98 protein-coding genes and 2 pseudogenes are annotated in these 108,335 nt (G+C 73.5%); 38 read left to right on the forward strand and 62 right to left on the reverse strand.

The features are described 5' to 3' along the window. Both HF526_RS10405 and HF526_RS10410 read left to right on the forward strand, forming a co-directional pair. Nucleotides 1–140, forward strand: a pseudogene (locus tag HF526_RS10405) (acetyl-CoA C-acyltransferase); the annotation flags it as partial. Nucleotides 141–257: 117 nt separating this feature from the next. Next, nucleotides 258–1,103 (forward strand): IclR family transcriptional regulator, encoded by an 846-nt coding sequence (locus HF526_RS10410; RefSeq protein WP_169381169.1) that lies wholly within the window; start codon nucleotides 258–260, stop codon nucleotides 1,101–1,103. 42 nt (nucleotides 1,104–1,145) lie between these two features. Here HF526_RS10410 and HF526_RS10415 read toward each other — a convergent pair whose 3' ends face one another. From HF526_RS10415 to HF526_RS10440, 6 genes and pseudogenes are all read right to left on the reverse strand, one after another. After that, a complete protein-coding gene (locus HF526_RS10415; protein WP_169381170.1) occupies nucleotides 1,146–1,418 on the reverse strand; it encodes an HPr family phosphocarrier protein in 273 nt (90 codons plus the stop codon). 53 nt (nucleotides 1,419–1,471) lie between these two features. Continuing rightward, entirely contained in the window at nucleotides 1,472–2,965 is a 1,494-nt protein-coding gene (locus HF526_RS10420) for a PTS fructose transporter subunit IIC (RefSeq protein ID WP_169381171.1), read from the reverse strand. Further along, nucleotides 2,962–3,414 carry a PTS sugar transporter subunit IIA gene (locus HF526_RS10425; RefSeq protein ID WP_169381172.1) on the reverse strand — a complete coding sequence of 151 codons (453 nt, stop codon included), beginning with the start codon at nucleotides 3,412–3,414 and terminating at the stop codon, nucleotides 2,962–2,964. Before HF526_RS10425 ends, HF526_RS10420 begins: the two co-directional genes overlap by 4 nt. Then, complete coding sequence (locus tag HF526_RS10430; RefSeq protein ID WP_169381173.1) at nucleotides 3,411–4,367, reverse strand: 1-phosphofructokinase family hexose kinase; 957 nt, start codon at nucleotides 4,365–4,367, stop codon at nucleotides 3,411–3,413. Before HF526_RS10430 ends, HF526_RS10425 begins: the two co-directional genes overlap by 4 nt. 64 nt (nucleotides 4,368–4,431) lie before the next feature. Then, nucleotides 4,432–6,111 (reverse strand): phosphoenolpyruvate--protein phosphotransferase, encoded by a 1,680-nt coding sequence (gene ptsP / locus HF526_RS10435; RefSeq protein ID WP_169381174.1) that lies wholly within the window; start codon nucleotides 6,109–6,111, stop codon nucleotides 4,432–4,434. 71 nt (nucleotides 6,112–6,182) lie between these two features. Further along, nucleotides 6,183–6,419, reverse strand: a pseudogene (locus HF526_RS10440) (histidine phosphatase family protein); the annotation flags it as partial. Nucleotides 6,420–6,598: 179 nt separating this feature from the next. Here HF526_RS10440 and eno point away from each other — a divergent pair. Further along, nucleotides 6,599–7,885: a phosphopyruvate hydratase gene (gene eno / locus HF526_RS10445; protein WP_169381176.1), complete on the forward strand. Its 1,287-nt coding sequence runs from the start codon at nucleotides 6,599–6,601 to the stop codon at nucleotides 7,883–7,885. A 52-nt stretch (nucleotides 7,886–7,937) separates the two neighbouring features. Here the strand turns inward: eno and HF526_RS10450 are convergent, their stop codons facing one another. The 5 genes from HF526_RS10450 to HF526_RS10470 are packed head-to-tail and all read right to left on the reverse strand — an operon-like array spanning nucleotide 7,938 to nucleotide 12,011. Next, on the reverse strand, nucleotides 7,938–8,792 hold the full coding sequence (locus HF526_RS10450) for a universal stress protein (protein ID WP_169381177.1): 855 nt from the start codon (nucleotides 8,790–8,792) through the stop codon (nucleotides 7,938–7,940). Then, nucleotides 8,779–9,582 carry a triose-phosphate isomerase gene (tpiA, locus tag HF526_RS10455; RefSeq protein WP_169381178.1) on the reverse strand — a complete coding sequence of 268 codons (804 nt, stop codon included), beginning with the start codon at nucleotides 9,580–9,582 and terminating at the stop codon, nucleotides 8,779–8,781. The genes HF526_RS10450 and tpiA overlap by 14 nt, the downstream gene beginning before the upstream one ends. Continuing rightward, on the reverse strand, nucleotides 9,579–10,775 hold the full coding sequence (locus tag HF526_RS10460; protein WP_169381179.1) for a phosphoglycerate kinase: 1,197 nt from the start codon (nucleotides 10,773–10,775) through the stop codon (nucleotides 9,579–9,581). The genes tpiA and HF526_RS10460 overlap by 4 nt, the downstream gene beginning before the upstream one ends. Before the next feature lie 11 nt (nucleotides 10,776–10,786). After that, complete coding sequence (gap, locus tag HF526_RS10465; protein ID WP_169381180.1) at nucleotides 10,787–11,800, reverse strand: type I glyceraldehyde-3-phosphate dehydrogenase; 1,014 nt, start codon at nucleotides 11,798–11,800, stop codon at nucleotides 10,787–10,789. Nucleotides 11,801–11,813: 13 nt separating this feature from the next. Further along, on the reverse strand, nucleotides 11,814–12,011 hold the full coding sequence (locus HF526_RS10470) for a hypothetical protein (RefSeq protein ID WP_169381181.1): 198 nt from the start codon (nucleotides 12,009–12,011) through the stop codon (nucleotides 11,814–11,816). 177 nt (nucleotides 12,012–12,188) lie between these two features. Between HF526_RS10470 and HF526_RS10475 the strand changes: the two genes are divergently transcribed. The 3 genes from HF526_RS10475 (at nucleotide 12,189) to HF526_RS10485 (ending at nucleotide 15,111) form a co-directional block, all read left to right on the forward strand. Next, nucleotides 12,189–13,568: a pyridoxal phosphate-dependent decarboxylase family protein gene (locus HF526_RS10475; RefSeq protein WP_169381254.1), complete on the forward strand. Its 1,380-nt coding sequence runs from the start codon at nucleotides 12,189–12,191 to the stop codon at nucleotides 13,566–13,568. Nucleotides 13,569–13,657: 89 nt separating this feature from the next. Continuing rightward, complete coding sequence (locus HF526_RS10480) at nucleotides 13,658–14,401, forward strand: SDR family NAD(P)-dependent oxidoreductase (RefSeq protein WP_169381182.1); 744 nt, start codon at nucleotides 13,658–13,660, stop codon at nucleotides 14,399–14,401. After that, nucleotides 14,398–15,111, forward strand: coding sequence for a DUF4286 family protein (locus HF526_RS10485; RefSeq protein WP_169381183.1), 714 nt, complete (start codon nucleotides 14,398–14,400; stop codon nucleotides 15,109–15,111). The genes HF526_RS10480 and HF526_RS10485 overlap by 4 nt, the downstream gene beginning before the upstream one ends. 39 nt (nucleotides 15,112–15,150) lie before the next feature. On the opposite strand, the gene HF526_RS10490 is transcribed toward HF526_RS10485, so the two are convergent. Next, complete coding sequence (locus HF526_RS10490; RefSeq protein ID WP_169381184.1) at nucleotides 15,151–16,113, reverse strand: carbon-nitrogen hydrolase family protein; 963 nt, start codon at nucleotides 16,111–16,113, stop codon at nucleotides 15,151–15,153. 254 nt (nucleotides 16,114–16,367) lie between these two features. On the opposite strand from HF526_RS10490, the gene HF526_RS10495 reads away from it, so the two are divergent. Together HF526_RS10495 and HF526_RS10500 are read left to right on the forward strand one after the other, a co-directional pair. Then, nucleotides 16,368–16,658, forward strand: coding sequence for a hypothetical protein (locus HF526_RS10495; RefSeq protein WP_169381185.1), 291 nt, complete (start codon nucleotides 16,368–16,370; stop codon nucleotides 16,656–16,658). A 122-nt stretch (nucleotides 16,659–16,780) separates the two neighbouring features. Continuing rightward, nucleotides 16,781–17,248, forward strand: a complete 468-nt coding sequence (locus HF526_RS10500; RefSeq protein WP_169381186.1) for a universal stress protein — start codon at nucleotides 16,781–16,783, stop codon at nucleotides 17,246–17,248. A gap of 18 nt (nucleotides 17,249–17,266) precedes the next feature. On the opposite strand, the gene HF526_RS10505 is transcribed toward HF526_RS10500, so the two are convergent. From HF526_RS10505 to HF526_RS10515, 3 genes are all read right to left on the reverse strand, one after another. Further along, nucleotides 17,267–19,564 (reverse strand): DUF2961 domain-containing protein, encoded by a 2,298-nt coding sequence (locus HF526_RS10505; RefSeq protein WP_169381187.1) that lies wholly within the window; start codon nucleotides 19,562–19,564, stop codon nucleotides 17,267–17,269. Further along, a complete protein-coding gene (locus tag HF526_RS10510) occupies nucleotides 19,561–22,584 on the reverse strand; it encodes a glycoside hydrolase family 38 N-terminal domain-containing protein (RefSeq protein WP_169381188.1) in 3,024 nt (1,007 codons plus the stop codon). The genes HF526_RS10505 and HF526_RS10510 overlap by 4 nt, the downstream gene beginning before the upstream one ends. A 96-nt stretch (nucleotides 22,585–22,680) precedes the next feature. After that, nucleotides 22,681–23,208, reverse strand: a complete 528-nt coding sequence (locus HF526_RS10515; protein ID WP_169381189.1) for an Lrp/AsnC family transcriptional regulator — start codon at nucleotides 23,206–23,208, stop codon at nucleotides 22,681–22,683. Between the two features lie 211 nt (nucleotides 23,209–23,419). On the opposite strand from HF526_RS10515, the gene hppD reads away from it, so the two are divergent. Together hppD and gad are read left to right on the forward strand one after the other, a co-directional pair. Further along, on the forward strand, nucleotides 23,420–24,580 hold the full coding sequence (gene hppD / locus HF526_RS10520; protein ID WP_211177037.1) for a 4-hydroxyphenylpyruvate dioxygenase: 1,161 nt from the start codon (nucleotides 23,420–23,422) through the stop codon (nucleotides 24,578–24,580). A gap of 152 nt (nucleotides 24,581–24,732) precedes the next feature. Continuing rightward, nucleotides 24,733–26,121, forward strand: coding sequence for a glutamate decarboxylase (gene gad, locus HF526_RS10525; protein WP_338051398.1), 1,389 nt, complete (start codon nucleotides 24,733–24,735; stop codon nucleotides 26,119–26,121). Nucleotides 26,122–26,171: 50 nt separating this feature from the next. Here gad and HF526_RS10530 read toward each other — a convergent pair whose 3' ends face one another. Together HF526_RS10530 and HF526_RS10535 are read right to left on the reverse strand one after the other, a co-directional pair. Then, complete coding sequence (locus HF526_RS10530; RefSeq protein ID WP_169381191.1) at nucleotides 26,172–26,495, reverse strand: hypothetical protein; 324 nt, start codon at nucleotides 26,493–26,495, stop codon at nucleotides 26,172–26,174. Nucleotides 26,496–26,505: 10 nt separating this feature from the next. Beyond that, nucleotides 26,506–26,982, reverse strand: coding sequence for a hypothetical protein (locus HF526_RS10535; RefSeq protein ID WP_169381192.1), 477 nt, complete (start codon nucleotides 26,980–26,982; stop codon nucleotides 26,506–26,508). Nucleotides 26,983–27,188: 206 nt separating this feature from the next. On the opposite strand from HF526_RS10535, the gene HF526_RS10540 reads away from it, so the two are divergent. After that, on the forward strand, nucleotides 27,189–27,887 hold the full coding sequence (locus HF526_RS10540) for a response regulator transcription factor (RefSeq protein WP_169381193.1): 699 nt from the start codon (nucleotides 27,189–27,191) through the stop codon (nucleotides 27,885–27,887). A 344-nt stretch (nucleotides 27,888–28,231) separates the two neighbouring features. Further along, nucleotides 28,232–29,194: an undecaprenyl-diphosphate phosphatase gene (locus HF526_RS10545; RefSeq protein WP_169381194.1), complete on the forward strand. Its 963-nt coding sequence runs from the start codon at nucleotides 28,232–28,234 to the stop codon at nucleotides 29,192–29,194. A gap of 45 nt (nucleotides 29,195–29,239) precedes the next feature. On the opposite strand, the gene HF526_RS10550 is transcribed toward HF526_RS10545, so the two are convergent. From HF526_RS10550 to HF526_RS10585, 8 genes are all read right to left on the reverse strand, one after another. Further along, nucleotides 29,240–30,391, reverse strand: a complete 1,152-nt coding sequence (locus HF526_RS10550; RefSeq protein WP_169381195.1) for a hypothetical protein — start codon at nucleotides 30,389–30,391, stop codon at nucleotides 29,240–29,242. A gap of 158 nt (nucleotides 30,392–30,549) precedes the next feature. After that, nucleotides 30,550–33,207 (reverse strand): FtsX-like permease family protein, encoded by a 2,658-nt coding sequence (locus HF526_RS10555; RefSeq protein WP_169381196.1) that lies wholly within the window; start codon nucleotides 33,205–33,207, stop codon nucleotides 30,550–30,552. Further along, nucleotides 33,204–33,923 carry an ABC transporter ATP-binding protein gene (locus HF526_RS10560; RefSeq protein WP_169381197.1) on the reverse strand — a complete coding sequence of 240 codons (720 nt, stop codon included), beginning with the start codon at nucleotides 33,921–33,923 and terminating at the stop codon, nucleotides 33,204–33,206. The genes HF526_RS10555 and HF526_RS10560 overlap by 4 nt, the downstream gene beginning before the upstream one ends. Beyond that, nucleotides 33,920–34,636: an ATP-binding cassette domain-containing protein gene (locus HF526_RS10565; protein WP_169381198.1), complete on the reverse strand. Its 717-nt coding sequence runs from the start codon at nucleotides 34,634–34,636 to the stop codon at nucleotides 33,920–33,922. The genes HF526_RS10560 and HF526_RS10565 overlap by 4 nt, the downstream gene beginning before the upstream one ends. Continuing rightward, nucleotides 34,633–35,247, reverse strand: a complete 615-nt coding sequence (locus HF526_RS10570) for a hypothetical protein (protein ID WP_169381199.1) — start codon at nucleotides 35,245–35,247, stop codon at nucleotides 34,633–34,635. Before HF526_RS10570 ends, HF526_RS10565 begins: the two co-directional genes overlap by 4 nt. Nucleotides 35,248–35,413: 166 nt before the next feature. After that, a complete protein-coding gene (locus tag HF526_RS10575; RefSeq protein ID WP_169381200.1) occupies nucleotides 35,414–36,205 on the reverse strand; it encodes a transglycosylase domain-containing protein in 792 nt (263 codons plus the stop codon). 88 nt (nucleotides 36,206–36,293) lie between these two features. Then, complete coding sequence (locus HF526_RS10580) at nucleotides 36,294–36,497, reverse strand: hypothetical protein (RefSeq protein WP_169381201.1); 204 nt, start codon at nucleotides 36,495–36,497, stop codon at nucleotides 36,294–36,296. Then, on the reverse strand, nucleotides 36,494–37,243 hold the full coding sequence (locus HF526_RS10585) for a COG4280 domain-containing protein (protein WP_169381202.1): 750 nt from the start codon (nucleotides 37,241–37,243) through the stop codon (nucleotides 36,494–36,496). The genes HF526_RS10580 and HF526_RS10585 overlap by 4 nt, the downstream gene beginning before the upstream one ends. Before the next feature lie 239 nt (nucleotides 37,244–37,482). On the opposite strand from HF526_RS10585, the gene HF526_RS10590 reads away from it, so the two are divergent. Continuing rightward, nucleotides 37,483–38,412, forward strand: coding sequence for an alkaline phosphatase family protein (locus tag HF526_RS10590; protein WP_169381203.1), 930 nt, complete (start codon nucleotides 37,483–37,485; stop codon nucleotides 38,410–38,412). A gap of 15 nt (nucleotides 38,413–38,427) precedes the next feature. Here the strand turns inward: HF526_RS10590 and HF526_RS10595 are convergent, their stop codons facing one another. Beyond that, on the reverse strand, nucleotides 38,428–39,363 hold the full coding sequence (locus HF526_RS10595) for a coiled-coil domain-containing protein (protein ID WP_169381204.1): 936 nt from the start codon (nucleotides 39,361–39,363) through the stop codon (nucleotides 38,428–38,430). Between the two features lie 254 nt (nucleotides 39,364–39,617). Between HF526_RS10595 and HF526_RS10600 the strand changes: the two genes are divergently transcribed. Beyond that, complete coding sequence (locus tag HF526_RS10600) at nucleotides 39,618–40,160, forward strand: hypothetical protein (RefSeq protein WP_169381205.1); 543 nt, start codon at nucleotides 39,618–39,620, stop codon at nucleotides 40,158–40,160. 12 nt (nucleotides 40,161–40,172) lie between these two features. Here the strand turns inward: HF526_RS10600 and HF526_RS10605 are convergent, their stop codons facing one another. Then, a complete protein-coding gene (locus tag HF526_RS10605; protein ID WP_239028530.1) occupies nucleotides 40,173–40,397 on the reverse strand; it encodes a hypothetical protein in 225 nt (74 codons plus the stop codon). Nucleotides 40,398–40,696: 299 nt separating this feature from the next. On the opposite strand from HF526_RS10605, the gene HF526_RS10610 reads away from it, so the two are divergent. Beyond that, a complete protein-coding gene (locus HF526_RS10610; protein ID WP_169381206.1) occupies nucleotides 40,697–41,167 on the forward strand; it encodes a CBS domain-containing protein in 471 nt (156 codons plus the stop codon). 50 nt (nucleotides 41,168–41,217) lie between these two features. Here the strand turns inward: HF526_RS10610 and HF526_RS10615 are convergent, their stop codons facing one another. Beyond that, a complete protein-coding gene (locus HF526_RS10615; protein ID WP_169381207.1) occupies nucleotides 41,218–42,111 on the reverse strand; it encodes a class I fructose-bisphosphate aldolase in 894 nt (297 codons plus the stop codon). Nucleotides 42,112–42,273: 162 nt separating this feature from the next. Then, on the reverse strand, nucleotides 42,274–44,772 hold the full coding sequence (locus tag HF526_RS10620) for a glycoside hydrolase family 65 protein (RefSeq protein ID WP_169381208.1): 2,499 nt from the start codon (nucleotides 44,770–44,772) through the stop codon (nucleotides 42,274–42,276). Nucleotides 44,773–45,032: 260 nt separating this feature from the next. Here HF526_RS10620 and HF526_RS10625 point away from each other — a divergent pair, with 260 nt between their 5' ends. The 3 genes from HF526_RS10625 (at nucleotide 45,033) to HF526_RS10635 (ending at nucleotide 47,933) form a co-directional block, all read left to right on the forward strand. Continuing rightward, nucleotides 45,033–46,028 carry an Acg family FMN-binding oxidoreductase gene (locus HF526_RS10625; RefSeq protein WP_169381209.1) on the forward strand — a complete coding sequence of 332 codons (996 nt, stop codon included), beginning with the start codon at nucleotides 45,033–45,035 and terminating at the stop codon, nucleotides 46,026–46,028. 174 nt (nucleotides 46,029–46,202) lie between these two features. After that, a complete protein-coding gene (locus HF526_RS10630; RefSeq protein WP_169381210.1) occupies nucleotides 46,203–46,847 on the forward strand; it encodes a class I SAM-dependent DNA methyltransferase in 645 nt (214 codons plus the stop codon). Between the two features lie 72 nt (nucleotides 46,848–46,919). Then, on the forward strand, nucleotides 46,920–47,933 hold the full coding sequence (locus HF526_RS10635; RefSeq protein WP_169381211.1) for an Acg family FMN-binding oxidoreductase: 1,014 nt from the start codon (nucleotides 46,920–46,922) through the stop codon (nucleotides 47,931–47,933). Between the two features lie 10 nt (nucleotides 47,934–47,943). Here HF526_RS10635 and HF526_RS10640 read toward each other — a convergent pair whose 3' ends face one another. Then, entirely contained in the window at nucleotides 47,944–48,801 is an 858-nt protein-coding gene (locus HF526_RS10640; RefSeq protein ID WP_169381212.1) for a universal stress protein, read from the reverse strand. A 216-nt stretch (nucleotides 48,802–49,017) separates the two neighbouring features. Between HF526_RS10640 and HF526_RS10645 the strand changes: the two genes are divergently transcribed. The 3 genes from HF526_RS10645 to HF526_RS10655 all read left to right on the forward strand — a co-directional run bounded on the left by HF526_RS10645 (nucleotide 49,018) and on the right by HF526_RS10655 (nucleotide 51,802). Continuing rightward, entirely contained in the window at nucleotides 49,018–50,415 is a 1,398-nt protein-coding gene (locus HF526_RS10645; RefSeq protein ID WP_169381213.1) for a nicotinate phosphoribosyltransferase, read from the forward strand. A 12-nt stretch (nucleotides 50,416–50,427) separates the two neighbouring features. After that, nucleotides 50,428–51,363: a ribose-phosphate diphosphokinase gene (locus tag HF526_RS10650; protein ID WP_169381214.1), complete on the forward strand. Its 936-nt coding sequence runs from the start codon at nucleotides 50,428–50,430 to the stop codon at nucleotides 51,361–51,363. A gap of 151 nt (nucleotides 51,364–51,514) precedes the next feature. Continuing rightward, nucleotides 51,515–51,802 (forward strand): SHOCT domain-containing protein, encoded by a 288-nt coding sequence (locus tag HF526_RS10655; RefSeq protein WP_169381215.1) that lies wholly within the window; start codon nucleotides 51,515–51,517, stop codon nucleotides 51,800–51,802. 44 nt (nucleotides 51,803–51,846) lie between these two features. Here the strand turns inward: HF526_RS10655 and HF526_RS10660 are convergent, their stop codons facing one another. After that, nucleotides 51,847–53,181, reverse strand: coding sequence for a phosphoribosyltransferase family protein (locus HF526_RS10660; RefSeq protein WP_169381216.1), 1,335 nt, complete (start codon nucleotides 53,179–53,181; stop codon nucleotides 51,847–51,849). A 221-nt stretch (nucleotides 53,182–53,402) separates the two neighbouring features. Here HF526_RS10660 and HF526_RS10665 point away from each other — a divergent pair, with 221 nt between their 5' ends. Beyond that, on the forward strand, nucleotides 53,403–55,403 hold the full coding sequence (locus HF526_RS10665; RefSeq protein ID WP_169381217.1) for an erythromycin esterase family protein: 2,001 nt from the start codon (nucleotides 53,403–53,405) through the stop codon (nucleotides 55,401–55,403). A gap of 117 nt (nucleotides 55,404–55,520) precedes the next feature. On the opposite strand, the gene HF526_RS10670 is transcribed toward HF526_RS10665, so the two are convergent. Then, on the reverse strand, nucleotides 55,521–56,495 hold the full coding sequence (locus HF526_RS10670) for a CapA family protein (protein WP_169381218.1): 975 nt from the start codon (nucleotides 56,493–56,495) through the stop codon (nucleotides 55,521–55,523). A 383-nt stretch (nucleotides 56,496–56,878) separates the two neighbouring features. On the opposite strand from HF526_RS10670, the gene HF526_RS10675 reads away from it, so the two are divergent. Next, nucleotides 56,879–59,287 (forward strand): universal stress protein, encoded by a 2,409-nt coding sequence (locus HF526_RS10675; protein WP_169381219.1) that lies wholly within the window; start codon nucleotides 56,879–56,881, stop codon nucleotides 59,285–59,287. An 18-nt stretch (nucleotides 59,288–59,305) separates the two neighbouring features. Here the strand turns inward: HF526_RS10675 and kdpC are convergent, their stop codons facing one another. The 14 genes from kdpC to HF526_RS10745 form a co-directional block, all read right to left on the reverse strand. Further along, the gene (gene kdpC, locus HF526_RS10680) at nucleotides 59,306–59,926 is read right to left on the reverse strand and encodes a potassium-transporting ATPase subunit KdpC (protein ID WP_338051399.1); all 621 of its coding nucleotides are present in this window, start codon (nucleotides 59,924–59,926) and stop codon (nucleotides 59,306–59,308) included. A 5-nt stretch (nucleotides 59,927–59,931) separates the two neighbouring features. After that, nucleotides 59,932–61,986, reverse strand: a complete 2,055-nt coding sequence (gene kdpB, locus HF526_RS10685) for a potassium-transporting ATPase subunit KdpB (protein ID WP_169381220.1) — start codon at nucleotides 61,984–61,986, stop codon at nucleotides 59,932–59,934. Continuing rightward, entirely contained in the window at nucleotides 61,983–63,617 is a 1,635-nt protein-coding gene (gene kdpA, locus HF526_RS10690; protein WP_169381221.1) for a potassium-transporting ATPase subunit KdpA, read from the reverse strand. Before kdpA ends, kdpB begins: the two co-directional genes overlap by 4 nt. Further along, on the reverse strand, nucleotides 63,617–63,706 hold the full coding sequence (gene kdpF / locus HF526_RS10695) for a K(+)-transporting ATPase subunit F (protein ID WP_169381222.1): 90 nt from the start codon (nucleotides 63,704–63,706) through the stop codon (nucleotides 63,617–63,619). The genes kdpA and kdpF overlap by 1 nt, the downstream gene beginning before the upstream one ends. 228 nt (nucleotides 63,707–63,934) lie before the next feature. After that, nucleotides 63,935–64,552 carry a V-type ATP synthase subunit D gene (locus HF526_RS10700; protein ID WP_169381223.1) on the reverse strand — a complete coding sequence of 206 codons (618 nt, stop codon included), beginning with the start codon at nucleotides 64,550–64,552 and terminating at the stop codon, nucleotides 63,935–63,937. A gap of 3 nt (nucleotides 64,553–64,555) precedes the next feature. Beyond that, on the reverse strand, nucleotides 64,556–65,977 hold the full coding sequence (locus HF526_RS10705) for a V-type ATP synthase subunit B (RefSeq protein ID WP_239028531.1): 1,422 nt from the start codon (nucleotides 65,975–65,977) through the stop codon (nucleotides 64,556–64,558). Further along, entirely contained in the window at nucleotides 65,974–67,719 is a 1,746-nt protein-coding gene (locus HF526_RS10710) for a V-type ATP synthase subunit A (RefSeq protein WP_169381224.1), read from the reverse strand. Before HF526_RS10710 ends, HF526_RS10705 begins: the two co-directional genes overlap by 4 nt. After that, nucleotides 67,707–68,270, reverse strand: a complete 564-nt coding sequence (locus HF526_RS10715) for a hypothetical protein (protein WP_169381168.1) — start codon at nucleotides 68,268–68,270, stop codon at nucleotides 67,707–67,709. The genes HF526_RS10710 and HF526_RS10715 overlap by 13 nt, the downstream gene beginning before the upstream one ends. After that, nucleotides 68,267–68,488: a V-type proton ATPase subunit F family protein gene (locus HF526_RS10720; protein ID WP_211177034.1), complete on the reverse strand. Its 222-nt coding sequence runs from the start codon at nucleotides 68,486–68,488 to the stop codon at nucleotides 68,267–68,269. The genes HF526_RS10715 and HF526_RS10720 overlap by 4 nt, the downstream gene beginning before the upstream one ends. Then, nucleotides 68,488–68,916 (reverse strand): ATP synthase subunit C, encoded by a 429-nt coding sequence (locus HF526_RS10725; protein ID WP_338051400.1) that lies wholly within the window; start codon nucleotides 68,914–68,916, stop codon nucleotides 68,488–68,490. Before HF526_RS10725 ends, HF526_RS10720 begins: the two co-directional genes overlap by 1 nt. Beyond that, the gene (locus HF526_RS10730; protein WP_239028532.1) at nucleotides 68,913–70,352 is read right to left on the reverse strand and encodes a V-type ATPase 116kDa subunit family protein; all 1,440 of its coding nucleotides are present in this window, start codon (nucleotides 70,350–70,352) and stop codon (nucleotides 68,913–68,915) included. The genes HF526_RS10725 and HF526_RS10730 overlap by 4 nt, the downstream gene beginning before the upstream one ends. Next, nucleotides 70,339–71,274, reverse strand: coding sequence for a hypothetical protein (locus tag HF526_RS10735; RefSeq protein ID WP_169381226.1), 936 nt, complete (start codon nucleotides 71,272–71,274; stop codon nucleotides 70,339–70,341). The genes HF526_RS10730 and HF526_RS10735 overlap by 14 nt, the downstream gene beginning before the upstream one ends. Continuing rightward, complete coding sequence (locus tag HF526_RS10740; RefSeq protein ID WP_169381227.1) at nucleotides 71,274–71,735, reverse strand: hypothetical protein; 462 nt, start codon at nucleotides 71,733–71,735, stop codon at nucleotides 71,274–71,276. Before HF526_RS10740 ends, HF526_RS10735 begins: the two co-directional genes overlap by 1 nt. 123 nt (nucleotides 71,736–71,858) lie before the next feature. Then, nucleotides 71,859–72,764: a universal stress protein gene (locus HF526_RS10745; protein ID WP_169381228.1), complete on the reverse strand. Its 906-nt coding sequence runs from the start codon at nucleotides 72,762–72,764 to the stop codon at nucleotides 71,859–71,861. A gap of 272 nt (nucleotides 72,765–73,036) precedes the next feature. Between HF526_RS10745 and acsA the strand changes: the two genes are divergently transcribed. The 6 genes from acsA (at nucleotide 73,037) to HF526_RS36875 (ending at nucleotide 79,390) form a co-directional block, all read left to right on the forward strand. Continuing rightward, nucleotides 73,037–74,815, forward strand: a complete 1,779-nt coding sequence (acsA, locus tag HF526_RS10750) for an acetate--CoA ligase (RefSeq protein WP_169381261.1) — start codon at nucleotides 73,037–73,039, stop codon at nucleotides 74,813–74,815. After that, the gene (pdhA, locus tag HF526_RS10755) at nucleotides 74,812–75,783 is read left to right on the forward strand and encodes a pyruvate dehydrogenase (acetyl-transferring) E1 component subunit alpha (RefSeq protein ID WP_338051402.1); all 972 of its coding nucleotides are present in this window, start codon (nucleotides 74,812–74,814) and stop codon (nucleotides 75,781–75,783) included. Before acsA ends, pdhA begins: the two co-directional genes overlap by 4 nt. Further along, a complete protein-coding gene (locus HF526_RS10760) occupies nucleotides 75,783–76,757 on the forward strand; it encodes an alpha-ketoacid dehydrogenase subunit beta (protein ID WP_169381263.1) in 975 nt (324 codons plus the stop codon). The genes pdhA and HF526_RS10760 overlap by 1 nt, the downstream gene beginning before the upstream one ends. A gap of 1 nt (nucleotide 76,758) precedes the next feature. After that, entirely contained in the window at nucleotides 76,759–78,075 is a 1,317-nt protein-coding gene (locus tag HF526_RS10765; protein ID WP_169381229.1) for a 2-oxo acid dehydrogenase subunit E2, read from the forward strand. Further along, a complete protein-coding gene (locus tag HF526_RS10770; protein ID WP_169381230.1) occupies nucleotides 78,075–78,347 on the forward strand; it encodes an acyl carrier protein in 273 nt (90 codons plus the stop codon). Before HF526_RS10765 ends, HF526_RS10770 begins: the two co-directional genes overlap by 1 nt. Before the next feature lie 122 nt (nucleotides 78,348–78,469). Next, nucleotides 78,470–79,390 carry a universal stress protein gene (locus HF526_RS36875; protein ID WP_169381231.1) on the forward strand — a complete coding sequence of 307 codons (921 nt, stop codon included), beginning with the start codon at nucleotides 78,470–78,472 and terminating at the stop codon, nucleotides 79,388–79,390. 26 nt (nucleotides 79,391–79,416) lie between these two features. Here HF526_RS36875 and HF526_RS10780 read toward each other — a convergent pair whose 3' ends face one another. From HF526_RS10780 to HF526_RS10820, 9 genes are all read right to left on the reverse strand, one after another. After that, nucleotides 79,417–79,812 carry a hypothetical protein gene (locus tag HF526_RS10780; RefSeq protein ID WP_169381232.1) on the reverse strand — a complete coding sequence of 132 codons (396 nt, stop codon included), beginning with the start codon at nucleotides 79,810–79,812 and terminating at the stop codon, nucleotides 79,417–79,419. A gap of 53 nt (nucleotides 79,813–79,865) precedes the next feature. Then, on the reverse strand, nucleotides 79,866–80,402 hold the full coding sequence (locus tag HF526_RS10785) for a flavodoxin domain-containing protein (RefSeq protein WP_169381233.1): 537 nt from the start codon (nucleotides 80,400–80,402) through the stop codon (nucleotides 79,866–79,868). A gap of 120 nt (nucleotides 80,403–80,522) precedes the next feature. Then, nucleotides 80,523–81,773 carry an Nramp family divalent metal transporter gene (locus HF526_RS10790; protein ID WP_169381234.1) on the reverse strand — a complete coding sequence of 417 codons (1,251 nt, stop codon included), beginning with the start codon at nucleotides 81,771–81,773 and terminating at the stop codon, nucleotides 80,523–80,525. 11 nt (nucleotides 81,774–81,784) lie between these two features. Continuing rightward, a complete protein-coding gene (locus tag HF526_RS10795; protein WP_169381235.1) occupies nucleotides 81,785–82,498 on the reverse strand; it encodes a metal-dependent transcriptional regulator in 714 nt (237 codons plus the stop codon). Between the two features lie 52 nt (nucleotides 82,499–82,550). Further along, nucleotides 82,551–83,126 (reverse strand): GNAT family N-acetyltransferase, encoded by a 576-nt coding sequence (locus HF526_RS10800; RefSeq protein WP_169381236.1) that lies wholly within the window; start codon nucleotides 83,124–83,126, stop codon nucleotides 82,551–82,553. A gap of 155 nt (nucleotides 83,127–83,281) precedes the next feature. Next, complete coding sequence (locus HF526_RS34550) at nucleotides 83,282–83,503, reverse strand: hypothetical protein (protein ID WP_211177049.1); 222 nt, start codon at nucleotides 83,501–83,503, stop codon at nucleotides 83,282–83,284. Nucleotides 83,504–83,541: 38 nt separating this feature from the next. Then, nucleotides 83,542–84,204 (reverse strand): Bax inhibitor-1/YccA family protein, encoded by a 663-nt coding sequence (locus HF526_RS10810; RefSeq protein WP_169381237.1) that lies wholly within the window; start codon nucleotides 84,202–84,204, stop codon nucleotides 83,542–83,544. Nucleotides 84,205–84,902: 698 nt separating this feature from the next. Beyond that, the gene (locus tag HF526_RS10815; protein WP_169381238.1) at nucleotides 84,903–85,559 is read right to left on the reverse strand and encodes an N-carbamoylsarcosine amidohydrolase; all 657 of its coding nucleotides are present in this window, start codon (nucleotides 85,557–85,559) and stop codon (nucleotides 84,903–84,905) included. Beyond that, nucleotides 85,556–86,449 (reverse strand): polysaccharide deacetylase family protein, encoded by an 894-nt coding sequence (locus HF526_RS10820; RefSeq protein WP_169381239.1) that lies wholly within the window; start codon nucleotides 86,447–86,449, stop codon nucleotides 85,556–85,558. The genes HF526_RS10815 and HF526_RS10820 overlap by 4 nt, the downstream gene beginning before the upstream one ends. A 209-nt stretch (nucleotides 86,450–86,658) precedes the next feature. On the opposite strand from HF526_RS10820, the gene HF526_RS10825 reads away from it, so the two are divergent. The 6 genes from HF526_RS10825 (at nucleotide 86,659) to HF526_RS10850 (ending at nucleotide 93,386) form a co-directional block, all read left to right on the forward strand. Next, a complete protein-coding gene (locus HF526_RS10825; protein WP_169381240.1) occupies nucleotides 86,659–87,432 on the forward strand; it encodes an SDR family NAD(P)-dependent oxidoreductase in 774 nt (257 codons plus the stop codon). Nucleotides 87,433–87,839: 407 nt separating this feature from the next. Beyond that, complete coding sequence (locus HF526_RS36880; protein ID WP_169381241.1) at nucleotides 87,840–88,697, forward strand: FAD binding domain-containing protein; 858 nt, start codon at nucleotides 87,840–87,842, stop codon at nucleotides 88,695–88,697. Between the two features lie 5 nt (nucleotides 88,698–88,702). Continuing rightward, nucleotides 88,703–89,182, forward strand: a complete 480-nt coding sequence (locus tag HF526_RS10835; protein WP_169381242.1) for a (2Fe-2S)-binding protein — start codon at nucleotides 88,703–88,705, stop codon at nucleotides 89,180–89,182. A gap of 2 nt (nucleotides 89,183–89,184) precedes the next feature. Beyond that, on the forward strand, nucleotides 89,185–91,620 hold the full coding sequence (locus HF526_RS10840; protein ID WP_169381243.1) for a xanthine dehydrogenase family protein molybdopterin-binding subunit: 2,436 nt from the start codon (nucleotides 89,185–89,187) through the stop codon (nucleotides 91,618–91,620). 71 nt (nucleotides 91,621–91,691) lie between these two features. Further along, on the forward strand, nucleotides 91,692–92,654 hold the full coding sequence (locus HF526_RS10845) for a cyclase family protein (protein WP_338051403.1): 963 nt from the start codon (nucleotides 91,692–91,694) through the stop codon (nucleotides 92,652–92,654). Between the two features lie 57 nt (nucleotides 92,655–92,711). Continuing rightward, entirely contained in the window at nucleotides 92,712–93,386 is a 675-nt protein-coding gene (locus HF526_RS10850; protein WP_169381244.1) for a GntR family transcriptional regulator, read from the forward strand. 249 nt (nucleotides 93,387–93,635) lie between these two features. Here the strand turns inward: HF526_RS10850 and HF526_RS10855 are convergent, their stop codons facing one another. Continuing rightward, complete coding sequence (locus tag HF526_RS10855) at nucleotides 93,636–94,547, reverse strand: dienelactone hydrolase family protein (protein WP_169381245.1); 912 nt, start codon at nucleotides 94,545–94,547, stop codon at nucleotides 93,636–93,638. Then, nucleotides 94,531–95,349: an SGNH/GDSL hydrolase family protein gene (locus tag HF526_RS10860; protein ID WP_169381246.1), complete on the reverse strand. Its 819-nt coding sequence runs from the start codon at nucleotides 95,347–95,349 to the stop codon at nucleotides 94,531–94,533. The genes HF526_RS10855 and HF526_RS10860 overlap by 17 nt, the downstream gene beginning before the upstream one ends. A gap of 283 nt (nucleotides 95,350–95,632) precedes the next feature. On the opposite strand from HF526_RS10860, the gene HF526_RS10865 reads away from it, so the two are divergent. The 3 genes from HF526_RS10865 (at nucleotide 95,633) to HF526_RS10875 (ending at nucleotide 98,154) form a co-directional block, all read left to right on the forward strand. Continuing rightward, on the forward strand, nucleotides 95,633–96,634 hold the full coding sequence (locus HF526_RS10865; protein WP_169381247.1) for a methyltransferase: 1,002 nt from the start codon (nucleotides 95,633–95,635) through the stop codon (nucleotides 96,632–96,634). Between the two features lie 191 nt (nucleotides 96,635–96,825). Then, nucleotides 96,826–96,984, forward strand: coding sequence for a hypothetical protein (locus tag HF526_RS10870; protein ID WP_239028533.1), 159 nt, complete (start codon nucleotides 96,826–96,828; stop codon nucleotides 96,982–96,984). A gap of 12 nt (nucleotides 96,985–96,996) precedes the next feature. Further along, nucleotides 96,997–98,154 (forward strand): SPFH domain-containing protein, encoded by a 1,158-nt coding sequence (locus HF526_RS10875; protein ID WP_169381249.1) that lies wholly within the window; start codon nucleotides 96,997–96,999, stop codon nucleotides 98,152–98,154. Nucleotides 98,155–98,515: 361 nt separating this feature from the next. Here the strand turns inward: HF526_RS10875 and HF526_RS10880 are convergent, their stop codons facing one another. The 5 genes from HF526_RS10880 to HF526_RS10900 all read right to left on the reverse strand — a co-directional run bounded on the left by HF526_RS10880 (nucleotide 98,516) and on the right by HF526_RS10900 (nucleotide 107,605). Then, entirely contained in the window at nucleotides 98,516–99,214 is a 699-nt protein-coding gene (locus HF526_RS10880; protein ID WP_169381250.1) for a TMEM175 family protein, read from the reverse strand. 214 nt (nucleotides 99,215–99,428) lie between these two features. Then, nucleotides 99,429–100,394 (reverse strand): bifunctional helix-turn-helix transcriptional regulator/GNAT family N-acetyltransferase, encoded by a 966-nt coding sequence (locus tag HF526_RS10885; protein WP_169381251.1) that lies wholly within the window; start codon nucleotides 100,392–100,394, stop codon nucleotides 99,429–99,431. 71 nt (nucleotides 100,395–100,465) lie between these two features. Beyond that, nucleotides 100,466–101,104, reverse strand: coding sequence for a GAP family protein (locus HF526_RS10890; RefSeq protein ID WP_169381252.1), 639 nt, complete (start codon nucleotides 101,102–101,104; stop codon nucleotides 100,466–100,468). Between the two features lie 204 nt (nucleotides 101,105–101,308). Continuing rightward, nucleotides 101,309–102,406 (reverse strand): MinD/ParA family ATP-binding protein, encoded by a 1,098-nt coding sequence (locus tag HF526_RS10895; RefSeq protein WP_338051404.1) that lies wholly within the window; start codon nucleotides 102,404–102,406, stop codon nucleotides 101,309–101,311. Between the two features lie 30 nt (nucleotides 102,407–102,436). Then, nucleotides 102,437–107,605, reverse strand: coding sequence for a cell envelope integrity protein TolA (locus HF526_RS10900; RefSeq protein WP_169381253.1), 5,169 nt, complete (start codon nucleotides 107,603–107,605; stop codon nucleotides 102,437–102,439). Nucleotides 107,606–108,335 lie beyond the last annotated feature (730 nt).

The raw sequence follows: 108,335 nt of genomic DNA on the forward strand, positions 1-108,335 counted from the left end.
GCGCCTCCGGCGCCCGCATCACCCTGCACCTCGCCCTCGAACTGCGACGCCGCGGCGGCGGAACCGGCGCCGCCGGACTCTGCGGCGGCGGCGGCCAGGGCGAAGCCCTCATCCTCCGGGTCCCGGCCGCAGAGAGGTGAGACAGCGCGGTGAGGCAGGGCGGTGAGACAGGGCGGTGAGACAGGGCGTCGGCAGCGATGCGGCCATCGACGCCCGCAGGAGCTCGACAGGCGCCTGCGGGCGGAAGGAGGACGGACATGTCCGAAGAGGCGGCGGCCGCGGGCCGGACGGTGGTCAGCAAGGCCGCGGCGATACTGATGACCTTCCTCGACGACGGCTGCGTCCACTCCCTGACGGAGATCGCCGCCGCGACCGGCCTCCCGCTCTCGACGGCCCACCGGCTGGCCCGGGAGCTCGTCGCCTGGCGGATCCTCGATCGGACCGAGGACGGCGACTACCGGGTGGGGTTGCCGCTGCGGCTCATCGGCTCGGCCGGCGCCTGCGGTTCCAGCATCGAGGAGCGGGCGCCGCTGATCCTGCAGGACATGTCGTACGCCACCGGTGCCGAGGTCCGGCTCGGGATCCTGCGCGACCGCGCTGTGGCCTACATCGAGAAGCTGCCCGGCCGACGGCCCGTGTCGGCGTTCTCCACCGGCGCGGTCCTGCCCGCGCACGCGACGGCGATGGGAAAGGCGCTGCTGGCCTTCTCGCCTCCGGAGTTCGTGGAGATCGTCGTCAGCGGCGGGCTGACCGCGTACACGCGGTACACCATCACCGCGCCGGACCGGTTCCGGCGCGCGCTCGCGATGACGCGCCTGAGCCGGCTGGCGGTGTCGCGGTGGGAGCTGAGGATGGACCACAGCGCACTGGCGGTGCCGGTCTTCGGACCCGGCGGTCAGGTGGCGGCTGCGCTCGAGGTCCGGGTCGAGGACCCGGCCGCCGAGCTGCCGACGATCCGACCGGCGTTGATGATCGCCGGCCGGAGCCTGACCCGTGAGCTCGCCGGCGGACGCGGCTTCCGGGCACGCGAGCCGGGCCCGGCGTACGCGTCCGCCCGGCCGCCGGGGACGTCCGCAGATTCCGTCCCGTCGACGGCGTCGTGAGCGGAGTGGTGGACGAGCAGTAGCGCTCGGACCGTGTCGCCGTCAGACCTTGTCGAGATCGGTGGACAGCAACTCGGTGAGCTCGTCGAGCGCGGCCTCGGCCACCTCGCCCTCGGCGGAGAGGACGACTTCCTCGCCGCTGCGAACATCGAGCCCGAGGACGAACAGCACGCTCCGCGCGTCGACGGCCGCGTCGCCGCCGACCTTGGCGATGGTGACCTTCACCGGCTGCCTCGCCGCGGCCTGGACGAACAGCGTGGCCGGGCGGGCGTGCAGACCGACGGAGGAGGCTACGGACACCGTGCGTTCAGGCATGCGCGTCCTTTCTTCGGGGGCGGGCCGGTCGCCCGCCACGAGGTGCGAGGAGGTCAGTTCCCCGCCGCTGCGGCCGCGGTGGCCGGCGTCTCCACGGCTGCCGGCCGGCGGTGGAAACTCTTGAGCACGATCACCGACACGGCGGTCACCACACTCCCGATGGCGATCGCCAGCAGGTACAGCAACGGCCGCCCGATGAGTGGCACGACGAAGATCCCGCCGTGCGGCGCGCGCAGGGTGTTCCCGAACCACATCACCAGCGCACCGGTCACCGCCGACCCGAACATCAGTGACGGGATCACCCGTAGCGGGTCGCCGGCCGCGAACGGGATCGCCCCCTCGGTGATGAACGACGCCCCGAGGACCCACGCGGCCTTGCCGTTCTCCTGCTCCACGTGGGTGAACAGGTTCTTGCGCAGCACGGTGGCCAGCGCCAGCCCGAGCGGCGGGGTCATGCCCGCCGCCATCACGGCGGCCATGATCTCCAGGTTGGTGGTGGTCGCGATGGTCAACCCGGTGACCGCGAAGGCGTAGGCGGTCTTGTTGATCGGGCCACCCATGTCGAAGGCCATCATCAGGCCCAGCAGGATCCCCAGGAGGATCTTGTTGGCGCCGGAGAGCCCGTTCAGCCAGTTCGTCAGGCCGGTGGTCAGCGCGCCCAGCGGCGGGCCGAGCACCACGAACATGAGCACGCCCACGATGAACGTCGAGATCAGCGGGATCACGACGACCGGCATGATCCCGGCGACGGCACGCGGGACCTTCCACCGCTTGATGAGCATCACGACCGCACCGGCCAGCAGACCGGCGGCCAGACCGCCCAGGAACCCGGCCGGCGCGTCCGGTGACGGCACCTGGGTGGCGATGTACCCGCCCACGATGCCCGGCACCAGCGCAGGCCGGTCGGCCATCGCGAACGCGATGAACCCGGCCAGGATGGGCACCAGGAAGCCGAACGCCACCTTCCCGATCTGGAACATCAGCGCGGCCCAGGACTGCTGGCTGCCCCAGTCGAAGTGCTGGGTCACCGGCGGAGCATTGGTGATCTGGTATCCGCCGAGGGCGAAGCTCAGCGCGATCAGCAACCCGCCGGCGGCGACGAACGGGATCACATAGCTCACGCCGGTCATCAGCCATTGCCGCAGCCGCGAGCCCAGGCCGGCCTTCTCCGTCACCTTGGTCGCCGGCGCCGGGGCGGCGCCCGCACCTGCGCCGTCCGTGGCCACGGTGGCCGGCGGGCCCGTGCGGACGGCCTCCTTCGCCTCGTCGATCATCTCCTTGGCGGAGCTGATGGCGCGCTTGACGCCGCTTTCCACCAGCGGCTTGCCCGCGAAGCGCTCCCGGTCGCGCACCTCGACGTCCGCGGCGAAGATCACCGCGTCGGCGGCGGCGATGGTCTCGGGCGACAACGGTTCCGAGCCGGCCGAGCCCTGCGTCTCGACCGCCATCTCGTCACCGGAGTCGACAGCCGCCTGCTCCAGGGCCTCGGCTGCCATGTAGGTGTGCGCGATCCCGGTCGGGCAGGACGTGACAGCGACGAACTTCATGACGGCGCCACCTCTTTCTGGATGAATGCGGCGGCCTCCCCCGGGTCGCCGATCGACCGCAGCGTCTCCTTGAAGTCCTGCCGGACCAGCTTGCGCGCCAGCGAGGCGAGGATCTTCATGTGTGAGGCGTCACCACCCTCGGGCGCGGCGATCAGGAAGATCAGGTCGGCCGGGCCGTCCGGGGCGCCGAAGTCGATACCCCCGGGCGCGCGCCCGAACGCCAGGCTCGCCTCGGTCACATGGACCGACCGGCAGTGCGGTATCCCGATGCCACCCTCGATCCCGGTCGGCATCTGCGACTCGCGGGTGGCGATGTCGTCCAGGAATCCGTCCAGATCGGTGACCCGCTGCCCCGCGACCAGCCGTTGGGCCAGCGAACGGGCCGCGGCCTGCCGGTCCTCGGCGGCCAGCTTCAGGTCGACGAAGTCAGCGGTGATGACGTCACTCATGTCGGGGTGCCTCCCAGTGCTCGGTCCAGGTCCAGCTCGTCGGTGACCACGACGACGTCGAGGTCGAGATCCGAAGGCCGCGGCATGGCGCTGCCGGGCAGCCCCACCGCCGCCGTGCCGTACGCGAGCGCCGCCACCAGGGCGGACCGGCCGCGCCCGCCGCCGGCGAGGAAACCGGCGAGCATCGCGTCCCCCGCCCCGACGGTGCTGCGCACCCGCACCGGGGGCGCCCAGCCGTGCAGCACCTCGCCCGGGCCGGCGAGCAGGGCGCCGTCCGCTCCCAGGCTCACCAGCACGGTGTCCACGCCGCGTTTGCGCACGTCGGCTGCGGCATCGACGACGTCCCCGAGACGGCGCAACGGCCGCCCGACGAGCTCGGCGAGCTCCTCGGTGTTCGGCTTGATCAGGTCCGGGCCCGCGTCGACCGCCCGGGCGAGCGGCAGGCCACTCCCGTCGATGCAGACCCGGGCCCTGTGGTCGCCGGTGTCCCGCAGTACCGAGACGAGCTCGGCGTAGAAGCCGGCGTCGACACCGCGGGGCAGGCTGCCTGCGCCGACGACCCATGCCGCGTTCCCGGCGGCGCCGACGACCGCGCGCTCGATGGCGCGGACCTCGTCGGTGCTGAGCTCGGGACCCGACTCGTTCAGCTTGGTCGTCGTCCCGTCCGGCTCGACGACCGTGATGTTGCTGCGCAGCGACCCGGCGATCGGGACCTGGACCACCTGCACCCCGATCGGGGCGAGCAGCGCGCTGAGCTGGGCGCCTTCCGGACCTCCGGAGGGGAGCACCGCGACGGTGGCGATGCCACCGGCGGCCAGTGCCCGGGAGACGTTCACGCCCTTCCCGCCCGGATCCACCCGGCCACCCAGGGCCCGGTTCACCTCTCCGCGGCGCAACCGCTCGATCTCCACGGTCCGGTCGAGACCGGGATTCGGGGTGAGCGTCACAATCATCAGCCACCTCGCTGACACGCGTCGCGCCGAGATCGGAGAAGTACGGATGTGATGCGGGGCGGCGCTACAGCCCCAGATCTGCGAGTTGCGGCAGCTCCGCGCGGACCCGGGCCTTGGCCGCCTGGGCGTCGGCCGCGTCCAGGGCCAGCTCGCCCAGCCGGGTGCAGTCGTCGAACGTCACGGTCTTGAGCAGTTCCCCGACCTCGCTGATGACTCTGGCGGACATCGACAGGCTCACCACGCCGAGGCCGACGAGCACGACGGCGAGCACCGGGTCGGATGCGGCCTCGCCGCAGACGCCGACCGGCTTGCCGGCGTCGGCCCCCGCCTGCCCGGTGAGCTGGACGAGGCGCAGCAGCGCCGGCTGCCAGGGATCGTTGAGCTCGGCCAGCGGACCCGCCATGCGGTCGGCCGCGAGAGTGTACTGCGCGAGGTCGTTGGTGCCGATGCTCGCGAAGTCGGCGACCTCGAGGATCTGCCGGGCGCACAGGGCGGCGGCCGGGACCTCGACCATGACCCCGGCGGTGTGCAGCCCGTGCGACCTGACCCGGTCGGCGAACCACTGCGCCTCGGAGGCCAGCGCGACCATCGGCGCCATCACCCAGACCTCCGCGGACGTCCGCTGCGCGGCGGCTGCGGCGGCGGCCAGCTGACGGTCGAGGACGTCGGGCCGGTCGAAGGCCACCCGCAGACCGCGCACGCCCAGCGCGGGGTTCGGCTCCTCGCCCTGGTCGAGGAACGCCAGCGGCTTGTCCGCGCCTGCGTCCAGGGTGCGCAGCACGACCTTGCTGCGCGGGAACGCGCCGAAGACCTCCGCGTAGGCCTCCTCCTGCTCCTTCACGGTCGGCTCGGTCGGCGCGTCCAGGAAGAGGAACTCGGTCCGGAACAGCCCGACGCCCTCCGCTCCGGCATCGGCCGCCGCGCGGGCCCCGGCCGGGTCACCCACGTTGGCCAGCAGCAGCACCCGCCGGCCGTCCGCGGTCACGCCCTCGCCGCGCCACACGTGCTGGGCTCCCCGCCGGGCCGCCATCCGCTTCCCCGCGTCCCGCGTCGCCGCGTCGCTCGGGGCCGGGTCGACCGTGCCCGCGCCGCCGTCGAGGACGATCGTCGTGCCCTCGGCCAGGCTCAACGCGCCCGGACAGGCCACCACCGCCGGCACCCCGAGGGTCCGGGCGAGGATCGCGGTGTGGCTGGTCGGGCCGCCCCCCGTGGTGACGAAACCGAGGACCTTGTCGGGGTCCACGGTCGCCGTGTCGGCCGGGGCCAGGTCGTGGGCGGCGAGGATGAACGGGTGGCCCGGATCGGGGATGCCGGGCATCGGGATGCCGAGCACCGCCGCGACGATCCGGTCCCGGACGTCCTCGACGTCGGCGACCCGGGCCCCGATGTAGCCACCGGCGGCGGCGAGCATGTCGCGGAACGTGTTCGCCGCCTCGTAGACCGCCCGCGCAGCGGTGAGCCCACGGTCGCTGACCCCCGCCTCGGCGAGGTCGAGCAGACCGGGGTCCTCGGCCATGTAGGACGTGGCCTCGAGCACCGCCTTCGTCTCGGCATCGGCCTTCTCCGCGCGCTCCCGCAGCTCGGCGCCGACGGCCTCCATCGCGGGCCGGATCCTGGCCCGCTCGGCGTCCCGGTCGGCGACCTCCGGCGGGCCGGCCGGGGGTTCGGGCACGGGCTCCGCCATCCGCACGAGCGGACCCACCGCGATCCCGGGACACACTCCGATGCCGGTCAGCAGTGACACGGTGACCTCGGCTCCCCGGGCGGGCCTGCGCCCGCCCTCCTCGACATGGCTTGAGTACGTGGCTGGAACGGCTATCGGCCCTGCGCGGCGACGGCGGCGATCGCCTCGGCGGCGGCATCGGGGTCGAGGTACTCCCCACCCGGTGTGATCGGGCGCAGCTCCTCGTCGAGGTCGTACCGCAGGGGGATGCCGGTCGGGATGTTCAGTCCCACGATGTCGGCGTCGGCGGACAGCCGCACGTCCACCCATCCGGTGAACAGGTCCTCGGCGTTCCAGGTGCTCTGGCCGTGCCGCAGCAACACAACCGTTCCCATGCGCATGAGCTTGCCAGCGCCACGAGAACGTGTCCCGCTCACTTTCATTGGGCGGGATGCCCCGCTGGAGAAGGGGGGTACGGCGACCGTGTCGCTACTGTCTGGCGACACCAACACCCCGATCCGTGCCGCGTCTCGGCCGGACCGGTGCCGGACGGGCCCAGGGGGCGGACGTGGCGGAGATCGAGCAGGTCGGTGCACGGGAGATCCTCGACTCGCGGGGTAACCCGACCGTGGAGGTGGAGGTCGCGCTCGACGACGGGACGATGGCCCGCGCCGCCGTCCCCTCGGGTGCCTCGACCGGCGGGCACGAGGCGGTCGAACTGCGCGACGGCGAATCGCGGTACGGCGGCAAGGGAGTGCTGCGCGCGGTCGCCGGCGTGCTCGACCTGATCGGCCCCGAGCTGATCGGGATCGAAGCGACCGACCAGCGGCTGCTCGACCAGAAGCTGCTGGACATGGACGGCACCACGGACAAGTCCCGGCTCGGCGCCAACGCCCTGCTCGGGGTGTCCCTCGCGGTGGCCAAGGCGGCCGCGGAGTCCTGCGGACTCGAGCTGTACCGCTACCTCGGTGGCCCGAACGCGCACGTGCTGCCGGTGCCGATGATGAACATCATCAACGGCGGCGCGCACGCCGACAGCTCCGTCGACGTGCAGGAGTTCATGATCGCCCCGATCGGCGCCCGCACGTTCACCGAGGCGCTACGGGCCGGGGCGGAGGTCTACCACGCGCTCAGGTCGGTGCTGAGGAACAAGGGCCTGGCCACCGGTCTCGGTGACGAGGGCGGCTTCGCCCCGGATCTGCCCGGCACCCGCGCGGCGCTGGACCTGATCGGTGAGGCGGTGGGTACGGCCGGGTACCGGCTCGGTCGCGACGTCGCGCTGGCGCTCGACGTCGCCGCGACGGAGTTCTGCGCCGACGGCTCCTACCGGTTCGAGGGGGCCGCGCGCTCCGCCTCGGACATGCAGAAGATCTACGCCGACCTGCTCGACTCCTACCCGCTGGTGTCCATCGAGGACCCGCTCGCCGAGGACGACTGGGACGGCTGGGTGGCGCTCACCGAGGCGCTCGGGGACCGGGTCCAGCTCGTCGGCGACGACCTGTTCGTCACCAACCCGGAGCGGCTCGAGGAGGGCATCCGCCGCGGCGCCGCGAACGCGCTGCTGGTCAAGGTCAACCAGATCGGCACGCTGTCGGAGACCCTCGACGCGGTGACCCTGGCCCAGACCAGCGGCTACCGCTGCATGATGAGCCACCGCTCCGGCGAGACCGAGGACACCACGATCGCCGACCTCGCCGTCGCCACCGGCTGCGGCCAGATCAAGACCGGCGCCCCGGCCCGGTCCGAGCGGGTGGCCAAGTACAACCAGCTGCTGCGCATCGAGGAGGCCCTCGGCGACGCCGCACGCTACGCCGGCGAGACCGCCTTCCCGCGCTACACCCCACCGGCCGGCTGACCTGCCGCCGGCCGGGACCCGCTCGTCCCGGCCGGCGCGGCGCCGGCGGCCGTCACCGGCGGGCGACGAGCACCGGGCAGTGCGCGTGGTGCAGGGCCGCGTGGCTCACCGAGCCGAGCACCAGGCCGCCGAAACCACCCCGGCCGTGGCTGCCGACGGCGAGCAGCACGGCGCCGGCGGACTCGTCGATCAACGCGCCCGCGGGGTCCTCCCGGACGGTCTTCTCCACGACCTCGACGGACGGATACAGGGCGCGCCACTCCGCGAGGCTCGCCGACAGCGCCTCCTGCTCGTGGCGCTGCGCCTCCCGCCACTCCACCGGCGGCGACGCCGTGATGCCGATCTCGGGCGCCAGCCAGGAACGCACCGCGGTCAGACCGACGCCGCGGCTCTGCGCCTCCTCGAACGCGAGGCCGGCGGCCCGCTGCGAGTGCGGGGATCCGTCGACACCGACGACGACCCGGCCGGCGGAGGGCCCGTCGACGACGTCCTCGGCGCCCTTGCGCAGTACCACGACCGGGCACGCGGCGTGCATGGCCACCTGCAGTGACGTCGAGCCCAGCAGCAGCCCGCCGAAACCGCCGTGGCCACGGGCCCCGAGCACGATCATCTCGGCGTCGGGACCCTCCTTGACGAGCACGGCGGAGGCGGACCCGACCTCGAGGACCGGCTGGACGTCCAGCCCGCTCCCGGCCGTCTGCGCCACCGCGGTGTCCACCACCTCCTGGGCGGCCGCGCGCTCCTGCTCGGCCGCGTGCGGGTGGCCGGAGTGCTCCAGCCCGTGCACGAGCCGCAACGGCCTGCCCCGGCGCCGCGCCTCGTCCACGGCCCATTCCAGCGCGTGCGTGCTCGGCTCGGAACCGTCGACCCCGACGACGATGGGTCGTTCGACGTCAGCTGTGCTCATCGGTACTCCCTCGGTAGCGCCCGGCTGTGATCGCGCAGAGGCGGGAGAACTCGTCGGCGTCGAGACTCGCCCCGCCGACCAGCGCACCGTCGATGTCGGGCCGGGCGACCAGCTCGGCCACGTTGTCCGCCTTCACCGAACCCCCGTAGAGGATGCGCACCGCCCCGGCGGTCGCCGCGTCGCAGCGCTCCGCGACCCGCTCCCGCAGCGCCCCGCACACCTGCTGGGCGTCGTCCGGGGTGGCCACCCGCCCGGTGCCGATGGCCCACACCGGCTCGTAGGCGATCACCGATGCGGCCACCTGTGCGGGCGTCACCGCTGTGAGGTCGGCGTCGAGCTGGGCGCGGCAGTGCTCCACGTGCCGACCCTGCTCGCGCACGCCCAGGCCCTCCCCGACGCACACCAGCGGGGTGAGGCGGTGCCGCAGGGCGGCGTGCACCTTGGCGTTGACCAGCGCGTCGTCCTCGTGGTGGTGCTCGCGGCGCTCGGAGTGCCCGACGAGGACATAGCGGCAACCCAGTGCCGCGAGCATCGGCCCGGACACGTCACCGGTGTAGGCGCCCCCGTCCTGCGGCGCGAGGTCCTGGGCGCCGTGCACCATGCGCAGCTGCTCGGTGGCGAGGACCGTCCGGACCGGGTGCAGGTGCGGGAACGCGGGCAGCACCGCGACCTCGACGACGTCGTGGACGGCGTCCGGCAGTGCGGCCCCCAGCTTGCGCACCAGCTCGACGGCCTCGACGTGGGTGAGGTTCATCTTCCAGTTGCCGGCGATGAGCGGCCTGCGGGTCATGGGTTCTCCAGTACGACCAGTCCGGGCAGCGCCTTGCCCTCCAGGTACTCCAGGGACGCGCCGCCGCCGGTGGAGATGTGGGTGTAACCGGCCTCGTCCCGGCCCAGGGCGCGGATCGCGGCCGCCGAGTCGCCGCCGCCCACCACGGTGGTGGCGCCGCGGCGGGTCGCGGCCTCGATCGCCTGCGCGACACCCCGGGTGCCCGTGGCGAACGGGGCGAGCTCGAACACACCCATCGGCCCGTTCCAGAAGACCGTGCGGGCGTCGCCGAGCGCCTCGGCGAAGCGGGCCACGCCGGCCGGGCCGATGTCGAGGCCCACCCGGCCGTCCGGGATGGCGTCGGCGGGGACCACGTCGTGCGCGGCGTCGGCGGCGACCGCGTCGGCCACCACGACGTCGGGCGGGAGCACGATCTTGCCGCTGTCGAGGAACCCCCGGCACGCCTCGATCTGGTCGGCCTCCAGCAGCGAGTCGCCGACGCCGTGGCCCTGCGCGGCGAGGAAGGTGAAGCACATCCCGCCGCCGACCAGCACCGCGTCGACCTTCGGCTGCAGCGCGGTCATCACCCCCAGCTTGTCGGACACCTTGGAGCCGCCGAGCACCACGACGTAGGGCCGCTGCGCGTCGCCGGCCAGGGTGCGCAGCACCGCGACCTCGGTGAGCACCAGGTCGCCGGCATAGGCGGGCAGCTCGCGCGCCACGTCGTACACCGAGGCCTGCTTGCGGTGCACCACACCGAACCCGTCGGAGACGAACGCGCCGTCCGCGCCGGCCAGATCGGCGAGCTCGTGAGCCAGTGCCGCCCGTTCGGCGTCGTCCTTCGAGGTCTCCCGCGGGTCGAAGCGGATGTTCTCCAGCAGCACCAGGCCGCCGTCGGCCAGCGCGTCGACCGTGGCGGCGGCCTTGCCGCCCGGCTCGGCGAGGGGCACCGCGGCGCCGAACAGCTCACCGAGCCGCACCGCGACCGGGGCGAGGGACAAGCGCGGGTCCGACCCGCCCTCCGGCCGGCCGAGGTGCGCGGTGACCACGACCCGGGCCCCCGCATCGGTCAGCCGGCGCAGTGTCGGGACGCCGGCCCGGATCCGGCGGTCATCGGTGATGCGGCCGTCCTCGAGCGGCACGTTGAGGTCGGCGCGCACGAGCACCCTGCGGCCGGCGACCTCCTCGGCCAGCAGGTCGTCGAGTGTTCTCATCCGGGCCGGCCTCACAACCTGGAGCCGACCAGCCCGGTGATGTCGACCAGCCGGTGGGAGTAGCCCCATTCGTTGTCGTACCAGCCGACGATCTTCACCTGGTCCCCGATGACCTTGGTCAGGCCGGCGTCGAAGATGCAGGAGTGCGGGTCGGTGACGATGTCCGAGGACACGATCGGGTCCTCGGTGTAGGACAGGATGCCGGCCAGCGCGCCCGCGGCCGCGTCCCGGAACGCGGCGTTCACCTCGGCCACCGAGGTCTCCCTGGTCACCGTCGCGGTCAGGTCCGTGGCGCTGCCCACCGGGATCGGCACCCGCAGCGCGTAGCCGTCGAGCCGGCCCTGCAGTTGCGGCAGCACCAGCCCGATCGCCTTGGCCGCCCCGGTCGAGGTCGGGACGATGTTCAGCGCCGCGGCCCGGGCCCGGCGCAGGTCACGGTGCGGGCCGTCCAGCAGGTTCTGGTCCTGGGTGTAGGCGTGGATCGTGGTCATCAGGCCGCGCACGATCCCGAACTCGTCGTCGAGCACCTTGGCCATCGGCGCCAGGCAGTTGGTGGTGCACGAGGCGTTGGAGACGATCGCCTGCGAGCCGTCGTAGACGGCGTCGTTCACGCCCATCACCACGGTGACGTCCTCGCCGGTGGCCGGCGCCGAGATCACCACCTTGCTCGCCCCGGCGTCGAGGTGTTTCGCCGCGGCGTCCCGCTTGGTGAACAGCCCCGTGGACTCCACGACGACGTCGACGCCGAGTTCCTTCCACGGCAGGTCCGCGGGGTCGCGCACGGCCAGCACCTTGATCGGCGTCCCGTCGATGACGATGGCGTCGTCGGTCGCGCTGACCTCGTGCGGCAACCGGCCCAGGATCGTGTCGTAGCGCAGCAGGTGCGCCAGCGTCGCCGGGTCGGTGATGTCGTTGACCGCGACGATCTCGAGATCGGCGGTGCCCGCGGCGCGCTGCGCGTCGGCCGCCCGCCAGAAGTTGCGTCCGATCCGGCCGAAGCCGTTGACGCCCACTCGAATGGTCATGTCTGCCTCCTGCTCAGTGCACCGTCATGGCCTCGATCGAGTAGCGCACGCCCTGCGTCCCCATCCCAGAGAACTTGGTCCCCGATGAACGGGGAATGGTCCGGACCCCGCGCCGCGCCGCCGCTCGGTCGTCACGGCCGGTGATCGGGCCGGAGCCTGCGTCCGCGCTCACCGGCACGCTCGAATCGGCCCGCCAGTCCACCAGAAGCACGCCGACCACGGGAACATCGACTTCCGCTGGCCGGGCGCCCGGATTTCTCCCGGCGCGCCCTGGAGGAGCTGCCGGACGAGCTGCGGTTCGGCGTGCACTCACCGGCACCGCTGCAGGCCGAGGCGCGCACCTGAGCGCGTAGCGTGCACCGACGTGGATCATGCCTGCCCCGACGACATGGCCGCGCTGCTCGCGCGGGCCGCCGCCACGGCCGCGGCGTTCCGCGCCGGGCTGCCGGACCGGCCGGTGCCCGCCGCCGACCCGCAGCGCAGTGCGGCCGCGTTCGACCGACCGCTCCCGCAGGCGCCCACCCCGCCCGCACAGGTACTGGACGAGCTCGTGGCCGCGGCCGAGGACGGGCTGATGGCCACCCCCGGGCCGCGGTACTTCGGCTTCGTCGTCGGTGGGGCGCTGGCCTCGGCCACCGCGGCGGAGATGCTGGCCGCGGGCTGGGACCAGTGCGCGTTCAACACCGCCCTGTCCCCCGCCGCGTCCGCCGCGGAGCGGGCGGCGGGCCGCTGGCTGCTGGAGCTGCTCGGGCTGCCCGCCACGGCGTCGGTCGGCTTCGTCACCGGTGGGCAGGCCGCCAACACCGTCGGGCTGGCCGCCGCGCGCCACCACGTCCTCGCCGAGGCCGGCTGGGACGTCGAGCGCGACGGGCTCGCCGGGGCGCCCCGGGTGCGGGTCGTGGCCGGCGTGGAGCGGCACGCGACGATCGACCGCTCACTGCGGCTGCTCGGCCTGGGCAGCGCGGCGCTGCAGCCCGTCGCCGCCGACGGCAACGGCGCGATCGACGTGCGCGACCTGCAGCGCGTGCTCGCCGCGGCGGCGCCCGGCCCGACGGTCGTGTGCCTGCAGGCGGGCAACGTCAACACCGGCGCCTGCGACGACCTGCGCACGGCGATCGGGCTCGCCCACGACCACGGGGCGTGGGTGCACGTCGACGGCGCGTTCGGGCTGTGGGCGGCCGCGGACCCGGCCCGGGCGCACCTCGTCGCCGGTGTCGAGCTCGCCGACTCCTGGGCCTGCGACGGCCACAAGTGGCTCAACCTGCCCTACGACTCGGGCTTCGCCATCTGCTCGCGCCCCGGCGTGCACGTCGCCGCGCTGTCCTACACCGCGTCCTACCTGACGGGGTCGGGCAGCGCGGACCCCGCGCCCGCGGACCTCACGCCCGAGTCGTCCCGGCGGGCCCGCGGGTTCGCGGCGTGGGCCGGCCTGCGCGAGCTCGGCGCCGGCGGCGTGGCCGCGCTGGTGGCGCGCTGCTGCGCGCTGGCCGTCCGGTTCGCCGGCGGGCTCGCCGCGGGCGGGGCCCGGATCGCGAACGACGTGGTGCTCAACCAGGTGCTGGTCCGCTTCGGCGACGACGGGGAGGCGGGCGACGCGCGGACCGACCGGGTGCTCGAGGCCGTGCAGCGCGACGGCACGTGCTGGATGGGCGGCACGACCTGGCGGGGCCGCCGCTACATGCGCATCGCGGTGTCGAACGCGACCACCACCGAGGCGGACGTCGACCGGTCGGTCGCGGCGGTGCTGCGGGCGGCCCGCGCCTGCTGAGCTCACGGTCGTCCGGGCGGTGAACCCGCTCCGAGTTGATCCGGACGCCGTTCCGGCGCACGGTGATCTCCTGACGACGAGGAGGTCGGATGAGAGTGACCGTGGTGACCGGGGGCGGGGGCGGCATCGGCCGCGCCGTCGCCCGTGCGCTGGCCGGCCCGGACGCGGCCGTGGTGGTCGTGGACCGCGATCCCGAGGCGGCGGCCGAGACGCTCGCCGAGGTGGAGAAGGCAGGTGGCACCGGGACCGTCGTGGCGGCGGACGTGACCCGCTCCGCCGACGTCACCCGCTACGTCGACATCGCGCGGTCCTTCACCGGCCGCATCGACGTCCTGGCCAACAACGCCGGCATCGAAGGCGTCGTCGCGCCACTGGGCGAGTATCCCGAGGACGTGTTCGACGCCGTGCTGGGCGTGAACGTCAAGGGCGTCTTCCTGGGCCTCAAGCACGTGCTGCCGGTGATGCTGGAGGCCGGGGCGGGCGCGATCGTGAACACCGGCTCCACGTCGTCGATCCGCGGGCGGGCCAACCTGGGCGCGTACGTGGCCAGCAAGCACGCCGTGCTCGGCCTGACCCGCACCGCGGCCGCCGAGGTCGCGGGCACCGGCGTCCGGGTCAACGCCGTGCTCCCCGGCCCCGTCCGCACACGCATGATCGCCTCGATCAACGCCATGGCGGCGCAGCGCCCCGGCGGGGCGATCGCCCGCGCCGTCGCGACCCGCGAGGCCGAACCGGAGGAGATCGCGGCCACCGTCGCCTTCCTGGCCTCCGACGCCGCCGCGCACGTCAACGGCGCCGGCTGGGTGATCGACGGCGGGAGCACGGTCGCATGACGGGCGGACGGCTCAGAGGCGAGGGCCTGCTCGCCCTGTGGGGGAACGCCGACCCGGAGCAGGACGCCGGGTTCAACGACTGGTACACCCACGAGCACCTGCCCGAACGCATCGCCGTGCCGGGGTTCCTGCGCGCCCGCCGCTACGTCGCGGACCTTCCGGGACCGGCCCCGCACTGGACCTACCTCACCCTGTACGAGACCGACACGCTCGCCACCCTCAGCTCGCCCGGGTACCTGCGGGCCCTGGACACGCCGACCGAGGGGACCCGCCGATACCTGCCGCTGTTCGGCGCGATGGCCCGCACCGGCTGCCGGGTGACCTACTCCGCGGGCACCGGCGAGGGCGGGGACATCGCCTTCGTCGAGCTCGGCCCGCGCGCGGACCCGGACGCACTGCGCCGCTGGATCGTCGACGAGCACGCGCCGGCCGTCCTGGACCGCAGCGGGGTCCTGGCCGTGCACCTCGCCGAGGCCGACCCCGATGCGACGGCCGTCCGCGACCGCACCGAGTCCTACCGCGGCGTCCCCACGACGGCGGGCCGCTGGCTGCTGCTGGTCGAGGGGGCGACCGTCGACCCGGCGGCCGCCCGCGAGCGCCTGGCCGCGGACGTGGCGGACCTGGAGGCCCACGGCGCGGACGTCGGCGGCGCGCAACTCTTCCGCCTGCTGGCCCGCCTCACCCCCGACCGGCAACGACCGGCACCGTGACCGGCGACCGGAACCGCCGATGGTCCTGTACCGCTGGGGTCAGCCCCGGTGGGCCGGAGCGGGGGCCGAGCACTGGTGCCTGGCGTACCACCGGCGGCCGTGCCAGCGCTGCTGATACCAGGCGAACAGCGGCAGCGGCCCCGGCGGGGTCAGCCAGTAGGAGTCGGGCGGCGGTACCGGCGTGGACCGGCGCAGCGGCAGGTCGGTGACCACCACCTGGGGCTCCGGCGTGGGCGCCATCGCGAGGACGGTCCCGTCGGCCGTCCAGACTCCGGTGGCCGGGACGAAGCGCCCCCGGTACTGCAGGGGTGGCAGCCCGGGCATGGGGCAGGCCAGCTCGCCGCTGTGCGAGGCGTGCACCACGGGAGCGCCGACGTGCCGGGCGAACCGCCCGGGCGCTTCGATCGCCCGGGCGGTGTTGGCCGCGTCCCACGCGTCGAACACCCGCCGTGGCTGCCAGCGTGGCACCGTCCACCAGCCACTTCCGCCGAGCACCACGTCGACCCGGCCGGCCAGGCGCGTGACCGTCCGGCGGCGGGTCAGCTCCCAGCAGACGGCCAGCCCGATCGGGATGCCGTCGACGGTGACCAGGCCGTCGTCGGAACCGCCGACGTACAGGGCGTTCTCCCACATCGTCGGGAGGTCCTTGTCGTGCCGGGCGCGGATCCCGGTGCGGTCCACCAGCAGCACCGCGTTGCGCACCTCGCCGTCGGGGTCGCGCACCAGCAGGCTGCCGCTGAGCAGCACGTCGTGGGCGGCGGCCCACTCCTGCATCGACCGCACCGCGGGGCCGTCGATCGGCTGCGCCGCGGCGGCGACCGCCGGCAGGAACGCCACACCGCTGGTGAAGAACTCGGGCAGGGCGATCCATTCGGCGCCGTCGCGGGCCGCCTCGGACACCAGGCGCTGCGCCTGCTCCAGGTTCGCCTCGACGTCACCCAGCACCGCCTGCATCTGAACGGCGGCGACCCGCCGCGTCTGCGCCCGGTCCGTCGTGCCCATGCCCGTCCCTCCTCCGTCGAGGACTGAATCTTCACAGCGGGGTCCGCCGGTGCAGCAGCCGGGTGATCATCGTGCCCGCACCCGGTCTGACCCGCGAGTCGGCAGATTCGGGAGGGCGAGTCGGCACTTTCCGGAGACCGGCTGCCCGACGGCCCGGCCCACCGGGCAGGCCCGGAACCGCCGACCACAGTGGTCTGCGTCGCGGACCGGCGCCGGCGGGTAACAGTCGGCGCCGGCCTGCCGACAGTCGGGACGTGAGCCACCCGACCGCAACCCCCCACTCCCCGCAGTACCCGCCGACATTGCCCGCCTTCGACCCGGCGACGCTGCCGGCCCAGTACGCGCCCCGTCTCCCCCACCCCGACGCAGAACCGTTCCCGCCCGCCTACCCGAACCCCGTGCGGTCGGTCACGGGGCACCCCGAGCGCAGCGGCGCCGGCCTGCACCTGTTCCTGACGATCATCACGGCCGGGATGTGGGGCCTGCTCGTGTGGCTGCCGCTCACGGTGTGGCGCAAGAGGGGATCCGCGCGCCCGGCCACCTGACACCCGGGGGCAGCCGCGCCGGCAGCCGGCAGGACCGCACTTACGCCGGTAGCCCGGGCCAGGCACGGGCCAATAGCATGCACCGACTCCACGTGTCAACGCAGACCGGGCGGGTGGTCGTCATGCGTAGGTACCTCGTCGTCGCGAACCAGACCTTGGAAGGTCCGGACCTGCGGAGCGAGCTGAGCAAGCGGATCGAGGCAGAGCCCAGCTCCTTCTACGTGCTCGTCCCGAACACCAGCGCGGCGCACTACCACGTCGTGCCTGCTGCGGGCGGCATGGTGCCCATGCCCAGCATGGTGACCAGCTACGGCCGCCCCGAGACCGACGAGGAGGCGAGCGCGCAGGCCCGGCACCGGCTGGAGCGACTGCTGGACGTCCTCACCGCATCGGGTGTCGAGGCCGAGGGCAACCTCGGCAGTGCGAACCCGCTCGAGGCCATCGCCAACGCGCTCGCGGACCGCCAGTTCGACGAGATCATCGTCGCGACGCTGCCGCGGCGGTTCTCGCGCTGGCTCAAGGCGGACCTGCCCCACCAGGCCGAACGCCGGTTCGGGTTGCCGGTCACGACGATCGTCACGAAAGCCTGACCGGCCCCGGCGCGGAGGTCACGGCATCAGCGAGTACGCCCAGTAGGTGAACTCGTTCCAGTCCAGCGCCGACGCGACGAACCGGATCCTCACCGCCATCGTCTTCTTGCCCGCCGTCGCGGACGGCGGGATGAGGAAGTCCGCGTCGCGCCACTGGCTGAAGGCGTTCCCACCCGCGACGTACCAGGGACCGATGAGCTCGCCGTCCACATCGACGTCGGCGCGCTGGTTCGCGATCGTCTGGTCGAGCCGCCGCCTGAGCACGACCCCGGCGTTGCCCGGGTCGATCGCCATGTCGAACCGGCTCTCCCCGCGGTGCGCACGCCCGCTGTCCACCACGTCCACGGTGTCGGCGTTGCCTTCGTACTGGTAGGTGCGGGTCCCGGCCCAGGTCTGGGCGCTGATGCGGTAGGCGTGGGCCGCCTCGCCGGCGGGGTTGCCGACGTCGAGGGTGTCGGTGAGCACGAGCCGCGTCCTCGGCTGGTGGTAGTAGTACGCGAGCGTCCAGGCGTCGGTGGTGGTGTCGTTGTGCCCGCCGTGCTCGATGGACACCCGGATCCGTCGTCGGAAGGGCACCGTGTCCTGCAGCAGGAATCGGTAGGCCGCGACGCAGGCGGTCCGGCCGCGGACCAGGTGGGCGGTGTTCCCGCTCATCGGCTGGGTGTACGGGCCGCGATCGAAGTACCAGCCGCCGTTGAAGAAGTCCTCGGTGCCGGTCCCGTAGAACGCGGGCGAACCGCTGTCGTCGACGTGGATGCGCTCGTCGCCCTCCAGGAACCAGCGGTTCGCCGCGCCCGCATAGGAGGCGGTGACCCCGACGAAGTTGCCGCATCCGGAGACGTCGAGGATCGGGATGTCCTGACCGATCATGGTCGGTGTCGTGGCGGTGAGGCTGGTGCGCAGGTATCCGACGTCGCCGAGATCGCCGGGCGCGTGCCGGACCGCGAAGCCGACCCCGGCGGTCGGGCGCGCGCGGCTGCTGACCAGGTCGATCGTGGCGTGCCGGCGGAACGGCATCGGCAGCCGGACGTAGAGGTTGTCCGCGGCGTCCATCCCGACCACCAGGGCCCGGGTCGGGTACGCCCCGAAACTCCCCATCCCGAAGAACGCACCGAACGGGGCGTCCACGCTGGGCGTCGCCTCGCCGTCCCAGTACATCCGGATGCGCGTGCGGTTGAGCAGGTCGGCCGTGTCGTACCCGGCCACGAGCGAGCCGCTCCATGTCTGGCCGCTGATGGTGTAGCCGTGGCTCGCCTCGCTCGCGGGATCCCCCACGTCGAGGGTGTCGCTCAGGACCGCGGTGTCGTCCACCGTCGAGTAGGCCCGGTAGCCGAACTCGGTCCACTCGTTCCCCGGCAAGACGTCCTCGAGCCGGACGGTGATGGCGCTCCTGCCGGCCGTGATCGACGACGGGACGTCGAAGGAACTGTCGCGCCAGCGGTAGGCGCGGTCACGGCCGGGGTCGGACCACTCCCCCGCGTCGGCACCGTCCACGACGACCCTGGCCCGCTGGTCGGCCACGCCGTGGTCCGTCCGCCGGGTCAGTGTCACGCCGCTGTTGACCGGATCGATCGCCAGCGTGAACCGGCTGTGGCCGCGATGCGCGCGCCCGGTGTCGGTGACGGCCCGGGGCGTGGCACCGGGCAGCGCGATCGTGATCGACGAGATCGTCCGCGGTCCACCGCAGGCGAAGATCGTCTGAGCCGCGCCGGGCCGCAGCTGGACGGTCCCCGCCGTCACCGTGCCACCGGCCGGGACGGCCGCACCGGCGCCGGCGTTGCTCCACGCGCGGCGCGCCGCGGCGCTGTCCTCGGCACCGCTCCACGTCGTCACCCGGGTGCCGGGGGCAAAGGTGTGGTAGCCGATGTTGTAGTAGCGGCTCATGTTGGTCGTGATCCGGATCGACCGCTGGTACGGCAACGGCAGATAGCAGGTGAAGCCGCCGCTGGACGCCGCGTCGTCGGCGACGAGCGGGGACAGGAACGGCGGGCAGGTTCCGGAGAACAGGTCCGTCAGCATGATGTCGATTCGCGGCGTGCGCTCGTCGTCGAAATAGACCCGCAGCCAGTCCTTCGCGGGACGGAACCCGGTCACCCAGATCCGGTACACCGTGCCGGGCCCCCGCTGGTCGAGCATCACCTTCTCGCCGCGACGGGTGTAGAGGAAATTGTTCCAGTCGTCGTTGCCCCTGCTGGGCCCGCGGGTGTTGCGCTCGAAACTGGACTGTCCACCCGCGACGGTGTGCAGTCGCAGGAGCGGCAACCGGTCGAGCCGGGTCATGGCCGCCAGCCCGTACGCCGGATCGGCGCCGTTCACCGGAGCAGGCCCAGCCGCACGGTGAGGACCTGGAAGGGCCGCAGCGACACCGCGAAACCGGTGCGGTCGGACGCGACCAGCCCGGTGGCGGGCACCTCCCGCTCCAGCAGGTCCGTCTCCATGGCCCGGACGATCGGCGACGCAACCTCGACCCGGCCTCCCGCCCGTCCGCCGTACGCCTCGTAGAGCCGCAGGACCACCTCACCGGAGCGGTCCTCGGCGAGCTTGACCGACTCCACGACGATGGCCGGGTTGTGCACCCGGACGATCGGCTCCACGTCGCCGCGGCCGGCGACCGAACGCAGCGGGAGGTTCGCCGCGTATCCCGCCGCCACCGCGTCGGCGATGCCCGCGCCTGCCACCAGCGCGTACCGGAACGTGTGACGCCCGTGGTCGGTCACCGGGTCCGGGAACCGGGGCGACCGCAGCAGCGACAACCGGACCTGCGTGGTCGTCGTGGGATCGGCACCGGACGTGCGGGACACGTCCTGGCCGTAGGTCGAGTCGTTGACCAGCGCGGCCCCGTACCCGGTCTCGCCCACGTGCACCCAGCGGTGCACGCAGGTCTCGAACTTGGCCGCATCCCACGACGTGTTGCGGTGGGTGGGCCGGACGACGTGCCCGAACTGGGTCTCCGAGGCGTACTGCTCGGCATGGACGTCGAGTTCGAAGCAGGCCTTCAGGAACTTCTCCGACTCGTACCAGTCGACGACGGTCTCGAACTCGAGGGTGCGCCCGGCTGCACCCGGCCCGCCTGCGCACAACGTGATGCGCTGCGAGACGGCCGAGTCGCCGAACGAGCGGCTGATGCTCACCCCACGATCGACGACGGCGATCCGGTCCACGTCCAGCAGGTCGACGACGGTGCGCAGGTAGTGCTCGTCGACATCCCAGGCGTCCCACCGGTTGGGCGAATCCCGGTGCACCTGGAGCCGGTTCGCGGATCCACCACGGCGTACGGCCTCTCGCCCGGACGCCGCGTCCACGATCGACGTGACCAGGCCGCGGATGTCCACCCGGACCCGGATCGTCCCGTTGTCCAGCAGGTACCCGTCGCCGTCGGCCCGCACCTCGACCGCGCGCTCCCCCGCCCGCGCCGGGCGGCCGCCGCCGAGCGCCGCCAGTCCGGCCCGGGGATACGGGGAGGCGTTGAACGTGACCTCGCCGGCCCCGGGTTCGACCAGCGCCAGCTGGGCCGTCTCGATGATCGCCGCCAGCTCGGCCTCGACGCGTTCGTAGGCCTGCTCGGCCTCGCGATGCACCCAGGCGATGGAGCTACCCGGGAGGATGTCGTGGAACTGGTTCAGCAGCACGACCTTCCAGATCCGCTCCAAGGCGTCGTAGGGGTAGTCGGCCCGGCCCGCGACGGCAGCGGTGGTGCACCACAGTTCGGCCTCCCGCAGCAGGTGCTCGCTTCGCCTGTTGCCCTGTTTGGTGCGCGCCTGGCTGGTGTAGGTGCCGCGATGCATCTCCAGGTACAGCTCGCCGCGCCACACCGGCGCGTCCGGGTACTCGGCCTGCGCGGCCTCGAAGAACTCCCTCGGCGAGGCCACGGTGACCCGCGGGGAACCCTCCAGGTCGGCGGTGCGGGCTGCGGCGGCGAGCATCTCCCGGGTCGGCCCACCGCCGCCGTCCCCCCAGCCGAAGGGAACCAGCGACAGCGAGCCCCGGCCGTGCTCGGCATAAGTACGCGACGCGTGCGCGAGCTCCGCTCCGGACAGCTCGGCGTTGTAGGTCTCCACCGGCGGGAAGTGGGTGAAGATCCGCGTCCCGTCGATGCCCTCCCAGCGGAAGGTGTGGTGCGGCATCCGGTCGACCTCGTTCCACGAGAGCTTCTGGCTGAGGAACCACCGCGATCCCGCGAGCTTGACCAGCTGGGGCAGCGCTGCGCTGTACCCGAACGAGTCCGGTAGCCACACCTCCTCGGGGTCGACGCCCAGCTCCTCGATGAAGAACCGCTTTCCGGTGACGAACTGCCGGGCCAGGGCCTCGCCGCCCGGCATGTTCGTGTCCGACTCCACCCACATCCCGCCGACCGGCACGAACTGTCCCGCCTCGACCCGCTTGCGCAGCTCGGCGAAGATGCTCGGGTAGTGGTCCTTCATCCACTGGTAGTGCTGGGCCTGCGGGCAGGCGAAGACGAACCCCGGATCGTCGTGCATCAGGTGCAGGACGTTGGCGACGGTCCGCGCCACCTTGCGGATCGTCTCCCGCACCGGCCACAGCCACGCCGAGTCGATGTGGGCGTGCCCCACCGCGACGATCCGGTGCGCCGACGGATGGGCGGGGCGGCCGAGTGCGGCGGTCAGTTCCGACCGGGCGTCCGGCGCCGTACCGATGACGTCGTCCGGATCCAGCCGGTCCAGCATCCGCTCCAGGGACCGGAGCAGGTCGTGGCGACGCGGCTCGCGGACGTCGAGCTGGCGCATCAGACCGGTCATGACGCGGACGTCCTGGACCAGTTCCCACACCGTCGGGTTCCAGACCGCGAGCTCCGCCCGGCGCAGCGAGTACAGCGGGCCCGGTGGCGCCGTAGCCGTGTCGCCCATGCCGGTCGGCACGAAGGTCCAGTCGCCACCCACGTCGGGGTTGGCCGCCGCCTCGACCAGGAAGCTCACCGGCCGGCCTGGTGCTGTGTCGACGGGAACGTGGGTCGTGCGCGGCTGCACCCCCTTGATGGGAACACCGGCGAGGGTGAAGGCGAGCCCCTCCGCCTGGAACCCTGGTGTCGCGGCGTCGAACCCGAGGTCGACCAGTGCCTCCACCCGCCGCCCCGCCCAGTCCCGGGGCACCGTGGCGTCGAACCTGAACCAGGTGGTTCCCCAGGGGGTGCCCCACCGGCCCCCCACCCGGGCCGGGACGAAGTCGGCGGCGAGCGCGTCGGCGAACGGCACCGGTTCCCCGGGCGCGTCCCAGGCGCTGACGCGCAGTGGCTCGGTGGGGCCGTGAACGGCCGGCAGCAGCCGGTCCCGCAGGGCACGGGCGATCCGGTCCTCGGTCACGATGCGGTCGTCGTGCACGGGAGTCCCCCTGTGGTCGAGGTGCACCGTCGGTGTCGGCCGCGCGCAGCCACCACCGACCAGACGAAACACCCTCGCCGCAGGCCCGTCGAGGGCTCAGGGCCGGGATTCCCGATATGCGGGGGCACGCCGGGGTCCGCTCCGCGGCCGCTGCTCCAGCAACGGCTGGGTCCGGGGCGCCACCACCACGGACAGCACGACCACGCTCGTCGACCGCACCACCGTGGGCGAGCGGTTGAGTTCGAGCAGGGTGTCCTGCAGGTCCTGGTGCGACGACGCGGCCAGCCGGCACAGCACGTCGGACGAGCCCGTGGTGGCGTAGGCCTCCGTGACCGCGGGCACGGAGGCGAGCTCCGCGGTCACGTCGTCGAGCGCGCCCTGCGCGATCTCGAGGGTGACGAAGGCCTGCACCGGAAAGCCCGCGGCCGTCACGTCGACGTCCGGGCCGTAGCCCGTGATCACCCCGGTGCGCTCCATGCGGTCGAGCCGGGCCTGCACGGTGGCGCGCGCGACCCGGACCGTGCGGGACAGCTCGAGCACGCCCGCGCGCGGGCGCTCGCGCAACGCGCGGAGCAGGGCGAGGTCGAGCGCGTCGAGTCCGGCATCGGCGGTCCGCTGGTTCATCGCGTTCCTTCCGCAACTCGGCACATCGTAGAGCTGTACGGCCGCTCGGCTCGGCATTCTGCACGCTTCGACCAGGTCGATCGGCCGCTGTTGCGCAGCAGGACACCGTCGGCGTCTGCTGGATGCGCAGCGCCCGGCTGCCTACCCGAGGAGGTCGACCGTGAGCATCGAACAGGCCCTCGCCCTCACCAGCCAGGAGCGCACGGCGGAGCTGGACCTCGAGCAGTTGCGCCGGCTGGTCGGGCTCGTCGAGTACGACACCGGCGCCGACCCGTTCCCGGTGACCGGCTGGGACGCGGTGGTGTGGTCGGTCGGCAACGCCACCCAGGCCGCTCTGCTCTACCAGGCGGTCTTCGGCATGGAGCTGGTCGCGTACTCCGGCCCGGAGACCGGCAACCGGGACCGCCACGCCTATGTGCTGCGCAGCGGGGCGGTGCGCTTCGTCGTGAAGGGCGGCGTCGCCCCGGACAGCCCGCTGCTCGACCACCACCGCCGCCACGGCGACGGCATCGTCGACATCGCCCTCGAGGTGCCCGACGTCGACCGCTGCATCGCCCACGCCCGCGCCGGGGGTGCGACGGTGCTCGAGGATCCGCACGACATCTCCGACGCGTACGGCACCGTCCGCATCGCAGCGATCGCCACCTACGGCGACACGCGGCACACCCTCGTCGACCGCTCCGGCTACAGCGGGCCGTACCTGCCCGGATACGTCACCCGGACCTCGTCGGCCGGGACGCCCACCGGCGCACCGAAGCGGATCTTCCAGGCCCTCGACCACGTCGTGGGCAACGTCGAGCTCGGGCAGATGGACACCTGGGTCGACTTCTACAACAGGATCATGGGCTTCACCAACATGGCCGAGTTCGTCGGTGAGGACATCGCCACCGAGTACTCCGCGTTGATGAGCAAGGTCGTCGCCAGTGGCAACCACCGGGTCAAGTTCCCGCTCAACGAGCCGGCCCCGGGCAAGAAGCGCTCCCAGATCGACGAGTACCTCGAGTTCTACCGCGGCCCGGGCGCCCAGCACCTCGCACTGGCCACCGACGACATCCTCCAGACCGTCGACATCCTCCGGGCGCGCGGAATCCAGTTCCTGGACGCCCCGGACTCCTACTACTCCGACCCGCAGCTGCGGGCCCGCATCGGCGAGGTCCGGGTGCCGATCGAGGAACTCCGGTCGCGCGGCATCCTCGTCGACCGCGACGAGGACGGTTACCTGCTCCAGATCTTCACCAAGCCGATCGGCGACCGGCCCACCGTGTTCTTCGAGTTCATCGAGCGGCACGGCTCGCTCGGTTTCGGCAAGGGCAACTTCCAGGCCCTGTTCGAGGCCATCGAGCGCGAACAGGCACAACGCGGCAATCTCTGACGAGGGACATACCGGACTCGGCCGGCCGGGCAGTGTGCACCCGGACGCGGGACCACCGCGCTGGGCCGGTGATCCGCGCCGGCGTCGTACGGTGATCACGGCGCTCCGGCGATCCACCGGAGGCGCCCCACCGACGCGCCCCAGGAGGACCCGTGGTTCATCGGCACGTGTCGCGCAAGGACTCGGAGGCCGAGTCCGCCGTCGCACCGGCCTACACCCAGCGGCTGGACCTCGCCCCGATCCCCAAGTACCGGATGCCCGAACACGGCGCACCGCCGGAGACCGCCTACCGCCTGATCCACGACGAACTTCTGCTGGACGGCAGCTCGCGGCTGAACCTCGCCACATTCGTGACGACCTGGATGGAACCCCAGGCCGACCGGCTGATGGCCGAGGCGTTCGACAAGAACATGATCGACAAGGACGAGTACCCGCAGACCGCCGAGATCGAGCGTCGCTGCGTGAACATGGTCGCCCAGATGTTCAACGCCCCGGAGGGCGGCGACGCGGTCGGCGCGTCGACCGTCGGGTCCAGCGAGGCCGTCATGCTCGCCGGGATGGCGCTGAAGTGGCGGTGGCGGGCGCGCCGGGCCGCTGCCGGGCGGCCCACCGACCGGCCCAACCTGATCCTCGGGTCCAACGTGCAGGTCGTCTGGGAGAAGTTCTGCCGCTACTGGGACGTCGAGCCCCGCTACATCCCCGTACAGCACGACCGGTACGTGATCACCCCGGACGAGGTGGTCGCGCGGATCGACGAGAACACCATCGGCGTCGTCGCCATCCTCGGTACGACCTACACCGGTGAGTTCGAACCGATCCGGGAGATCCACGACGCCGTGGTCGCGCACAACGAGATCACCGGGTACGAGGTGCCCGTCCACGTGGATGCGGCCAGCGGCGGCTTCGTCGCGCCGTTCCTGCACCCGGACCTGGTCTGGGACTTCCGCCTCCCGATGGTCAAGTCGATCAACGTCTCGGGGCACAAGTACGGGCTGGTCTATCCAGGGGTCGGCTTCGTCGTGTGGCGCGAGCGCGAGGACCTGCCCGAGGACCTCGTCTTCCACGTGAACTATCTGGGCGGGGACATGCCCACGTTCACCCTGAACTTCTCCCGGCCCGGCAATCAGATCGTCGGCCAGTACTACAACTTCCTGCGGCTGGGCCGATCCGGCTACCGCACGGTGATGGAGTCGCTGCGCGACCTCGCGGTGCACACCTCGTCCCGGATCGCGGCGCTCGGACCGTTCGAACTCGTCAGCGACGGCAGCGCGATCCCCGTCTTCGCCTTCCGGCTCGCGGACTCCGCGCCCTACACCGTTTTCGACATCTCCGAACGGCTGCGGATCGGGGGTTGGCAGGTGCCCGCCTACACGATGCCCGCGGACGCGACCGACGTCGCCGTGATGCGCGTGGTGGTCCGCGAGGGCTTCAGCTACGACCTGGCCGAGGCCCTGATCAGCGCGCTGCGCAGCGCCGTCGAGTTCCTCGCCGAGAACCCCCCGCGGCGGTCCAGCACGACGGACGGCTTCAACCACACCTGACAGCGGCAGGGGGCGCGGCCGGGCTGCCCGGCCGCGCCCGGCCACCCCTCTCAGGCCTCGTCGAGCGCCTGGCCGAAGTCGCGCAGGAGTGCGTGGTGCCGGTTGCGGGCGAGGATGTGCCCGACGGTCAGCACCGCCGCCGCCGGCCATTCGATGATCTGGAGCAGCGCCAGCGCGGCGATCCCACCCATGTAGGCGATTTCGTGGAGCGCCGGCAGGACGAGGTTTCCGATTCCGGGCACATCCACCTGGATCGAGTCCCGCGCCGTCGCTGCCGCGGCCGCCGCTCTCCCCGCGGTCGAACCGGTCGGCCCGGCCGCAGCGGCGGGCCGGTCGAGCGTGGGTGCCGGCGTCCCGATATCGGGTGTTGCCATCATCGGCTCCTCAGGTCGTGCCCTTCGACCGGCGTTCCGGACTCCCGCTGGGCAGGCCCTCGACCGCCGCGACGACGAACGGCCCTGCGATCACGGACCTCGCCTCCCGCCGCGCGGCGATCTCCAGAAGCTGCCCACCATCGAGCCGCAACCGCAGGATCACCGGTGCGGGACCGAGCCTCGACACCAGCTGCGGCGGGGCCGCCTTCACCGAGCCGTCGGGATGACGTACCGCGATCGGGCGCACCGCAGCTGCGGGCCGCCCCGACCGCAGGAGCAGCACGTCGTGAACCCACACCGCCCGGGCGCGGCGCCACCGCCCGCGCCGCGACAGCCCGGCCAGCCGGCCGTCCGGCGCCCGCACCTTGCACTCGAAGGCCTCCGGCAGCCTGCTGAACTGACGCCGCACGAGAACCGCGGGAGCCAGGAACGCCGCACCGAAAACCCCGAGCGGCGCTGCGATCAACACGAGCTCTGCGAGTGGCATCTGACCTCGCCGCCCCTCTGCACTCCGACCTGATGCAGGGTGCCGCGTCACCGCGCTGTCCTCCTCACCTCGGTGAGGTGATATTGCCGCCGGCAACCGGACACTCCGGGACCGCGGGGGCGCCTTGGGTTGGCGGACCCTCCGGAATCGGTTATGAACCGGCCAACTGCCCGAACGCGCCGGCTTGCGCCACCTAACCTGCAGGTATGAGCAGGCTGCTCCTGGTGGAGGACGACGAGACCATCGGGGGGGTGTTGATGTCCAGCTTGCGCGCGCACGGCCACGAGGTCAGCTGGCAGCGCACCGCCCACGGCGCGTTGCAGACCTCGGCCGCGCAGGACTTCGACCTGGTGCTGCTGGATCTCGGCCTGCCCGATCTGGACGGTGTCGAGGTGTGCCGGCAGCTGCGGGTCATCCGGCCCGGCAGTGTGCTGGTCATGCTGACCGCCCGTTCCGAGGAGATGGACGTCGTGGTGGGCCTGGAGGCCGGCGCCGACGACTACCTGACCAAGCCGGTGCGGCTCGCCGAACTGCACGCGCGGCTGCGCGCGCACCTGCGGCGGGGTGGGCCGAGCCCGCTGACCGCTGCGAGCCTGTCGGTCGGCGACCTGCTGGTGGACACCGCGGCCCGCCGGGTCACCATCGCCGGCACGGAGCTCGTGCTGCGCGCCAAGGAGTTCGACCTGCTCGCGCGGCTGGCCGCGGAGCCGGGCGTCGCGGTCAGCCGGGAGACGCTCATGGCCGACGTGTGGGACGAACACTGGTTCGGGTCCACCAAGACCCTGGACGTGCACGTCGCGGCCCTGCGCCGCAAGCTCGACAGCGCGTCCGGCACCGCGGTCCCGCAGATCCTCACGCTGCGCGGCCACGGGTACCGGCTGGAGGCGCCGGCCGCCGGCACGTGATCGGCACCCCGCTCTGACCGTCGATTTGCCGGGGCCTAACCCGGTCGGCGCAAGCCTGCTGGGGATGAGCAGTTCGCCCCGCTTCGCCCCGCCGCATACCCCATCACCCCGGAGCCGGATCGCCTTGCCCCACAACGGGCGCCTGTCCCGGCGTCGGACATCATGACCGCGCTCGTGCACCCGGTGCGGATCGGCGGCGTACTCGACACACAGGCCCGCGGCCGACGCGGGCCTGTGCAGGCGCCACGACCCGGCACCGGGTCACACACCGTCCTGGGGGGAGCCGTGACGCGTTCCTCCCCGGCAGGACGACGACATCGACGACATCGACGAGGAGGCACCCGGTGAGCGGGCTGAGCTGGCTGGAAGCGATCGTGATCGGCGGGTTGCAGGGCGTGGCCGAGCTGTTCCCGGTCTCGAGCCTGGGACATAGCGTGCTGCTCCCGGCGGTGATCGGCGGCTCCTGGGCCCAGGACCTCGACGTCAGCGCCCCCGAATCGCCCTACCTGGCCTTCATCGTCGGGCTGCACGTGGCCACCGCCCTGGCGCTGATCATCTACTTCTGGCGGGACTGGGTCCGCATCATCCGCGGCCTGATCACCTCCATCACCCGCCGCGAGGTGCGCACCCCCGACCAGCGACTGGCCTGGCTGCTGGTCCTCGCCACCATCCCGGTCGGCCTCGCCGGGCTGGCCCTGGACCATGTGTTCCGGACCTACCTGGCCAAACCCACCCCCACCGCGGTGTTCCTGGTCCTCAACGGCGTGCTGCTGCTGACCGCCGAGCGGCTGCGTCGCTGGGCCGACGACCGCGACGCCACCCGGGACACCGTCGTCCTGCCGGTGGTCACCCCGGCGATGACGGGCGGCGGCCGGCACGCCACCACCGCCCCGCAGACCGCCGGTGAGATCTCCGACCGGCGGCTGGCCACCCTGCCCGTCGGCCGGGCCGTGCTCATCGGCGCCGCCCAGATCGCCGCCCTGGCCCCGGGCATCAGCCGCTCCGGCTCCACCATGGTCACCGGCCTGGTCAAGGGCCTGTCCCACGAGGACGCCGCCCGCTTCTCCTTCCTGCTCGCCACCCCGGTCATCCTCGCCGCCGGCGTGCTCAAACTCGGCGACCTGGCCGGCCCCCTCGGCGCCGGCATCCGCCCCCAGATCCTCGTCGGCAGCCTCATGTCCGGCATCGGCGCCTACCTGTCCGTCCGGTTCCTCACCGCCTACTTCGAAACCCGCTCGCTGCGCCCGTTCGGCATCTACTGCATCGTGGCCGGCGCCCTCTGCCTGGCCTGGTTCACCCTGCGCTGAGCACGTCGCGATCGGCGGCTGCCGCCGTGTCGGGGTGCAGCCGGTTCAGCGCAGCGCGACGGCGAAGAAGTCGCGCTGGTCCGGCTTGAGGTACCGGTCGGGCGGGCCGGGCATCGACGGCAGTAGCAGGCTGCCCAGTGGCGCGCCGGACGCGGAGCGGCGGTAGGAGAAGAAATCAACCATTCCGGGGTGGATGTCCAGCTCCATCCCGCGAATCACCCCGGCATCGGCGAGCGCCTGAGCGAGGGTGGAGAGCGTCAGGTCGGCCCCGCCCACGTAGATGAGCCGACCCGACGCGTCGACGCCCGCACCGGACCGCCAGGTGTACTGCAGCTGGTTGCGCAGGCTGCCCCAGGTGCCGCCCGCGTTGACATCCAGGCCGGGAACGGGGCGGCCGCCCGCCACGATGAGGGCGAGGTTCTGCCGCACCGCGGCGACGTCGGGTCCGAAGCCGACGTCGCGTCCCCACTGTCCCACCGTCACCGTCCCGGCCCGGTCGACCACCAGCGACGCGGCACCGGCGCGCAGGGGCACCGCTGTCCGGCCGTCGGCGACGAAACCACCCTGGGCGTCGACCATCTTGAAGCCGGCGTTGAACGCGGCTACGAGCGTTGATCGCAGGGCCGCCGGCACTTGGCCGCCTTCGGGCCAGCCCAGGCCGGTGGGCTCCCGGGTGCCGGCGACCAACGTGGTCCGGACCTGGCTCTGGTCGAGGGCGGCCACTCCGGCGACAACGCTCGGATGCAGCCGATCCGGGCGCACGAACGTGGTGTACAGCGCCGGCCTTCCGGACCGTCCGCGCGGCCCGGCCACCCACGTCCCCTCGCCCGCCGACGCCGGGACGCCCGCCAGGGCCCGCAGCGCCGGCGGGGCGGCGGGGCCGGCGACGGTGGGCGTGGCGGTGGGCAGGGAGGCCGGATCGGGGGCGGCCCCCGTCGGAGCGTGATGCGAGTACCACCAGTTCTCCAGCATGTTCACCAGACCGGCGCCACCGTGGTCACGCACCCACTCCACCGTGCGCACCGTGAAGGACGCCTGGCCGGGGTAGGTCAGGGCCCGCACATAGGACACCGACGGCGCGATCAACAACGCCAGCACCGTCCCGACCGCCCACCAGCGGCCGCGCCGGGGCCCGCGGGGGGAACCCCGTCGGTCTGCTGGAGCCGGCTCGGGCTCCTCGACCTGCAGCATCGTCATACCGACGACGCTAGGAAGACGATGGTGCGGCCCTTTCCAGCCCTAGGTGATGATTCGGGAAAAAGAGCTATATCAGAACACCCACCCCGGACGACACAGCGAGGAACGGGCTGCGCCCAGCCCGCTCCTCGCTCCCCCCAACCGCCGGGCTCAGCCGCCTACAACTCGCGGATCGCCTCGACGGTGGCTCGGCGGGCGAGCCGGACGGCACCGACGGCGGCCACGGTGAGCGCTCCCACCGTGAGCACGGTGATCGCGCCGAGGTAGGTCCACGGGACGGCCGGGGACGACGGCGGCGGGTCGAACACCCCGGTCAGCACCGCCACCAGCATCTCGGAGAGCAGCCAGCCCCCGAGCGCCCCCAGCACGAGGCCGCCGACGATGAGTACGGCGGCCTCACCGAACACGAAGCCACGCAGCTGTCGTGGTCGCGCCCCCAGCACCCGGGCGATGGCAAAGGATCGGCGCCGTTCGGCCAGCCCGAGCGCGAGCACCAGTCCGCCGGCCGCGGCCGCGAGGACCAGCGCGAAACCGAGTTCGACCGTGGTCAACCCGGCCAGGTCGACCGCGGTCAGGCTCGAGCCGATCGCCGAGCGCGTGGTGGCGATGTCGGTGACGGTGACGGTCGGCCCGAGCAGAGCGCGGATCCGGTCGGCGACGGCCGTGCTGTCGTGCCCGCCGGTGTCGACCAGGAACGCGCCCACGGCGTCGCTGCCGGTGGCGCGCGCGACGTAGTCGGCGTTGGCCACGAAGAAGCTGTCCTTCGGTGCGGTGGGGAACTCCGTGACCACCCCGGCGTAGTGGAAGCCGACGGTGGTGAGCTGGTGGGTGCGCCCGTCGCGCAGCCGGAGGTTGAGCAGGTCCCCCGGACGCAGTTGGTAGTCCTTCACGGTCTCCGCGCTGACCAGGATGGAGTCCGGCCGGGCCGCGAGCTCGCCCATCAGCCCACGCGCGGTTCCGCCCTGGAAGTACGTGTCCTGCAGGGCGGTGGCCCGGGTGATCGTCGCGGGTCGCACGCCGTAGAGATCCTGCAGGTCCGCGCCCACGTAGGCGAAGCGGTGCTGCACGGGCTCGACCTGCCGGACCCCGGGGATCGCCGCGAGCGTCACGCCCCCGGCCGGCCCGACCGTCACGCCGGGAGACTCGGTAACGGTGACGTCGGCGCCGTTGGTGAGCAGCGCATCGACCTCGGCCTGCTGCCGGTAGGTGGCGTTGAACGTCGCGGTGGAGGCCGCGAACGACAGCGCCAGCGCGAGCAGTACGACGGACCGGGCCAACGGCCCGCGGCGGCGGGCCAGCGTGCTCGCAACCGTGCCGGACAACCCGCCCGCCACCGGACGCAACGCACGCCCGACCAGCCCCCGGCCACGCCCCAGCACGAGGTCCGCGAGCCGCCGGCCCAGCAGCCCGGTCCCCAGCCATGCCAGCGCGGGCCCGGCGAACGCCCAGTACGACACCGAGATCGTCGGCACCCCCTCCGGGGCGAGGACGAGGGTGTAGCCGTTGCGGCTGGTCAGCCAGAACACCAGGCCGGCCAGCGCGAGCAGCAGCACGTCGAGGCCGTGGCGGGCCCACCACGGCGCCCGCGGCCGCTCGGCGGTGCTGCGCCCCGCGGCGACCGTGGTCCCGCGCTGGTCACGCCACGCGGGCACCAGCACGGTCAGTGCGGCGATCGCCAGCCCGAGCGTGGCGGCGACCCCGACCCACGACGCCGCCGCGCCCGGCGTCGCGCCGAAGGCCGCCGTCCCGAACGCGACCCGGCCCACCACCGCGGCGAGCCCGAGCCCGGCCAGGCTGCCTGCGACGCCGACGGTGGCCGCCTCCACCGCGGCGAGCCGGACGAGCTGCCGCCCGGTGGCACCGCGGGCGCGCAGCAGCGCCTGTTCCCGACGACGCCGGGGTGCACCGGCACCGGTGACGGCCGCGGTGAGCAGCCCCGCCAGCACCGCGCCCGGAACGCCGAGGAACAGGAACAGCATCTGACCGTAGGCGGCGTCGCTGCGGGCCGCATCGAGGGCCGCCCCCAGGTTGTCCCCCACCAGCGCCGCCCCCGAGGTCCGGGCCTCCAGGTTCTTCGCGGCCCCGGTGACCTCGGTGTACGCGGCCGCCGGGTCGGCCGGCAGCCCGTGGCTGCGGGCCGTGTGGATCTGGGTGCTGACCGGATCGGCGCGGCCGGCCAGCGGCGCGAACAGGGCGTTCCACAGGGCCGACGGCAGCAGCAGCACGTTGTCCGGGGGCGCGGCGGGCTGACTGCCCGCCGGCGCCCCGACCACCTGGAACAGCGAGTTCGCTGCGGGCAGGTCGACCACCCCGTCGACGCGCACCGTCGCCGCCGGTGCCCCCGGGAGCGCCACCGTGATGACGTCGCCGGGAGCGGCATGCAGGTTGGCGGCGGTCTGCTGGGCGAGCAGCACCCCGGTGTCCGCTCCGGCCAGCGCGCGCACCTCACCCGGGAAGGTGGCGCGGTACCCCTCGGGCAGGCCCAGCACCGTCGCCGCCCCGGTGGTCTGGGTGCTGCCGCCGGTGCTGGCGCTCAGCCCGTCCGCGTGCCCGTAGTCGACCGGCAGCGCCGCCGTCGTGCCGGGGTCGGTGCGCACCGCGTCGAGCACAGCGGCCGGGACGCCGCCGGGCTGGACCTGGACCTGCCAGTCCACCGCGACACTTCGGGCGGCCTGTTGGGTCATCGACGCCTGGGCCCCGGTCAGGAACGCGCCCAGCGAGGCGAGCAGGGCGACAGCCACCGCGATCCCGGCCGCGGTGGCTGCGAGCCGGGCGCCGCGATGGCGCAGCAACCCCCACCACCAGGTGCCGATCACGACACCCTCCGCCGGTCGGACGTGGAACCGGGAGCGTCGACGCGGAGCCGGCCGTCGTCCATCCGCCACCGGCGGGCCAGCCGGCCCGCGACCGCCTCGTCGTGGGTGGCGACGATCAGAGCGGCATCGAGCTCGTCCGCCGCCTCGAGCAGCACCGTGATCACCCGGTCCGCGGCCTCGCGATCCAGCTGCCCGGTCGGCTCATCGGCCAGGATCAGCTGCGGGCCCGCTGCGAGGACCCGGGCGACCGCGACCCGCTGGGCCTGACCGCCGGACAGCTCGCCGGGCAACGACGCGCCCAGTTCGCGGATGCGCAGCCGTTCCAGGGCGCCGCGGGCTCGCTCCGCCGCCACCGGATCGGGCACCCCGGCGAGGAGCAGCGGCAGTGCCGCGTTCTCCAGAACGTCGAGATCGGGCAGCAGGCTGGGGCCCTGGAAGACGATCCCCACTGCGCCCGGCCGGCCCAGTGGCGGCCGGCCCCACGCGGGCCAGCTGACCGCCCCGGTGGTCGGGCGGTCGAGCCCGGCCATCATGTGCAGCAGCGTCGACTTGCCCGAGCCGGACGGTCCGGTGAGGGCGACCCGGTCGCCCCGGTGGACCACGCAGTCGGCGCCGTGCACGGCGACCACCGCGGTCGGGCCGGCGCCGTAGGTGTGTGCCGCCGCGGCACACTCCACGAGCACCTCGGACAACGCATCGGCCTGCGGGGCGTTCATGCCTGCACCCGCCCGTCGCGCAGCCTGACGACCCGCTGCGCGGCGGCCGCGACCGCCGGGCTGTGGCTCGCCACGACGACGGCGACCCCGCGCGCCGCCGTGCCCAGCAGCAACTCCAGCACGGAGGCCTCGGTGCCGCTGTCGAGCTCACCGGTCGGTTCGTCGGCCAGCACCACCGCAGGCCCGTTGGCCAGGGCGACCGCGAGACCCGCCCGGGCCGCCTCGCCACCGGAGAGGGTGCGGGGAAGCGCCCCCGCGCGGGGCGCCAGTCCGAGTGCGGCCAGCAGCGCACCCCGGTCGGGCCGGGATGGCCGGTCGGCGATCTGCTGGGCCAGCGCAACGTTGCCCTCGACGGTGAGGTGCTCGATGAGGTTCCCGCTCTGGAACAGCACGCCGATCATCCGGGCCCGCATCCGGGCCCGCTCGGCCTCCGGCCGGTGGCTGATCCGCTGTCCGCCCACCGACACGCTGCCGCCGTCGGGTTCGTCCAGCCCCGCCAGGCACGCGAGCAGCGTCGACTTGCCGGATCCGGACGGCCCCACCACCGCGACGAACTCACCGGCCTGCACCGCCAGCGTCACGCCCTGCAGCGCCAGGGTCTCCTCCTCCCCCGCCCGGAAGAACCGGTAGAGCGACCGTGCCGCGAGCGCCGGCGGGGTGGCGCCGGGTTCGGTCGTCGCGGCACGGGAGGCGCCGGTGGTCGGGGTGCTCACCGCGACCACCGGAAGGAGTCGGTCACCGTGCGCCAGGGGTCCACGTTGTCGGCGCCCTTCGGCCCCGAGAGCGTGAGCACCACCTCCGTGCCACCCCGCCAGAACTCGTACCGTTCCACCGCCTCGGTGACCGACTTCCCGGTCACCGGGTCGGGTGCCGAGGCGCCGGTGTAGGTGATGAGCACGGCCTGCCCCGCCTTGCGGGACACGGTGCTGACGTCGCCCGGCGCGAACCCGGCCGTCGAGCGCTGGATCGCCGGGACCTCGTCAGCCGTCGCGGACGCCACGGTCGGGGCGGACCCGCGGGGCAGGCTCTCGATCCGCACCGAGTTGAACTTGTCGGTGAAGACCACCGCCGTCCCGTCGGAGGCCCGTGCCCATCCCTGCGGTACCGACACGGCGGAGGACCCGTCCGGCGCCGGGTAGGGGACGAAGACCTGGGTGTCGGGGATGTCGCCGGCGGCGTTGACCTCCGGCGCGTTCGGATTCGGCGCGGACGTGCTCGCCCCGGCGCCCGTCGCGGCCGGCGGACCCGCCGGTCTGCCGCCGCACCCGGCCAGCAGCGCCACTGCGCAGCATGCCAGGACGGCGGTCCGGCGCCGGAACGTCACGGCAGCCCTCCCGGATCCACTGTCACCCGTCATCCAGGCACCCGTCATGCAGGCCACGCTAGGGACGCGCCTGGAAGACGCGTGCCGGATGACGACCAGGGGACGGCAAAATCGCGCCCTACCCCGGTGCCGGACGACGCCGACTCGGTGATCCGGCCTCCGGGGGTCAGCCCCGGGAACGAAGTCCCAGCGGCGCCGCGAACGTGGCGTCGGCGGCGGCGGGGGTGAGCACCCCGGTGGCGACGAGCCGGTCCAGCACGTGCCGCTGTCGCAGCTTGGCGAGATCGAGATGCCGGACCGGGTCGTACGCCGACGGCGCCTGGACGAGCCCGGCCAGCACACTCGCCTGCGCCCAGGACAGCTCGGCGGGGTCGACACCGAAGTACCCCTGGGCCGCCGCGGACAGGCCGTAGTACCCGTGCCCGAAGTACACGATCCCGAGGTAGTCCTGCAGAATCTGCTGCTTGGAGTAGGTGTGGTCGATCTTCACCCCGAGCACGATCTGCTCCAGTTTCGCCCCGGTCCCGGCGGCGCCCGGGGTGTAGACGACCTTCGCCAGTTGCTGGTCGAGTGTCGCGCCGCCCGCCGTGTCGTCGCCGCGCAGCGCACCGATCACCCCGCGGACCGCACCCACCGGGTCGACACCGGGATGCTGGAAGAACCGGCTGTCCTCGGTGGCGACCAGCGCCTGTACGACCCGATCCGGGGTCGGTGCCACGCCGGGATCGACGCTGTGGTGGGCGGCCGCGTCGCCGGCGGCGCGGCTCGGCAGATCCGCGACCGACGGGGTCGCCAGCCACAACGACACGAACGCCGCCGACGCACACAGCAGCAGCACCACCGGCACGACGACGAGCCACCGCAGTGCCCGCCGCGTGCCACCGCCGCGCCGGAACGGACCCGTGACGCTGCTGTCGAGGCGCGTCGCGCCCCGCACCTGACCGATGGACTGGCTCACTCGATCGACAGTAAGTCCGCTACGGCCACCTCTGCGTTAGCAGAGTGGAAACTCCGTTTACCCGCCGCGCCCCGCAGGACAGCCGGGATCAGCGCCGGCGCGTGGCCCGCCACAGGCTGAGCGGCAGCACCAGCGCGACCGCCGCCGGCAGCACCCACCACGCGGGTACCCCGGCCCGGGCCAGCACCGCGGTCACCCCCAGCCCGAGCACCACCACGACGGCGACCAGCCAGTCGTCACCCACCACGAAGTCGACGACGAAGCGACCGAACGCGGACAGCCGCTCGATCACGACTGCCCCGCCACCGCGACCCGGGCACCGTGGCGCAGCAGGAGGGCCAGGCTGCCCGCGAACAGCGCCACGGCCGGCACGATGCCGAGCAGCGCAGCGTCGGCCCCGGGCCAACGTGCCCCGGCCCCCTCCGCGCCCCAGAAGATCCCGAATGCGGTCAGCATGACCCCCACCGTGAACTTCATCGCGTTCTCCGGGACCCGCGCGAGCGGAGCGCGCACCGCCAGGCCGGCACCGGCGACGAGCACCACCGCGACGGCGGCGGCCAGCGCCGCGAGCGGGAGGTCGCCCTGGTTGCTGCCGAACGTCACCACGATGAACGCGACCTCCAGCCCTTCGAGCAGCACGCCTTTGAAAGCGACGGTGAAGGCGTACCAGTCGTCGACGACGCCGCGCCGGGTGGTGCCGGCCGCCCGGGCCATCGCGAGCTCGGCGCGGAAGATCGCGTCCTCGTCGTGCAGAGCCTTGCGGCCGCCGGCCCGCAGGACAGCCTTGCGGAGCCACTGCAGCCCGAAGACCAGGAGCACCCCTCCGACGACGAGACGCAGACCGGTCAGCGGCACCGCCGACAGCGCCGGACCGAGCACGGCGACGATCACGGCGAGCAGCACGAGGGCCGCACCGACGCCCGTCAGCGCCGACCGCCAGTCGCGCGCGGTACCCGCGGCGAGCACGATCGTCAGGGCCTCCACCGCCTCGACGGCGCAGGCCAGGAACACCGCGATGAACAGCGCTGTGGCGCTCACCCCTCACCCCTTCCCCGGGTCCGTCGGACCATCCTCCCGCCGATCACACCGGGAGCCCACGCCGCCGGGCCGAGTCGCATGGGATGAGCCGGTGGGCCCCGGATGAGACGGTGCCGTTTTCGGCGACCGGGCCGCTTATTTTGCCGCGGTCTTACCGGAGAGAACTACCGGCTTAACTCATCTCTTCCCTTTCCGGCCTGCACCGCTCTCCGGCGAGACCGTTCTGCACAATGAACGACATGCAGAGCAGGGGCAGCTGGAAAGCATTCGTCGGAGTTGTCGCGATTGCGTTCACCGTCGTGACCGGCTGCTCCGCCACCGGCCCGACCCCGGATCCGGACGCCGGCGGGCCTGCCGTCGCCACCGCCCCCGGGGCGGTCCCGCACCCCGACCACGTCATGATGGTCGTCTTCGAGAACAAGAACGCGTCCGCCGTCGTGGGGTCGGCGGACGCCCCCTACCTGACCGCACTGGCCAAGGCCGGGGCCAATTTCACCGATGCCCACGGGGTGGCCCACCCGAGTCAGCCGAACTACATCGCCCTGCTGTCCGGCTCCCGCCAGGGCGTGACCGACGACTCGTGCCCGCAAGCCCTGTCCGGACCGAACCTGCCGAGCGAACTCCTCGCCACCGGGCACAGCTTCGTCGGCTATTCCGAGGATCTCCCGAATACCGGTTTCACCGGCTGCACCAGCGGCGAATACGCCCGCAAACACAATCCGTGGGTCGATTTTCCGAACCTGCCGGCGTCGGTGAACCAGCCCCTCGCCGCCATTCCGCGTGACTACTCGATGTTGCCCACGGTCTCGTTTGTCGTACCGAACATGTGCAACGACATGCACGACTGCCCGGTCGCCGCCGGTGACGCCTGGGCCCGCCGGCAACTGTCCTCCTACGTGAGCTGGGCCGCCACCCACAACAGCCTGCTCATCGTCACCTTCGACGAGGACGGCGGCACCGACGGCAATCACATCCCCACAATCATGGTGGGTCCCATGGTCCGGCCCGGTGACACCGGCCAGCCGATCGACCACTACAACGTTCTGCGCACGATCGAGGACATGTACGGCCTTCCGGCCCTCGGTGAGGCCGGCAGCGCACACCCGATCACCGGGATCTGGATCCCGGACAGCCCGGCCGCGCACGAGAGCGCGACGCCTCCGAGGTGACCGCGATGCGCGACGCTACGACTGCTCGAGGTCGTGTCCGGCACGCGGTGCCGGCACGGCCAGTTCCGGCAGCGTGCGGTCGATCAGCTTCCGGCTCGACGCGAGCTGCTGCACGAGACGCACTCGCAACTCGTGCAGCTCGTCGACCTCTCGCTGGGCCTCGGCGACGATGCGCTGCGCGTTCTCGCTCGCCTCGGCGAGCCGGGTCCGGGCCTGATCGTCGACGTCGGCGAGCAGCCGCTGCGCAGTACGCACGCTCTCGGCCTCGAGCTCGGCGAGCTGGGTCAGCACCTCGCGGCACCGAAGGGCGAGGGCGACCCGGAACTCCTCGTCCGCCTCAGCCCGTTGCGCGATGGCCGCCTCGTGCAGCCGGGCCCGCTCCCGGGCGGCCTCTCGGCGCAACCGGAGGACGGCCCGCTCGGCGTGCGTGCCGCCCTCACCGAGACCGTTCCCGTCGTCCCCGGAGCCGGCCGGCGGCTCCTCGGCAGCCCCCAGCTCACCGTCCGGTTCCGGGCCCCACTCCGCCTCGGCCGCGACAGGCGTCGCACCGGCGGCCTGCTCGGCGGTGGCGACCTCCGATCGGGCCTGCTCCCCGGCGGCGGCGATGACCTCGGCGGCATACGCAGCGGCCGCCGCATGCATCGAGCCGAACTCTTCGCGAGCCAGCTGCTGCATCAACTTCAGCCGCTCATTCATGCTTTCGACGCTCTCGGGCGCAACGCTCAGCCGGGGAAGCTGAACGGCCAGCCGCTCGATCTCACGCCGTGCTTCGTTGAGCTCTTCGAGAAACTGCGCGGCCTGCTTGAGCGCGGCGTCCCGGTCGGTGGTCAGGATGTCGACTTCGACCTCGAGCTGACGCAGATGTGCCTCGACCTGTTCCGGGTCATAGCCACGACGGACGCTGGCGAATGAATGGGCCCAACGAGGCTTTCCCTGCCCGATCATGACCATGCGCGTCACCATATCGAGTGATGACAATCACGTCATGACTCTATACGGTCGGTCACTGATTCACTCTGTCGCCACGTGAGCACACTCTCTTGGCCCCCAAGACGAGCCCAATAGCGACTTTCGGTGGATCGCCGGCGCCGACATCGACCGGTTCGGCGGCATCCCCGGCGATGGACCCGCTCGCCCGCGGGTCGCCGATGGGCGCCGTGGTCACGCCTGGATGCAGACGACACGTCCGGCGCTACCCTCGCCGGATGAACCGCGCTCGCCTCGCCGCGGCCGTCATGCTGATGGCGCTCGCCGCCGGGGGTTGCGCGAACGCCGCGGCGCCCGTCACCACTTCCCAGCCGAACGCGGCGCAGCCGGCCGCGAACGAGCCCTCGGCGAGCGCCCGGATGGTGTGCGCGCCCGAGGCGCAGAACGACATCGCGGAGGCGACGGGCGTCACCGCGGTGCGGGTGGAGACACCCACCTGGAACGACCACGTCTACGCCTGCCGCTACCAGTACACCGGCGGCTCGTTGTCGATGTCGGTCAAGGAACTGGCAAGCGCTGCGGAGACGGCGAGTTACTTCGACGGTCTCGGCCGGCAGCTCGGCGACGTCCAACGTCTCGACGGGCTCGGTGAGGGCGCCTTCATCACCTCGAACGGGTCCGTCGTCGTCCGCAAGGACTGGAAGGTCCTGCTGGTGGACGACTCGTCGCTGCCGTCGCAGCTCGGCAGCCCGCCGCTCACGCCGGCGAACGTCGCGCTGATCGTGGCGAAGACGATTCTCGGCTGCTGGACCGGCGCCTGAGCGGTGGGAGCGTCAGCTCCCGGTCGAGGTGAGCAACCCGTCGAGCACCCCGCCCTTGACGTCGGCGACCAGGTCGTGCAGCTGCCCGAGGCTCATCTGGATCCGCTGCCCGAAGTCATCGGTGATCACGATGCGGCGCTCCGGCTCGGCGGCCTCGTCGACGAACAGCTCGGGACACCCGCAGTTGCAGTTGCCGCAGAAGGTCGCGACGTGACGCATCGAGCTGTGCTCGGCCATGGCAGGGCTCCGTTCCCTCGTCACCAGGTGTTGCCGTCCGATCACTCAGAGGCTAACCAGGTCGAGGCGCTGCGCGCCAGAGCCGGCACGGAAATGGTAATCATCAGCTCAGCGACCGGAGCCGGCGGCGGGTGACCGGAGGACGCCCGGAGCCGCCGGCGACCGGCGCGCAGGAGTCGCCCACCGCCGGTGCGGTCGGGCGGGACCTCCGCTGTCGTCCCGGGGTCCTCGGACCCTGTCCCGCACCGACACTCCGGGAAGAGGTTCGGTGGGAAGCCCCGCAGATCGAGGAGCACGCCATGGCCACCCCTCCCATCCGTCTCGCGGCGCCACCGGAGAGCGTCGACGACGACCCGCTGGTCACCGAGATGATGACCACCCGGCTGGCCGCGATCGTGCCGGCCGCTCCGTTGTCCACGGCGCTCGAGCTGATGGCGTCCACCGGCGTGCGCCACCTCCCGGTCGTCGACGGCCCGCGGTGCCTCGGCCTCGTGCTGGAGGCCGACGTGGTGCGGTGCCTGGCACAGGCCCCGGGCCCGCTGGGCGACGGGGCGCCGTTGCTGGTCGGCGACATCTGCCGGCCCACCGTCCCGCTGACGGTCCGGATGCGGCGCTCCGACGCCGCGCGGCGGATGGAGGCCACCGGGTCGGATGCGGTACTCGTCGCCGCACACGGTCGGCTGGTCGGCATCGTCACGGCGACCGACCTGATCCGTTCGCTCGCCGGCCGTGCCGCACCCCGACCGGGTGCGCCGGAGGACCGCCGGTAGGGATCGCGGCAGGCCCCGCCACCCGTGGACGGCCGGCGGGGCCTGCCGCGTCACGAACTCGGGTACTTGGCGAGGATCTCGCGGAGTCTCGCGACGAACTGCATCGCCTCGTTGTGCTCGCGCTGCCACACGTTCCGGCCGAAGATCAGCCCGGTGGCGCCGGCCTCCATGGACTCACGGGCCTTCTCCAGCATCGCCTCGTCCCCGGCCTTCTCCCCACCGGAGACGAGCAACAGCGTCCGGTTCGCCGACCGCACCACGGCGTCGATCGCCTGCTGGCTCGAGAACTCGGCGTCGTAGGCGGCCGGCACGCCGTTCCGCTTCTCGGGATGCGGGAAGTTGACCTTCACGACGTCCGCACCGAGTTCACCGGCCACGCGAGCGGCGTACTCGACGGCGTAGAAGGAGTCCTTGCCGCCCTTCGCGGCGATCGCCGAACCGCGCGGGTAGGCCCAGACGATCAGGGGCATCCCGAGGCGCTGGGCGTCGGCCCGCACCCGGTGCAGCTGCGCGTAGTCGGCCTCGGCGGCCGGCGTGCCGACGTAGAGGGTGTAGCCGACGGCGTCGGCCCCCAGGCGGACCGCGTCCTCCACGCTCGCGTGCACGGGAGACAGCGCGGCGTCGTCGGGTGGGATGTCGGTCTTCCCGTTGAGCTTGAGCACCAGCGGTACCTCGCCGGCGAAGTCCCAGAAGAACTTCTCGGCCAGCCCGATCTGGAGCGCGATGCCGTTGAATCCGCCCTCGACCGCGAGCCGCACGATGTACCGGGGATCGCTCGCGGCCGGGTTGGCGAAGAAGTCCCGCGGCCCGTGCTCGAGTCCCTGGTCGTAGGGCAGGAACAGCGCGGTGCCGTTGCGCAGCCCGTGGTCGTGCAGGATCCGGCGCAACCGCGCCTTCTTCCCCGCGTTCAGACCGATGTGGGTGAGATCAGGCCGGGTGGGCATGGGCAGGTCCTTTCGTGGGCGGCGGACGGGTCCGCGGCGGACCGGCCCGAGGCTCGCGCCGCGATGCCGCCGTCGACAGGGGCGGACGACCCCCGCTGCCGCTGCGGAGGTCGGTCGCGGCGTCCCGGTTGTGCCTGCACGCGACGGTGCCGGGCAACGCGGTCAGGACCGGCCACCGGATGCGCTGCCGGTGAGCGCATCGCCCGCAGCGGCCCCCGGCGCGGTGAACCGCACCGTCTCCCCGGGGTTCAGCTCACGTACCTGCTCGCCACAACCCACGCGGACCGGGCCCCCGGGGCCCGGCTCCGCGGAGACCTGCACCACACGACCCGTGACGCGCACCCGCAACGGTTGCGCGCGGTAGTACACGGTCAGTTCGAGCACACCGAACTGGCGCGGCCAGTGCGGGTTGAACCACAGGGCGTCCTGGCGGGTCTCCAGCCCGGCGAAGCAGCGCTGCAGCAGGTCCACGCATCCCGCCATCGCGCCGAGGTGCACCCCCTCGGCCGTGGTGCCGCCGTGGACGTGCGCGGTGTCGCTGTGCAGTGCACCCTCGAAGTACACCAGCGCCTGCTCGCGATGTGCCCGGGCCAGCACCCAGGCGTGCACGAGTGCGCTGAGCGTGGACCCGTGCGCCGTGCGGGCCAGGTAGTACTCGATCGTGCGCGGGATGGCCTCGGGCGGCAGCCGGTACCCCAGCCGGCCGAGCAGCTCGCGCAACTCGTCGGCCGACAGCAGGTAGAACAGCATCAGCACGTCGGCCTGCTTGGACACCTGGTAGTGCTCCACGGAGCGGCCCTCGGCCTCCAGGATCCGGTCCAGCCGCTGGATGTCCCCGTAGCGTCGGCGGTAGGCGTCCCAGTCCAGCTCGAGCAGGTCCCGGTAGCCCTCGAACTGGTCGATCACCCCGTCGGAATGGATGGGCACGTACATCCGCCTGCTGACGTCGCGCCACCGCAGCAGCTCCGCAGGCCCCAGCCCGAGGCTCGCGATGAGCTCGCTACGGCGGGTCGCCGGCAGCGCGTCGAGCACATCCTGCGCGCGGAGCAGCACCCAGACCGCCATCACGTTGCTGTAGGCGTTGTTGTCGATGCCCGGCTCGGCGGCGCCCGGGTAGCGGGTGCTGTACTCGTCGGGCCCCATCACACCGCGGATGACATAGCGGCCCCGGGCCGGGTCGTGGCGGGCCATGCCGGCCCAGAACCGTGCGATCTCCAGCAGCACCTCGGCGCCGTGCTCGACCAGGAACGCCAGGTCTCCCGTGGCCTGGTAGTACTGCCAGATGTTGTAGGCCACGGCGAGGCCCACGTGGCGCTGCAGGTGACTGGTGTCGGGCAGCCACCGGCCCGACCGCGGGTTGAGGTGCATCCGCTGGCTCTCCTCGCGGCCGTCGCTGCCGGACTGCCACGGGTACATCGCCCCGGTGTAGCCGGCAGCCCGGGCCGCCCGCCGGGCAGCGTCGAGCCGGCGGGTCCGGTAGAGCAGCAGCGCCCGGGCGAGCTCGGGCAGGCGCAGCGTCAGCACCGGGAACACGAACAGCTCGTCCCAGAACACGTGACCCCGGTACGCCTCTCCGTGCAGACCGCGGGCCGGGATGCCGGCGTCGGTGTCCTCGTTGTGCGGCGACACGGTCTGCAGCAGGTGAAACGCGCTGAGCCGCAACGTGCGCAGCGTCTCGTGGTGCGCGGGCCCGTGCCCGTCGCTGAGGTCGATCGCGAACCGGTGCCAGAGCTGCTGCCAGGCCAGCTCGTGACTCTCCAGCAGGTCGTCGAACCCGGCGGTGTCGCGCAGCGACTCGACCGCGGCCAGCGCCGGCTCCGAGATGGCGACGTCGCGGGAGGTGAACAGCGCGACGACCTTCTCGACGGCGACCGGAGCGCCCGCGGTGACCTCGATGTCGAGCTCCTGGGCGATCCGCGCCGGTTCCTCCACCAGCCGACGCGGGACCTCGATGGGCCGCCCCTCCCGGAGGACCCGGGTCCGGGCCGCCTCGGCGATCCGCAGCTCGGACTGGGTGGTGCGGGCGATCAGCAGCAGGGTCTCCTCGTCGGGCCGGCCGGTCCCGGCCACCTCGACATGCCGCCCGGACAGCTGCCGGTACCGCACCACTCCGATGTTGGCGACCATGCCGTCGATCCCGGACAGGACCCGCAACCGGCCACCCCAGTCCTCGGCGGTGAACGTGGTGTGCAGGCCCGCCAGATGCGGCTGTCCCATGTGCACGAACCGTCGCTGCCGGAACGAGGTGTGCCGGCCCGCGGCGTCGACGAAACGCACCACACGGCTCAGCACGCCGCGTCGCAGGTCGAGCACCTGGCGCAACTGCAGCACCCGCACCGCGGACAGGTCGACCCAGTCCCCGTCCCCGATCGCGAACCGCAGGCCGAGCCAGTTCGGCAGGTTGACCAGGCTCTCGTTCTCGACGGCCTGGCCGGCCACCACGTCGCGCAGCCGGTTGTAGCAGCCGGCGGCGTAGGTGCCCGGATAGTGCACGTCGTCGGCGCAGGACTCCGCAGCGGCGCCCCGGGTCGCGAAATATCCGTTGCCGAGAGTGCACAGCGCCTCTCGCCGACCCTCCCCGGCCGGGTCCCAGCCGTCGAAGACCAGCGTCCACGCATCTGCCCGGTGGTGGCGCCCCACCGCATCGAGCCGAGTCGTCATCGGCCCCCGCCGATGCTGCGCCCAGGCGTCACCTGCCCCATCCGCTCCTCCCTCCGCCCCGTAGCCCGGCAGACGGTAGAACGGGCCACCCCCTCGCCGGCACGGCCGAAGGACCCCGCCGCCCGGGCGCCGGGTCACCGGACGAGCCACCGGGCCGCGGCCGGCCTCCCACCCGGGGACCAACGCCCCTGCCCGCACCGGTACACGCGATCCATGCTGGTCACACCGCGTCGCCCACGGCGCGGATCCGGAGGTGCCCCATGACCCGCTCGCAGGCCGCGGATCTGTCCACAGCGGTCGAGCATGCGCTGCGGGCTCCGTCGGTGCACAACACCCAGCCCTGGCGCTGGCGCATCACCCCGGACACGATCGAGCTGCACGCCGACTGGGACCGGCACCTGGCGGCGACCGATCCGGACCGGCGCGACCTCGTGCTGAGCTGCGGAGCCGCTCTGCACCATCTGCAGGTCGCACTCGCCGCACTGGGCCTGGCCGTGCGCGTGCACCGGTTGCCCGACCCGGAGGACAGCGGCCACCTCGCCACCGTCGAGGTCCGGCCCGGACCGGGCGACGAGGCCGAGGCCGCACTGTTCGACAGCATCGAGCGCCGCCGGACCGAACGACGCCGGATGAGCCACCGGCCGGTGCCGGCGGACCACCTGGCCGCCCTCGTCGAGCAGGCCCCGCGTTTCGGTGCGGTGCTGCTCCCGGTCACCGACGCGGACCTCCGCAACCGGCTCACCGCCGCCCTCGTCGAGGCTGCCCACGAGCAGGAGGACACCCCGGGTTACCAGGCCGAGCTGCACCTGTGGACCCACCGCTACGCCGACGCCCACGACGGCGTCCCCGCCGCCAACGTGTCCCCCGCACCGGTCGGGTTCGTCGGCACCTCACCGCTGCGCCGGTTCCCGCGGGCGACGCTCACCCAGCCGGCACAGCAGCCCGGGCGCGGCCCGGCCGACGACGCCGCCGAGCTGCTGGTGGTCGCCACCCCCGGTGACGGCCAGCTCGACCGTCTCCGCGCCGGCGAGGCCACCAGCGCGGTCCTGCTCGCCGCGACCCGGCTCGGTCTGGCCTGCACCCCGCTGAGCCAGGCCCTCGAGGTCGACAGCAGCCGCCGCGACGTCCGGGTTCACGTCCTGCGCATCCCCGAGCACCCTCAGCTCATCATCCGGGTCGGGTGGCCGGCCGACGGATCCGCCGAGCTCCCGGCGACACCCCGCCGGAACCTGCGCTCGATGCTCCTGCCGAACTGAGCACGGCACCCGGCGGGTGGGCCGACGAGGGCACAACGGCCCGGGCCCGCGGACCGGAGTCCCGGGCGGGGCGTGGCCGATCGGCGCCGCGCTGCGGGTCTCCCGCCACTGTTTGCGCCCCGGAACCCGAGCGCACAGTCACGGGTGAGCGACACCGAGCTGTGAGGTGATCCCATGCCCCAGGCAACCGAGATCGGTCTGGCCCCGGTGCTGCCGGCCTACTCCGAACGCGCGGATTCCTACGATCACGACACCGCCCCCTACGAGTCCTGGCGCCGCCGTCTGGTGGCTGCGCTACCGCTGCGCCGCGGCGACACGGTGCTCGACGTGGGTTGCGGGACCGGGCTGTGCTTCCCGCTGCTCCTCGACGAGATCGGCGCCGAGGGCACCGTCATCGGCATCGACGATGCCCCCGCGATGCTGGCCGAGGCCCGCGCGAAGGCCGACGCACACGGCTGGCGGAACATCACGCTCATCGAGGCACCGGCCGAACACGCGATCATCCCGTGCATCGCGGACGCCGCCCTGTTCTCCGCGGTGCACGACGTACTGCAGTCACCGGCTGCGCTGGACAACGTCATCGGGCACCTGCGCCCGGGGGCCTGGGTCGTCGGGGCCGGCGGCAAGTTCCCGCCCGCCTGGGAGGTTCCGCTGACCTTCGTCGTCCGCGCCGTGCATGCCCCGTACATCCGTGACTTCACCGGATTCGACCGCCCCTGGCGGCTGCTCGAGGAGTACCTCGACGACTTCCACGTCACCGAGGTGGCGTTCGGCACCGGCTACATCGCGGTCGGCCGGGCCCGGCCGGTCACCGGCTGACGTGACCATGGCCGGACTCGGCAGGCCCTTCATCGCCGTCACCGGACGGCGCGCACCGATCGGGGTCGTCGGGTGAGCAACCCAGCCACGGCCCGTCCCGTCGGCCCGGTCCCGCCCGATGTGCTGTACCGCGCTCTCGAGCAGGCGTTGCGTGCGCCGTCGGTGCACAACACCCAGCCCTGGCGGTGGCGGATCGGCGAGGACGCGGCGGAGTTGCACGCCGACTGGAACCGCCACCTGGTCGGCACCGACCCCGATCGGCGGGATCTGGTCATCAGCTGCGGGGCGGCCCTGGATCACCTGCGCGTCGCCCTCGCCCGGCTGGGCTGGGGTGCGTCCACCGAACGGTTGCCCGATCCGGAGAACCCGGCGCACCTGGCGACGGTGCGCCCAGGCCACAAGCGGGTCGACCGGCGGGACGTCGGCCTGGCCGTCGCGATCGAGCGCCGACGGACCGACCGGCGCCGGCTCAGCGCGCGACCGGTTCCTCCCGGCATCGTGGCGTCGTTGGTCGGCCAGGCTGCCCGGCACCGGACCCGCCTGCACCCGGTCGCCGAGGAGCAGGCCCGCGACCGGCTCGTGGCAGCGCTCGCGGAGGCCGCGCGCCGCCAGCAGTACACACCCGGCTACCCCGCCGAGCTGGCGATCTGGACCAGGCGTTGCACGGCTGCCCACGACGGGATCCCCCGGGCCTCCGTGCCCGATGCCGGGGCCGATCAGGACAGCCCTGGACTGCGCCGCTTCCCGCGCGGCCGGCTCTTCGCCCATCCGCGCCGCCTCGAACCGGACGCGGAGGCAGCCACCTTCATGGTGGTCACCACCGCCGGCGACGGGGTCGTCGATCAGCTGCGCGCGGGCGAGGCGACCAGCGCGGTGCTGCTCGCCGCGACCCGGATCGGGCTGGCGTGCACACCGCTCAGCCAGGCCGTGGAGGTCGGGTACACCCGCCGGCAACTGGCCGAGCAGATTCTTCACGTCTCCGGGCACCCGCAGCTGATCATCCGGATCGGATGGGCCCAGGAGGGAGCCGCCGAGCTGCCCGCCACCCCTCGCCGGCCACTGGCCTTCGTGCTGATGCCCGGCTGACGGCGCCCGGTCACGCGGTCGGTGCGGCGCCGTCCGACCGGACCACCAGGACCGGGCACGACGCGTACTGCACCAGCACCTGACTCGTCGAGCCCAGCAGCATCCCGGTGAACCCGCCTTGACCGCGATGCCCCACGACCAGCAGCCGGGCGGCGCCGGCCTGCCGGAGCAGCGCGCGCACCGGCCGGTCGGCGACCGTGTGCTGCTCGACGTGAACCTCGGGGTGGGCCCGCTGGTGATCGGCCACGTGCTGCGCCAGCACCTCCCGGGCCCGCTCCTCGAGCACGTCCCAGTCCTCTCGCAACCGGATCGCGCCGCCGCCGGGTCCGGGCACCACGTCGCTCCAGGTGTGCACCGCCACCAGCTCGCCGTCCTCCTGTGCCGCGATGTCGAGGGCGAGGTCGAGGGCGGCGTCACCGTCCGGTGAGCCGTCGACGCCCACGACGACCGGCCCGTCCCGGCGGGGCGGAACATCGGGTGCCGGGCCGCGCACCACGGCGACCGGGCACGCGGCGTGGGTGACGAGGGTGAGCGCGACGGAGCCGGCGAGCATGCCCGGGAATGCGTCCGAACCCCAGCCGCCGACGGCCACCAGCCCGGCCGAGCGCGCGTGTTCGAGCAGCACGGCGGCGGGCTTTCCCCGCTCCACCCGGGCGTCGGCCTGCGCGGTGCCCTGCTTGCGGACCGCGCTCAGCAGCTCGTCCAGCCAGCCCGGCACCTCGTCCCCACCGGACTCCCCGACGACGTGCACCACCTGCAGACGCACGTCGCGGCGGGCGGCCTCGGTCGCTGCCCACTCGGCGGCCTGCCGGGCCGACGGGGACGGGTCGACCCCGACCACCACCGGCCTGCCATCGGTTGTCGACACAGCGACTCCTCTCCGGGTACGGCCCACGAGGCGACCCGCAGGCAGCGCGGGAGCCAGGTTGCCGTCCCGGGCCGGTGGGCGTAAACCCCTCGGGGCCACGCCGCCCGTGACGTGCAGCGCCCCGGGACCGCCGACCCGGCGTGATGCGACGTCCGGCCCTGCCCGTTCGCCGCGCTGAGTGCCCACGATGGCCCGACGGCGGCAGGAGGATCTGAGATGCCGGAGAGCACTCCGACGCGCACCCGGTCCCGCGGCGACGCGGCCGTGACCGATCTCTACGAGATCACGATGGCGCTGGCCTACCTCCACGAAGGCGTCACCGAGCCGGCCACCTTCAGTCTGTTCACCCGTGAGCTCCCCGCCGAACGCGGCTTCCTGGTCGCCGCCGGATTGACCGACGTGATCGACTTCCTCGCCGACTTCGTGATCACCGATGACGATCTCGCCGTCTTCGCCGCCGCGCTGGGAGTGCCGGTGGCCGACGTCGCGCGGCTGGGTGGCACGCGTTTCACCGGTGATGTGTGGGCGGTGCCCGAGGGCAGGGTGGTCCTCGCGGGCGAGCCGCTGCTGGAGCTGACCGCGCCGCTGCCGCAGGCCCAGCTGATGGAGACCTGGGTGCTCAATCAGATCAGCCACCAGACCACGCTGGCCTCCAAGGCCGCCCGCTCCGTGCTCGCGGCCCGCGGCCGGCCGGTCGTGGACTTCTCGCTGCGCCGCACACACGGCGTCGAGGCCGGGATGCACGCGGCGCGGGCCGGGGCCATCGTCGGGTTCGCGGCCACGAGCAACGTCGCCGCCGCCCACGCCTACGGGCTGCGTGCCACCGGCACCATGGCGCACTCCTTCGTCCTCGCCTTCCCCACCGAGACCACCTCCTTCGAGGCCTTCGCCCGGAGCACCACCGGCCCGGTGACGTTGCTGGTCGACACCTACGACACCGAGCAGGGCGTGCACCGTGCGGTGGAGGTGCTGCGGAGGCTGCCCGCGGACCGCGACATCGGGGTCCGGCTCGACAGCGGCGATCTGGGTGCGCTCGCGGTGCGCGCGCGGCGGATCCTGGACGCCGCCGGGCTCGCTCGCGCTCGCATCGTGGTCAGCGGCGGACTGGACGAGTACGGGGTCGAGGACCTGCTCGCGGCCGGCGCGCCCGTCGACGTGTTCGCGGTCGGCACCAAGGTGGGGACCGCGGCCGATTCGCCCTACCTGGATGCGGCGTACAAACTCGTCGAGTACGCCGGGCGACCGGTCATGAAGCTCTCCACCGGCAAGGCCACCGCGCCCGGCGCGAAACAGGTCTTCCGCGGCCCGGGCTGCGCCGACGTACTGGCGCTGCGCAACGAGGAGGCGCCACCGGGCACGCAGCCGCTGCTGGAGCAGGTGCTGCGGGCGGGCCTGCTGCTGCGGCCCCGCGACGCGCCGGCCGACGAGGTCGCCATCGCCCGCCGCCGGTTCGCCGCCGACCTGGCCGAACTGCCCGCCGCGACGCGGACCGTCCGGAGCCCGCGCGGCCTGCATCCGGTCTGTTCGCCGCAGTTGCAGGCGCTCACCGAGCAGGTGCAGCAGCGTCTGGCCACCGGCGAGCTGGGCGCCGCCGGCCGGCACGACCGGGTCTAGGGCACGGCCGCCATGACGCTGCAGATCGTGCCCGGCGCGGCCAGCCGGCCACTCGCCACCGCGCTGGCCCGCTGCCTCGGTCTCGAACCCACCGCCTGCCTGCTGGAACGGTTCCCGGACGGCGAGCTGCGACCCCGGGTCGGGACGGTGCGCGGCGACGACGTCTACCTGGTCCAGTCCACCGGGCCGCCGGTCGCCGAGCGGCTCGTCGAGCTGCTGCTGCTCCTCGACGCCTGCCGCCGGGCCGGCGCCGACCGGATCACCGCCGTGGTTCCCTACTTCGGATACGCGCGCCAGGATCGCCGGGCCCGCGCCGGCGAGGCCGTCGGAGCACGCGCCGCCGCCGATGTGCTCACCGCGGCCGGCGCGCAGCGCCTGCTCGTCGTCGACCCGCACACCGCCGCGCTGGAGGCGATGTTCACCATCCCGGTGGAGATGCTCACCGCGGTGCCGGTCCTCACCGAGGCCCTCTCCACCACCGTGCCCGACGACACCGTGGTCGTCGCCCCGGACCTCGGCGCGGTCAAGCTCGCCGAGCATGTCGCCGCGCGGCTCGACCGCCCGGTGGCCATCGTGTGCAAGACCCGGCTCAGCGGCACCACCGTGCGCGCCACGGAACTCATCGGCGACGTGCAGAACCGCCCGGTGCTGATCGTCGATGACATGATCAGCACCGGTGGCACCATCGAAGCCGCGGCACGCATCCTGCTCGCCCGCGGCGCCGCCCCCGACGTCACCGTGGCCGCGACCCACGGCCTCCTGGTCCCCGAGGCCGCCGAACGCCTCCGGGCGCTGCCGCTGCGTCGCCTGCTCCTCACCGACAGCATCGCCCTGCAACCGGACCCGGCGCCGTGGATGGACGTCTGCTCGGTCGCCGGCCTTCTCGCCGACGCCATCGGCCGGCTGCACCGCGCCGAGCCACTCGACGACCTGCTGCTGCACACCTGACCGGACGCCCGCCGGACGGACGGCCGATCGGCAGGACCGGGACCTTCGGCGCGAATCTGGCGGACCCAGTCCCCTGTATCGCAACCAGGCGTGGCCGGAGCCTTGACGTGGCCGAAAGCCCGGGCGGGCGCCCGGCCACATGGAGGTTCACATGATGTTCTGGTGGGGCAACGGCATGGGCGGCTGGGGGTGGACGTTGATGACCATCAGCACCGTCGTCTTCTGGGCCTTGGTGATCGCGGGCATCGTCGCCCTGGTCCGCTTCTCTGCCCGCGGCGGGCAGGCACGTTCGGCGCCATCGGTGCCATCGGTACCGCGGCCCACACCCGAGCAGATGCTCGCCGAACGGTTCGCACGCGGCGAGATCGACGAGCCCGAGTACCGGCAGCGCCTGGACGTCCTCTCGACGACCGCCCGTACCCCGGCGGACCGGCCATGAGGCAGGTACCGGCCTCGGCGCCCGGTCCCGCCGGTCGGTGACGATCAGGCCCGGGCGACCGGCCGTCCGGCGGTCGCCAGGTGGTCGGTGAACCAGGTCGCCGCCAGTTCGGCCGCGGTGTTCAGGGTCCCCGGCTCCTCGAACAGGTGGCTGGCGCCGGGCACCACCGCAAGCCGGTTCTCGCACCGCAGCTGGGCCTGGGCCTGGCGGTTCAGGTCGAGCACGACCGGGTCGTGGCTGCCGACGATGAGCAGCGTCGCTGCCCGGACGTCGGGTAGCCGGGGCCCGGCGAGATCGGGACGGCCACCCCGGGAGACCACCGCGCCGACATCGGCGTCCGGCTCGGCGGCGGCCCACAGCGCCGCGGCGGCACCGGTGCTGGCGCCGAAGTAGCCGACCCCGACGGCGTCGGCACCGGGTTGCGTGCGCAGCCAGCGGGTGACATCCACCAGCCGGCGGGCGAGCAGCCCGACGTCGAAGACGTTGGCCCGGTGCAGTTCCTCCTCCGGGGTGAGCAGGTCGAACAGCAGGGTGCCGAGTCCGGCCTGGTTCAGTACCCCGGCGACGAACCGGTTGCGTGGGCTGTGTCGGCTGCTCCCGCTGCCGTGGGCGAACACCACGGCGCCGACCGCCTTCTCCGGGAGGGTCAGGTGCCCGCCGAGACGCGCGGCGCCGAGCCGCAGCTCGATCTCCTCGTCCCGCCCCGGCGGGTCGTCATCGGGCCCGGCCAGCGCAGGTTCCGGCGGGGCGCCGGCCTCGCTCAGGCAGGCGAGCACCTCCTCGTCGGTGGTCTGGGAGAAGTCGAAGTACCACCGGCCGATGGCGTCGAACCTCCGCGGCGTGGCCACGCACACCAGCTCGTCGGCCGCGGAGGCGAGCCGCCGCTCCCAGCCCGGTGGGGCCACCGGGACCGCGAGGACCACCCGCGCCGCGCCCTGGGCCCGCGCCACCTGGCAGGCGGCCCGGGCCGTGGAACCGGTGGCGATGCCGTCGTCGATCACGACGGCGGTCTTCCCGGCGATCGGGATCCGCGGGCGCCCCCCGCGGAACCGGGCGGCCCGCCGCTCGAGCTCGGCCCGTTCCCGCTGCTCGACCGCGGCGAGTTCGTCGGGACCGATCCGGGCCAGCCGCAGCGTGGCCCGGTCCAGGACGCGCACGCCCCCCTCGCCGATGGCGCCCATGGCCAGCTCGGGCTGGAACGGCACGCCGAGCTTGCGCACCATGATCACATCCAGCGGAACGCCCAGTGCCTGCGCCACCTCGAAGCCCACCGGAACCCCGCCACGGGGCAGCGCGAGCACCACGGCGTCCTCCCCACGCAGGTGCTCCAGACGTTCGGCGAGCCGTCGCCCGGCATCGGCCCGATTGACGAACAACATCGTTCACCTCCTGGTCGCGGCCGCGGTGCGGCCGGAGCAGTCCCGGTCCACCTTCGCCGTCGCCGCCACCGGGCCACAGGGCCGTTGCGACCGCCGGGCACAGGGCTTTGGTCGGACGCACCACGCATCGGTGCCGGTCGTCCCGCTCACTCGGGCCGGATGGCCGCTGCGCCGCGCAACCCGCTGTGGCTCAGTGGGTGCGCTGCCGGAAGGAGGCACACATGTCCGAGCGACTGTTCCGGGACCGCAGGGACGCCGGTCGCGTCCTGGCCGGCCTCCTCGAGCATCACCGGGGCGCCACGGATGTCGTCGTCCTGGGACTGGCGCGGGGCGGCGTGCCCGTCGCCTACGAGGTCGCCCGCGCCCTGGGCGCCCCTCTCGATGTGTTCGTGGCCCGCAAGCTCGGCGTTCCTGCGCACGCCGAACTCGCCATGGGGGCCATCGCCGGTGGCGGGGTGATCGTCATCGACGACGACGTCGTCCGGGGCCTGCGCATCACCCCTGACGACATCCGGCGGGTGGCCGAGCAGGAGGGCCGCGAGTTACTCCGCCGGGAGCGGGCGTACCGGGACGGCCGGCCGATGCCCGACGTCCAGGGAAAGACCGTGATCCTCGTCGACGACGGCATCGCCACCGGTTCGAGCATGTACGCGGCGGTCGAGGCGCTGCGCCGGTTCCGGCCCGCGCGGATCGTCGTCGCCGTGCCGGCCGCAGCCCAGTCCACCTGCCGGGAGCTGGGCGCCGTGGTCGACGAGTTGGTCTGTGCGACCACGCCGTCACCTTTCTTCGCGGTCGGGCAGTCGTACTGGGACTTCGCCCAGACCACCGATGTCGAGGTCCGCGCGCTGTTACGGGCGGCGGCGGCGTTCGCACCGGCGACGCAGGGCCCCTCCGGGCCGGAGGCCGTCCGTGCCGCCGCAGTGCCCACGGAGAACGGCGTACCCTCCGACGACATCCTCTTCGACCTGGTCGGCGACGCACGTTTCGTGCTGATCGGGGAAGCCTCCCACGGCACCCACGACTTCTATGCCGCACGGGCCGCCATGACGCAGCGGCTCATCGAGGAGAAGGGGTTCTGTGCCGTCGCGATCGAGGCGGACTGGCCCGACGCCTACCGGGTGAACCGCTACGTGCGGGGTCGCGGCGACGACCGGATCGCCGAGGAGGCGCTCCGCGGCTTCGAGCGTTTCCCCACGTGGATGTGGCGCAACACCGCGGTGCTGGACTTCGTCGGGTGGTTGCGGGAGCACAACGACCGGATCGGCGACGAGCGTCGGCGGGTCGGCTTCTTCGGACTCGACCTCTACAGCCTCTACCTCTCCATCCACGAGGTCATCGGCTACCTCGAGCGGGTCGACCCGGCCGCCGCGGCACGCGCTCGCGAACGCTACGCCTGCTTCGACCACCGCCACGCCGAGGACGGCCAGGCCTACGGCTTCGCGGCCGCGTTCGGAGCCGGCGAGACCTGCGAGCGCGAGGTGCTCGACCAGCTCGCCGACCTGCAACGCCACGCCCTGGACTACGCACGCCGTGACGGGTTGCTGGCCGAGGACGAACTCTTCTACGCCGAGCAGAACGCGCAGACGGTGAAGAACGCGGCCGAGTACTACCGCTCCATGTACACCGGCCGTTCCTCCTCGTGGAACCTGCGGGACCGGCACATGGTGGACACCCTGGACGCGGTGGTCGCGCATCTCGGCCGGCAGCGGAGCGAGCCGGCGAAGGTCGTCGTCTGGGCGCACAACTCCCACCTCGGCGACGCCCGCGCGACGGAGTCCACCGTCCGCGGCGAACTGAACGTCGGTCAGCTGATGCGGGAGCGGCACGGTGCCGACTGCCGCACCCTCGGCTTGTTCACCTACACCGGCACGGTCACGGCCGCCGACGAGTGGGGTGGCGCGGCGCAGCGCAGGTGGGTTCGCCCGGCGCTTCCGGGCAGCGTCGAGGAGCTGTTCCACGAGGTGGGCATGAAGGAGTTCCTGATCCCGTTCGGCATGGCCCCGCACGCCGCCGAGGTCCTGCGCGCGGTCCGCCTGGAACGGGCGATCGGCGTCATCTACCGGCCCGAGACCGAGCGGCAGAGCCACTACTTCCAGACCCGGCTGGCCGACCAGTTCGACGCCGTGATCCACATCGACGACACCCGCGCCGCGGAACCCCTCGAACGATCAGTTCACTGGGAGACCGGCGAGGTCCCGGAGACGTATCCCTTCGCGGTATGACATGCGGCAGCACCAGCAGGCCGCGCAGGAGGCCACCGTTGCGGTTCAGGCGCCCGACGACCCCCAGGGCCTTGGCACGGGTCCCGGCATCAGCAGGGCCGAGGCCCGCCGCCGACGTCAGTCCGGCCGACTGCCCGCGCACTCCACGACCAGGCGCCCCGCCCGTTCGGTGACCTCGGTCCCGAAAGCGGCGCAGGCAGTGCGGAACCGGCGGGTGATCCATGCTGCCTCCTCCGGCTCGGCCAGACGGGTGTGGCAGTGGTCCAGCGCCAGCGGGACCGCCTCCACCCGGACCGGCTGGTGCCCGTCGACGGTCACCAGCCACAGCAGGCCCAGGTCGTTGCGCAACTGCGGATGGATCGCGTAGTCGTCGATGAAGTCGCCGAGATCGAAGAGGATCCCGTCCTGGACGCCGTGGAAGACGTGCGCCGAGTGCCCGGCGACCAGGGTGGCCCCGGCCGACCGGAACGCGGCGGCGGCGCGGCGCACATGGGCGAGCGGCGCCGCGACCATGTTCGGCCCCCAGTGCGGGGACGCCACCACGATCTCGGTGTCCAGGCCGGCGATGGTGTCGAGCAGCCACCGCGGCGGGGGACGGTGCCACAGGTCGGCGTAGGCGACGCCGGGCCGGTGCGGACCCGCCGCGAAGTCGGCGGGATGGTCGGTGACCCCCAGGATGCCCACGCGGACGCCGGCCCGGTCGAGGACGACCGGTGCTCGCGCGGCCGCCTGGTCCACCCCGGCCCCGACCCAGGCGATGCCGGCGGCCTCCAGGTGCGCGAACGTGTCCCGCAGCGCCTCGGCGCCGTAGTCCAGGGCGTGGTTGTTCGCCAGCGTCACGCAGCCCACCCCGAGGTGACGCAGGACCTCGGTGGCGGCCGGTGGCGCGCGGAAGAAGAACGACTTGTCCGGGTCCGGCCAGCGTCGCCCACGGTCGGACACCGCGCATTCCAGGTTGAGCAGGAACAGGTCGGCTTCGCGGGTGAGGGCGACGACGTCGTCGTCGAACAGGGCGGCAGCTGGGGTGTGTGCGACGATCCGCTCGGCCACTGTGCGACCCAGCATGGTGTCACCGGCCAGGGCGATCCTCACCGCTCGACCTCAATCGTCCGGGCCGCCGTACGGCGCGGGGCTGACGCTCCTCCACACAGGCCCGCCCGAGGGGCGCGTTCCCGTCTCGCGACGGGGAGCCGAGCGCGGCCGGCAAGCCGCTCCGACCATCCGCATCACCCTCGGGCGAGGTCACCGGGTCTCCCCAGCGACAACAGCTTGTCCGCACGGCGCCGGCCCGACGACGGGACGTAGGCCCTGTTGCGGGGAGGCACAGGTCACGATGCCGGCGGGCCGACCGGCCCTGCTCGCCGGTCGGGCCGGCGGCCCAGGGCAGAAGGTCCCCGCGCCGGACGTTCTTCGCCCCTGGCCATCCGCCGGCGGGGCCGCGAGGCTGGGTCGGGCCAGCAGCGGCGGAGGTCGGCGTGGCACGCGGACAGTTGCGGATCTATCTCGGCGCGGCACCCGGCGTGGGCAAGACCTACGCGATGCTCGCCGAAGGCCTGCGCCGCCGGTCCCGCGGCACGGACGTGGTGATCGGCCTGGTGGAGCCGCACGGGCGGCGGGTCACCGCCGCGCTCGCCGAAGGTCTGGAGACCGTGCCGCGGCGCTCGATCACCTACCGGGGCGGCGCCTTCACCGAGATGGACCTCGACGCGGTGCTGGCCCGCCATCCCGAGGTCGCGCTCGTCGACGAACTCGCGCACACCAACGTGCCCGGCTCCCGCAACGCCCGGCGCTGGCAGGACGTCGCGGAACTGCTCGACGCCGGCATCGACGTCGTCAGCACCCTCAACATCCAGCACCTGGAGTCGCTCAACGACGTCGTCGAGCAGATCACCGGAATCCGCCAGCAGGAGACCATCCCCGACGACGTGGTGCGCCGAGCCGACCAGATCGAGTTGGTCGACATGACCCCGGAGGCGCTGCGCCGACGCATGGTCCACGGCAACGTCTACCCGCCGGACCGCGTCGAGACCGCGCTGACCCACTACTTCCGTCCCGGGAACCTGACCGCGCTGCGCGAGCTCGCGCTGTTGTGGGTCGCCGACCGGGTCGAGGAGGTCCAGCAGCGCTACCGCACCGAGCACGGCATCGCCGATCCGTGGGAGACCCGGGAACGCATCGTCGTCGGGCTGCGCGGCGACCCTCGCGACCAGGCCCTGATCCGCCGGGCCGCGCGGATCGCCGCCCGCACCCCGGGCAGCGACCTGCTCGCCGTGCACGTCGTGGGCAGCGAGGCGGCGGTCGCCGCGGACGCCGGGCGACTGGCCGAGAGCCGGGCACTCGTCGAATCCGGCGGCGGCACCCTCCATCAGCTCATCGGCGACGATGTCGCGGAGGCACTGGTCCGTTTCGCCGAGGCCGAGAACGCGACCCAGATCGTGCTCGGCGCGACCCCTCGCGGCCCGCTGGTCGCGGCGCTGGCCGGGGAGGCCGTCAGCACCAAGGTGGTCCGGCTGGCCGGCGCGACCGACGTGCACATCGTCACCCGGCGCCCCGACGCCGACCTGGGCCGGCCGATCCGGCGGCCCCGGCGGTCCGGGCGGGGGCCGGTCGTCCCGGTGCTCGTGCTGATCGGGCTCGCCGGGGTGCTGGCGGCGCTGCGCGTGGGGTTCGGCCCAGGTGCCGCCGGCGCGCTGGTCGCCGGGCTCGTCGCCGACCTGCTCGCCGTGCTCGCGATCGCGGCGGCAGGCGGCCTCTGGCCCGCGGTCGTCGCCGCGGTGGTCGCGGTGCTGCTCACCGCGGTGTTCCTGGGCCCGCCGGTTTCGGCCGGTCTGCTCGCGCTCGGTGTGCTGGGCGTGATCGCGGTCGCCGCCGGCACTGCCGTGGACCGCGCCGACCGCGCGACCCGCCGGGCCGCCCGGGCGGCCGCGGTCGCGGCCGCGCTGCGCAGCCTGACCACCGCCGTGGTCGACGGCCGCGACCATCTGCCGGTGCTGCTGGAGCAGATCCGGGAGCTGCTCGGGCTGGCCTCGGTCAGCCTGCTGGCCCACGACGGCGCAGCCGTCGAGCCGCGCTGGTTCGTCGTCGCCAGCACCGGGGCGGACGCGCCGGAACACCCGGAGGACGGTGACGTGGAGGTCCCGGTGGGCGCCACCGGAGCGCTGGTCGGCCGCGGCCGGGCGCTCGGCCCGACGGACGAGGACGTGTTCCTCGCGTGCGCGGCGCAGCTGGAGGTGCTGCTGCGCCGGGTACCGGCCGACGCGGGCGCCGGCCGGGAGGCCGAGGCGGAGGTGACCCGCTCGGCGGTCCTGCTCATCCTCGGCCGGGCCCTGCGCGCCCTGCTCGCCGACGTGCGGTCCGCGGTCGACACGCTCGGCACACCCGGCGGGTCACCGGCGCAGGTGCAGGAGGGCATGACGCGGATGAACCGGCTGGTGACGGAGTTGCTCGACGTCAGCCGGCTCGACGCCGGGGCGCTGGACGTCCGGTTGCGCACCGTCGACCTCGACGACGTCCTCGTGACGGCGCTGGACGAGCTCGGCCCGGCGGCGTCCGGGGTCGCCGTCGGCATCGGGGACGACGTGCCCGTGGTCGTCACCGACGCCGCGGTGCTCAGCCGCGCGGTGAGCACCGTCGTGGCCGATGCGCTGCGCCGCGGCGCCGGTGCGGCGCCACCGAGCATCACCGTCGAGGCGGCTCCGGGCAAGGTGGACGTCAGGATCGTCGACCGTGCCGGATACGAGCTGGACGACCGCGCCGAGCACGCCACCCGGCTCGCCGCCGACCTCACCGAGGCCGCCGGGGGCACCATGCGTGTGCTCCCGTCGCCCGGCGGCCGGACGGTGGTGCTGACCGTCCCCCGGGCCGAGCGGCCGCGCACCGCCTGACCGCCGGTGCGGCCGGCGTCAGCGGCCGGCGCCGCCGTCGAGCGCCAGGTTCAGCTCCAGCACGTTGACCCGTGGCTCGCCGAGCACGCCGAGGGCACGGCCGCGGACGTGCGCGAGGACCAGTGCGCGGACGGCACCCGGATCGAGGCCGCGGGCCGCCGCCACGCGGTCGGCCTGTTCCAGCGCGTAGGCCGGCGAGATGTCGGGGTCGAGGCCCGATCCGCTCGCGGTGACGGCGTCGGGCGGCACCTGCTGCGGCGGCACCCCGTCGAAGGCGGCGACGGCCTCCCGGCGCCGGGCGATCAAGGTGCTCAGCTCCGGGTTCGTCGGGCCGAGGTTGGACGCCCCGGATGACATCGCGTCGTAGCCCGGGGCGAGGCCGGCCGCCGAGGGGCGCGGCTGGAAGTACTGCCGCAACGGTGCACCCTGGGCGTCGGTGAAGGCCTGGCCGAGCAGAGCCGAGCCGACGGGACGACCCTGCGCGTCGACCAGCGAGCCCCGGGCCTGGCGGCTGAAGAACACCCCCGCCACACCGGCCACCGCGAGCGGGTAGAGCAGCCCGCACAGGACCGTCACCACGATCAGCATCCGGACCGCGATGAGCAGGCGGCGCCAGGAGAGCCGCAGCGGCGGGACCACCGCGATCAGCTCCCCGTCCAGGGCAGCAATCCGACGACGAGATCGATCAGCTTGATCCCGATGAACGGGGCGGCCAGCCCGCCCAGGCCGTAGATCGCGAGGTTGCGGCGCAGCAGCGCGGTGGCCGAGCCGGGCCGGTAGCGGACTCCACGCAGGGCGAGCGGGATCAGCGCGACGATGATCAGGGCGTTGAAGATGACCGCGGAGGTGATGGCCGAGCGGGGCGAGTGCAGGCCCATGACGTTGACCGCCGCGAGGCCCGGGTACGCCGCGGCGAACATCGCCGGGATGATCGCGAAGTACTTCGCGACGTCGTTGGCGATGCTGAACGTGGTCAGCGCACCCCGGGTGATCAACAGCTGCTTGCCGATCTCGACGATCTCGATCAGCTTGGTGGGGTTGGAGTCCAGGTCGACCATGTTGCCGGCCTCCTTGGCCGCCATCGTCCCGGTGTTCATCGCCACCCCGACGTCGGCCTGGGCCAGCGCCGGGGCGTCGTTGGTGCCGTCGCCGGTCATCGCGACGAGCCGGCCGCCCTGCTGCTCGGTGCGGATCAGCGCGAGCTTGTCCTCCGGCTTGGCCTCGGCGAGGCAGTCGTCCACGCCGGCCTCCGCCGCGATCGCCCTGGCCGTCAGCGGGTTGTCCCCGGTGATCATGACGGTCCGGATGCCCATCGCGCGCAGCTCGGCGAAGCGTTCCCGCATCCCCTGCTTGACGATGTCCTTGAGCCGGATCACGCCCAACGCCCGCGCCGCGCCGTCCCGGCGTTCGGCGACCACGAGGGGGGTGGCGCCGCTCGCGGAGATCGCGTCGACGAGCTCGCCGAGCTGCGGGATGGGTTCACCGTCGTTGGAGCGGATCCACCCGCGCACCGCGCTGGCCGCCCCCTTGCGGACCTGCCGGCCGTCCGCGAGGTCGACGCCGCTCATCCGGTTCTGCGCGGTGAACGGGACGAATCGCGCCCCCGGCAGCTGGCCCTCCTCGCGCTCGCGCAACCCGTGCACCCGCTTGGCGAGCACCACGATCGACCGGCCCTCGGGGGTCTCGTCGGCCAGGCTGGCCAGCTGCGCGGCATCGGCCAGGTCGGCCGGGTCCACTCCGACCAGCGGCACGAACTCCGCGGCCTGCCGGTTGCCCAGGGTGATCGTGCCGGTCTTGTCGAGCAGCAGCGTCGTGACGTCCCCGGCCGCCTCCACCGCGCGGCCCGACATCGCCAGCACGTTGCGCTGGACCAGCCGGTCCATGCCGGCGATGCCGATGGCCGACAGCAACGCTCCGATCGTGGTCGGGGCCACGGCGACCAGCAGTGCCACCAGGACCACCGTGCCCTGCGGGGCGCCGGCGAAACCCGCCATCGGCGCGAGGGTGACGACGGCCAGCAGGAAGATCAGCGTCAGCGTGGCCAGCAGGATGTTCAACGCGATCTCGTTCGGTGTCTTCTGCCGCGACGCGCCCTCGACCAGCGCGATCATCCGGTCGAGGAAGGTCTCCCCCGGCCGGGAGGTGATGCGCACGACGACGCGGTCGGACAGCACCGTCGTGCCGCCGGTCACCGCCGACCGGTCGCCACCGGACTCGCGCACGACCGGGGCGGACTCCCCCGTGATCGCCGACTCGTCAACGCTCGCGATGCCCTCCACGACGTCGCCGTCGCCCGGAATGAGCCCTCCCGCCTCCACCACGACGCGGTCGCCGACCCGCAGCCGGGTCGCGGGCACCACCTCCTCACCTCCGTCGCCGAGCAGCCGCCGGGCGGTCGTCTCCCGCCGGGTCCGGCGCAGTGCCTGGGCCTGCGCCTTGCCCCGGCCCTCGGCGACCGCCTCCGCCATGTTCGCGAAGATCACGGTCAGCCACAGCCACCCCGAGATCACCCAGGAGAACACGCCGGGCGTGGTGATCGCCGAATAGGTGGTCAGCACCGAGCCGACCTCGACGACGAACATCACCGGGTTGCGGATCTGGACCCGCGGGTCGAGCTTGCGCACGGCGTCGGGCACTGCGCGCAGGAACTGGCGGACGGTCAGGTGCCCGGCGGCGATGCGGCGTTCCGCGCGGTTCACGGGCGCAACCCCTCCGCCAGCGGTCCCAGCGCGAACGCCGGGAAGTAGGTCAGGGCGACCACGATGAGCACCACGCCGAGCACCATCCCGATGAACAGCGGCCGGTGGGTCGGCAACGTACCGGTGGTCTCGGGTACGGGTCGCTGCGCGGCCAGTGAACCGGCGAGAGCGAGGACGAACACGATGGGCGCGAAGCGGCCGAGCAGCATCACGCAGCCGAGGACGGTGTTGTACCAGGTGGTGTCGGCGGCCAGCCCGGCGAAGGCCGACCCGTTGCTGTTGGCCGTCGAGGTGAACGCGTAGAGCACCTCGGTGAACCCGTGCGCGCCGGGATTGCCGATCGCGGCGCGCTGCGCGGGCGAGGCGATCGCGACCGCGGCGCCCACGAGGACCAGCGCCGGGGTGGTGAGGATGTAGAGCGAGGCGAACTTCACCTCCCGGCCGGTGATCTTCTTGCCCAGGTACTCGGGGGTGCGCCCGACCATGAGCCCGGCCAGGAACACCGTGAGGATCGCCAGGATGAGCATCCCGTAGAGGCCGGAGCCGACCCCGCCCGGCGCGACCTCGCCGAGCATCATGTTCGCCAGCGCCGTCCCGCCGCCGAGCGGGGAGAACGAGTCGTAGCTGGAGTTGGCCGCGCCGCCGGAGGTGGCGGTGGCGGCCGCGGCGAACAGTGCCGACCCCGCCGACCCGAAGCGGACCTCCTTGCCCTCCAGCCCGCCCGTCGACTCGAACAGCCCGAGCAGGGCGGCCGACCCGGCGAACAGGACCGCCATCACCGCGGCGATCGCGTGACCCTGCCGCCGATCGGCGACCATCACCCCGAAGGTGCGCGGCAGCGCGACCGGGATCGCCAGCATCGCGTAGATCTGCACCCAGTTCGTCACCGGATCGGGGTTCTCGTAGGGGTGCGCGGAGTTGGCGTTGAAGTAGCCTCCCCCGTTCGTGCCCAGCTGCTTGATGGCCTCCTGGGACGCAACGGGTCCCCCGGGGATCGACTGCCGGCCGCCGACGAGGGTGGCGACCTGCTGCGGCGCCTGGAAGTTCTGGATCACACCCCGGGCGACCAGGACGATCGCGATCGCGAACGCGGCCGGCAGCAGAACCCGCACCAGCACCCGGGTGAAGTCGACCCAGAAGTTGCCCACCTGGGCGGTCGTCACCCGGCGGAAACCCCGGATCAGGGCCACCGAGACCGTGATCCCCACCGCGGCGGCGGCGAAGTTCTGCGTTGCCAGGCCGGCCATCTGCACGAACTGGCCCATGGTCGACTCGCCCGCATAGGACTGCCAGTTGGCGTTGGTCAGGAACGAGGTTCCGACGTCGAACGCCAGATCGGGCGGCACCGGCGGGCGGCCCAGCGACAGGGGAAGCAGGGGCTGGACGCGCTGGAGCCCGTAGAGGAACAGCATCGAGACCACGGAGAACGCGAGCAGTGCGCGCAGGTAGGCCGCCCAGGTCTGGTCGGTCTCCGGATCGACACCGACCCCCCGGTAGACCAGCCGCTCCACCCGCAGGTGCCGGGTGGAGGTGAGAACCCGGGCCAGGTGGTCGCCCAGCAGCCAGTAGGTTCCGGCCAGCGCCACGGCGAGGCCACCGGCCTGCAGCCACGCCGCGGCCGCCGGGCTCATCAGAACCGCTCCGGGAACAGCAGCGCGGCGACGAGGTACCCCAGCAGCAGCACGGCCGCGGCCAGATCGATCACCAGCTCGACGGTCACAGGCGCTCCACTCCTCGCACGAGGAGCGCGAAGAGGGCGAACAGGACCAGCACCAGCACTACGAACACGACGTCGCGCACGACTCCCCCGGTTGGCCGCCCGATACCTCTGGACGGAGGGTCGCGCCGCGGCCCGGGGGCGCTATAGGGCAGAAGGTCCCCGGAGTGCGCCCTGTTCGTCCCGGGCCGCGCCCGGCGGCGCCGACCGCGCGGGTCCGGCCGGAGCTGTTCAGCCCGGCCGCCCCGGCTCCGTCCCGGCCCGGCGCCAGCCGATGCGTTCCTGGCGTTCCTGCTCGTCGAGCTCGAGCTCGCGCTGCCGCAGCGCCTCGCTGAGCCGAGGCAGCCAGCGGTGGCGCAGGGCGTGCACCCGCTGCCGGGTCGTCGCCACCTCGGCGCCGAGCAGCCGTTCGGCGGCGAGCGCGGCCGCGTGCGCCGCCGCGGCGCGCACGGCGTCCCGGTGCGCGGCGCGAGCGGCGACGACGGTGGCGGAGCACTCGACGGCCGCGCCGCCCGGGTCCGGGATGGTGCAGTCCACCTCGGACGGGTACCGCACGCCCATCGCCGTCGTCCACCGGACCTCGACCGCAGCGGGCGCCGAGGTGGTGGCCACCCGGATGCCGCGCGGGCCCACCGCCAGCACCGCCTGCAGCTGCCGGGCCTGCGCGGTTGCGGCGAGCCGGGCCCAGTCGGCCCCGGTGCGCTCGGCCTCGCGCACCGCGCGCTCGTGCAGGTCGCGCAGCGCGGTCAGCTTGCGTTCCAGTAGATCGACGCCGCGGGTGGCGGTGTCCAGCCTGCGGCGCAGCCACAGCCGCCCGGCCCGACCGGGGGGAACCGCGATCCGGGCCATCGCTCAGTCCTCGCCGAGGTGCGCGTCGAGCAGCGCCGCCGGGAGCATCCCGAGCTCGCCGCGGGGCAGCCGCAGCAGCACCCGCCAGGCGCGGTCCAGGGTGTCGTCGAGGTCCCGGCGCTGCGTCGGGTGCTGGGCGACGAGCTCACGCTCGAACGCCTCCTCGAGGTCGAGGTAGCTGCGGTCGACCTCGCTGAGCGCGGCCGCGCCCACCAACTCGGCCAGGGTGCTCACCCGGCGGGCCCGGGACAGGGCCGCCAGCAGCTGCGCGGCGACGTCGAGGTGGTCGGCGCGGGTCCGGCCGGGGCCCGCGCCGTGCCCCATCAACCTCGACAGCGACGACAGCGGGTCGATCGGCGGGTAGACACCGCGGCCGTGGCTCTCCGGCGACAGCACGATCTGTCCCTCGGTGATGTAGCCCGTCAGGTCCGGGACCGGGTGCGTGATGTCGCCGGCGGGCATGGTGAGGAACGGCAGCACCGTCACCGAGCCGGGCCGGCCCCGGATCCGGCCGCAGCGTTCGTAGAGGGAGGCGAGGTCGGAGTAGAGGTAGCCGGGGTACGCCCGCCGGGCCGGGACCTCCCCCCGGGCGGCGGAGACCTCCCGCAGCGCCTCGGCGTAGCTGGTCATGTCGCCCATCACCACGAGCACGTGCCGGCCGCCGGTGAACGCGAGGTGCTCGGCCACGGTGAGCGCGATCCGCGGGGTGAGGATGCGGTCCAGCGGCGGGTCGTCGGCGGTGTTGAGCAGCAGCACCAGCTCTGCGGCGGCCGAGCGCTCGTCCAGCGTGTCGCGGACGGACGCGGCGTCGGCGTGGGTCAGGCCCAACCCGGCGAACACCACGCAGAACGGCTCCCCGCCCGCGCTCGCCTGCGCCGCGATCTGGGTGGCGAGCGTGAGGTGCGGCAGCCCGGACACGGAGAACAGCGGCAGCTTCTGCCCGCGCACCAGGGTGGCGACCGCGTCGATGGCCGACACCCCGGTCAGTACCGGCAGCGCCGGCCGGTCCCGCGCCACCGGGTTGATCGGGTACCCGCCGACCGCCGCGGTCCGGTCCCCCAGCACCGGCGGCCCGCCGTCGATCGGGTCCCCGCGCCCGCCGCACACCCGGCCCAGCCAGTCCGGCCCGACCGGGATCCGCACCGGTGCCCCGGTGAACCGCACCCGGGTCCCGGCGACCGCGAGCCCCGCGGTGCCCTCGAACACCTCGACGACCGCGCGGTCCCCGTCGACGTCGAGCACCACCCCGTGCCGCTGCTCCCCCGAGGCCGCGCGGATCCCGACGAACTCGTCCCACCCGACGCCGGCGACGCGGTCCACCACCAGCAGCGGCCCGCGCAGTTCGCGGACGGTCTCGTACTCCGGCCGCGGCCAGGTCATGGCCGCCGTGCCCGTCCGGGCCGCCGTGGCGGTCACGTCCGTCATGCCCGCAGCTCCCGCACCCGGGCCAGCGCCCGCCCGCCGCGTTCGCGCACGCCGTCGACGTCGTCGGGCCCGGTCTCGTCGCGGATCCGGATCAACGGTGCGTGGTCGGCGCCTTCCAGCACGTCGGCGGGCAGTCCCGTCTGTACCGCCTGCACCCCGGCCTCGACGACGTCGAGCACCGCATCGGTGAGCGCCGCCGTCTTCGCCTCGCTGCAGTACGCGTCGGTGGCCGACCGGGCGCTCTGCTGCAGCACCGCCTCCCGCAGCAGCCGCCCGCCCAGCAGCACCGCCCGTTCCGGTCCGGGCAACGCCGAGGCACCCATCAGCTCGGCCAGGTCGCCGAGCCGGTCGGACTCGGCGAGCAGGTCGGCGGCCCGGCCTCGGCGCCGGAGCCACTCCACGTCGCCGTGGCGGGTGTGGTCGGCGGCCACCACGTCCAGGTCCCGGGAGAAGGAGCCGGACCACGACACCGCGGGGTAGTGCCGGCCGTAGGCCAGGTCCCGGTCCAGGGTCCAGCGGCACCGCACGAACCGTTCGCTGAAGGCGGTCACCGGCTCGGTGAGATCGCCGCCCGGCGGGGACACGGCCCCGACCAGCGTGACGGAGCCGGTAGCCCCGCCCGGGGTCGTGACGACACCGGAGCGTTCGTAGAAGGCCGCCAGGGCGGAGGCCAGCTCGGGCGGGTAGCCCTCCTCCGCGGGCAGCTCGGCCGAGCGCGAGGCGAACTCGCGCAGCGCCTCGGCCCACCGCGAGGTGGAGTCGGCGATGACGACGGCGGCATAGCCCATGTCGCGGTAGAACTCGGCGACCGTGACGCCGGTGTAGATGCTCGCCTCGCGGGCCATCATCGGCATGTTCGAGGTGTTCGCGATGACCACGGTGCGGTCGGCGAGCCGGCCGCCGGTGCGCGGGTCGTCCAGCTCGGAAAACTCGGCCACGATCTCGGCCATCTCGTTACCGCGCTCGCCGCATCCCACGTAGACGATCACGTCGGCGTCGCACCATTTGGCCAGCTGTTGCAGCAGCACGGTCTTGCCGGTGCCGAAGCCGCCCGGCACGACGGCGCTGCCGCCGAGGGCGACGGGGAACATCAGGTCCAGGACGCGCTGCCCGGTGCGCAACGGCTGCGCCGCCGCGACCCGGGCCGCCGCCGGGCGGGGGCTGCGCACCGGCCAGTAGGTACGCAGGCCGACGGGCGTCCCCCCGACCGAGGCGATCGTCGCGTCCGCCGGATGAGCGCCGTCCGGCGCCACCGAGTCGACGGCCCCGGCCACACCCGGGGGCACCAGCACCCGGTGCTCGAGCGGGCCGTCGCCGCGCAGCACCCCCAGCACCGAGCCGCCGGTCACCCGCCGGCCGCTGCGCACCCGCGCCTCGAACCAGCAGGATCCGGCGGTCCGGTCGGCGGTGCCGGCCATCTCGCCGGTCAGGAACTCCGGCGCCGCGGACAGCGGGCGCAGCAGGCCGTCGTAGACCTGGCCGAGCAGGCCGGGCCCCAGCGGGGCCGACAGCGGCCGCCGCAGCGACCGGGCCGGGTCACCGGGGGCGAGCCCGCCGGTGTTCTCGTAGGCCTGCACGGTCACCCGCCCGTTCGAGACGGCGACGACCTCGCCCCAGATTCCGCGCTCGCCCAGCGCGACGAGCTCCGCCACGGCCGGGTCGCCGAGCGCCTCGCACTCGACGAGCGGGCCGTTGACCCGGCGCACCCGCCCGCGCGGGACCGCCGCGTTCACGGCCGCCACAGCAGCTCTGCTTCCGCGCCGAGACCGTCGACGGCGAGGTCGGCCAGCGCGTCGAGGGACAGCTCCAGGCGCCGGCCCGGGAGCTCGGCGAGCACCCCGCCGTCGGGCGTCGCGGTGAGCACCGCCTCCGGTCCGAGCACGGCGCGGGCCCGGGCGGCCAGCCGGTCACGCAGGTCCGGACACCACCGGGGCAGCTCCCGCACTGCCGCCCGCACCTGGGCGCGCAGCTCGGCGTACGCCGCGGTCCGGGCGGCGAGCACGGCGGCATGCCGCTCGCGGCGTGCCCGTGCCTGCGCCCGGGCCGCGCGGGCGGCCCCGTCGGCCTTCCCGGCGGCGGTCGCCGCGGCCAGCACGGCAGCAGCCCGCGCTCGCGCCGCGTCGAGCACGGCCGCGGCGTCGCATCGCGCGGCGCCCACGACCCGGTCGGCGTCGGCCCGGGCCTCCCGGAGCAGGGCCGCGCGCACCGGGTCCAGCGCGGTGTCGGCCGCGGTACGGGCGTCCTGCAGCCGAGACGGAGCGGTCGCGGCGGTCCGCTGCCGGAGTCCGCTCACGACGCCGACACCACCGTCAGCCGCCCCGGCGAGGCCGGCTCACCGGCCAGGTCGGCGGCGGCCCGTGGGGTGAGGATCACCAGCGCGACATCGGTGTCCAGCGCCGCCCAGAGCTGCCGGGCCTGCTCGGCGTCGTCGGCGGGCAGCTCGCGCACCCCGGCCAGGGCCCAGCCGGCGATCCGGGCGGGCTCGCCGATGGCCACGATCGCGCCGGCCATCACGCCCGTCCGATGATGATGATCGCCACGATCAGTCCGTAGATCGCGATGCCCTCGGCGAGCCCGACGATGACCATGGCGCGGCCGAAGAGCTCCGGGCGTTCGCTCAGCGCCGCCAGCGCGGCCGCGCCCGTGTAGGCCACCGCGATCGCCGCGCCGATCGACGACCCGGCCACCGCGACGCCCGCGGCGAGCAGGGCCGTCCCGCTCGCCCCGGCCGTCGCCGTGGCCTGGGCGGGCAGCACCGCCGCGGCGTGCGCCGGGCCCGCGGTGAGGGCCAGGATCAGCAACGCCAGTGCGGCCAGCAGCAGCACCGCGTTCAGCATCAGCAGCGGGCTCAACGCGGCCCGCCCGCGCCGGCGCAGGAACGCGACGGTGGCCGGGACGGCCACCACCAGGGCGGGGAGCCCCACCAACCAGACGATCACGATGCGGCCTCCGGCGTTGACGGGCCCGCCGCGAGGGCGCTGCGGGTCGGGATGTACCAGGGCCGGAACGGCCGGCCCTCGGTGACGAAGATCCGGGAGAACAGCTCGTAGAACTCCAGCCGCAGCGCCTGCACGGCGGCGACCAGCCCTTCCAGCGCGAAGGTGACGGCGTTGCCGGCCACGAACAGGACGGCCGCGGCCGCGGCCCCGAGAGCGCCCAGCCGCCACAGCGCGACGGTCCCGGACCAGACCAGCCAGCCCAGCGCGGCGTGGGTCAGCCCGAAGGCGGCCAGCCGGGCGAACGACACGAGGTTCGACCCGAGGCGGATGACGCTGTCGAACAGCTCGATCACCGCCTGCAGCACCCCGGTGGTCCCGCCACCGGCGGCGACCGCGAACCCGACGCCGGCGAGCCCCAGCCCGACCACCGCGCAGCCCGATCCCAGGGCCAGCAGCGCCCGGTTGTGCAGCAGGTAGTCCGCGGCCACCCCGCCGAGACCGAGGAACACCGCCGCGCCCGCGATCCCGGACGATGCGTAGATGGCGCTGCGTGCACCGCCCTCACGCCAGCGGTTGACGATGGCCAGGACGTAGGCCCCGGCCAGCAGCACGGCGCCCAGGCCCACCGCGGCGGCCAGCAGCCGGATCGGCTCGGCCAGCGGCGCCAGCCAGAGCACCGGCAGCACCCCGGTGGGGCCGAAGAACTCTCCGTAGAGGACCCCGAACAGGGTGCTGGCGACCCCGGCCGACACGACGAACGGCCACATCGGCCGCAGGAACGCCCACCGCCGCGGCCACCCCGCCCGCACCAGCAGGCCCATGGCCACCAGCAACAGTCCCTGGCCGGCGTCGCCGAACATCATCCCGAACATGAGCACATAGGCCAGCCCGGCCAGCAGTGTGGGGTCCACGTCGGGATAGGGCACGGTGCCGTAGGTCGACACCAGGGTGGCGAACGAGCGGCGCACCACACCGGAGTCGGTCAGTTGCGTCGGCGGGTCGATCCCGCGCGGTGCGGGCAGCGGCACCAGCGCGGCGCCGACGTCGGACAACCGGTCGCGCAACGCGGCCATCCGCTGCTCGGGGCACCAGCCGGGCAGCCCGGCGACGGCACCGTGGCGCACGGCGCGGTCCGCGTGGTCGGCCAGCTCGGCCTCACCGGCCAGCAGATCGGCGGCGCCGGCGCGCTCCAGCTCGTCGAGGTCTGGTTCGGCGACGGCCAGCGCCGGGGACGGGGCGGTGACGCCCATGCGGTGCAGCCGATCACGCGCGGCCGCCGCCGCGGGGGCGGGTCCGGCGGCGGTGTCGTCGTCGGCGTCGAACTGCATGGTGCCCGCGGCGGCCGCACGCACCAGCGCGGCGCGCAGCACACCGGCCGGCGCGACGATCGCGACCCGGCGCATGCGGACCGGACCGGCATGATCAGAAGGCGGCATCGAACGCCTCCAACGGGCCGCCACCGAGCGCGGCGAGCTGCACCGCCGCGCGGGCCCGGCGGGCGTCGGCGGCCAGCGCGACCACGCAGCCGACGACCACGGCCCGGCCGAACCCGGACCGGGCCAGCAGGCCCGCGGCGTCCCGTTCGACCCGCCGCCACCAGTCGGTCTCGGCCTGAGCCAGCTGCTCGGGTCCGGCCACCCCGGCCAGCGCCCAGCGCGCGGCGGGCCGCAGCCCGGCGGTGAACCCCGCCAGGTCCGGGGCGCTGACCGCGCCGCGCCCGAGCAACTCGCCGGCGCGGTGACGCACCGGCGTGGTCGGCTCGCGCCCGGCCAGGAACCGTTGCCGGGCCACCTGCAGTGCAGCCGCGCCCGCCGCCCAGTCGACGGCCTCGGGCACCTGTTCCGCGACCCGGGCCGCACCGGAGATCGCCATCGCCGCCGCGATCGTGGCGGGATCGCCGGCGCCGGGGTCGCCCCACACCGACGCGGCCAGCACGGCGCGCAGGTCGGGCAGCGACCTCGTCGCCGCCAGCCGCGACCATGCGGTGGCCAACGCCCCGAGCCGGTAGGGCCCGCCGGTGTCGCCCGGCAGGGCTTCGCCGGCCAGCCGCCGGGCATGGTCGACGGTGTTGACGATCTCGAACCAGCCGGCCAGCGCGCGCAGCAGGCGCACTCCCACGCCCGGTTGCCAGCCGGCGAGCACCCGCAGGTGCCACAGCAGCGTCGCCCCGATGGCGGTCTCGAGCTGAGCGGGTGTGCGGCACCCCCGGGCCTCCCGCCGGTACGGGCTCGTCGCCAGCTCGCGGACCACGGCCTCGACCGAAGGCAGGCAGGCGAGCCGGCGGGTCGTCTCGGTACCCAGCCTGCGATCGAGCAGGGCATGTGCCCGCACCGACCCGGCCACCCAGGCGGCGCCCATCACCGTGGCGTGGCGGAATGATCCGGTGCACCTGCCGGCGCAGCGACGTCGAGCAGCGTGCAGACGTCGCCGAAGGCGCGATCGACCAGCCGGGGCAGGCGTTCGGCCATGCGCTGTCGCAGGGCGGCCAGCTCGGCCGCCGCTGCTGCGCCGTCGGGTTCGCCCTGCGCAGTGCGGACCGGCTGCTGCGCCGCGGCGGCACGCACCTCGCCGGCCCGGGCGTTCGTGTCGTCCTCGAGGACCGCGGCGTCGCGGTCCGCGTCGGCCAGGATCCGCCGGGCCTGCGCGGCGCCCGCGTCCCGGATCCGCGCGGCCTCGGCCTCGGTGCCGGCGAGCAGCGCGAACACCGCGGCGAGTTCGGCCGAGGCCTCCGCCGCGCGGTCCACCGGAACACCGCCCGGCGCGGCCGGGCCCGGTGCCGCGGCGGGGCGGAAACGCGTCAGGAAATGCCGCCAGTCCACCGTCCGCTCCTCCTCCCCCGGCACCAGCATCCGGCCGGGGCGATCGGGCGCGGCAGAGGCACAAGGCTCTGTCGCGCCGGGTCCTTCACCGCCGTCGAGCGGTCGACCCCGGGGGTCGACGGCCTACGGATGCTCCGGCTGGTCAGGGCGCACGACCGCGACCGGGCACTGCGCGTGATGCACCAGCGCCTGGCTGGTCGAGCCGAGCAGCAGGCCGGTGAAACCGCCCCGCCCACGGGCCCCGACGACCACGAGTCGCGCCCCGGCCGAGAGCTCCACCAACAACCGCGCCGGGCTCTCCCGGACGACCACCACGCGGTCGACCGGCACGTCCGGATACTTCTGCGCCACCCCGGCCAGCTGCTCGGCCAGCAGCCGATTCTCCTCGCGCTCGATCGCCTCCCAGTCCAGGTAGGCGCCGACGTTCGGGTCCACGACCATGTCCTGCCAGGCGTGCACCGCGACCAGCGCGCTGCCGTGGGCCTCGGCGTCGGCGAACGCGAAGGCCAGGGCTGCATCGCTCAGCGGGGAACCGTCCACCCCGACGACGACCGGACCGTTCTCCGCGACCCCGGGGTCCTGCTCCGCGCCCCGGACCACCACGACCGGGCACGTGGCGTGCGCGGTCACCGCGACCGTCACCGATCCCGCCAGCAGGCCGCTGAACCCGCCGAGACCACGGTTGCCGAGCACGACGAGCCGGGCCTGCCGTGACTCCTCCAGCAGGGCGGGGACCGGGTCCGCGGCCAGCACGTCCGAGGTGACCTCGACCCCGGGCGCGGCCTTCCGGGCGACGTCCGTAGCCGCCGCCACCTGCGCACGGGCGACCTCGAGCACCGCTTCCCGGTAGTCCGGGCCCAGGTCCAGCCGGGTGAGGTGCCGGATCCCGCGGTCACCGGACGCCGTGACCACCCGCAGCGGGACCTGCAGCCGCCGCGCCTCCAGCGCAGCCCACCGCACGGCCCGCAGCGCAGGCTCCGACCCGTCGACCCCGACCAGCACCGGACGACGACCCTGCAGAGCACTCATCGTGGTTCCTCCTCGCCTCGCTCCTGTCCGACGCTCCCACCCGGCCCGGGGCTGCACGAGCGGCCATCGGCTCACCTCTCCAGGCCGTTCGGCCCCACCGGCGAGCGGACGTCCGGCCGCCGGACCACCGGCCGTCCAACGGCCCGCGCGAACCGGTCGATCGACCCTCGTGTCATCGCGCGGGCCGGCGGCAGCCTGGACCCCATGAATCGGCTGACGAGCGAGGCGAACCCGGTGCACCTGCGCGGGAACCGACCGTGACCACCCAGCCCATGCTGCGGGCGGACGTGATTCACAAGCCCGCCGACCTGCGGGCCCGGGCCAACCTGGTCGACTACGACCGGGCCCGCCGGGAATTCAGCTGGCAGCAGGCCCGCGACGCGCTCTCCGGGCTACCAGGCGGGGCCGGGCTGAACATCGCGTACGAGGCCGTCGACCGGCACGCGGCGGGGCCGCGCGCCGGGGTCACCGCGCTGCGGTGGCTGGACCGCACCGGCGGCGTGCGGGAGATCAGCTACCGCGAGCTCGGTGAGCTCACCGGACGGTTCGCCAACGTGCTCACCGGCCTCGGCGTCCGGCCGGGCGAGCGCGTGTACACCCTGCTGGGGCGGGTGCCGGACCTCTATGTGGCCGTGCTGGGCACCCTCAAAGCCCGTTGCGTGCTGTCCCCCCTGTTCTCCGCGTTCGGGCCGGAGCCGGTGGCCGAGCGGATGCACCTGGGCGAGGCCGCCGTCCTGGTGACCACGCCGGCGCTGTACCGCCGGACCATCGCGCCGATCCGGGACCGGCTCCCGGCGCTGCGGCACGTCCTGCTGACCGGACCCGCCGCGACCGGCCTGCCCGGTACCGCGAACCTCTCCGACCTGTCGGGCGCGGCCTCGCCGGCGTTCACCGTCGGCCCGACCGACCCGCAGGACGCCGCCCTGCTGCACTTCACCAGCGGCACGACCGGCCGGCCCAAGGGCGCGCTGCACGTGCACGAGGCGGTCGTCGCACACCACGCCACCGCCCGGTTCGCCCTCGACCTGCGCACCGACGACGTCTTCTGGTGCACCGCCGACCCGGGCTGGGTCACCGGCACCTCCTACGGCATCGTGGCCCCGCTGGTCATCGGGGCCACGATGCTCAGCGACGAGGGCGAGTTCGACGCCCGCCGCTGGTACCGCGTGCTCGCCGAGCAGCGCGTCACCGTCTGGTACACCGCGCCGACCGCGGTGCGGATGCTGATGCGCCGGGGCCCCGAGGAGGCCGCCCGGCACGATCTGTCCGCGCTGCGCCTGGTCGCGAGCGTCGGGGAGCCGCTCAACCCGGAGGCGGTGCGCTGGGGTGCCGAGGTGCTGGGACGACCGGTGCACGACAACTGGTGGCAGACCGAGACCGGCGCCATCATGATCAGCAACTTCGCCGCGGCCGACATCCGGCCCGGGTCGATGGGCCGCCCGCTGCCGGGGATCGACGCCGGTCTGCTGGAGCGGGGCCCGGACGGCCGCGCCCTGGTCGACGCCGACGGCGGCGTGCATCCGCTGGCGGGGGCCGCCGAGGGCGAGCTGGCCCTGCGTGCGGGCTGGCCGTCGATGTTCCGCGGCTACCTGAACGACCCGGAACGCTACGCGGCGGCGTTCGCCGACGGCTGGTACCTCACCGGGGACATCGCCCGCCGCGACTCCGACGGCTGGTACTGGTTCGTCGGCCGCGCCGACGACGTGATCAAGTCGGCCGGGCACCTGGTCGGTCCCTTCGAGGTGGAGAGCGCGCTGATGGCCCACCCGGCGGTGGCCGAGGCCGGGGTGATCGGCATGCCGGACCCGGTCGCCGGCGAGCTGGTCAAGGCCTTCGTGACGCTGCGCGCGGGGATCGAGCCGACCGAGGAGCTGCGCACCGAGCTGCTCGGCTTCGGCCGTCGCGCGCTCGGCGCGGTGGCGCCGAAGGAGATCGCCTTCGACGACGCGCTGCCGCACACCCGCAGCGGCAAGGTGATGCGCCGGCTGCTCAAGGCCCGGGAGCTGGGCCTTGCGGAAGGCGACCTGTCCACCCTGGAGGTGACCCGGTGACAACGTCCCGGGACGAGAAGGACCGCCTCGAGCTGCTGACCGAGATGCTGCGCATCCGCCGCTTCGAGGAACGCAGCGTCGAGCTCTACAGCAGTGCCGCGATCCGCGGCTTCATGCACCTGTGCATCGGCGAGGAAGCCGTGGCCGTCGGCGTGCTGCAGGCCCTCGGCGCCGACGACGCGGTGGTCTCCACCTACCGCGAGCACGGGCACGCGCTGGCGCGCGGGGTGCCGATGGAGGCCGTGTTCGCCGAGATGTTCGGCCGCGCCACCGGGTGCAGCCGCGGGCGGGGCGGCTCGATGCACCTGTTCGACGCCTCCCGCCGGTTCTACGGCGGCAACGCCATCGTCGCCGGCGGGATCCCGGTGGCGGTGGGGCTGGCGCTGGCCGACGCGATGCAGGCGCGGCCGCTGGTCACCGCATGCCTGTTCGGGGACGGCGCGGCGGCCGAGGGCGAGTTCCACGAGGCGCTGAACCTGGCCGCGCTGTGGCGGCTGCCGATCGTGTTCTGCTGCGAGAACAACCAGTACGCCATGGGCACCGCGCTGGCCCGCAGCCACGCCCAGACCGACCTGGCGCTGCGGGCCGCGTCCTACGGGATGCGTTCCTGGCCGGTCGACGGCATGGACGTGCTCGCGGTGCGCGACGCCGCCCGGCGCGCCGTGGACACCGCCCGGGCCTGCGGCGGGCCGTGTTTCCTGGAGCTGCGCACCTACCGGTTCCGGGCGCACTCGATGTACGACGCGGACCGCTACCGGGACCGGGCCGAGATCGAGCGCTGGCGCGAGCGGGATCCCGTCGAGCTGCTGGCCGGTGCGCTCGGCGCCGACGGCCTGCTCGACGACGCCGGCCGCGAGGCCCTGGAGGCCGAGACCGCCGCCGAGATCGACCGTGCCGTGGCGAACGCCGAGGCCGGCCCGCTGGAGCCGGTCGAGGACCTGACCCGCTTCGTCCGGTCGCAGCGGTGATGGCCACGACGACCTACCGGGAGGCGGTCCGGGCCGGGCTGCGCGAGGCGCTCACCGCCGACGACCGGGTCTTCCTGATGGGCGAGGACGTGGGCGCCTACGGCGGCTGCTTCGCGGTGAGCGCCGGCCTGCTGGAGGAGTTCGGCCCGGACCGGATCCGGGACACCCCGCTGTGCGAGTCGGCCTTCGTCGGCGCCGGGATCGGGGCCGCCCTGGGCGGCATGCGCCCGATCGTCGAGATCATGACGGTCAACTTCAGCCTGCTGGCGCTGGACCAGATCCTCAACAACGCCGCCACCCTGCTGCACATGTCCGGCGGCCAGCTGAACGTCCCGCTGGTGATCCGCATCGCCACCGGCGCCGGCCGACAACTCGCCGCGCAGCACTCGCACAGCCTGGAGGGCTGGTACGCGCACATCCCCGGGCTGCGCATCCTCGCCCCGGCGACGCTCGCCGACGCGCGCGGCATGCTAGCCCCCGCACTCGCCGACCCGGACCCGGTCCTGATCTTCGAGCAGATCGGGCTGTACGGGACGTCCGGTGAGCTGGCCGGGGATGCGGGGCCGGTGGACATCGACCGGGCCGCGGTCCGCCGCCCGGGCGGTGACGTCTCGCTGGTCGCCTACGGCGGCTCGCTCGCCCCGGCGCTGGCAGCGGCCGAGGACCTCGGCGCCGAGGGCGTGTCCGCCGAGGTCGTGGACCTGCGCACGCTGCGTCCCCTCGACGAGGCGACGGTGCTGGAGTCCGTGCGCCGCACCCACCGGCTCGTCGTCGTCGACGACGGGTGGCGCAGCGGCAGCCTGTCCGCCGAGGTCGCGGCGCGGGTCGCGGAGCACGCGCTCTACGACCTGGACGCGCCGATCGAGCGCGTCTGCGGCGTCGAGGTTCCGATCCCCTACCCGCGGCACCTGGAGGAGGCCGCTCTCCCCTCGCCCGCCGACGTGGTGGCCGCGGCGCGGCGGGCGGTCCGTTGACGTGTCCGAGTTCCGGATGCCGTCGCTCGGCGCGGACATGGAGGAGGGCACCGTCCTGGAATGGCTGGTCGGGCCCGGGGACCCGGTGCGCCGCGGCGACGTGGTGGCCGTCGTCGACACCGACAAGGCGGCCATCGACGTGGAGTGCTTCGACTCCGGCGTGATCGAGCGGTTGCTCGTGCAGCCCGGCGAGAAGGTCGCGGTCGGCACCCCGCTGGCCGTCATCGGCGCCGCACCGCCGGCCGCGGAACCGGGGGGCTCGGCGCCGCCGCAGCCCGCGCCGCAGCCCCTGCCGGCGGTGCAGCCGGTCCCGCACCCGGCGGTGCTCTCGCCGCTGATCCGCAGGCGCGCCGCGGCGGCCGGCCTGGACATGGCCACGCTGACCGGCAGCGGTCCGGGCGGGATCGTCACCGCGGCCGACGTCGAGCACGCCCTGCACCGCGCCGCTGCGGTCGCGGCGCCCCCGGAGCCGGCCGTCGTCGCTGCGGCCCCCGCCGCACGCCCCCGCGTCTCGCCCTATGCCCGGCGGCTCGCCGTCGGACGCGGGCTGGATCCGGCGACGCTGCGCGGCTCGGGCGCCGACGGCGTGGTGCGTGCCCGCGACGTGCCCGCAGCCACGGCCCCGGGGACCGGTACCGAAGCGGCCCGCGACGGGGCCGCCGGCATGCGCCGGGCGACAGCGGCCCTGATGGCCCGGTCGAAGCGGGAGATCCCGCACTACTACCTGGCGCTGGACATCGACCTGGGCCCCGCGCTGGAGTGGCTGCGCACCCACAACCGGGAGGTCCCGGTCGCCGCGCGGGTGCTCCCGGCGGCGGTCCTGCTGCGCGCGGTGGTGCTGGCCGCGGGAGCCGTCCCCGAACTCAACGGGCACTGGGTCGAGGACCACTTCGTCGCCGGCGACGGGGTCCACCTCGGGGTCGCGGTGTCGCTGCGCGGCGGAGGCCTGGTGGCGCCGGTCATCAGGGACGCCGGCGCGCTGGGGCTCGACGACCTGATGGCCCGGGTGCGCGAGGCCGGGGAGCGCGCCCGCACCGGGCGGCTGCGCTCGTCGGAGGCCGGCGGAGCGACCATCACCGTGACGAACCTCGGTGAGCTCGGTGTGGACTCCGTCGACGGCGTGATCCACCCACCGCAGGTGGCGCTCGTCGGGTTCGGTGCCGTCCGGCCCCGGCCCTGGGCCGACGGCGACGCGGTCGTCGTGCGCCCGGTCGTCACCGCCACCTTGTCCGCCGACCACCGCGCCACCGACGGTGCGGTGGGTGCGCGCCTGCTGCGCGAGATCGACCGATGCCTGCGACGACCCGAGGAGCTGTGATGGCCAGACCCCGGCACGACCTGACCGCCTCGCAGGCCCGCGCGCTGGTGCTCGACGTCCTGCGCACGGTCGCCCCCGGCCCCGAGCTCGACGACCTCGGCCCGCACGACGACCTGCGGGAGACCCTGGGGCTGGACTCACTGGACTTCCTCGCGGTGGTGACCCGGGTCAGCGAGCGGACCGGGCAGCGGATCGAGGAGGACGATTACGACCGGCTCGCCGACCTCGCCGGCTGGGTGAATCTGCTCAGTGCACCGGGCCGAACCGCCTGATCGGCGCGATCCGGGGTGCGGGCCCGAGGACCCCGCATCCGGGGCCTCCCGGCCCTGCGTGCCGGCACCGGATCGCGACCACGCTGGTCGCAGCGGTGTGACAGGCCTCCCGAGGAGATCGTGTGAACCAGCAGAGCAGCCCCGAGGCGCCCGTGGTCGTCGGGGTCAACGGAACCGAGACCGCACTGCGGGCGGTCGTCTGGGCGGCGGGCGAGGCCCGGCTGCGCGCCCTGCCGCTGCGGATCGTGCACGCGGCGCCCTACGCCGCCGAGCGGACCGGACCCCTGCGGCGCCACGCCACCGGCATCCTGGCCCGCGCCTACACGGTCGCGCGGCACCGGGAACCCTCGGTCGCCGTCCACACCGAGCGGCTCGACCACGAGCCGGTGCGCTCGCTACTGGAGGAAGCCGGACAGGCTCAGCTCCTGGTGCTCGGCATGGTCGGCGGGGACCGGCCCGAGGAGGTGCTGCTCACCTCCACCGCGTTGCGGGTCAGCGGCCGGGCCCCCTGCCCGGTGGTCGTGGTGCGCGGCAAGTCCGCCGCGGCGTACGCAGGCCGCCCCGTCCTGGCCGGGATCGACGACCCGGCGGCCGACTCGGCCGCCCTCGCCGCGGCCTTCGAGGACGCCCGGCGGCGCGGCACGCCGCTGATCGTGCTGCACGCCCGGCACGGCCGGGTGAGCGAGCACCTCGCCGGTCGCGACGCCGAGGCCCAGGCCGAGGCGCTGGAGCGGTTCACCGAGGCGATGGCGCCGTGGCGACTGCGCTACCCCGACGTCCAGGCCGACGTGCAGGTGCTGCGCGGTGGACCGGTGGACCTGCTGCTGCAGGAGGCCGTGCACGCCCGGCTGGTCGTGCTCGGCACCCGCGCGCACCACGCCGCCGAGCGCGCCGTCCACGGCTCGACCAGCCGCGAGGTGATCCGCTCCTGCCCGTGCCCGGTCGAGGTGGTGAACCCCGACGTCGCCCCGCTGGAGACCACGGGACCGGCCACGACGGCCACGCCCCCGTCGGTGGCGGGGACACCGGGCCGGCCGAGCTGACCGACCCCGCGACGGGCCGGCGTGCATCAGCGCGTGGGCCGTGCCCGGCCGCTGCGCAGGTGGCGCGCGGTCGCGGCCGCCCACATCAGCACGATCGCGGCGACGCCGACCGTGAGTGCCGCCAGGCTCCCGGTGACGATGGCCGACAGGCCGAAGGCCAGCGCGACGATCCCGACGGCGCCCAGCAGTCCCGCCCCGATCCGGCCCACCGTCTCGACCCGCCCACCGACCCAGAACGCCGCTGTCCCGGCGAGCAGGCCGATGGCCGCGACGCCCCGCGGCCCCGGGACGACCGGCAGACCGGGACGGACCGCGTCGACGACCACGAGCAGCACCACGATCCCCACCAGGACACCCGCGGCCGTGTCCCGCCAGGTCAGCCCGCCCGGGGGCGGGCCCGGGGCGTCGTCGGACGGGCTCACCCCGTCACCCCCGGATCGGCTGTCGATGTCATGAAGGCCCGATCGATTCCCTGTCAGGCCCCGGCGCGCGGGAACTCCTGGGGGCGGGCTGCGAGCCGATCCGCGATGCCGGCGGCCCAGGCGTCGATCTCGTCCCAGTCACGGAAGTCGCCGTAACGCCCTACCACGGCGAAGAGGACGCGTCCGGCCCGTGAGGTGTTCTGTTCCTTCCGGTAGGCACCGGAGAACAGGCGGTGGTCCCGCGGCTCGACGAGGCCACGGAAACCGGCGATCACCTTCGGCCCTTCCGACCGGGCGAGCCGTCGCAAGGGCCGGTGCAGGGCCGCCGGCATCCCGACACTGAACAGCCACACCGGTCGCCGGCGGAGGATGTCGGCGTTCTGCCGCACGAACCGCGCCGCCTGCTCGAGCCAGGCTCCGTTGTGGATGGCGCTACCGAGCACCAGCGCGTCGTAGCGGCCCGCGTCCGTCACCCGGTCCAGGGCGAGGACCTCGACGCCGTGTCCGCGTTCGGCCAATCGGGCCGCCACCCGCTCGGCGATCTCCCGCGTCGAGCCGTATGCGCTCGCGTATCCGACCAGTACCGACATGCTGTCCCCCGGAAGCTCGACTCCGGGCCCAGCTTCCGCGTCCGCTGCCGGCGTTCGAAGTGCTGATGGTCCCCGCTTCGCAGGGCTTCCAGCGGCCCCGGCGCGCACCGGTCCGGGTGGCTAGCTGAACGTCTGCCAGAAGAGCCATCCGTTCAGCACGATGATCAGCGCCGCGGCCACGGCGGCCAGGGCGGTGGTGGCCCGCCGGTTGACCAGCTCACCCATCACGTCGGGGCGGCGGGTCAGCAGGACGAGTGGCACCAGGGCGAAGGGGATGCCGAAGGACAGCACCACCTGCGACAGCACCAGCGCCTGGGTGGGGTCGATGCCGACGCCCAGCACGACCAGGGCAGGGGCGAGGGTGAGCACACGGCGCAACAGCAGGGGAATGCGGCGCTGGATGAAGCCCTGCATCACGACCTGCCCGGCGTAGGTCCCCACCCCGGAGGAGGCGAATCCCGAGGCCAGCAGGGCGACCGCGAACGCGAACGCGGCCGGCTGGTCGAGCACCCGGGCCAGGCCGGCGTGCACCCCTTCGAGGGTGTCGATTCCCGGGACGCCGGAGCCGAAGAACAGCGCCGCGGAGACCACCAGCATCGCCGCGTTCACGACGCCGGCCAGCCCCATCCCGAGAAGCACGTCGAGCTGCTGATGGCGCAGCAGGAACCTGCGCTCGACGGCGTCGGCGGCCGGGATGCGCCGCTGGGTCATCGCGGAGTGCAGGTAGATCACGTGCGGCATCACGGTGGCGCCGAGGATGCCGGTCGCCAGCAGCAGGCTGTCGGCTCCGTCGAATCGGGGCACCAGACCCGCCGCGAGCTCGGCCGGGGCGATGTGCACGCGCAGGGTGGTGGCGACGAAGCCGAGCAGGATCACCCCGAGCAGCCCGGTGATGGCCAGTTCGAAGGGGCGGTAGCCCTTGGCCTGCAGAGCCAGCAGCGCGAACGCGACCAGGCCGGTGATCAGCCCACCGGTGAACAGCGGGATGCCGAACAGGAGGTTCAGGGCGATCGCGCCGCCGATCACCTCGGCCAGGTCGGTGGCGATCGCGACCAGCTCGGCCTGAACCCACATGCCGCGGGAGACGGCGCGTGGAAAGTGCTTGTGGCACAGCTCGGGCAGGTTGTGTCCGGTGGCCAGGCCGAGCTTCGCCGACAGGGCCTGGATGAGCATCGCCAGCAGGTTCGCGCCGAGGATGACCCACAGCAGCAGGTACCCGAACTGGGCACCGGCGGAGAAGTTCGTGGCGAAGTTGCCGGGGTCCACGTACGCGATGGCCGCGACGAACGCCGGGCCGAGCAGCGGCAGCCGCCCGCGGAACCCGCCGCGGGCCCGGAGCTCGGCGACCGTCGGCGGGGTCGCCCTGCTCATTCCGGTGGCGCTCACTCGGTACCCCGCCGGGGTGCCTGCCCGGCGACGGCCTCGGCGGCCCCCGGGAGGATCCTGCCGTGGACGAGCCTGGTCAGCGGCCCGCCCAGGGCGTGCCGATCACCACTGGGGACGCGCACCCAGCGCGGGCCGCCGAACGGGGCCTGCTCCTCGACCTGCAGGACCGCTCCGGGACGTATGCCGAGTTCTCCGAGGTAGCGCAGCGCCGCGCTGTCGCGGTCGGAGACTCGCTCGACCCGGAACCGGCAGCCTGCGGGTGCGGCGTCGAGCGGATCGCCCCACGCCTCGTCGTGCCGGCCGTGCCGGGGCGGGATCGGATCGCCGTGCGGGTCCCGGGCCGGGTGGCCGAGGGCGGCGTCGATGCGCTCCTCGAGCCGGTCGCTGAGCGCGTGCTCGAGCAGTTCGGCCTCGGCGTGCACCTCGTCCCACGGCACACCGAGAGCGGTGGCCAGGTAGGTCTCCAGCAGCCGGTGGCGGCGGACGACGCGCAGCGCCGCGTTCTCGCCTCGTTCGGTGAGCTGCAGCTGTCTACTGTCCGGCCGCACGACGAGCCGGCCCTGCTCGAGGCGCTTCATCATCGCCGAGACCGACGGGGACGACACCCCGAGCTCCTGGGCCAGCACACCGGTCGTCACCGTCTCTCCCCGGGAGCTCAGCCCGTAGATGACTTTGAGGTAATCCTCGATCGCCGGGGAGATAGCCACCATGAGTTCGGACTATAGACATGGCTATCTGATGTGGATAGCCCTCACGACGCAATCAGTCGGCCTCGAAACGGGGCGGTGGGTGAGCATGCGGCGCGGCCCGGTCGAGGTCCGCCGAGCGCAGCCGGAACACCTGCAGGGTCAGCCCGAAGTACTTGTCGGTCTCGCCGACCCAGATCATCCCGTTGCGGCGCACGGTGGCCGCGGCGCGCGTATTGCCCGGCCTGACGACCGCGAACACCTCGTCGATGTCCTGGCTGAACGCCCACTCCGCAATGGCGTACGTCGCTTCGTTGGCGTAGCCGTGGCCCCACGCATCCGGCTTGAGCTGCCAGCCGATCTCCAGGTCCTCGTTGCCCGGGGGAAGCGGCAGCAGATGCGCTCCCCCGATGAGAGCGCCGTCCGCGGTGCGGTCGATGGCCCACCGGCCGGCCGGCGGGTCCAGCCGGGCGTCCTCGGCGACCCACTGCTGCACCAGCAGCCGCATCGCCACCGGGTCCTGGGGCCGCCCCATGGCCGGGCTGAGCCAGCGCGCGACCTCCGGGTTCCCGTAGACCTCCAGCGCGGCGGGCGTGTCGTCGACGTGCCAGGGCCGCAGCACCAACCGCTCGGTCACCAGACGCTGCGACACGTGCTCACCTCCACTTCGAACCGTCGCGCGCAGCCCGGACCGGCCGGGGTTGCAGGCGAAGGGTTCGACGGAACTCGTCGTCAACGACGAGAGCGGTGCTCATGGGCGCCTCTGGCTGCGCAACTGAGGCCCGGACCGCCGGTCCGAGTCCGTTCTCAGAGCGACGGTACCGGCGTGCGGGGCACGAACGCGAGTCCCAGCCCCGGATACGTGATGAGGTACCGCGGGTGGGCCGGATCGGGTTCGAGCTTGCGCCGCAGGCCGGCAAGGTGGACCCGCAGGTGGCTGTTTGCTCGGATGCCCATCGTGCCCGGCCTCGGGAGGCCACCGGCCAGGGTCTGCGCGACGCGGCCGGTACCGAGGATCCCGATACGCATGAGGACCCCCGGTGCACCGGAGTGGGTTGCTCTGTGACTCAGTCCCGTTCCTGCCCCGAGAAGATCTGCAGGAAGAACAGGAAGACGTTGAGGATGTCCAGGAAGATCGACGCTGCCAGCAGGGGTGCGGAGTCGATGGCCGACGAACGCCGCAGCCGCTGGAAATCGAACATGGTGAGGCCGGCGAAGATCACCAGGCCGAGCACGGAGTAGATCAACGCGCCACCCGGGATACGAACGAAGATCAGCACGATCCCGAACACGATGAGGGCCAGCAGCGCCCAGAAGCAGATCCGCGCGAGCGCCGACAGGTCGCGCCGGGTGGCGTAGCCGGCAGCTCCGAACCCCGCGATGAACAGCGCGGTGGCGCCACCTGCCTGCCAGAGCGCACTCGGGTTGACGCTCGCGTAGTAGGCAAGGGTCATCGCCAGGGCCAGCCCGAGCAGCAGGCCGAAGGCCGCCAGCAGCACCACGGTCAACTGCCGGGATCTGCGCGCCGCGAACCGCATCCCGATGAGGCAGGCGAAGGCGGCGATGAACGCGATGATGCCCACGCCGTTGGCGAGGTTGCGGCCCAGGTAGGCGCCGAGGGCGAACAGGGCCACCGTGAACGCGACGTATCCCATCGTCTGCGCGAACAGGGTGTGGGCCTGATCGCGAGCCGACGACCCGGCTCCTCGATAGTTGAATGACTCATCCATGACATGCCGCTCTTTCTCCGTGAAGACGTGCGGGACGGCCAGCACGACATGCGGCCCGGCTCGTAGCCGCCGGCACTGCGGCGGGATCGGCCACGCCGCGACGGTCGAGGTGGTCCGCGGCGTCCGACGTGGCGGTGCTGCCGGGGTTCTGCCGCCCGGCGGTCACGAATGGCATGGCCCTCCCCCGCCGGCGAGGCGATGATCCGGGCGCCGGTGGACAGCCGCGGATGATGCCCTCACCCGCGGGCATCGCGGCGGACCCGGTCGACGATGCTGCCGCTCCACCATCGTCGACCCCCGTGGCGGCGAGGTCTACGAACACCCGGCGGCAACCGGCTGCGCTGCTCGAGCACGGAACTGGTCTCGTGATGAGCCGTCAACGTCGCTGATGGCAGCGGGGCCTCACCGCAGCCGGGGGGCGGGGTGCCGGTTCTCCCTCATCTTGAAGCAGCCACGACACCCGCAGGTTGGACCGTCCGGGAACCAACCCCCCGGCCCTCAGGGCACGCCGGCCCCCACCGCCGACCGGACCGCGACGTCATCCAGGACGAGCACTTCTCGTCGCGGCAAGGACACGCGACACTTCTCGTTGCGTCAGGAGTAAGGAGAACTCCCCGGATGGCCCCGGCTCGGGGTCGGCTCGTTCGGCCTGATGAGCCGGAGGCCGTCCCGACCGCCTCGCCGACCGCGCCCGCGGGTCAGCCGGCTCGATCGGCGAGGTAGCCCGCCGCCTCGGCGAGCCCGATCACGTCGCCGTACTTGCTGTCGATGTCGAACAGGCTGGCCAGGTGCGGCAGCTCCGCCCGGTCCCCGACCGCATCCTCGACGACGATGGTGTGGAACCCGTAGGAGCAGGCGTCCACGGCGCTCGCCCGCACACAGCCGCTGGTGGTGCACCCGGTGATCAGCAGGGTGTCGACCCGCCGCGACATCAGCCGGGACGCGAGGTCGGTACCGAAGAAGCACGACGCGTACTTCTTGACCAGCAGCATCTCGGTGGGACGGCGATTCAGCCGGGGGTCGACCTCCACCCACTCGCTGCCCTCGACCAACCAGGTGTTGGACGGGATCTTGCGGATCCACAGGCCGGCTTCCTGCAGATCCGGGTCGTAGGCGACGGTCGAGAAGATGATCGGCACGTCGGTGCCGCGAGCGAGTTCGAGCAACTCGTTCGTCGCCTTCAGCTGCGTCTCCAGCGCACCGGAGAGCGGCGAGCGGGAGTCGGTGAAGCCGCGGATCAGGTCGACGACCAGGATCGCCGGACGCGACCCGAACCCGATGCGCCCGCCCAGTCCCTTGCTGCGGAACTCCTCCCGCAGTGCCGCGTACTGCTCGACCATGTCCGACCTGGTCATCGCGCCCCCTGTTCGCCGGCGGCGTCCGCCGCCGGGTGCGTCCGTTCGTAGTGCTCGGCGATCTCGTCACTGGTCGTCAGCCAGACACCGGACCTACCGGCGATGTAGTCGAGCGCCTGGTCCAGGTACTTGTGCCGGAACGGCTGGTTGACGATGAACGGGTGCAGGCACAGCGCCATCACCCGCCCGCTGTGCGCCGAGTCCTCGTAGAGCTGGTCGAACTGGTCGATCACGATCTGCCGGAAGTCCGCCCCGCTGAGGCTCTTGCCCACGAAGAGGCTCACGTCGTTGACCTCGATGGAGTACGGGACGCTCAGCATCCCCGGCACGTTCAGCCGGTAAGGCTGGTCGTCGTTGCACCAGTCGAGCACGTAGCTCAGCCCGAGCTCGGCCAGCAGCTGCGGCGTCTCGAAGGTCTCGGTGAGCGCCGGGCCGAGCCAGCCCTTGGGCCGGCTCCCGGTCGCCTTCTCGATCGTGTCCACCACGTCGGTGAGGTAGGCCAGCTCCTCGTCGCGGGTCATGCCCGCCTGGAACGTCGAGTTGTCCCGGCCGTGCGCGAGCCACGCCCAGCCGCGTTCCCGCCCGGCGTCGATGATCTGCGGATACCGGCTGCAGACGTCGGAGTTGAGCAGCACGCTCGCCCGCAGCCCGTGCCGGTCGAGGCTGTCGATGAGCCGCCAGATCCCGACCCGGGGGCCGTAGTCACGCCAGCCGTAGTTGCACGGGTCCGGGGCGAGCCCGGCGGTGCCGCCGAAGATGCTCGTCGACGGGCGGTCCACCTGGTAGTGCTCGACGTTGAGACCGACGTAGAACGCCACGCGGGCGTCACCCGGCCAGGCCAGCGGCGGGCGTTCGGTGATGGGGCTGTACTCGAAGAGCTCGTTGTCCATGGCCACTCATCTCGTGCCGTCATCCCGGATCCGGCTCCCCGCGGCCCATCGGAATGGACTCTGCTGTGAAGAAGACGGCTCTGTCTAGCGAGAATTGCGGGGCGCTGTCAAGACCGTGCCGCCCACCGGTGCATCCTCGGTAGCACTGGTGGAAACCGGTGACGTGGGCGCACGACACCGGAACGGCGAGTCGAACCGACGGAGGTGCCATGTCCGACGTGGCCGATGTACGGGTCCTGATCACCGGATCGACGAGCGGCCTCGGCCTCGCGATGGCCGAGGCACTGGTGGCCGGGGGCGCCCGAGTGATGATCACCGGACGCCAGGAGGAGCGGGTCCGGGCGGCGCTGTCGCGGCTCCCCGCGGGTCCCGGCAGGACCTACGGGATCGCCATGGACGTCCGCGACCAGGCGTCGATAGGGCGCGGCATCGAGGCCACCTACCAGCAGCTGGGAGGCCTCGACGTCCTGGTCAACAACGCCGGGCTGGGCATGCGTCACGTCAATCCGCGGTTCCTCGTGGAGCCCCGGCCCTTCTGGGAGGTTCCGGCCCAGGGCTTCCGGGAGGTCCTCGACACCAACCTCACCGGCTACTTCCTGGTCTCGCAGGCCGTCGCACCCCGCTTCGTCCAGCAGGGACACGGCAAGATCATCAATATCTCGATGAACCACGAGACGATGCAGCGCAAGGGCTTCGTGCCCTACGGACCGTCGCGCGCCGGCGCCGAGTCGCTGTCCGTCATCATGGCCGCCGACCTCGCCGACCACGGGGTGACCGTCAACCAACTGCTACCCGGCGGAGCCACCGCCACCGGCATGATTCCCGACGACGTACCCGCCGAGGTCCGCGCCGGCCTGCTGGACCCGTCGGTGATGGCCGGCCCCATCCGCTGGCTGTCCTCCACCGACTCCGACGGGGTCACCGGCCAGCGCATCAACGCCGGCCGATTCGCCGACTGGCTACAGCAGCACGCCGGCAGCTGACCGGGTCGGCCGGCGACACGCGGCCGGACCCTCCGCCTCCGTGGCCCGCCTGCCTGCGGACTGGCGCACCCGGCTACCGCAGCAGCGCGACGAGCTCGTGTCCGCGGGGCGGGACCCCGCGCCCGGCCTGACTCCCCCACCGTGTGCCGCCGCCGGGCACGGCGTGTCCCATTTTGCTCCCCTCCGCGCCGGGAACGACCAGCAGCATGGTGGCCAACGGCCCGGCCGGCATCCGGGAGAAATCCAGGACGGAAGACTGGCCAACCGCGCCCACCTCGGTTATAAACTATATTCGCTCACACGTGACTGCCACCACACCTTGCTGATCAGCCCCACGGGGCGGATCGCGGTTCCGGCCCGCCCCGTGCCGGGGTGCCTGCCACCTCAACGAAGAGGAGACATCGACGGTGCGAACGGCAACATTCGAGTTCACCCGGGCGGCGTCGTTGGACGAAGCCCTCGCCGCGATGGCCACCGGAGCGCAGGCGCTCGCCGGCGGACAGAGCCTCGTCCAGACGATGAAGCTGCGGCAGGCCGCCCCCGCACACCTCGTCGACATCAACGGCGTCGACGACCTGCGCGGCCTGGCGTCCGACGGCGACGGGCTGCGCATCGGCGCGCTGACCCGGATCGCCGAGCTCGCCTCGTCACCGGACCTGGCCCGGCACTGCCCCTGGCTGCAGGACGCGGCCCGGCGCACCGCCGACGTCCAGGTGCGCAACCGGGGCACGATCGGCGGCAACCTCTGTTTCGCCGACCCCCGCTCCAATCTCGCGTCGACCCTCATCTCGCTGCGGGCCGAGCTGACGGTGCGCAGCCGCGGCGGGACCCGCCGGCTCGGCGTGGAGGAGTTGTTCGCCGGCTTCCGCCGCAACACCCTCGCGGCCGGCGAACTGGTCACCGCGGTCCACGTCCCCGGCTGGGCCCCCGCGGCCCGCGGCGCCTACCGCGAGCTGTCCCGCCAGCCCAACGGCGTCCCGGTGGTCAACGTCGCCGTCACCGTCAACACCGACGGCGTGGTCGGCATCGGCGTCGGCGGCCTCGGGATGCGCCCGCTGCGCGCGCTGCAGGTCGAAGAAGCGCTGCGGACAGTGGACCGCACCGACCCCGACGCCGTGCGCACCGCCGCCGGGCGGCTCGCCGACGACCTGGGCGCGGTCGAGCCCCTCACCGACCTGCACGGATCTGCCGAGTACCGCCTCGATGTCGCCACCGCACTGCTGCGCCGTCTCGTCGTCGAGACCGCCCGGACCGAGGAGAGCTGAGCCCCATGGCCGAGAGCACGAAGATCACCGTCACCGTCAACGGTGTGGTGCACGAGCGGACCGTCGAGCCGCGCACCCTGCTCGTCGACCTGGTGCGCGACGAGCTCAGGCTCACCGGCACCCACGTCGGGTGTGAGGAGGGCATCTGCGGCGCCTGCACCGTCACCGTGGACGGCACCATCGTCAAGAGCTGCCTGATGTTCGCGATCCAGGCCGACGGCGCCGAGGTGACGACCGTCGAGGGCCTCACCCCCGCCACCGGGTTGAGCCCGCTGCAGGAGGCGTTCCGCAACGAGTTCGCCGTCCAGTGCGGCTTCTGCACCCCCGGCATGATCGTCGCGGCGGAAGCACTGCTGCGCGACAACCCCGACCCGACCGAGGACGAGGTCCGCGAGCACCTGGTCGGCAACCTCTGCCGGTGCAGCGGCTACCTGCCCATCATCGCCGCCGTCCGCGCGGCTGCCGGCGCCCGCCAGGAGGCCTGATCATGACGATCGACGAAGCGACCGGCTCGCTCATTGGTCGCGCGGTCAAGCGCACCGAGGACCGGCGCCTGCTCACCGGGCGTGGCCGGTTCGCCGACGACGCCGCCGCCATCGACGCGCTGCACTGCGCCATCCTGCGCAGCCCGCACCCGCACGCCCGGATCGTGCGGGTCGACACCTCCGCCGCACGCCGGCTGCCCGGCGTGGTGCTGGCCATCTCGGGTGCGGAGGCGTCCGAACACTGGAACCGGCTCCCGGCCGCCATGGACCTGATGGACATGAAACTGCCGAGCGTCTACGCATTGGCGACGGACAAGGTGCACTACGAGGGCGAGGCGGTGGCCGCCGTCGTCGCCGAGACCCGATACGCCGCGGAGGACGCGCTCGCGGCCATCGAGGTGGAGTACGAGCCGCTGCCGGTGCTGGCCTCGGTGCACGACGCGCTGGGCGTCGACCCCTTCGAGAACCCGGACGGCCCCTGGCAGCCCAAGACGGTGCTCTACGAGGAGTGGGGGCACAACGTCCAGTGCGACTGGGCGTTCGAGATCGGCGACCCGGACGCGGTGTTCGCCACGGCCGACCACGTGGTGTCCTGCCGGCCGGCGGCGCACCGCTACAGCGGGGTCCCCCTGGAGACCCGGGCCGTCGTCGCCGAGTACGACGCGGGCAGGCAGAGCCTCAAGGTCCGGATGTCCACCCAGTTCCCCCACCAGGCGCGCACCCTGATCGCCGCCGTCCTCGGGCTGCCCGAGCCGAGCGTGCAGGTGGTCGCCGACGACGTGGGTGGCGGTTTCGGTAACAAGCTGCAGGTCGACTCCGAGGTCATTCCCACGCTGCTGGCCGTGCTCACCGGACGGCCGGTGAAGTGGTTCGAACCGCGCCGCGACTGGCTGAGCAGCGCACCGCACTCCCGCGACTACGCCCACCACATCCAGGGCGCCTTCGACTCCGACGGGCGGCTGCTCGCCGTCCGCGAGCACCTGGTCGGCGACGAGGGCTGTGACGGGGCCGGCCGCTCCGCGGGGCTCGGCGCGCTGCTGGTCGGCGGCACCTACGCGCCCGGGCCGTACGACGTGCGGTCCTACCGCACGCGGGTGCAGGCCGTGGTCACGAACAAAGCGCCCTACGGGGCCTACCGCGGCTACGGCAAGGAGACCGCGAACCTGGCGATCGAACGGCTGATGGACACCGCCGCTGCCCGGATCGGCATCGACCCCGTCGAGATCCGGCGGCGCAACCTGGTCCGCGAGTTCCCCTACGAGATGTCGTCCGGCCCGATCCTGGAGAGCGGCAGCTTCGCCGAGTGTCTCGAGGCCGTGACCGAGGCGATGGACCTGCCCGCCCTGCGCCGCCGCCAGGAGGAGGCCCGCGCACAAGGCCGGCACCTGGGCATCGGGGTCATCTCGTTCCTGGAGCCGTCCGCCGCCGCCATCCCGATGTCGGTGTTCAACGGCTACGAGTCCGCGTCGGTCCGGATCACCCCTGACGGCCAGGCCATGGTCCTGACCGGCATGCAGGCGATCGGCCAGGGCGTGGAGACGGCACTCGCGCAGATCACCGCCGACCGCCTGGGCATGAACACCGACGACGTCCGCGTGGTCTACGGCGACACCAACGCGGTGCCCTACGGCCTCGGCGCCTTCGCCAGCCGCGGCGCCACGTACGGCATGAGCGCCACCCACGAGGCGGCGACCCAGGTGCGGGAAAAGCTGCTCAAGGCCTCGGCCAACCTCCTCGAAGCCAACCCGGACGATCTCGAACTCGGCGGCGGGGAGGTCTGGGTCGCGGGCGTACCCACCAAGCGCATCACGATCGCCGACGTGGCCAAGGCCGTCTACCTGTTCCCCGGGCCGTACGCGACGCTGCCGGGCGAGCCGAATCCGACGCTGGAGGGCAACTACGTCTGGACCAACCCGAACGTCAGCTGGGCGCCCGACGAGCACGGCCGGGTGCGACTCTATCCGGCGCACGGCAGCGGCGCCCAGGCAGCGCTGGTCGAGGTCGACATCGAGACCGGGCAGGTGTCCATCGAGAAGCTCTGGGTGGCGCACGACGTCGGAAAAATGATCAACCCCGGGATCGTGCACGCCCAGATCATCGGCGGCATGATGCAGGGCCTCGGCGGCACGATGTTCGAGCAGCTCTGCTACGACGACGAGGGTCGCCTGCTCACCACGACGCTCAACGACTACCAGTTGCCGAACGCGATGTCGGCGCCGCCGATCGAGATCCTGCACCTGGAGACCCCGTCGCCGGTGACCCCGCTGGGCACCAAGGGAGTCGGCGAGGCGGGCTGCATCGGGACCCCGTCCGTCCTGCTGTCCGCGGTCGAGGACGCACTGCGCCCCCTCGGCGTGCGGGTCGAGCGCACCCCGCTGGACCCGCAGCGGGTGCGCGCGCTGGTCCGCGAGGCCCAGAACCGCGTGGACGGTCCCTGATCCGTGCGGGGCCCGCCCGCCGGACGGGCCCCGCACCACGGCCTGCCTCGACATACCACATTGGAGGATCAGTGAGCGCCCCGCCCAGCAACGAGACGATCGCGGCAGCGAACGCGACGCGACACCGGATCAGCCGCAGCCCGTTCGGTCCCGACGACCAGATCGGGATGCTCAACATGATCACCCCGGAGTCGCGGGCAGCCGCCCTGGAGCAGGCCGACGCGACCCGGCTGTTCGACCTGTCGGTCGAGTACCACGTGGGGATGCCGTCCTGGGCCGGGCTCGGCGATCCGACCTACCAGTTCTGGATGTCGCACACGCCGGCCGGCACGGTCAGCGAGGACGTGATGGGCCTCGGCGCGGAGCAGAACAACCTGGTCGCGTACTCCGGTGACTGCGTGTCGATGTACACCCACACCGGGACGCACCTGGACGCGCTCAACCACTTCGGCTACTGCGGTGAGATCTGGAACGGCTTCACCGAAGCAGATCACCTGGGCAGCCGGCACTGGCTGCGCTGCGGCGCCGAGCAGCAGCCCCCGATCATCGCCCGGGGCGTGCTGATCGACGTCGCCCGCGCGCACGGCACCGACCTGCTGCCGGACTCCTACGCCATCGGCGCCGACGAGCTCACCGACGTGATGGCCGCGCAGGGCACCGAGGTGCGGCCGGGGGACGTCGTCTTCATCCGGACCGGGCGGATGACGGTCTGGCCGGACCCCGAGCGGTACCTGTTCCGGGAGCCGGGTCTCAACCGTGAGGGCGCCGAACTGCTGGCCCGGGCCGGCGCGATGATCATCGGCTCGGACAGCGTCGCCCTGGAGCAGATGCCGTCGGCCGACCCGGAGAACTGGCACCCGGTGCACACCTACCTGCTCGCCGAGGCCGGAGTCCCGATCATGGAGAACGTCTACCTGGAAGAGATCTCGGCCGAGTCGCTCCACGAGTTCATCCTGATCGCCGCGGGGCTGCCGCTGCGCGGGTCGACCGCGGCGCCGATGCGGCCGATCGCGATGCCGCTGCGTTCCCGGTAGCGCCGACATGATCGGCTGGAAGCCCGGCCCCGGCCCCCTCCTCGTACCGTGTGCCCCATGACATCCGGTGCCAGCAGGGGGGCCGGCCCCAGCACGAGCCAGCAGCACGCCGTCGAGTGGCTGCGGCGAGCCATCGTCGAGGGCGGGTTGCGGCCGGGCACGCACATCCAGCAGGACGAGATCGCCGAACGCATCGGGGTCAGCCTGATCCCGGTGCGCGAGGCGCTGAAGGTGCTCGAAGGCGAGGGACAGCTCACCTACATCCCGCGCCGGGGCTACTTCGTCACCGAGCTGCGCGCGGCCGACCTCATCGAGATCAACGCGCTCCGCGAACTGCTGGAGGACCGCGCGGCCCGGGCCGCCGTGCCGATGCTCGACGAGGCGGTCATCGACCGGCTGGAGCGGGCCGCGCGGGACTGTTCCGTCGCCTCGACGACCGGCGACGTCGCCGCTGAGCTGGCCGCGAACCGGCGATTCCACTTCGGCATCTTCGAATGCGGCAGTGGGCCGTACATGATGCGGTTGATCAGGCTGTTGTGGGAGTCCACGGAGGCCTACCGCGCGCTCTACTACAACATCGAGGCGGAGCGGCACGCCGCCGACGAGTCGCACGCCCGGATCCTGGACGCGGCCCGGGCCCGCGACGCCGACCGGCTGATCGCCGAGCTCGACGAACACCGCGACCGCGCGTTGCGCACCCAGGTCAAGATCCTCACCCAGCACGGGTCCTGACCGCGCTCGCCGGCGGATCGCTCCGAGGCGCGGCGGGCCTGCAGCGCAGGCAGGTGGTCGGGCAGCTCCTCACGGCCGGCGAACACCACGCCGGCGAGCTCGTCAGGTGGCAGCCGCAGCACCGCGAGGTCGTCGACGGCGCCGCCGTCGAACACCAGGATCAGCCCCTCGGTCCGCGCCGCGGAGGCCGGCACGTCGTCGACCGCCAGCAGCCGACCGGGTTGCCGGTTGAGCCAGCGGGTCTTTCCGTCAGCGCACGTACCGGTGGAACCAGTTGATCGTGTCGAGCCACGCGGCCGCCGCCTGTGTCGCGTTGTAGCGTGGCCCGGTGTCGTTGTGGAACGCGTGATCGACGCCGGGATAGACCGTCACCCGGTACGGCTCGCCGGTCCTGCGCAACTCCGCCTCGACCGCGTCCTTGGTGCTGGTGACACGGCCGTCCTGCTCGGCGTACACCGCGAAGACGGCCGCCGTGGTGGCGGCCAGGCCGGCGAGATCCTGCGGGGCAGGACCGTAGAACGGCACCGCCGCCTTCACCGGGGCGCCGGCCGCGAGTGCGTTCCACACCATGCCCCCGCCGAAGCAGAAGCCGGTCATCCCCAGCTTGTCGCCCACCCCGGTGCCGGACAGCGTCGACAGCGCCTGCCTGAGGTCGCCGACCATGGCGCCGACATCGCGCTTGCTCAGCGCCGCCGCGTACGCCGCCGGATCGCTGAGGGCGTCCGCCCCGCCCTCGCGGGACAGCAGGTCGACGGCCAGCGCGCCGTACCCGGCGGTGGCGACCCGCCGCACGACATCCTTGATGTGGTCGACGAGCCCGCGGTTCTCGTGCACCACGAGCACTGCTCCCGACTGCGCAGTGCTCGCCGGCAGGGCGTAGTAGCTGATCAACGGCGCGCCGTCGGGCCCCCTGACCTGCAGCGGTCGGACCTGGATACGCGGGTCGTCGGGCCGGACGGTGACGCCGTCGGGCGTGGGCTGCTCCGGAGGCATGGCGAACGGCTGCGCCGGCGTCGACGTGCGCGATGCGGGGACCGCGGGCGTGCCCACCGGCGTGGCGCCGCACCCCAGCGTCTGCAACAGCGCAAGGGTGGCCGCCGTGCTGCCGGTGATCAGCGTGACCCGGCGCAGCAAGCCGAGCCGCTCAGACCGACACCGCACGCAGAGCGGGCAGGTATCCCAGGGCCTGCCCGGCGATGTTGGGGTGATAGCTGTCCGTCGCCGGAGTGGTCGGTGGGTTGATCCACCGGTGCAATGTGGCCGCGCACGTCCCGTGGTTCTGGAAGCGCGACCGGACGTCGACGAACGCGGCGTGCGCCGCCTCGGCGCGCTGCCGGATGACCCCGTCCAGCAGGTCCGTCCCGGCGTCGATCGCGGCGCGGGCGGCTGCGGGCGGCAGGCCGGCCGCGGTGCACGGCCCGGACCCGAACAGCAGCGGGTAGCCCAGCACCACGAGCCGAGCGTGCGGTGCGTGGGCACGGATCTGCGCGAACGTCGTATCCAGGCGACCCGGCAGCACCTGCTGGACGGCCGTCCGACCGGCCGAGACGGCGGCGTCGCACTGCGCGGACGTACCCGCCGAGCAGGCCTGCAGCACCGGGGCGAACCCGACGTCGTTGCCGCCGACGGTGATCGTGACCAGGGCTGCGTCGCGCGGCACGCTGCCGACCTGGCTGCTCTGGACGTCAGCCGTGGTCGCGCCCGAGCACGCGACGAAGGTGAGGTCCATCCGCTGGATCCGTGCCGACAGCGGTGCGTAGGCCAGCGGGCTGCGCAAGCAGGCGCCGCTCGACGGCCCGTAGAGCCGGGTCCCCACGCCTGACGAGTAGGAGTCGCCGAGCGCGGCGTAGACGGCGTTCGACGGTGACGATCCCGCCGGTGCGGACGGTGCGGCGACGGCGGCCGGCGCGCCGGCCAGGAGGACGGCCAGGGCGGAGACTGCAACCGCGATGAGACGCTTCATGCCGAAGCCCTTCGCTGGGCCGTGCGAGCCGATTCCGACGATTCCCTCGAGCGCTGCGCCGTGCCGATCCAGGGGAAACAGCGCAACAGTGTGACATCGGGCCCCGGGCGCGACAACCGTTCACCGGCGCCGACCGGGACGGGCCGCGAAGCGGCACGAGGTGGCCGGCGTCCGGACGCCTGCACCCGCCACGATGAACCGGGCACGGTCATCGCCGGCGCCGGGCCGCGTTGCGCCGGCCGGACCGCTGGCCTTCACCCGCGCGGTGGGCCAGAGTTGCGCGATGGATGCCGCCACCGAACTACGGCGCATGGTCGACGGGTACCAGGTGTCGCAGGCACTGCATGTCGCCGCCACGCTCGGGATCTCCGACGTGCTCGCCGCCGGCCCGCGCACCGTCGCCGACCTCGCCGTCGCCACCGGAACCCATGAAGGGTCGCTGTCACGGCTGATGCGAGCGCTGGCCTCGGTCGGTGTCTACGCGCGCGACGACGACGGCCGGTTCGCCAACACCGAGCTCGGCGAGGCCCTGCGCGCCGGCACGCCGGGGTCGGTCGCCGGCTGGGCCGGGCTCATCGGCCGGCCGTACTACTGGCAGGCGTGGGCCGGCCTGGCGGACAGCGTGCGCACCGGCGAGAACGCGTTCGCCACCGTGCACGGAGAGTCCATCTGGGCTTACCGGGCGAAACGGCCCGACGAGCTGGTGATCTTCGACCGGGCGATGACGGCGCTGTCCGCAGCCGTTGCCGGTGCCGTCGTCGAGGCCTACGACTTCGACCGGTTCGGCACCATCGTCGACGTCGGGGGTGGCCGGGGCGGGCTGCTGGCGGCGATCCTCACCGGCCACCCCTCCATGCGCGGCGTGCTGTTCGACCAGCCCGACGTCGTGGCCGGCGCGAGCGAGTTGCTCGAGCGCGCCGGCGTCGCCGACCGCGCCACGACGGTCGGCGGCGACTTCTTCGACGCGGTGCCCGAGGGCGGCGACGCCTACCTGCTCAAGGCGGTCGTCCACGACTGGCCGGACGCCGAGTCGATCGCGATCCTGCGCACCTGCCGGCGGGCCGTCCCCGCGCACGGCACCCTGCTGCTGATCGAACAACTGCTCGACGACGGCCCGGATCCGGGCCGCGCCGCGTTCTCCGACCTGAACATGCTGGTCGCGCCGGGCGGCCAGGAGCGCAGCGTGGACGACTACCGGTCGCTGCTCGCCGCCGCCGGCTTCCACCTCGTCCGGGCCGTGCCCACGACGAGCGATGTGTTCGTGCTCGAGGCGACGCCGGCGTAGCGGCTCCCGCCTCACATCACGCCGGTCCTCCGGCCCGCGCGGCGGCGTAGCGTTCAGGTATCGGAGCGTTCAGGTATCGGACGGCGTGACCGAGAGGCCGGTGGTCGATGAGCCCTGACCCGTCCGTCGTGGGTTGCCTCGGTGTCCTGACCGTCGCCACCCGGGGAGGGAGCGGGCCGGGAGAAGCCCGGGTGAGGATCCGCGGGGGCTCGGAGACCTTCCTGGCGTGGTCCGACGAGGCGCTGCCGAAGGGCGAGACGGTGCTCGTCGTCGAGTCCCGCGGCGGTCGCGCGGTGACCGTCGTCGCGTGGCCGGATCCCTCGCTCCTCGCCGTCGAGATGCTCGGCTAGAGGAGGCACGCAATGTTCGGTTATCGAGTTCCCGCCCCGGACCAGGCCATGCTGATCTCCGGCGGTAGGGGCGGGACCGGCGGCAGTCCGTTCCGGGTCGTCACCGGCCACGGAGCGTTCGTCCTGTCCTTGTTCCGCAAGGTCCGGTTCCTCACCCTCGCCATGTGCGAGGCCGAGGTGGAGGAGGTCTGCGTGACGCGGCAGGCGATCGCGCTGAACATCCGCGCGGTCATCGCGTTCAAGGTCGGCAACGACGAGGAGAGCATCGTCAACGCGGCGCAGCGGTTCCTGTCCGACCAGGACCAGATGTCGGTCCTCACCGGACGGATCTTCGCCGGGCACCTGCGCTCGATCATCGGCTCGATGACCGTCGAGGAGATCATCACCGAACGCCAGAAGCTGGCCAGCGAGGTGCTCGACGGTTCCAAGGCCGAGATGGCCACCCTCGGGCTCAGCGTCGACTCGTTGCAGATCCAGTCGATCGACGACATGAACCTCGGCTACATCAAGGCCATGGCCGCGCCGCACAACGCAGCGATCCAGCGGGAGGCGCAGATCGCCCAGGCGCAGGCGGACCGGGCCTCCGCGGAGGCCGCGCAGCAGTCCCAGCGCCAGCAGGCCGAGTACGCCCGGCAGACGGCCGTCATCCAGGCCCGGTACCGGGCCGAGATCGACACCGCGCAGGCCGAGGCCGCACAAGCCGGGCCGTTGGCGCAGGCCCAGGCCCAGCGCGAGGTCACCGCGGCGCAGACCGAGCTGGCGGGGCGCGCGGCCGCGCTGCGCCAGCAGCAACTGATCGCCGAGGTCGTCCGGCCGGCCGAGGCCGAGGCCGAGCGGGTGCGCATCCTGGCCCTGGCCGACGCCGAGAAGATGCGAATCCAGGCCGAGGCGGCGGCGTCGAACGACCGGGTCGCCCTCGACCGGATGCTCATCGACCAGCTGCCCGAGATCGTGAAGGAGGCGGCGATGGGACTCCGCGGCGCCAACGTCAACATCCTCAACGGCGCGGACGGCCTCAGCGAGATCGCTGCCGGCCTGGTCAGCCAGGGTCTGAGCATCCTGGAGTCGGTCAAGAAGGCGACGAACTCCCCGCTCGCCGGGCCGGCCCCCGAGCCGTCCACCACGCCCGAGAAGATCCCGGCCGGACCGGCGTTGAGCGGTCCTCGGTGATCTCAGCGGTGTCCCGGCCGAGCCACCGCTGCGGCCTGCGCACCCGCAACCGTCGCGGTCGGACGTCCTGAGTCGATCCCCGCGTCCGCAGCGCGGACGGGACCGTCGGCGGTATCGTTCGGGACCGACGGCCCTGCAGAGCACATGGAGCAGCCGGCATCGTGGATCCACGAGCAGCGCATCCGCTCGTGACGGTGCGGTCGCCGGTGCCGCCGGCCACGCTGCCCTCCCCGGGGGCACCGAGGCCGGGGTGAGGACCGGTCGTGACCGCCACCCCGACGCCCCGCCGGCCGGTTCCTCGGAGGAGCCGGCCGGCGGCGGCACCTGGACGGCGCGACTGGTGGCACACCTCATCGGGCGCTCACTCGAGACCGAGAATCCCCTTCGGCTGCAGTTGGTGCAGGCCCTCGCTCGAGATGGCGTAGAAGAGCGGCAGCAGCACGAAGACCCCGAGGGCGATGGACGGGGCCGCGATGCCCAGCACCCCGGCCACGCCGTACCCCAGGATGCCGGCCCAGGCTCGTACGCGGTGCTCGCCGAAGTCCGACGCGGGGACCTCCTGCTCGAGCAGCCGGTCGGCGTGGCGGTAGACATAGGCGTAGAAGAGCAGCCAGCTGACGCACATGACCATTCCGGCCAGGGCGTAGAAGCCGACGGCCACCCGGGCGTCGGAGGTGTTCAAGCCCTCCTGCAGCGTCGCCGACACCACGGCGGTCGGGAACGGCAGGACCGCCGTGGTCAGCAGGAGCCCGAGATTGGCGCAGTGCAGGCCCAGGTCCACGTAGCGGATGCGGTTGAAGGCCGCATGGTGGTTGAGCCAGATGACTCCCACGTACAGGAACGAGGCGAGGTAGGCCACGTAACCGGTCCACTGCTGCAGCAGCGCCGTCAGCAGACCGCCGGGTGGGTGCGGCGGAACTCGGAGGTCCAGGACCAGCAGCGTGATCACAATGGCGAGCACACCATCGCTGAAGGCCTCGACCCGATTGGTACCCGACAGCCGCACACCACCGGCGTCGTCGGGCTCCGGCGCACCGGGCACGTGATCGTTCTCGGGCATCGGGCTCCTCCGGCGAAGACGGGACCGGCTCGATCGGCGGCATGGGCTGTCTCCAGGGCACCCAACGAGACGGGTGTCAATCGGCCGCGGGATCGCTCTCGGCGTTCCCCGGTTCACCTGCCGGCCCGGCGACCGTGGCCCGGGGCCGGCGCAGCAGCCGCACCTCCCGTGTGCTCAACGCTGCCGCGGTGGCGACGACGATGCCGGCTATTGATCAACTACTGGCGGCGGTGGTCTGCTGCTTCGACAGGTCCAGCGACCAGAACTCCCCGACGAGGTCGTGTCCGAAGCTGTGGTGCCGTTCCTCGCCCTCCAGCACGAACCCCGCCGCCCGGTAGATGCGCCGGGCCGCGACCAGGACGTCGTTGGTCCACAGCCCGATCCGCCGGTATCCGGCGTCGCGGGCGAACGCGACGCACGCATCGACCAGCCGGGTGCCCAGCCCCAGCCCACGCGCCCACGGCTCCACCAGCAGGATCCGCAGCTTGGCCACGTCGTCGTGGTCCGGGTCGGCCACGCAGAACACGCAGCCGGCGGGCCGGCCGTCGACCTCGGCGATCCACGCACGTTCGCGCGCCGGGTCGTGGTCGGTGAGGTAGGTCCCGACGATCTGGGCGACGAGACCCTCGAACGAGTCGTCCCAGCCGTACTCGGCGGCGTAGACGGCGCCGTGCCGGGCGACGACCCAGCCGTACTCCCCCGGCCCGGGCTCACGCAGCGCCACCCGCCGCGGGGCGTCGCGATCGGTGAGCAGCGCGCGCACCGTCCCGATGCCTGCCATCAGCTCCCGGCGGTCGACGGCCGGCAGCTGCGCCAGCAGCCCGGCCACCTGCTCGGTGGACCGTCGATCGAGATCCGCGGCGGTGTGGGCTCCGGACGCGGTCAGGGCGATCGTCTGCCGGCGAGCGTCGGCCGCCGAGCGGCCCCGGGTGACCAGGCCGTCTCGCTCGAGCCGGGTCAGCAGCCGGCTGAGGTAGCCGGAGTCCAGACCCAGGTCGCGGCGCAGATCGGCGACCTCGGCGCTGGGCCGCTGGGCCAGCTCGAACAGCACACGGGACTCGGTGAGCGAGTACGGGGTGGCGAGCAGGCCCTCGGCCAGCACGCCGAGTGTGCGGGTATAGGCACGGGAGAACGCCCGGATGGCCTCGATCTCGGCCGGGGCGACGACGTCGATTCCCATCGGCCCAGCGTGACCCAGACCTCTGACCTGGTCAAGCATTATCGCTGACTGAGTCAGCGAATCCGTCCGGTTCAGCCGGTGAGGCGGCCGATGCCGGAGAAGAGCAGATACACCCCGAAGCCGACGGCGGCGACGAGGATGACCGCGCGGCCGTGCCGATGCAGCCACTCGTTGACGGACCTGAGACGCTGGACCGTGGTCTGCGGCCAGACGAGGTGCAGCACGATCGGCACCTCGACGAAGGCCATGTAGATCCCGGCCATCAGGACGACGCTCAGCGCCGCGGCGAGTGCGCTCACGTGCGCTTTGGTGATCGCGTGCAGCGACGCGAGGTAGAACGGCGACGGCGAGTACATGACCATGCCCGCGACCAGCAGCCCGAGCAGGCCCACCTCCCGGCGATCCTCGGACCCCGCCCCGGGCCCGCGCGGCGGGCGCCGGGCGACGACCAGGGCGAACACGAGCAGTAGCACGCCGAGGCCCACGTCGATCCACGGTGACACGGTGTGGTGCGTACTGCTCTCCACCCCCGTTCCCTGCAGGAGCAGGACGAAGGCGAAGCCGACCCCGAGGGTCGCGACGGCCCCGCCGGCCAGCAACATCAGCGCATGCTTCCTGGGCTCGGGCCCGGCCAGCAGGTAGGCGACCAGCAGGAGCGCCGGCGGCCAGAATGCCGCGGCGAGCGCCGGCGGAACGGCTTGCGCAAGCACGTCGTCACGCGCTCGCTGCTGGGGGCACCGACGCGCGTCGTCGCGGTGCTTGCGCCTGCCGATCTGCACCCACGCCCGGCAGTCAACCGCGCCGGGCGCCGCGACGGCCTCACCTGCGAGAGGTGGGGGCCTGATCGTCCTGCTACCGGTGGGGTTCACCGCCGGCGCTGGAACTGGCGCCGGGCGACCCGCCCGGCGCCCGCCTCACCGGAACCCGTCGGCCACGTGGGCAGCCAGGGCGAGATAGGCGTCGACCGTCGCGGGCCGCAACTCGGGCAGCTCGATCCGGCCGCCGGTGGCCAGGTGCGCGTCGAACGGCACCTCGACGACCGCGCGGCAGCGGGCGGCGAAGTAGTCGCGGATCCGGTCGCGGTCGACCTCCCTGCTCCACCGATCGCAGCACAGCACCACGATCGCCTGTTCGACCTGCTCGGCGTGCCCGTGCGCCACCAGCCAGTCCAGGGTCTTGGCCGCCCGGCTCGCCCCGTCCACGGTGGGCGCACCCACCACGACCAGGCCGTCGGCGAGGGCGAGGGTGCCCTCCATCGCCGAGTGCACCAGCCCGGTTCCCGAGTCGGTGAGAACGATGTTGTAGAAGCGGGTCAGCACAGCCGACACCCGCTCGTACTCGTCGCGGTCGAACGCCTCGCTCGCCGCCGGATCCTGCTCCGAGGCCAGCACCTGCAGCCGTCCGGCCAGGCTCGTGTACCGCGCGACGTCGGTCAGCGATCGTGTCGTCGTGATGTTGTCCAGCAGATCCCGGACGGTCACCGACGTCTCCGCGGTCAGCCGGTCGGCGAGCGTGCCGGCGTCGGGGTTCGCGTCGAGCGCGATCACCCGGTCGCCCCGGTTCTCCGACAGCACGAGACCCAGGCAGGCCGTCACCGTGGTCTTCCCGACCCCGCCCTTGATCGACGCGACCGCGATGCGGTGTGCGCCGCGCAGCGGGCGGCGGATCCTGGCCAGCAACTCCTGGCGGGCCCGCTCGGCATCGCCGAGACCGGGGTTGACCAGGCCCCGGCTCATCCGGAACACGCCGGCACGCCAGCCGTGGCTCGGACGGTCGCCGCGTTCGCGGACGATCGACCGCTCGTCGAGCTGGGCGACGGCCGGACCGCCCGGTCGGGGTGCCGGAGGGTTCACGGCGGCGGGCGACCACGCCGCGGACACCCACCCGTCCTGGTCCTGCGCGCCGCGTGGACGGTCGTCGACGGCCGTTCCGGTCACGGCCGCCGCGGACTCCCGCGCTCGCTCGGACCCGCGGTCCTCGTCCCGGTCGGTCTGCTCCTGCGGGTCGCTCACCCGTCACTCCTCAGTCGTGTTCGTCGCTGGTCAAAGGGACACCGAGGCCGGAAGGCCGGGTGCTGGACCCGGGTTCACGATGCGGTCGAAGTCCTCCGCGGACAGGGAGTCGCCGACGGCGACCGTCGCCGTCGTGTTCCCGCCGGCGTCGCCGCCATCGGCGACAGCGGCCAGGGCCTGGTCCAGCGCGGCCTTGGCCCGCATCCACTCGGCCCGGGCCTGATCCCGGGCGGCACCCGCCTTCTCGTGGTCGCGCAGCACGCGGGCGAGGTCACCGTCCCGCGCGATCCGGGCCTTCAGCGCCGCCACCTCGGCCTGGGCACCGGTGAGCTCGGCATGCAGCGCGGAGGACCCGAGTGGGTCGGCCCCGACCATCGCCGTCAGCGCGTCGACGCGGAACTCGAGGTCGGCGAGCTGTTCCGCGCCGGACGCCGCGCGCGCCTCGGCGGTGTGCGCATCGCCGGTCGCCGCGATGATCATCCGATCCGCCGGCGGCGCCGCCCACCAGAGAGCGTCGCGTTCGCCGGTCAGTTTCTCGAGAGCCTTCTCCGCCGTCCGCCACCGCGCAGCCGCATCGCGGACCTCCTCCGCGTGGCGGCTCACCGGTTCGGGCAGCGGGCCGAACCGCGCCTCCGCCTCACCCTCGGTCATCCGCAACGTGAGACCGGCGTCCTGGTGCACGTCCGCGACCAGCACCCGCGGCGCCGACCACGGCCGGCGCTGGTCCACCTCCACGACGACGCGGTACTCCGTGGGACCACCCACCAGCCGGGTGGCGCCGCTGCGGGTGTTCTCGTTCGGCTCGTGGCCGCCGGCCTTCGGGGTGGCGGTGTTCTCGCTCCGCACGGTCGCGCCGAGATCGGCGGTGCCCTGCCCGATGATCGGTTGCCGGCCGCTCGGTGCGAGCGTGCCACCGGCGCCGCGCTGGCGCGTGGTGACGAACTCGGTGTCCCGGCCCTCGCGATACCGAATCCCGTCCGTGACGTCGAACGAATGGCTGACGCCGTGTGTCACCGGCGACGTCGTCCGCGCGTAGATCTGCACCCGCACGCTCGGCCCGCCCACCTCGGTGCTGTGCAGTGTCGGCAGCGTCCATCCGCCACGCAGCATCTGCGGTCCGAGCGCGCGCCACATCTCCGGCGACATCAGCGCGTCCAGGCCGTGGCGTACCGGGCCGCCGGGGTGGGTGAGGCGTGGATCGATGCCGGCCTCGTGCAGCAGCGAGACCACGGCGTGGTCCACGGCCGCGGGGCCGCCACCGGCCGAGACCACGCGCAGCTGCTCCGGGAGCGGGGATCCCTGCGCCTGCCAGGTCAGCGCGGCCTCGTGCGTCCTCGCCGCCGACGGCTTGCCGTCCGGCCCCGGTACCGGCGCCGGGTGGGACGGCGGGGGCGGGGACGTGTCGCGGGGCGGCTGCGGGAGCGTGGACAGGTCGTCGGCCGGCGCTCGCAGGACGAGGTCGGAGATCCTGCCGACGTGCTGGGCCTGCAGGGCGCCGCCGGAACGAACCTCGACCTGCAGTCGCACCGGCATGGTGAACCGCGCGCTCGGGCCCTTCGAGTTCGTGATCCTGACGGTCCGGGTGACGTCGCTGTCGGTCCCCTTGTGCGCCGACGAGCGGCCGACGGTGCCCGTCGGGCCCGCTGCCAGGGCTGAGGAGCCGTCGTGGCTCGGTCCCGGCCGGCGTGTGCCCAACGTGGCCGATGTGGTTCCACGGATACCGATCGCCGTGGCCCGGGTCCGCTCGTCGGACTGCACGGAGGTCACCTTGTCCCTGATGTCGGCGCCGTCGTGCACGAGTCCCAGCGACCGTGGCGGATCGATCCGCTTCGCCACCAGCCGCACCTCGACGTCCGTGTGTCCCAGGAGCCGCGGTTCGGAGTTGAGCAAGGGCACGCCCGGTCCGAGCAGGCTGCCCAGCAGGCCGTGGGCGGTGGTTTCGGTCAGCTGCTCACGGATCCGGTGCAGCGTGGCCATCGCGTCGCCGAGCACCGAGTGTGGGAGCGGGCCGGAGTCGCTGCCGCGCAACCGGTCGGCGAGCGCGCCGAGCTGGTCACCGAGGATGTCGGGGTTCTCCAGGACCACGGTGTCCAGGGCGGGGCGCCCAGGGATGGTGGGCGAGGACGGTTGTTCATGGCCGGCAGTGTGCGAGCCGGCACCGTGCGAGCCGGCACCGTGCGGACCGGCACCGAGGCCGGGCCTGTCGAGCGGCGCGGGCAGCAGCCCCCAGGCCCTCGCCTGTACCTCGTCGACCCGCAGGAACACCGCGCCGGGCAGCCGCACCTGGCGGCCGGCCAGCCCGGTCGGCGCGGGTGCGACGGCGTCGCGCACGACGTTGCGCAGCCGCGCCTGGGCAGTCACCGTCACCAGCCCGTCGGCCTGCACCGCGAAGGTCCGGCGGCCCGAGGCGAGCACACTCCGCTCACCACCGGCCGAGGCCGAATTCGCGGTTCCTGTCGTCCGGCTCAAGGTCAGCTCGGCCGACACCTGGCCGCTGCCGACGACGCGGGGTGGGTCTCCGGCGCGCATGGGGGCGGGGTCTCCGGCGTACATCGGGGCGGAGTGGGTGCGGTCGCCCACTGACCCGGTGCCGCGCACGCCGAACTCCCAGGTGGACTCCTTCCCGGATTTGACCGTGTAGCCGCCCAGCGCGGCCGCCTGCTGGGTGCGGTCGGTGGAGACCGGCAGCCGGTCGCCGTCCGGGATGAGGGTCGGGTTCTCCACGGTCATGGCCACGCGCACCGCGCCGACCCGGTCGACCAGCCGCCGTTCGTAGACCAGGTCCTCGACGACGATCCCGCCACGCAGCAGCGCGCGGTCGGTGATGAGGCGTTCCGGGCTGAGGGCATCGGAGAGTGCTTTGGCCCCGGAACTACCGGCGAGCGTCAGCACCTCGTCACCGTGGGTGGCCTCGCCGAGGGCGTCCAGCGCGGCCTTCTTGATCGTCGCGGCACCCCCGACGACCAGGAGCGAGCTGTGCGGCGACAGCGGCGTCCCCGGCTCGGTCGGGCCGTCCAGCCGCGGCGGGTTCGGCAGCGGCTCGGTGCTCGGCGGGGCCGGGGGCCGGTCGACGGGTGTGCTGCGCAGGTCGTCGGCGGGCACGTGCAGGGTGATCGGGGACTCGAGCGGCTCGAGGAGCGACGTGCCCCCGGTCTCTCCCGGCCCGCGGGTCCGGACCACGGTCGTCACCGCGGGCTGGTGCAGCCCCGGCTTGCCGACCGGCAGGGTGCGCACCCAGTCCGCCGCCCGGTGATGCTCGGTGACCGTGATCTCGTACCGGATCCGGCCCTGCACCTCGTGCACGTCGCTGCCCGTGCGGGTGGTGAACTGATCGCCGATCTCCGGACCAGCGCCGGTGGTACGCCGCCACTGGTACTTACCACCCAGCGAGGCGACGGCCGACAGCAGCGCCAACGGCACCCCGAAGACCGCCCACGCGCTGAAGCCGACACCGACCGAGCGCTTCGCTCCCGCGGTGTGGCCGAGCCTGGCCCGGCCGCCGGACACCACCTTCAGCCCCGACCCGGACACCGGGCCGGTGTCGGTGACGCCGTCGAGGTGCCCGCGGACGTTGAGGTTGACATACGTCGTCGCGGTGCCCCCCTCGCGGACGAACGGCTGGTCGATGCCACCGGCGAGGATGCTGTCCATCCGGGCCGACAGGTGCTCGTGGGACAGGAAGTTCTCCAGCGTCCGGTGCAGGTCGGTGATGGGGGCGACCGTGCTGGTGCGGCTGTGCGGGACGGCTCCCGACTCGGGATCCGCGACCAGCTCCCGGTATCCGGGGACCTGGGCCAGCGCGGATCGGGCCTGGGCCAGCAGGTCGCGCGGACCCGATCCGAGCGAGCGCACGCGGGCGTCGCCGAGGCCGAGACCGTGGGCCAGGTAGGCGGGCGGGTGCATCGTGCCTCCACCCGGGCCGGCCGCGGATCCCGCCGCGTCGGCGCCGGCAGCCAGGCCCACCTTCGCGGCCTGCCCGGGCGTCATCCAGACACGCGCGTCGACACCGGCGGTGACGCTGCCTCCGTGCGGCGGGGCATCGTTGCGCGGGCCCACGACCACCCGGACCTCGAGCCGCATCCCGAGGTCGTGGAGATCGACCGGACCGGACATCGTGTGCGCCTTGCGATACACGTCGATGTGCGTCGTCCGGGTCTCCCGCTGGGCGGAGCCGCCCACGCTGACCGACATCGCCCCGCCGCCGCCGATGGGATGGGGTGAGGTGCGGGCCCCGCCGCTGAGCTCGAGCTCGCCGCCGCCCTCCGACTTCGCGGAGCGGTCGGCCACGAACTCGGCTCGGCTGTCCGCCGTCAGGCCGCCGCTGAGCCGCCCGGCCCGCGACCCGGTCTCCGGCACCAGCCGCGCCTGGACCTGGGCGCGGTGCCGGCCGTCGCTGCTGACCAGTGGCGGTGAGCTCACCCAGTCGTGCAGCATCGCGGTGAACCGGTTGCGCAGCCCGTGATCGGACAGGAACGTGTGGAGATCCTGCCGCCCCGGGGCCCCCATCGCCGTGACCTTCGGAGGGAGCAACCCCGCGACCTGGCTGTGCAGGTCGCGGCCCCCGTCGGTCCTGACCGAGTGCGGAACGACATCGGTCATCGTCGCCCCGGAGCCGTCGTCGAGCATCCGGGACGGTCCCGGCTGCGCATCGAGCTCGACGGGGTACGACCAGCCGCGCGCAGTCCCCGGCACGGCCCCTCCGTCACCGACCGGCCGGCCCTGCCGATCGGTGACGGAGATGTGGACGCGCGCCGGAATGTCCTGTTCGGGATCGTGGCTCGCCTTGATCGCCCGCTCGTCACCCACGGTGGCCCGCGCCGCGTGCGTGGTCGTCGTGGAGGACGGGAGCTGGAACTTGACCCGGGCCCCGCCGTACCCCCCGACCGCGCCGAACCGCGCGCTGACCGACGGCTGCCACCCCGGCGCGCGGGTGTTGGTCTGGTCGGTGCCCCGCTCGCCGCGGACCGACGGCTCCGAGGTGACGCGGGGCCCGGACGCACCGGTTCCCGATGTCGGCGTGACCTCGATCCGCACCCGGGCCTCGAACGGCTGGCCGCGCACCGTCAGCGGGAACGCCTCCCCGTTGCCGGCCAGCCGCTGCGGATCGTGGCGCAGCACGCTGCTCAGCATGTCCAGGCCGCGGATCGAGGAGGCCTGCGTGGACAGTGTCTGCTCGACGGTCCGCCGGACCTCGTCCACAGTCGTCTGACCGACGGCGGTGAGTTCCAGCGGTGCGGCCGTCGGCCCTCGGTGCTCGCCGGGCCCCGCGGGCGTGGGTGGGTCGCCGCCGTCCTGGCCGGGGCGTCCACCGTGCGTAGGAGGCCCGTCGGAACCTGAGGGGTGCGACGGCGGAGTGTGCTCGACGGCTGTGCTGTGCCCGGGCTCTCCAAGGGTCGCGGATGTGCTCGGATGTCCGGTGCCGGCCGTGTCCGAGCCGCCGGAGGATCGCGTCGAGGGACCTGGTGCCTCGGTCGGGGACGCCACGGCCTTCGGCGGCTCCACCGGAGCCTGCACGTGGGTCTCCGGCCGGGGGGTCTCCGGGGTCGGCGCCGCGACGGTGGGCGCCGGCTCCGGCCGGGCAGGCACAGCTCCGCCGGCGGAGGGCTGCGGCCTTGCGTCGGACCCGGCCCCATGCGGCTGTCCGGTGCCAACGGTATCCGCGCCACCGGAAGACCGCTCGCCTGACACCTCGGTCCCGGACGCGGGCACCTTCGGCGGCTCCACCGGAGCCTGCACGCGGATCTGCGGTGGCGGTGTCTCCGAGGTCGGCGCCGCGTCGGTGCGCGCAGGCTCCGGCCGGGGAGCCACGACACCGCCGGCGGACTGCTGCGGCCGCCGGGCGTCGGACCCGGCCCCGTGCGGCCGAACCACCGGCGGAGGTGGTGGTGGTGGGGAGGGCGGCGGTGGTGCTCCCGCCCTGCTCGTGTGG

The sequence above is a fragment of the Pseudonocardia acidicola genome, from assembly GCF_012911935.1.
Taxonomy (GTDB): Bacteria; Actinomycetota; Actinomycetes; order Mycobacteriales; family Pseudonocardiaceae; genus Pseudonocardia; species Pseudonocardia acidicola.

Bases quoted from the DNA above. Each gene is read 5' to 3' on its own strand.
- HF526_RS10410 (WP_169381169.1), top strand. From the start codon at position 258: ATGTCCGAAGAGGCGGCGGCCGCGGGCCGGACGGTGGTCAGCAAGGCC.
- HF526_RS10415 (WP_169381170.1), bottom strand. From the start codon at position 1,418: ATGCCTGAACGCACGGTGTCCGTAGCCTCCTCCGTCGGTCTGCACGCC.
- HF526_RS10420 (WP_169381171.1), bottom strand. From the start codon at position 2,965: ATGAAGTTCGTCGCTGTCACGTCCTGCCCGACCGGGATCGCGCACACC.
- HF526_RS10425 (WP_169381172.1), bottom strand. From the start codon at position 3,414: ATGAGTGACGTCATCACCGCTGACTTCGTCGACCTGAAGCTGGCCGCC.
- HF526_RS10430 (WP_169381173.1), bottom strand. From the start codon at position 4,367: ATGATTGTGACGCTCACCCCGAATCCCGGTCTCGACCGGACCGTGGAG.
- HF526_RS10450 (WP_169381177.1), bottom strand. From the start codon at position 8,792: ATGAGCACAGCTGACGTCGAACGACCCATCGTCGTCGGGGTCGACGGT.
- tpiA (WP_169381178.1), bottom strand. From the start codon at position 9,582: ATGACCCGCAGGCCGCTCATCGCCGGCAACTGGAAGATGAACCTCACC.
- HF526_RS10460 (WP_169381179.1), bottom strand. From the start codon at position 10,775: ATGAGAACACTCGACGACCTGCTGGCCGAGGAGGTCGCCGGCCGCAGG.
- gap (WP_169381180.1), bottom strand. From the start codon at position 11,800: ATGACCATTCGAGTGGGCGTCAACGGCTTCGGCCGGATCGGACGCAAC.
- HF526_RS10475 (WP_169381254.1), top strand. From the start codon at position 12,189: ATGGCCGCGCTGCTCGCGCGGGCCGCCGCCACGGCCGCGGCGTTCCGC.
- HF526_RS10480 (WP_169381182.1), top strand. From the start codon at position 13,658: ATGAGAGTGACCGTGGTGACCGGGGGCGGGGGCGGCATCGGCCGCGCC.
- HF526_RS10485 (WP_169381183.1), top strand. From the start codon at position 14,398: ATGACGGGCGGACGGCTCAGAGGCGAGGGCCTGCTCGCCCTGTGGGGG.
- HF526_RS10490 (WP_169381184.1), bottom strand. From the start codon at position 16,113: ATGGGCACGACGGACCGGGCGCAGACGCGGCGGGTCGCCGCCGTTCAG.
- HF526_RS10500 (WP_169381186.1), top strand. From the start codon at position 16,781: ATGCGTAGGTACCTCGTCGTCGCGAACCAGACCTTGGAAGGTCCGGAC.
- HF526_RS10515 (WP_169381189.1), bottom strand. From the start codon at position 23,208: ATGAACCAGCGGACCGCCGATGCCGGACTCGACGCGCTCGACCTCGCC.
- HF526_RS10530 (WP_169381191.1), bottom strand. From the start codon at position 26,495: ATGGCAACACCCGATATCGGGACGCCGGCACCCACGCTCGACCGGCCC.
- HF526_RS10535 (WP_169381192.1), bottom strand. From the start codon at position 26,982: ATGCCACTCGCAGAGCTCGTGTTGATCGCAGCGCCGCTCGGGGTTTTC.
- HF526_RS10540 (WP_169381193.1), top strand. From the start codon at position 27,189: ATGAGCAGGCTGCTCCTGGTGGAGGACGACGAGACCATCGGGGGGGTG.
- HF526_RS10550 (WP_169381195.1), bottom strand. From the start codon at position 30,391: ATGACGATGCTGCAGGTCGAGGAGCCCGAGCCGGCTCCAGCAGACCGA.
- HF526_RS10560 (WP_169381197.1), bottom strand. From the start codon at position 33,923: ATGAACGCCCCGCAGGCCGATGCGTTGTCCGAGGTGCTCGTGGAGTGT.
- HF526_RS10590 (WP_169381203.1), top strand. From the start codon at position 37,483: ATGCAGAGCAGGGGCAGCTGGAAAGCATTCGTCGGAGTTGTCGCGATT.
- HF526_RS10595 (WP_169381204.1), bottom strand. From the start codon at position 39,363: ATGGTCATGATCGGGCAGGGAAAGCCTCGTTGGGCCCATTCATTCGCC.
- HF526_RS10600 (WP_169381205.1), top strand. From the start codon at position 39,618: ATGAACCGCGCTCGCCTCGCCGCGGCCGTCATGCTGATGGCGCTCGCC.
- HF526_RS10605 (WP_239028530.1), bottom strand. From the start codon at position 40,397: ATGGCCGAGCACAGCTCGATGCGTCACGTCGCGACCTTCTGCGGCAAC.
- HF526_RS10610 (WP_169381206.1), top strand. From the start codon at position 40,697: ATGGCCACCCCTCCCATCCGTCTCGCGGCGCCACCGGAGAGCGTCGAC.
- HF526_RS10615 (WP_169381207.1), bottom strand. From the start codon at position 42,111: ATGCCCACCCGGCCTGATCTCACCCACATCGGTCTGAACGCGGGGAAG.
- HF526_RS10620 (WP_169381208.1), bottom strand. From the start codon at position 44,772: ATGACGACTCGGCTCGATGCGGTGGGGCGCCACCACCGGGCAGATGCG.
- HF526_RS10625 (WP_169381209.1), top strand. From the start codon at position 45,033: ATGACCCGCTCGCAGGCCGCGGATCTGTCCACAGCGGTCGAGCATGCG.
- HF526_RS10630 (WP_169381210.1), top strand. From the start codon at position 46,203: ATGCCCCAGGCAACCGAGATCGGTCTGGCCCCGGTGCTGCCGGCCTAC.
- HF526_RS10645 (WP_169381213.1), top strand. From the start codon at position 49,018: ATGCCGGAGAGCACTCCGACGCGCACCCGGTCCCGCGGCGACGCGGCC.
- HF526_RS10650 (WP_169381214.1), top strand. From the start codon at position 50,428: ATGACGCTGCAGATCGTGCCCGGCGCGGCCAGCCGGCCACTCGCCACC.
- HF526_RS10655 (WP_169381215.1), top strand. From the start codon at position 51,515: ATGATGTTCTGGTGGGGCAACGGCATGGGCGGCTGGGGGTGGACGTTG.
- HF526_RS10660 (WP_169381216.1), bottom strand. From the start codon at position 53,181: ATGTTGTTCGTCAATCGGGCCGATGCCGGGCGACGGCTCGCCGAACGT.
- HF526_RS10665 (WP_169381217.1), top strand. From the start codon at position 53,403: ATGTCCGAGCGACTGTTCCGGGACCGCAGGGACGCCGGTCGCGTCCTG.
- kdpA (WP_169381221.1), bottom strand. From the start codon at position 63,617: ATGAGCCCGGCGGCCGCGGCGTGGCTGCAGGCCGGTGGCCTCGCCGTG.
- HF526_RS10700 (WP_169381223.1), bottom strand. From the start codon at position 64,552: ATGGCCCGGATCGCGGTTCCCCCCGGTCGGGCCGGGCGGCTGTGGCTG.
- HF526_RS10705 (WP_239028531.1), bottom strand. From the start codon at position 65,977: ATGACGGACGTGACCGCCACGGCGGCCCGGACGGGCACGGCGGCCATG.
- HF526_RS10720 (WP_211177034.1), bottom strand. From the start codon at position 68,488: ATGGCCGGCGCGATCGTGGCCATCGGCGAGCCCGCCCGGATCGCCGGC.
- HF526_RS10730 (WP_239028532.1), bottom strand. From the start codon at position 70,352: ATGCCGCCTTCTGATCATGCCGGTCCGGTCCGCATGCGCCGGGTCGCG.
- HF526_RS10735 (WP_169381226.1), bottom strand. From the start codon at position 71,274: ATGGGCGCCGCCTGGGTGGCCGGGTCGGTGCGGGCACATGCCCTGCTC.
- HF526_RS10745 (WP_169381228.1), bottom strand. From the start codon at position 72,764: ATGAGTGCTCTGCAGGGTCGTCGTCCGGTGCTGGTCGGGGTCGACGGG.
- acsA (WP_169381261.1), top strand. From the start codon at position 73,037: ATGCTGCGGGCGGACGTGATTCACAAGCCCGCCGACCTGCGGGCCCGG.
- HF526_RS10760 (WP_169381263.1), top strand. From the start codon at position 75,783: ATGGCCACGACGACCTACCGGGAGGCGGTCCGGGCCGGGCTGCGCGAG.
- HF526_RS10770 (WP_169381230.1), top strand. From the start codon at position 78,075: ATGGCCAGACCCCGGCACGACCTGACCGCCTCGCAGGCCCGCGCGCTG.
- HF526_RS10785 (WP_169381233.1), bottom strand. From the start codon at position 80,402: ATGTCGGTACTGGTCGGATACGCGAGCGCATACGGCTCGACGCGGGAG.
- HF526_RS10790 (WP_169381234.1), bottom strand. From the start codon at position 81,773: ATGAGCAGGGCGACCCCGCCGACGGTCGCCGAGCTCCGGGCCCGCGGC.
- HF526_RS10795 (WP_169381235.1), bottom strand. From the start codon at position 82,498: ATGGTGGCTATCTCCCCGGCGATCGAGGATTACCTCAAAGTCATCTAC.
- HF526_RS34550 (WP_211177049.1), bottom strand. From the start codon at position 83,503: ATGCGTATCGGGATCCTCGGTACCGGCCGCGTCGCGCAGACCCTGGCC.
- HF526_RS10810 (WP_169381237.1), bottom strand. From the start codon at position 84,204: ATGGATGAGTCATTCAACTATCGAGGAGCCGGGTCGTCGGCTCGCGAT.
- HF526_RS10815 (WP_169381238.1), bottom strand. From the start codon at position 85,559: ATGACCAGGTCGGACATGGTCGAGCAGTACGCGGCACTGCGGGAGGAG.
- HF526_RS10820 (WP_169381239.1), bottom strand. From the start codon at position 86,449: ATGGACAACGAGCTCTTCGAGTACAGCCCCATCACCGAACGCCCGCCG.
- HF526_RS10825 (WP_169381240.1), top strand. From the start codon at position 86,659: ATGTCCGACGTGGCCGATGTACGGGTCCTGATCACCGGATCGACGAGC.
- HF526_RS10835 (WP_169381242.1), top strand. From the start codon at position 88,703: ATGGCCGAGAGCACGAAGATCACCGTCACCGTCAACGGTGTGGTGCAC.
- HF526_RS10840 (WP_169381243.1), top strand. From the start codon at position 89,185: ATGACGATCGACGAAGCGACCGGCTCGCTCATTGGTCGCGCGGTCAAG.
- HF526_RS10850 (WP_169381244.1), top strand. From the start codon at position 92,712: ATGACATCCGGTGCCAGCAGGGGGGCCGGCCCCAGCACGAGCCAGCAG.
- HF526_RS10860 (WP_169381246.1), bottom strand. From the start codon at position 95,349: ATGAAGCGTCTCATCGCGGTTGCAGTCTCCGCCCTGGCCGTCCTCCTG.
- HF526_RS10865 (WP_169381247.1), top strand. From the start codon at position 95,633: ATGGATGCCGCCACCGAACTACGGCGCATGGTCGACGGGTACCAGGTG.
- HF526_RS10875 (WP_169381249.1), top strand. From the start codon at position 96,997: ATGTTCGGTTATCGAGTTCCCGCCCCGGACCAGGCCATGCTGATCTCC.
- HF526_RS10880 (WP_169381250.1), bottom strand. From the start codon at position 99,214: ATGCCCGAGAACGATCACGTGCCCGGTGCGCCGGAGCCCGACGACGCC.
- HF526_RS10885 (WP_169381251.1), bottom strand. From the start codon at position 100,394: ATGGGAATCGACGTCGTCGCCCCGGCCGAGATCGAGGCCATCCGGGCG.